This window comes from Vineibacter terrae (assembly GCF_008039615.1).
Taxonomy (GTDB): Bacteria; Pseudomonadota; Alphaproteobacteria; order Reyranellales; family Reyranellaceae; genus Vineibacter; species Vineibacter terrae.
On sequence record NZ_VDUZ01000011.1, the window covers coordinates 1 to 110,156 of the forward strand.

General features: G+C 68.3%; 106 protein-coding genes, 1 tRNA gene and 1 pseudogene (1 of these 108 running past the window's edge). 58 read left to right on the forward strand and 50 right to left on the reverse strand.

Annotated features, from left to right (window positions below):
- The 3 genes and pseudogenes from FHP25_RS11580 to FHP25_RS11590 form a co-directional block, all read left to right on the forward strand.
- Positions 1 to 209: pseudogene (locus FHP25_RS11580) on the forward strand (S-(hydroxymethyl)glutathione dehydrogenase); the annotation flags it as partial.
- Positions 206 to 1,054, forward strand: a complete 849-nt coding sequence (gene fghA, locus FHP25_RS11585; RefSeq protein WP_147847094.1) for an S-formylglutathione hydrolase — start codon at positions 206 to 208, stop codon at positions 1,052 to 1,054. The pseudogene FHP25_RS11580 and the gene fghA, both read left to right, overlap by 4 nt.
- 59 nt (positions 1,055 to 1,113) lie before the next feature.
- Positions 1,114 to 1,731: a glutathione S-transferase family protein gene (locus tag FHP25_RS11590; protein ID WP_147847095.1), complete on the forward strand. Its 618-nt coding sequence runs from the start codon at positions 1,114 to 1,116 to the stop codon at positions 1,729 to 1,731.
- Between the two features lie 36 nt (positions 1,732 to 1,767).
- Here FHP25_RS11590 and FHP25_RS11595 read toward each other — a convergent pair whose 3' ends face one another.
- From FHP25_RS11595 to FHP25_RS11615, 5 genes are all read right to left on the reverse strand, one after another.
- Positions 1,768 to 2,604 (reverse strand): substrate-binding domain-containing protein, encoded by an 837-nt coding sequence (locus FHP25_RS11595; protein WP_178133466.1) that lies wholly within the window; start codon positions 2,602 to 2,604, stop codon positions 1,768 to 1,770.
- 7 nt (positions 2,605 to 2,611) lie between these two features.
- Positions 2,612 to 3,031, reverse strand: coding sequence for a c-type cytochrome, methanol metabolism-related (locus FHP25_RS11600; protein WP_231712300.1), 420 nt, complete (start codon positions 3,029 to 3,031; stop codon positions 2,612 to 2,614).
- A gap of 149 nt (positions 3,032 to 3,180) precedes the next feature.
- On the reverse strand, positions 3,181 to 4,983 hold the full coding sequence (locus tag FHP25_RS11605; RefSeq protein WP_147847098.1) for a methanol/ethanol family PQQ-dependent dehydrogenase: 1,803 nt from the start codon (positions 4,981 to 4,983) through the stop codon (positions 3,181 to 3,183).
- A 108-nt stretch (positions 4,984 to 5,091) separates the two neighbouring features.
- The gene (pqqA, locus tag FHP25_RS42600) at positions 5,092 to 5,172 is read right to left on the reverse strand and encodes a pyrroloquinoline quinone precursor peptide PqqA (protein ID WP_147847253.1); all 81 of its coding nucleotides are present in this window, start codon (positions 5,170 to 5,172) and stop codon (positions 5,092 to 5,094) included.
- Positions 5,173 to 5,306: 134 nt separating this feature from the next.
- Positions 5,307 to 5,765 (reverse strand): hypothetical protein, encoded by a 459-nt coding sequence (locus FHP25_RS11615; RefSeq protein ID WP_147847099.1) that lies wholly within the window; start codon positions 5,763 to 5,765, stop codon positions 5,307 to 5,309.
- A 68-nt stretch (positions 5,766 to 5,833) separates the two neighbouring features.
- On the opposite strand from FHP25_RS11615, the gene FHP25_RS11620 reads away from it, so the two are divergent.
- The 4 genes from FHP25_RS11620 (at position 5,834) to FHP25_RS11635 (ending at position 8,619) form a co-directional block, all read left to right on the forward strand.
- The gene (locus FHP25_RS11620) at positions 5,834 to 6,178 is read left to right on the forward strand and encodes a hypothetical protein (RefSeq protein ID WP_218578337.1); all 345 of its coding nucleotides are present in this window, start codon (positions 5,834 to 5,836) and stop codon (positions 6,176 to 6,178) included.
- A gap of 107 nt (positions 6,179 to 6,285) precedes the next feature.
- The gene (locus tag FHP25_RS11625) at positions 6,286 to 7,251 is read left to right on the forward strand and encodes a PQQ-dependent catabolism-associated beta-propeller protein (RefSeq protein ID WP_147847100.1); all 966 of its coding nucleotides are present in this window, start codon (positions 6,286 to 6,288) and stop codon (positions 7,249 to 7,251) included.
- 15 nt (positions 7,252 to 7,266) lie between these two features.
- Positions 7,267 to 7,914 (forward strand): hypothetical protein, encoded by a 648-nt coding sequence (locus tag FHP25_RS11630; RefSeq protein ID WP_147847101.1) that lies wholly within the window; start codon positions 7,267 to 7,269, stop codon positions 7,912 to 7,914.
- 63 nt (positions 7,915 to 7,977) lie between these two features.
- Positions 7,978 to 8,619 (forward strand): polysaccharide deacetylase family protein, encoded by a 642-nt coding sequence (locus FHP25_RS11635; RefSeq protein WP_147847102.1) that lies wholly within the window; start codon positions 7,978 to 7,980, stop codon positions 8,617 to 8,619.
- A 27-nt stretch (positions 8,620 to 8,646) separates the two neighbouring features.
- Here the strand turns inward: FHP25_RS11635 and FHP25_RS11640 are convergent, their stop codons facing one another.
- From FHP25_RS11640 to FHP25_RS11660, 5 genes are all read right to left on the reverse strand, one after another.
- Complete coding sequence (locus tag FHP25_RS11640; protein WP_147847103.1) at positions 8,647 to 9,795, reverse strand: AbrB family transcriptional regulator; 1,149 nt, start codon at positions 9,793 to 9,795, stop codon at positions 8,647 to 8,649.
- Positions 9,792 to 10,559, reverse strand: a complete 768-nt coding sequence (locus tag FHP25_RS11645) for an NAD kinase (protein WP_147847104.1) — start codon at positions 10,557 to 10,559, stop codon at positions 9,792 to 9,794. Before FHP25_RS11645 ends, FHP25_RS11640 begins: the two co-directional genes overlap by 4 nt.
- A gap of 188 nt (positions 10,560 to 10,747) precedes the next feature.
- Complete coding sequence (locus tag FHP25_RS11650) at positions 10,748 to 12,478, reverse strand: thiamine pyrophosphate-requiring protein (protein ID WP_147847105.1); 1,731 nt, start codon at positions 12,476 to 12,478, stop codon at positions 10,748 to 10,750.
- A gap of 15 nt (positions 12,479 to 12,493) precedes the next feature.
- Positions 12,494 to 13,882, reverse strand: a complete 1,389-nt coding sequence (locus FHP25_RS11655) for an amidase (RefSeq protein ID WP_147847106.1) — start codon at positions 13,880 to 13,882, stop codon at positions 12,494 to 12,496.
- A 91-nt stretch (positions 13,883 to 13,973) separates the two neighbouring features.
- A complete protein-coding gene (locus FHP25_RS11660) occupies positions 13,974 to 14,915 on the reverse strand; it encodes a hypothetical protein (protein ID WP_178133467.1) in 942 nt (313 codons plus the stop codon).
- Positions 14,916 to 15,106: 191 nt separating this feature from the next.
- Here FHP25_RS11660 and FHP25_RS11665 point away from each other — a divergent pair, with 191 nt between their 5' ends.
- Both FHP25_RS11665 and FHP25_RS11670 read left to right on the forward strand, forming a co-directional pair.
- A complete protein-coding gene (locus FHP25_RS11665) occupies positions 15,107 to 16,603 on the forward strand; it encodes a hypothetical protein (protein ID WP_147847108.1) in 1,497 nt (498 codons plus the stop codon).
- 62 nt (positions 16,604 to 16,665) lie between these two features.
- Entirely contained in the window at positions 16,666 to 17,472 is an 807-nt protein-coding gene (locus FHP25_RS11670; protein WP_178133468.1) for a creatininase family protein, read from the forward strand.
- On the opposite strand, the gene FHP25_RS11675 is transcribed toward FHP25_RS11670, so the two are convergent.
- Positions 17,454 to 17,828 carry a response regulator gene (locus tag FHP25_RS11675; protein WP_178133469.1) on the reverse strand — a complete coding sequence of 125 codons (375 nt, stop codon included), beginning with the start codon at positions 17,826 to 17,828 and terminating at the stop codon, positions 17,454 to 17,456. The two genes, FHP25_RS11670 and FHP25_RS11675, sit on opposite strands and share 19 nt — an antisense overlap.
- 22 nt (positions 17,829 to 17,850) lie before the next feature.
- Positions 17,851 to 18,243, reverse strand: coding sequence for a response regulator (locus FHP25_RS11680; RefSeq protein ID WP_147847111.1), 393 nt, complete (start codon positions 18,241 to 18,243; stop codon positions 17,851 to 17,853).
- Between the two features lie 366 nt (positions 18,244 to 18,609).
- Here FHP25_RS11680 and FHP25_RS11685 point away from each other — a divergent pair, with 366 nt between their 5' ends.
- A complete protein-coding gene (locus tag FHP25_RS11685; protein WP_147847112.1) occupies positions 18,610 to 20,802 on the forward strand; it encodes a PAS domain-containing sensor histidine kinase in 2,193 nt (730 codons plus the stop codon).
- A gap of 14 nt (positions 20,803 to 20,816) precedes the next feature.
- Here the strand turns inward: FHP25_RS11685 and FHP25_RS11690 are convergent, their stop codons facing one another.
- Together FHP25_RS11690 and FHP25_RS11695 are read right to left on the reverse strand one after the other, a co-directional pair.
- Positions 20,817 to 22,073, reverse strand: a complete 1,257-nt coding sequence (locus FHP25_RS11690) for an adenylate/guanylate cyclase domain-containing protein (protein WP_147847113.1) — start codon at positions 22,071 to 22,073, stop codon at positions 20,817 to 20,819.
- Positions 22,074 to 22,145: 72 nt separating this feature from the next.
- Positions 22,146 to 22,616 carry a CBS domain-containing protein gene (locus FHP25_RS11695; RefSeq protein WP_147847114.1) on the reverse strand — a complete coding sequence of 157 codons (471 nt, stop codon included), beginning with the start codon at positions 22,614 to 22,616 and terminating at the stop codon, positions 22,146 to 22,148.
- A gap of 256 nt (positions 22,617 to 22,872) precedes the next feature.
- Between FHP25_RS11695 and FHP25_RS11700 the strand changes: the two genes are divergently transcribed.
- Together FHP25_RS11700 and FHP25_RS11705 are read left to right on the forward strand one after the other, a co-directional pair.
- A complete protein-coding gene (locus FHP25_RS11700) occupies positions 22,873 to 23,451 on the forward strand; it encodes a hypothetical protein (RefSeq protein ID WP_147847115.1) in 579 nt (192 codons plus the stop codon).
- Between the two features lie 151 nt (positions 23,452 to 23,602).
- The gene (locus FHP25_RS11705) at positions 23,603 to 24,496 is read left to right on the forward strand and encodes an OmpA family protein (RefSeq protein ID WP_231712301.1); all 894 of its coding nucleotides are present in this window, start codon (positions 23,603 to 23,605) and stop codon (positions 24,494 to 24,496) included.
- Between the two features lie 82 nt (positions 24,497 to 24,578).
- Here the strand turns inward: FHP25_RS11705 and FHP25_RS11710 are convergent, their stop codons facing one another.
- From FHP25_RS11710 to FHP25_RS11720, 3 genes are all read right to left on the reverse strand, one after another.
- Positions 24,579 to 25,172 carry a histidine phosphatase family protein gene (locus FHP25_RS11710; protein ID WP_147847116.1) on the reverse strand — a complete coding sequence of 198 codons (594 nt, stop codon included), beginning with the start codon at positions 25,170 to 25,172 and terminating at the stop codon, positions 24,579 to 24,581.
- Positions 25,173 to 25,266: 94 nt separating this feature from the next.
- A complete protein-coding gene (locus tag FHP25_RS11715; RefSeq protein WP_147847117.1) occupies positions 25,267 to 25,563 on the reverse strand; it encodes a substrate-binding domain-containing protein in 297 nt (98 codons plus the stop codon).
- Between the two features lie 62 nt (positions 25,564 to 25,625).
- Positions 25,626 to 25,712: transfer RNA gene (locus FHP25_RS11720), tRNA-Leu, on the reverse strand.
- 214 nt (positions 25,713 to 25,926) lie between these two features.
- On the opposite strand from FHP25_RS11720, the gene FHP25_RS11725 reads away from it, so the two are divergent.
- Positions 25,927 to 26,220, forward strand: coding sequence for a hypothetical protein (locus FHP25_RS11725; RefSeq protein ID WP_147847118.1), 294 nt, complete (start codon positions 25,927 to 25,929; stop codon positions 26,218 to 26,220).
- A gap of 68 nt (positions 26,221 to 26,288) precedes the next feature.
- Here the strand turns inward: FHP25_RS11725 and FHP25_RS11730 are convergent, their stop codons facing one another.
- The gene (locus FHP25_RS11730; protein ID WP_147847119.1) at positions 26,289 to 27,968 is read right to left on the reverse strand and encodes an acyl-CoA dehydrogenase family protein; all 1,680 of its coding nucleotides are present in this window, start codon (positions 27,966 to 27,968) and stop codon (positions 26,289 to 26,291) included.
- A 145-nt stretch (positions 27,969 to 28,113) separates the two neighbouring features.
- On the opposite strand from FHP25_RS11730, the gene FHP25_RS11735 reads away from it, so the two are divergent.
- Both FHP25_RS11735 and FHP25_RS11740 read left to right on the forward strand, forming a co-directional pair.
- Entirely contained in the window at positions 28,114 to 29,136 is a 1,023-nt protein-coding gene (locus FHP25_RS11735; RefSeq protein ID WP_147847120.1) for an SPFH domain-containing protein, read from the forward strand.
- Positions 29,137 to 29,175: 39 nt separating this feature from the next.
- Positions 29,176 to 29,607, forward strand: coding sequence for an NfeD family protein (locus FHP25_RS11740; RefSeq protein WP_147847121.1), 432 nt, complete (start codon positions 29,176 to 29,178; stop codon positions 29,605 to 29,607).
- 14 nt (positions 29,608 to 29,621) lie between these two features.
- On the opposite strand, the gene FHP25_RS11745 is transcribed toward FHP25_RS11740, so the two are convergent.
- Positions 29,622 to 30,557 carry an acetamidase/formamidase family protein gene (locus tag FHP25_RS11745; RefSeq protein WP_147847122.1) on the reverse strand — a complete coding sequence of 312 codons (936 nt, stop codon included), beginning with the start codon at positions 30,555 to 30,557 and terminating at the stop codon, positions 29,622 to 29,624.
- A gap of 73 nt (positions 30,558 to 30,630) precedes the next feature.
- Here FHP25_RS11745 and FHP25_RS11750 point away from each other — a divergent pair, with 73 nt between their 5' ends.
- The 4 genes from FHP25_RS11750 to FHP25_RS11765 all read left to right on the forward strand — a co-directional run bounded on the left by FHP25_RS11750 (position 30,631) and on the right by FHP25_RS11765 (position 33,664).
- Positions 30,631 to 31,488, forward strand: coding sequence for a 23S rRNA (adenine(2030)-N(6))-methyltransferase RlmJ (locus FHP25_RS11750; protein WP_147847123.1), 858 nt, complete (start codon positions 30,631 to 30,633; stop codon positions 31,486 to 31,488).
- A gap of 59 nt (positions 31,489 to 31,547) precedes the next feature.
- Positions 31,548 to 32,441 (forward strand): LysR substrate-binding domain-containing protein, encoded by an 894-nt coding sequence (locus tag FHP25_RS11755; RefSeq protein ID WP_147847124.1) that lies wholly within the window; start codon positions 31,548 to 31,550, stop codon positions 32,439 to 32,441.
- Between the two features lie 189 nt (positions 32,442 to 32,630).
- The gene (locus FHP25_RS11760; RefSeq protein WP_147847125.1) at positions 32,631 to 33,212 is read left to right on the forward strand and encodes a ferritin-like domain-containing protein; all 582 of its coding nucleotides are present in this window, start codon (positions 32,631 to 32,633) and stop codon (positions 33,210 to 33,212) included.
- Between the two features lie 89 nt (positions 33,213 to 33,301).
- Positions 33,302 to 33,664 (forward strand): c-type cytochrome, encoded by a 363-nt coding sequence (locus tag FHP25_RS11765; RefSeq protein WP_147847126.1) that lies wholly within the window; start codon positions 33,302 to 33,304, stop codon positions 33,662 to 33,664.
- 4 nt (positions 33,665 to 33,668) lie between these two features.
- Here the strand turns inward: FHP25_RS11765 and FHP25_RS11770 are convergent, their stop codons facing one another.
- Positions 33,669 to 34,016, reverse strand: a complete 348-nt coding sequence (locus tag FHP25_RS11770) for a hypothetical protein (protein WP_147847127.1) — start codon at positions 34,014 to 34,016, stop codon at positions 33,669 to 33,671.
- On the reverse strand, positions 34,009 to 35,412 hold the full coding sequence (locus FHP25_RS11775; RefSeq protein WP_147847128.1) for an aspartate aminotransferase family protein: 1,404 nt from the start codon (positions 35,410 to 35,412) through the stop codon (positions 34,009 to 34,011). Before FHP25_RS11775 ends, FHP25_RS11770 begins: the two co-directional genes overlap by 8 nt.
- A 447-nt stretch (positions 35,413 to 35,859) precedes the next feature.
- Between FHP25_RS11775 and FHP25_RS11780 the strand changes: the two genes are divergently transcribed.
- The 5 genes from FHP25_RS11780 (at position 35,860) to FHP25_RS11800 (ending at position 41,648) form a co-directional block, all read left to right on the forward strand.
- Complete coding sequence (locus FHP25_RS11780; protein WP_147847129.1) at positions 35,860 to 37,476, forward strand: ABC transporter substrate-binding protein; 1,617 nt, start codon at positions 35,860 to 35,862, stop codon at positions 37,474 to 37,476.
- A gap of 160 nt (positions 37,477 to 37,636) precedes the next feature.
- Positions 37,637 to 38,629, forward strand: a complete 993-nt coding sequence (locus FHP25_RS11785) for an ABC transporter permease (protein ID WP_147847130.1) — start codon at positions 37,637 to 37,639, stop codon at positions 38,627 to 38,629.
- A 20-nt stretch (positions 38,630 to 38,649) separates the two neighbouring features.
- The gene (locus FHP25_RS11790; protein WP_147847256.1) at positions 38,650 to 39,555 is read left to right on the forward strand and encodes an ABC transporter permease; all 906 of its coding nucleotides are present in this window, start codon (positions 38,650 to 38,652) and stop codon (positions 39,553 to 39,555) included.
- A gap of 10 nt (positions 39,556 to 39,565) precedes the next feature.
- Positions 39,566 to 40,585, forward strand: a complete 1,020-nt coding sequence (locus tag FHP25_RS11795; RefSeq protein WP_147847131.1) for an ABC transporter ATP-binding protein — start codon at positions 39,566 to 39,568, stop codon at positions 40,583 to 40,585.
- Positions 40,578 to 41,648, forward strand: a complete 1,071-nt coding sequence (locus FHP25_RS11800; RefSeq protein WP_147847132.1) for an ABC transporter ATP-binding protein — start codon at positions 40,578 to 40,580, stop codon at positions 41,646 to 41,648. Before FHP25_RS11795 ends, FHP25_RS11800 begins: the two co-directional genes overlap by 8 nt.
- A 48-nt stretch (positions 41,649 to 41,696) precedes the next feature.
- Here FHP25_RS11800 and FHP25_RS11805 read toward each other — a convergent pair whose 3' ends face one another.
- The 3 genes from FHP25_RS11805 to FHP25_RS11815 are packed head-to-tail and all read right to left on the reverse strand — an operon-like array spanning position 41,697 to position 44,592.
- The gene (locus FHP25_RS11805; RefSeq protein ID WP_147847133.1) at positions 41,697 to 42,101 is read right to left on the reverse strand and encodes a type II toxin-antitoxin system VapC family toxin; all 405 of its coding nucleotides are present in this window, start codon (positions 42,099 to 42,101) and stop codon (positions 41,697 to 41,699) included.
- Positions 42,101 to 42,355 carry a type II toxin-antitoxin system Phd/YefM family antitoxin gene (locus FHP25_RS11810; RefSeq protein WP_147847134.1) on the reverse strand — a complete coding sequence of 85 codons (255 nt, stop codon included), beginning with the start codon at positions 42,353 to 42,355 and terminating at the stop codon, positions 42,101 to 42,103. The genes FHP25_RS11805 and FHP25_RS11810 overlap by 1 nt, the downstream gene beginning before the upstream one ends.
- 23 nt (positions 42,356 to 42,378) lie before the next feature.
- Positions 42,379 to 44,592, reverse strand: a complete 2,214-nt coding sequence (locus FHP25_RS11815; protein WP_147847135.1) for an anthranilate synthase component I — start codon at positions 44,590 to 44,592, stop codon at positions 42,379 to 42,381.
- Positions 44,593 to 44,930: 338 nt separating this feature from the next.
- On the opposite strand from FHP25_RS11815, the gene FHP25_RS11820 reads away from it, so the two are divergent.
- Complete coding sequence (locus tag FHP25_RS11820) at positions 44,931 to 46,124, forward strand: M20 aminoacylase family protein (RefSeq protein WP_147847136.1); 1,194 nt, start codon at positions 44,931 to 44,933, stop codon at positions 46,122 to 46,124.
- 45 nt (positions 46,125 to 46,169) lie between these two features.
- Here the strand turns inward: FHP25_RS11820 and FHP25_RS11825 are convergent, their stop codons facing one another.
- From FHP25_RS11825 to FHP25_RS11875, 11 genes are all read right to left on the reverse strand, one after another.
- Positions 46,170 to 47,816: a S41 family peptidase gene (locus FHP25_RS11825; protein ID WP_147847137.1), complete on the reverse strand. Its 1,647-nt coding sequence runs from the start codon at positions 47,814 to 47,816 to the stop codon at positions 46,170 to 46,172.
- Between the two features lie 119 nt (positions 47,817 to 47,935).
- Entirely contained in the window at positions 47,936 to 48,319 is a 384-nt protein-coding gene (locus tag FHP25_RS11830) for a DUF983 domain-containing protein (RefSeq protein ID WP_231712302.1), read from the reverse strand.
- A gap of 88 nt (positions 48,320 to 48,407) precedes the next feature.
- On the reverse strand, positions 48,408 to 50,696 hold the full coding sequence (gene rnr / locus FHP25_RS11835) for a ribonuclease R (RefSeq protein ID WP_147847139.1): 2,289 nt from the start codon (positions 50,694 to 50,696) through the stop codon (positions 48,408 to 48,410).
- A gap of 187 nt (positions 50,697 to 50,883) precedes the next feature.
- Positions 50,884 to 53,559, reverse strand: coding sequence for a type I DNA topoisomerase (topA, locus tag FHP25_RS11840; protein WP_147847140.1), 2,676 nt, complete (start codon positions 53,557 to 53,559; stop codon positions 50,884 to 50,886).
- 67 nt (positions 53,560 to 53,626) lie between these two features.
- Complete coding sequence (gene dprA / locus FHP25_RS11845; protein WP_231712303.1) at positions 53,627 to 54,874, reverse strand: DNA-processing protein DprA; 1,248 nt, start codon at positions 54,872 to 54,874, stop codon at positions 53,627 to 53,629.
- Between the two features lie 59 nt (positions 54,875 to 54,933).
- Positions 54,934 to 55,854: an ABC transporter permease gene (locus tag FHP25_RS11850; RefSeq protein WP_147847142.1), complete on the reverse strand. Its 921-nt coding sequence runs from the start codon at positions 55,852 to 55,854 to the stop codon at positions 54,934 to 54,936.
- A 42-nt stretch (positions 55,855 to 55,896) separates the two neighbouring features.
- Positions 55,897 to 57,120 (reverse strand): MFS transporter, encoded by a 1,224-nt coding sequence (locus FHP25_RS11855; protein ID WP_178133471.1) that lies wholly within the window; start codon positions 57,118 to 57,120, stop codon positions 55,897 to 55,899.
- 42 nt (positions 57,121 to 57,162) lie between these two features.
- Positions 57,163 to 58,143: a tripartite tricarboxylate transporter substrate-binding protein gene (locus tag FHP25_RS11860; protein WP_147847144.1), complete on the reverse strand. Its 981-nt coding sequence runs from the start codon at positions 58,141 to 58,143 to the stop codon at positions 57,163 to 57,165.
- Positions 58,144 to 58,156: 13 nt separating this feature from the next.
- Positions 58,157 to 59,140, reverse strand: a complete 984-nt coding sequence (locus FHP25_RS11865; protein WP_147847145.1) for a TauD/TfdA dioxygenase family protein — start codon at positions 59,138 to 59,140, stop codon at positions 58,157 to 58,159.
- 94 nt (positions 59,141 to 59,234) lie between these two features.
- Entirely contained in the window at positions 59,235 to 60,263 is a 1,029-nt protein-coding gene (locus tag FHP25_RS11870; RefSeq protein WP_147847146.1) for an ABC transporter permease, read from the reverse strand.
- Between the two features lie 86 nt (positions 60,264 to 60,349).
- On the reverse strand, positions 60,350 to 61,927 hold the full coding sequence (locus tag FHP25_RS11875) for an ABC transporter substrate-binding protein (protein ID WP_147847147.1): 1,578 nt from the start codon (positions 61,925 to 61,927) through the stop codon (positions 60,350 to 60,352).
- Positions 61,928 to 62,096: 169 nt separating this feature from the next.
- Here FHP25_RS11875 and FHP25_RS11880 point away from each other — a divergent pair, with 169 nt between their 5' ends.
- Positions 62,097 to 62,633 carry a DUF3828 domain-containing protein gene (locus FHP25_RS11880; protein ID WP_147847148.1) on the forward strand — a complete coding sequence of 179 codons (537 nt, stop codon included), beginning with the start codon at positions 62,097 to 62,099 and terminating at the stop codon, positions 62,631 to 62,633.
- 9 nt (positions 62,634 to 62,642) lie between these two features.
- Here the strand turns inward: FHP25_RS11880 and plsY are convergent, their stop codons facing one another.
- Both plsY and FHP25_RS11890 read right to left on the reverse strand, forming a co-directional pair.
- The gene (plsY, locus tag FHP25_RS11885) at positions 62,643 to 63,299 is read right to left on the reverse strand and encodes a glycerol-3-phosphate 1-O-acyltransferase PlsY (protein ID WP_147847149.1); all 657 of its coding nucleotides are present in this window, start codon (positions 63,297 to 63,299) and stop codon (positions 62,643 to 62,645) included.
- Positions 63,300 to 63,327: 28 nt separating this feature from the next.
- Positions 63,328 to 63,990: a dienelactone hydrolase family protein gene (locus FHP25_RS11890; protein ID WP_147847150.1), complete on the reverse strand. Its 663-nt coding sequence runs from the start codon at positions 63,988 to 63,990 to the stop codon at positions 63,328 to 63,330.
- 156 nt (positions 63,991 to 64,146) lie between these two features.
- Here FHP25_RS11890 and FHP25_RS11895 point away from each other — a divergent pair, with 156 nt between their 5' ends.
- The 7 genes from FHP25_RS11895 to FHP25_RS11920 all read left to right on the forward strand — a co-directional run bounded on the left by FHP25_RS11895 (position 64,147) and on the right by FHP25_RS11920 (position 72,591).
- Entirely contained in the window at positions 64,147 to 65,022 is an 876-nt protein-coding gene (locus FHP25_RS11895; protein ID WP_147847257.1) for a PhzF family phenazine biosynthesis protein, read from the forward strand.
- A 226-nt stretch (positions 65,023 to 65,248) separates the two neighbouring features.
- Positions 65,249 to 66,634: a serine/threonine protein kinase gene (locus FHP25_RS11900; RefSeq protein ID WP_147847151.1), complete on the forward strand. Its 1,386-nt coding sequence runs from the start codon at positions 65,249 to 65,251 to the stop codon at positions 66,632 to 66,634.
- Positions 66,619 to 67,503 (forward strand): PP2C family serine/threonine-protein phosphatase, encoded by an 885-nt coding sequence (locus FHP25_RS11905; protein ID WP_147847152.1) that lies wholly within the window; start codon positions 66,619 to 66,621, stop codon positions 67,501 to 67,503. The genes FHP25_RS11900 and FHP25_RS11905 overlap by 16 nt, the downstream gene beginning before the upstream one ends.
- Before the next feature lie 89 nt (positions 67,504 to 67,592).
- Positions 67,593 to 69,197, forward strand: coding sequence for a PrsW family intramembrane metalloprotease (locus FHP25_RS11910; RefSeq protein WP_147847153.1), 1,605 nt, complete (start codon positions 67,593 to 67,595; stop codon positions 69,195 to 69,197).
- Positions 69,198 to 69,217: 20 nt separating this feature from the next.
- A complete protein-coding gene (locus FHP25_RS11915) occupies positions 69,218 to 69,910 on the forward strand; it encodes a vWA domain-containing protein (RefSeq protein WP_218578339.1) in 693 nt (230 codons plus the stop codon).
- Between the two features lie 49 nt (positions 69,911 to 69,959).
- Positions 69,960 to 71,048 carry a hypothetical protein gene (locus FHP25_RS40755; protein WP_178133472.1) on the forward strand — a complete coding sequence of 363 codons (1,089 nt, stop codon included), beginning with the start codon at positions 69,960 to 69,962 and terminating at the stop codon, positions 71,046 to 71,048.
- A 91-nt stretch (positions 71,049 to 71,139) separates the two neighbouring features.
- Positions 71,140 to 72,591 carry a rhodanese-like domain-containing protein gene (locus tag FHP25_RS11920; protein ID WP_147847154.1) on the forward strand — a complete coding sequence of 484 codons (1,452 nt, stop codon included), beginning with the start codon at positions 71,140 to 71,142 and terminating at the stop codon, positions 72,589 to 72,591.
- 67 nt (positions 72,592 to 72,658) lie between these two features.
- On the opposite strand, the gene rplI is transcribed toward FHP25_RS11920, so the two are convergent.
- Genes rplI through rpsF form a run of 3 tightly spaced genes read right to left on the reverse strand, consistent with a single transcriptional unit; the run spans position 72,659 to position 74,022 of the window.
- Positions 72,659 to 73,282, reverse strand: a complete 624-nt coding sequence (gene rplI, locus FHP25_RS11925) for a 50S ribosomal protein L9 (RefSeq protein WP_147847259.1) — start codon at positions 73,280 to 73,282, stop codon at positions 72,659 to 72,661.
- A gap of 24 nt (positions 73,283 to 73,306) precedes the next feature.
- A complete protein-coding gene (rpsR, locus tag FHP25_RS11930; RefSeq protein WP_408068523.1) occupies positions 73,307 to 73,546 on the reverse strand; it encodes a 30S ribosomal protein S18 in 240 nt (79 codons plus the stop codon).
- A 2-nt stretch (positions 73,547 to 73,548) separates the two neighbouring features.
- Positions 73,549 to 74,022, reverse strand: coding sequence for a 30S ribosomal protein S6 (gene rpsF / locus FHP25_RS11935; RefSeq protein WP_147847155.1), 474 nt, complete (start codon positions 74,020 to 74,022; stop codon positions 73,549 to 73,551).
- 357 nt (positions 74,023 to 74,379) lie between these two features.
- Between rpsF and FHP25_RS11940 the strand changes: the two genes are divergently transcribed.
- The 5 genes from FHP25_RS11940 (at position 74,380) to fabF (ending at position 78,963) form a co-directional block, all read left to right on the forward strand.
- A complete protein-coding gene (locus FHP25_RS11940) occupies positions 74,380 to 75,261 on the forward strand; it encodes a sterol desaturase family protein (protein ID WP_147847156.1) in 882 nt (293 codons plus the stop codon).
- Positions 75,262 to 75,389: 128 nt separating this feature from the next.
- A complete protein-coding gene (gene fabD / locus FHP25_RS11945; RefSeq protein WP_147847157.1) occupies positions 75,390 to 76,331 on the forward strand; it encodes an ACP S-malonyltransferase in 942 nt (313 codons plus the stop codon).
- A 48-nt stretch (positions 76,332 to 76,379) separates the two neighbouring features.
- Positions 76,380 to 77,117, forward strand: a complete 738-nt coding sequence (gene fabG / locus FHP25_RS11950; RefSeq protein WP_147847158.1) for a 3-oxoacyl-[acyl-carrier-protein] reductase — start codon at positions 76,380 to 76,382, stop codon at positions 77,115 to 77,117.
- Between the two features lie 274 nt (positions 77,118 to 77,391).
- Complete coding sequence (locus FHP25_RS11955; RefSeq protein ID WP_147847159.1) at positions 77,392 to 77,625, forward strand: acyl carrier protein; 234 nt, start codon at positions 77,392 to 77,394, stop codon at positions 77,623 to 77,625.
- Positions 77,626 to 77,703: 78 nt separating this feature from the next.
- Positions 77,704 to 78,963: a beta-ketoacyl-ACP synthase II gene (fabF, locus tag FHP25_RS11960; RefSeq protein ID WP_147847160.1), complete on the forward strand. Its 1,260-nt coding sequence runs from the start codon at positions 77,704 to 77,706 to the stop codon at positions 78,961 to 78,963.
- Here the strand turns inward: fabF and FHP25_RS11965 are convergent.
- Positions 78,960 to 80,015 carry a phosphatase PAP2 family protein gene (locus tag FHP25_RS11965; protein ID WP_147847161.1) on the reverse strand — a complete coding sequence of 352 codons (1,056 nt, stop codon included), beginning with the start codon at positions 80,013 to 80,015 and terminating at the stop codon, positions 78,960 to 78,962. The genes fabF and FHP25_RS11965 overlap by 4 nt on opposite strands.
- A 63-nt stretch (positions 80,016 to 80,078) precedes the next feature.
- Here FHP25_RS11965 and FHP25_RS41360 point away from each other — a divergent pair, with 63 nt between their 5' ends.
- The 14 genes from FHP25_RS41360 (at position 80,079) to FHP25_RS12030 (ending at position 93,666) form a co-directional block, all read left to right on the forward strand.
- Entirely contained in the window at positions 80,079 to 80,504 is a 426-nt protein-coding gene (locus FHP25_RS41360) for a hypothetical protein (protein WP_218578340.1), read from the forward strand.
- 13 nt (positions 80,505 to 80,517) lie between these two features.
- Positions 80,518 to 80,703: a Flp family type IVb pilin gene (locus tag FHP25_RS11970; RefSeq protein WP_178133473.1), complete on the forward strand. Its 186-nt coding sequence runs from the start codon at positions 80,518 to 80,520 to the stop codon at positions 80,701 to 80,703.
- A gap of 74 nt (positions 80,704 to 80,777) precedes the next feature.
- A complete protein-coding gene (locus FHP25_RS11975) occupies positions 80,778 to 81,320 on the forward strand; it encodes an A24 family peptidase (protein WP_147847162.1) in 543 nt (180 codons plus the stop codon).
- Positions 81,321 to 81,323: 3 nt separating this feature from the next.
- A complete protein-coding gene (gene cpaB / locus FHP25_RS11980) occupies positions 81,324 to 82,265 on the forward strand; it encodes a Flp pilus assembly protein CpaB (RefSeq protein WP_147847163.1) in 942 nt (313 codons plus the stop codon).
- Positions 82,262 to 84,241, forward strand: coding sequence for a type II and III secretion system protein family protein (locus FHP25_RS11985; RefSeq protein ID WP_147847164.1), 1,980 nt, complete (start codon positions 82,262 to 82,264; stop codon positions 84,239 to 84,241). The genes cpaB and FHP25_RS11985 overlap by 4 nt, the downstream gene beginning before the upstream one ends.
- A 23-nt stretch (positions 84,242 to 84,264) precedes the next feature.
- Positions 84,265 to 84,918: a CpaD family pilus assembly lipoprotein gene (locus tag FHP25_RS11990; protein WP_147847165.1), complete on the forward strand. Its 654-nt coding sequence runs from the start codon at positions 84,265 to 84,267 to the stop codon at positions 84,916 to 84,918.
- A 37-nt stretch (positions 84,919 to 84,955) separates the two neighbouring features.
- Complete coding sequence (locus tag FHP25_RS11995; protein ID WP_178133474.1) at positions 84,956 to 86,296, forward strand: AAA family ATPase; 1,341 nt, start codon at positions 84,956 to 84,958, stop codon at positions 86,294 to 86,296.
- 390 nt (positions 86,297 to 86,686) lie between these two features.
- Complete coding sequence (locus FHP25_RS12000) at positions 86,687 to 88,081, forward strand: CpaF family protein (RefSeq protein ID WP_147847261.1); 1,395 nt, start codon at positions 86,687 to 86,689, stop codon at positions 88,079 to 88,081.
- Positions 88,078 to 89,094: a type II secretion system F family protein gene (locus FHP25_RS12005; protein WP_147847167.1), complete on the forward strand. Its 1,017-nt coding sequence runs from the start codon at positions 88,078 to 88,080 to the stop codon at positions 89,092 to 89,094. The genes FHP25_RS12000 and FHP25_RS12005 overlap by 4 nt, the downstream gene beginning before the upstream one ends.
- Before the next feature lie 15 nt (positions 89,095 to 89,109).
- Positions 89,110 to 90,075 carry a type II secretion system F family protein gene (locus tag FHP25_RS12010; protein ID WP_147847168.1) on the forward strand — a complete coding sequence of 322 codons (966 nt, stop codon included), beginning with the start codon at positions 89,110 to 89,112 and terminating at the stop codon, positions 90,073 to 90,075.
- Positions 90,076 to 90,456: 381 nt separating this feature from the next.
- Positions 90,457 to 91,818: a pilus assembly protein TadG-related protein gene (locus FHP25_RS12015; protein ID WP_147847169.1), complete on the forward strand. Its 1,362-nt coding sequence runs from the start codon at positions 90,457 to 90,459 to the stop codon at positions 91,816 to 91,818.
- Positions 91,819 to 91,831: 13 nt separating this feature from the next.
- Positions 91,832 to 92,293 carry a TadE/TadG family type IV pilus assembly protein gene (locus FHP25_RS12020; RefSeq protein WP_178133475.1) on the forward strand — a complete coding sequence of 154 codons (462 nt, stop codon included), beginning with the start codon at positions 91,832 to 91,834 and terminating at the stop codon, positions 92,291 to 92,293.
- A 10-nt stretch (positions 92,294 to 92,303) separates the two neighbouring features.
- Complete coding sequence (locus FHP25_RS12025) at positions 92,304 to 92,717, forward strand: TadE/TadG family type IV pilus assembly protein (protein ID WP_147847171.1); 414 nt, start codon at positions 92,304 to 92,306, stop codon at positions 92,715 to 92,717.
- 94 nt (positions 92,718 to 92,811) lie between these two features.
- Positions 92,812 to 93,666 carry a tetratricopeptide repeat protein gene (locus FHP25_RS12030; protein WP_147847172.1) on the forward strand — a complete coding sequence of 285 codons (855 nt, stop codon included), beginning with the start codon at positions 92,812 to 92,814 and terminating at the stop codon, positions 93,664 to 93,666.
- 175 nt (positions 93,667 to 93,841) lie between these two features.
- Here the strand turns inward: FHP25_RS12030 and FHP25_RS12035 are convergent, their stop codons facing one another.
- The 8 genes from FHP25_RS12035 to FHP25_RS12070 form a co-directional block, all read right to left on the reverse strand.
- Positions 93,842 to 94,609 carry an SDR family NAD(P)-dependent oxidoreductase gene (locus FHP25_RS12035; protein ID WP_147847173.1) on the reverse strand — a complete coding sequence of 256 codons (768 nt, stop codon included), beginning with the start codon at positions 94,607 to 94,609 and terminating at the stop codon, positions 93,842 to 93,844.
- A gap of 530 nt (positions 94,610 to 95,139) precedes the next feature.
- Entirely contained in the window at positions 95,140 to 96,669 is a 1,530-nt protein-coding gene (locus tag FHP25_RS12040; RefSeq protein WP_147847174.1) for a sensor histidine kinase, read from the reverse strand.
- Positions 96,653 to 97,420, reverse strand: coding sequence for a response regulator transcription factor (locus FHP25_RS12045; protein ID WP_147847175.1), 768 nt, complete (start codon positions 97,418 to 97,420; stop codon positions 96,653 to 96,655). The genes FHP25_RS12040 and FHP25_RS12045 overlap by 17 nt, the downstream gene beginning before the upstream one ends.
- Entirely contained in the window at positions 97,404 to 97,952 is a 549-nt protein-coding gene (locus FHP25_RS12050) for a hypothetical protein (protein ID WP_147847176.1), read from the reverse strand. The genes FHP25_RS12045 and FHP25_RS12050 overlap by 17 nt, the downstream gene beginning before the upstream one ends.
- 220 nt (positions 97,953 to 98,172) lie before the next feature.
- Positions 98,173 to 99,777 carry a GMC family oxidoreductase gene (locus tag FHP25_RS12055; RefSeq protein WP_147847177.1) on the reverse strand — a complete coding sequence of 535 codons (1,605 nt, stop codon included), beginning with the start codon at positions 99,775 to 99,777 and terminating at the stop codon, positions 98,173 to 98,175.
- Between the two features lie 103 nt (positions 99,778 to 99,880).
- Positions 99,881 to 101,074, reverse strand: coding sequence for an ABC transporter substrate-binding protein (locus FHP25_RS12060; protein ID WP_231712305.1), 1,194 nt, complete (start codon positions 101,072 to 101,074; stop codon positions 99,881 to 99,883).
- A gap of 147 nt (positions 101,075 to 101,221) precedes the next feature.
- A complete protein-coding gene (locus FHP25_RS12065; RefSeq protein ID WP_147847179.1) occupies positions 101,222 to 102,427 on the reverse strand; it encodes an ABC transporter substrate-binding protein in 1,206 nt (401 codons plus the stop codon).
- Positions 102,428 to 102,541: 114 nt separating this feature from the next.
- A complete protein-coding gene (locus tag FHP25_RS12070; protein ID WP_147847180.1) occupies positions 102,542 to 103,294 on the reverse strand; it encodes a hypothetical protein in 753 nt (250 codons plus the stop codon).
- A gap of 172 nt (positions 103,295 to 103,466) precedes the next feature.
- On the opposite strand from FHP25_RS12070, the gene FHP25_RS12075 reads away from it, so the two are divergent.
- From FHP25_RS12075 to FHP25_RS12085, 3 genes are all read left to right on the forward strand, one after another.
- Positions 103,467 to 104,189, forward strand: coding sequence for a ribonuclease activity regulator RraA (locus FHP25_RS12075; protein ID WP_147847181.1), 723 nt, complete (start codon positions 103,467 to 103,469; stop codon positions 104,187 to 104,189).
- Positions 104,190 to 104,439: 250 nt separating this feature from the next.
- The gene (locus FHP25_RS12080; RefSeq protein ID WP_218578341.1) at positions 104,440 to 105,240 is read left to right on the forward strand and encodes an alpha/beta fold hydrolase; all 801 of its coding nucleotides are present in this window, start codon (positions 104,440 to 104,442) and stop codon (positions 105,238 to 105,240) included.
- Complete coding sequence (locus FHP25_RS12085; RefSeq protein ID WP_147847182.1) at positions 105,240 to 106,415, forward strand: LLM class flavin-dependent oxidoreductase; 1,176 nt, start codon at positions 105,240 to 105,242, stop codon at positions 106,413 to 106,415. The genes FHP25_RS12080 and FHP25_RS12085 overlap by 1 nt, the downstream gene beginning before the upstream one ends.
- 347 nt (positions 106,416 to 106,762) lie before the next feature.
- Here FHP25_RS12085 and FHP25_RS12090 read toward each other — a convergent pair whose 3' ends face one another.
- Positions 106,763 to 107,221 (reverse strand): MarR family winged helix-turn-helix transcriptional regulator, encoded by a 459-nt coding sequence (locus FHP25_RS12090; protein WP_147847183.1) that lies wholly within the window; start codon positions 107,219 to 107,221, stop codon positions 106,763 to 106,765.
- A gap of 129 nt (positions 107,222 to 107,350) precedes the next feature.
- On the opposite strand from FHP25_RS12090, the gene FHP25_RS12095 reads away from it, so the two are divergent.
- The 3 genes from FHP25_RS12095 to FHP25_RS12105 form a co-directional block, all read left to right on the forward strand.
- A complete protein-coding gene (locus tag FHP25_RS12095; RefSeq protein ID WP_147847184.1) occupies positions 107,351 to 107,842 on the forward strand; it encodes a MarR family winged helix-turn-helix transcriptional regulator in 492 nt (163 codons plus the stop codon).
- A 179-nt stretch (positions 107,843 to 108,021) separates the two neighbouring features.
- Positions 108,022 to 109,563 carry an ABC transporter substrate-binding protein gene (locus tag FHP25_RS41365; RefSeq protein ID WP_218578342.1) on the forward strand — a complete coding sequence of 514 codons (1,542 nt, stop codon included), beginning with the start codon at positions 108,022 to 108,024 and terminating at the stop codon, positions 109,561 to 109,563.
- A gap of 273 nt (positions 109,564 to 109,836) precedes the next feature.
- Positions 109,837 to 110,156, forward strand: partial view of an ABC transporter permease gene (locus FHP25_RS12105; RefSeq protein ID WP_147847186.1) — the 5' portion only. 616 nt of this gene lie beyond the right edge of the window; 320 of the gene's 936 nt are visible here — the first part of the coding sequence; its start codon is at positions 109,837 to 109,839; its stop codon lies off the right edge, out of view.

Below are 110,156 nucleotides of genomic sequence, written 5' to 3' on the forward strand. Positions count from 1 at the left end.
AGCTGGTGACGGGCCGGGTGTGGAAGGGTACGGCGTTCGGCGGCGCCAAGGGGCGCACGGATGTGCCGAAGATCGTCGACTGGTACATGGAGAAGAAGATCAACATCGACGACCTGATCACGCATCTCTTGCCGCTGGAGCGCATCAACGAGGGGTTCGACCTGATGCATGAAGGCAAGTCGATCCGCGCCGTGGTGGCCTACACGTGACCGCGCCGACGCTTCGCAGCCGCCACCGATGCTACGCTGGCGAGGTCAGATTCTACGGGCACAAGTCGACGGAAGTCGGCGGCGAGATGCGGTTCGCCGTGTTCGTGCCGCCGCAGGCGGCACAGCGGCCCGTGCCGGTGCTGTTCTATCTCGCCGGCCTGACCTGCACGGAAGAAACCTTCATGATCAAGGCCGCAGCATTCGAGGCGGCGGTAGAGGCCGGGCTGATGCTGGTGGCTCCGGATACAAGTCCGCGCGACCGCCGCTATCCGGGCGATGATGAAAGCTGGGATTTCGGACTCGGCGCCGGCTTCTACCTTGATGCGACGGCAACGCCCTGGCGCGACGGCTACCGGATGCACGCCTATGTGACGCAGGAGCTGCCGGCGCTCGTGACGCAGCATCTGCCGGCGCGCCGTGACCGGCTGGGCATCTTCGGCCATTCCATGGGCGGACACGGGGCGCTGGTCGCGGCGCTGCGCCACGCCGGCCTTTATCGGTCGGTGTCGGCCTTCGCGCCGATCGCGGCGCCGTCGCGATGTCCGTGGGGCGAGAAGGCCTTCAGCCGCTATCTTGGGTCGGATCGTGGCGCCTGGGCAGCCTGGGATGCGACGGCCCTGGTCGAGGCGGGTGGGCGCTGCCCGCCGATCCTGATCGACCAGGGGATGGATGACCAGTTCCTCGAGCAGCAATTGCACCCGCATCTCTTCGAAGCCGCCTGCCGCAAGACGGGGCAGCCGCTCGTGCTGCGGCGCCACGACGGCTACGACCACGGCTACTACTTCATCTCGACCTTCATGGCCGACCACATCGGCCATCACGCCGCGGCGCTGAACGCCGCCTGAGCGCGAGAAGCTCGATGCCGCATCCGCGGCCATCGGGAGAAGTGAGACGGGAGGGACGCATGATCACGCTATACGACTTCGAGCTTTCCGGAAGCTGCTACAAGGTCAGGATGCTGCTGAACATCCTCGACGTTGCGTACGAGAAGGTGACGGTCGATTTCATCAACAAGGAGCACAAGTCCCCGAAATACACGCAGCTCAATCCGTTCGGCGAGATCCCCATCTTCAAGGATGGCGACCTGCTGCTGCGTGATGCCCAGGCGATCATGGTCTATATCGCCCGCAAGTACGACACGGCGAACTACTGGTATCCCAACGACGCCGAGGCGATGGGGCGGATCAATCAGTGGCTGTCGACCGGCGGCAACGAGGTGATGAGCGCGGCCGGCGCCCGCCTGGTCAAGATCCTCAACTACCCGCTCAACCTCGAAGCGCTGCAGGCCCGTGCCAACGCGACGTTCACGATCCTGAACGATCACCTCGCCGGCCGGCGCTTCCTGGAGCTCGACCACCCGACCATCGGCGACATCGCCTGCTTCCCCTACACGGCGATGGCCGGCGAGGGCGGCATCTCGCTCAGCCCCTATCCCAACATCCTGCGCTGGATCGACGGGATGAAACAGATTCCACGCTTCATCCCGATGCCGGGCATTGCGGCGCTGCCGGCTGCCGCGTGACGAGGAAAGCATCGTCGGATCGGTCGCTTCGCGAGCCTACGGCAACGGATTGTCGCGCGCATCCAGAAGCGGCACACCGTAGGCGCGCAGGATGTCGTTGATGGCACCCTGGTCGTCCTGGAGCAGCTGGTTGACGGTGTTCTTCCATTCGGCCTCGCCCGGACGCACGCCCATGGCGATGTGGAAGGACATGCGGGTCGACTTGGGCTCCTTCAGCAACGGCGACACCTGCATCGTGTCGCCGTGCTGGCGCGCAAAATATCCGCCGATCGGTCCCCACAGGATCGCCACGTCGAGCTGACCGGCCGCGAGGTCATCGATCATCTGCTTGCCCGGCGCCTCGGCCCGCGTGTCGACCTGCAGGTGGTAAGGCCGCACCCGTGCCATCAGCCCGCGCTGCGCCACGAGATCGGCCGGCGGCGTGCCGGCCGTGACTCCGATGCGCAAGGCGGCGAGCCTGGGATCGCCGATCGAGTCGATGCCGAGCGCGTCGGCGCGGCGCGTGACCATGACATAGCTGGAGCGATAGTAGGGATTGGTGCTCAGCACGAGCTCCGCGCCGCTCACGATGCCCGGCACCAGGTCGCAGCGGCGGGCACGCAGCGTGTTGCGCAGGAATCCGACGGAGTTCGGATACCAGGTGTATTGCAGCGGCACGCCCAGCTTGCGGGCCAGCAGCTCGGCGACCTTGTTCTCGAACCCGTCGCCCTTGTCGTTCGAGAAGGGCAGGCCGCTCGGGTCGGCGCACACCCGCAGCGCCGACCGGTCCGGCGTTTCAGCCGGCGTCTGCGACGATGCGTGTACGGTCAGGCACGACCATAGCAAGGCCGCGATCACCGGCCGCGCGATGGGGACGAAGATGCATTTCGCCACGGAACACCTAGTCGGTTCCCATGCAGTTCGCTTCGGCCTGTGCCGCCTCCTCCGACTTCTTTCCGTACTTGGCGGGCCGGCCGCGCCCGATCGCGCCATCGGAGCGCGCCTTGAGGTACGCGTAGATATCGTTGATGTAGCACATGACATTGCGGTCGGTGCCCAGCGCCGGCATCTTCTTCTCGCGGTCCTGCTTGCCGTTGACCACGACCTCCATGAACTGCTCCTGAGGCATGGTCTTCAGCGAGTCGGTCAGGTTGGGGCCGAAGCTGCTGCCCAGCCCGTCCGGCCCGTGGCAGACATGGCAGGAAGCATGGTAGCGCCGGTAGCCGTTGAACGTGGACCAATCGACCGTGCCGTCGGCGGCGATGCTGTAGGGCTTCTCCTCGTCGGCGGATGGCTTGTTTTCGGTCTGGGCGATAACCATCGATGATGTTGCGATCGCGATCAGGCTTGCTGCGACAAACGCAGAGGTGGAACGACGACAACTCATCCTGATCCTCTTTCGAGACAGGCGATCGGGGGGATGGCGCAGGAGCGGGGAGGCGACGCGCGGCCGCCTCCCCATGGCTGAGCTCAGTTCGGCAACGCGAACACTGTCAGGGCGCCGCCAAGCTGGGTGTACTGCGACAGCGCCTTGTAGGCGCCGACGGCGCCGAGGCCTTCGGTCTCGCCCGTCAACCCCGCGGCCATGCCGATGCCGGCCCAGCCGCCGATGCCCGACAGCACGGCGACATACTGCTTGCCGCCATGCGTGAAGGTGTTGACGTTGCCGATGATCCCGGACGGGGTCTTGAACCGGTACAGCTCCTTGCCGGTATCGGCATCGACCGCCTTGAGGTAGCCCTCCAGCGTGCCGTAGAACACCACGCCGCCGGCGGTGGCGAGCGCGCCGCTCCACACCGAGAACGGCTCGGGGATCGACCACTTGATCTTGCCCGTCGTGGCATCCCAGGCAATGAAGTTGCCGAGGTTGGTCTTGCCTTCCGGCGGGAACATGCTCAGCGTCGCGCCGACATAGGGCTGGCCGGCCGTATAGGCGACCTTGAACGGCTCGTAGTCCATGCAGACATGGTTGGTCGGCACGTAGAACAAGCCTGTCTTGGGCGAGAACGCGGCCGGCTGCTGGTCCTTGCTGCCCAGCGCCGCCGGGCAGATGCCCTTGGTGTTGACGTCCTGGCCGGATGCCTCGGTCGAGTATTTCTTGACGCGCTCGGGCAGGCCGGTCTTGAGGTCGACCTTCGTGGCCCAGTTGACCGCGGGGTCGAACTTCTCGGCGACAAGAAGCTCGCCGGTGGCGCGATCGAGCGTGTAGCCGAAGCCGTTGCGGTCGAAATGGACCAGCAGCTTGCGATCCTGGCCGCCGATCTTCTGGTTGGCCAAGATCATCTCGTTGACGCCGTCATAATCCCATTCGTCGTGCGGCGTCATCTGGTAGACCCACTTCGCCATGCCGGTGTCGGCATCGCGCGCGAAGATCGTCATCGACCACTTGTTGTCGCCGGGACGCTGGACCGGGTTCCAGGTGCTGGGATTGCCGGTGCCGTAGTAGACGAGGTTGAGCTCCGGATCATACGAGATCCAGCCCCACGTGGTGCCGCCGCCGATCTTCCACTGATCGCCTTGCCAGGTCGCGGTGCCGGAGTCCTTGCCCACCGGCTTGCCCAGCGCTGTGGTCTTCTGCGGGTCCATCAAGGTGTCTGAGTCGGGCCCCATCGACCAGCCGACCCAGGCCGGCTTGCCCGTCTTGATGTCGTAGGCCGTGACCTTGCCGCGCACCCCGAACTCGCCGCCGCTGTTGCCGATCAGGACCTTGCCCTTCACGACCAGCGGCGCCGACGTGCCCGTCTCGCCCGCGCTTGGATCACCGTCCTTGACCGACCATTCGACCTTGCCGGTCTTGGCGTCGAGGGCGACCAGGGTTGTGTCGGCCTGGTGCAGGAAGATCTTGCCTTCGCCGTAGGCGACGCCGCGGTTGACGGTGTCGCAGCACATCACCGGGATGACGTTGGGATCCTGCTTGGGCTCGTATTTCCAGACGATCTGCCCGCCGTTCTTCAGGTCGAGCGCGAAGACCGTGTTGGGGAACGGCGCGTGGACATACATCATGTCGCCGATCACCAGGGGGCCGCCTTCGTGGCCGCGCAGGACGCCGGTGGAGAACGTCCAGGCGACCTGCAGGTTCTTGACGTTGGTCTTGTTGATCTGCTCGAGCGCGCTGTAGCGCGTGTTGGCGTAGTCGCCGGCCGGCATGACCCACTGGTTCGGGTCCTTGGCAAGCTTCATCAGGTCATCGTTGGCGAAGACAACGGCCGGTTGCGACGTCAGGGCAACAGCCAGGGCACAAGCAGACACCGAAACGCATAGCTGTCTGGGCATTGCCTCTCCTCCCATTGGTTGGTCGTGAGCTGCTGCGGGTTCAACCCGAAATGCGATCGCACCTGTCTCGGCGTGCACGCCGCCATCGACAGGCGCTTTGCGGCTCGATCAGAACCCGGCGCAGGCGTAAGCGTTGATCTCGAGGCCTACTGCGATTTCCTCGATCCTCGGCTTTCTCCATGTTTTCATCGGAGTCTCCTCAGGGCCCGGTTGCACGCGCGCGCAACGGCCTGCGCCATGATGCCCGTTCCGTCAGCTAGTTGAATTCTACTTTGGGCCTATATCGAGCAGGCGCGGTGCAATCGCGACTGCGCCCGAAGCGACTAGTCGCTCGCCGCGCCGGCGCGGCACAATGGCAGCGCCGGATGGGGGCCAAGCCTGGTCAGGCTCTCTGACAGACCGCGGACATTGGGCGCCGTGGCGCGCAGCCACCAGTACTGCACGTCGTAGGCTTCGCGCTCGCGCGCCATCCAGGTTGCGCAGGTGATCGGCGTCGGGCTGGCGCCGCCGGCCTGCTGCAGGAAATGTGTCAGCTCGTGCACGAGGATGCTGGTGGCCGCGGCATCGACACCGACCTCGAGGCGCATGTCGAGCAGGATCTCTCCGCCCGTGGTGGTGAAGGCGAGGACCGGGCAGGGGCGCTGGCAGGCGCGTTGATCGAGCACCGCATGCGTCACGAAGCGCACGGTCGGCGGCTCACCGGGAATGGCGTATCCGGTGTAGCCGGCTATGGTCACGAGGAGCGACGCCACGAGCTGCGCCAGGGCTTGCGCGCCAATCATGATTGACCTCGCGATATCGGTCTGGTCTCATTAGCCGATCGAGCACAGTCTGACACGGTGGCATCAGTATGATCGCGTACCGTTTCGCGCTGAGCCTGACGGCTCTGACGATCGTCCTTCCAGTCGGCAGCGCCCGGGCAGGCGACTACCCGACACCGGTCATCGTCGATTACGTGATCGGCTGCATGGCCAGCAACGGCGAGACGCAGGACATGCTGCGACGCTGCTCCTGCAGCATCGACGCGATTGCCTCGATCATCCCCTATGAAACCTACGAGCAGGCCGAAACGATCATGCGGATGCAGCAGACCATGGGGGCGCAGGCGACGCTGTTCCGCAACACCAAGGCGCTGAAGGTGAAGGTGGACGAGCTGCGGCTGGCGCAGGTCGAGGCCGACTTCCGCTGCTTCTGATCCGGTGCCGGCTCTTCGACCTTAGTCGCATTTCCAGCCCAGCCGGCAGCACGGTATCGAGGACATCGCCCGCAGCACGGCGGTCATGGCTACCGGAGGAGTGGAGCATGAGCGTTGTCGCCAAAGTCGCGCTCGCGACAGCGCTGAGCCTGACCAGCGTCTCGGCGTCGGCATCGACCGCGTATGTCTCCAATGAGAAGAGCAACACGATCAGCGTCGTCGACCTTGACCGGCTGGAGGTGATCCAGACCGTGCGCGTCGGCGGGCGTCCGCGCGGCGTCACGCTGAGCAAGGACAAGAAGCTCCTCTATATCTGCACCAGCGACGCCAACCATGTGGAGGTTCTCGACCTGGCCAGCCTCAAGGTCGTGCGCACGCTGCCCAGCGGGCCTGATCCGGAGCTGTTCGTCCTGTCGCCGGACGGCAGGCGGCTCTACGTGGCGAACGAGAACAACAACATGGTGACGGTGCTCGACGTCGAGCGGGGCGCCATGGAGGCCGAGATACCGGTCGGGGTCGAGCCCGAGGGCATGGGCGTGAGCCCCGACGGCCACTGGCTGGTCAATACATCCGAGACGACCAGCATGGCGCATTTCATCGACACCAAGACGCTGGCGGTGTCCGGCAGCGTGCTGGTCGACAGCCGGCCACGCTTCGCCGAGTTCACGCCTGACGGCAAGCAGGTCTGGGTGTCGGCCGAGATCGGCGGCACCGTGAGCGTCATCGACGTCGCCACGCGCAAGGTCGTCCACAAGATCACGTTCGAGATCCCCGGTGTGCGCAAGCCGGCCATACAGCCGGTCGGCGTTCGCATCACCGCCGACGGCAAGACCGCCTTCGTCGCCCTCGGGCCCGCCAACCGTGTCGCCGTGGTCGACACCGCGACCTACAGAGTGGAGAGCTATCTGCTGGTCGGACAACGTGTCTGGCAGCTCGATTTCACGCCCGACCAGAAGCTGCTGGTGTCGACCAACGGCGCCTCCAACGACATCTCGGTGATCGATGTCGGGAAGCGCAAGGTCGTCAAGTCGATCACGGTCGGCGAGCTGCCCTGGGGCGTCGCGATCCGCTGACATGGAGGGCAGAGCATGATGCCGGTCGCACGTGCCGCCTGGGTTCTGTGGGTCGCCGGCGCCATGGCGCTTGCCTCTGCCGGTGCGGCGATGGGCCAACCGAAGGAAGCCGACTGGCCCTGCGTGCAGGTCCTGCAGCCGGAGCTCTCGGTGGGGGCCATGTGGAGCGGCCCCGATCCGGCGCAGGCCGCGACGACGTGGCGGGAGATGCCGGCCGTGATGGTTCTGGTGCAGCGCGTGGCGCCGCGACGGATGCCGGTGGACGAGGCGACGGCCGAGATCCGCCGCTTCCTGGCGGCCGTCAAGGATGATCGGCGGGGCACCGCCACACAGATCTTCGCGGGTCTGTTCGAGAGCCTGAACACGGAGCGCGGCACGATCATTCGCGGCATTCAGCGCTACGGCGCCCGCCAGTCGCTGCTGGCGGAAAGGATCGAGGCGGTGCGACGTGAGCTCGACGGGCTCGATCCAAAGACGACAGATGCCAAGGTGCGCGAACGGCGTGCCGATCTGGAAGCGCAGATGACATGGCGGGCGCGCATCTTCGACGACCGCGAGAAGCTGCTGCCGCTCGTCTGCGAGCAGCCGGCGGTGATCGAGCGCCGGCTGTTCGCGCTGTCGCGTGTCCTGTCAGAGGAGCTCGACAAGGGCGGTGGAAACTGATCCTTGCGCCCTTGCGGGCCGGCGGCGATGATCGCCGGGCGGCATGACATGCGAGGTGCTTTCGTGGCCACCGTCACCCTCAGCTTCGACAACGGTCCCGAGCCCGAGGTGACGCCGCAGGTTCTGGACGTGCTGGCGCGGCATCACCTGAAGGCCACCTTCTTCGTCATCGGGGAAAAACTGGCGGCGCCGGGCCGTCGGGCGCTCAGCGAGCGCGCCGCCATCGAGGGGCATTGGATCGGCAATCACACCTGGACGCATTCGGTTCCCCTGGGCCAGCGCGAGGACGGTGACGGCGCGATGGCCGAGATCGGCCGCACGCAGGCCGAGATCGGCGCCTTGTCACATCCCGATCGCTTGTTCCGGCCATTCGGCGGCGGCGGCAATATCGGACCGCTGCTGCTGAACCGGCGTGTCGTCGACCATTTGACGCGGGGAGAATTCAGCTGCGTGCTGTGGAACGCCATCCCGCGCGACTTCGCGGACCCCGATGGCTGGGTCGAGACCGCGCTCGGCCAGTGCGCCGCTCAGGATTGGACAGTCGTGGTGCTGCACGATCTGCCGAACGGCGCCATGCGCCATCTCGATGTGTTCCTGTCGCGGGCCAAGGATGCCGGCCACGATTTCCGGCAGGATTTCCCCGATGCCTGCGTGCCGATCCGACGCGGCGCGATCCGAGCGCCGATCGACGCCATCACGGCGTAGCCGAGCCTGTCATCCCTCGCGGCGCCATCATCCCGCGGGCGGCGCGATCCGCGTCAGCCGCGGCGCCAGCAGCGTGCGGAACAGGAGGCCGCCGCCCATCACGACCACGAAGATCCGGAACAGATGGTGGGTCGCGACCATGGCGATATCGGCATGGAGCGCCAGGCCCACGAGGCTCATCTCGGCGAAGCCGCCGGGCGCGTAGCTCAGGATGATGTCGTCGGTCGGCAGGCCGGTAAGCTTATGGCCAAGCCATGCGAAGGCCACGGCGAGCATGATCAGCAGCAGCGCCGACACCAGGCCGTAGCCGATGTCGCGCAGCACCTTGCGCAGCACGGCGCCGACGAAACGGCAGCCGATCGCCGAGCCGATCACCACCTGGGCCAGCGCCACCAGCTCGCCGGGCGGCCGCGAGGCTGTGACGCCCGTGAGATGGATGACGCCGCTCAGCAGCATCGGGCCGAACATCATCGCTGCCGGCATGCGGGCGCGCCGCGCCGTGAAGGCGCCGACCACGCCACACGCGATCAGGATAGCGACATCACCCAGGGTCAGGTCCGTCGCCCGGCTGCCGGCCTGGAACACCGAGCTCATGGTGCCGTACATCAGACGGTACCAGACCGGAATCGTGAGCACGACGGCCAGGATGCGCACGGCGTGCATCAGCGCGATCACCCGCTCGTTGGCGCCGTAGGCGGTGCCCAGCATGGTCATCTCATTGAGGCCGCCGGGCATGGCGCAGAAATACGCCGTGTTCGCTTCATAGCCGCCGATGCGGCGCAGCAGCGCATAGATCAGGCTGCCGCTCACGAGCGTGGCCACGATCAGCACGGCCATGGTGACCAGCCAGCGCGGCATCTGCTGCAGCATGTCAGGGGAGAAGCCGCTGCCCAGCAGCACGCCCAGGACCACCAGCATCACCTGGCGCAGCTTGTTGGGCACGCCGATCCGGGCGCCCGACATCGCCGCGATCGTGCAGGCGACGCCGGCGCCCATCATCCACGCCAGCGGCATGCGCAGGAGGAAGAAGCTCAGGCCGCCGGCCGCGCCGATCGCCAGCGCCAGCAGGACCGGCCGCCACCCGGCATGGCCGATGAAGCCGCGCGTGCCGCCGGTGGCCGCGGGCAGGTCCGGCGGCTCCGATCCGCCCGTGGCCGCGCGTTCGGCCGTGCTCACGGCTGGAACTGCTCCTTGAGGATGCGCTCCTCAAGGTGATGCTCGGGGTCGAACAGCAGGGTCAGGGTGTGGTTGCTGTCCTCCATGACGGTGACCTGCGCCACGTCCTGCACCTCGGTGAAGTCAGCCACGGCGCTGACCGGCCGGCGGGTCGGTTCCATGACGTCGAACGTGACCTGCACGCTGCGCGGCAGGATGGCGCCGCGCCAGCGCCGCGGCCGGAACGGGCTGATCGGGGTCAGGGCCAGCAGGCCGGCGCCCAAGGGCAGGATCGGGCCATGGGCCGACAGGTTGTAGGCGGTCGACCCGGCTGGCGTGGCGACCAGCACGCCGTCGCAGGCCAGCTCCTCCAGCCGCCGGTTGCCGTCGACCGAGATCGCGATCTTCGCGGTCTGGCGGGTCTGGCGCAGCAGCGACACCTCGTTGATGGCACGCGCCTCGGCTTTGCGGCCGCCCACCGTGGTCGCCTGCATGATCAGCGGATTGAGCGTCACCTGCTTGGCGTTGCGCAGGCGCTGCAGCAGGCCGGTTTCGCGATAGGTGTTGAGCAGGAAGCCCACCGTGCCGCGGTTCATGCCGAAGATCGGCGTGCCGTCGCGCATCAGGCGATGCAGGGTGTGCAGCATCAGCCCGTCGCCGCCCAGCGCGACCACGATGTCGGCACGCGCCACCGGCACGGACGCATAGCGTTGCCGCAGGCGCGTCAGGGCGGTGCGCGCATCCGGCGTCGGGCCGGCGACGAAAGCGATGCGCGGCGCGCTCATGGCAGGACCAGCGATGGCGGGAAAGCGGAGAATCGGTTCATGACGCGGCGCAGTATATCCGGGGGGCTGTGTCAGGCCAGCCAAGTCTCATTTTCAGGTTTCGTTTCGCAACGCGCACGCGATCGCCGTGCCAAAGGGATAGCGTCATGGCGCAAGGCACATGCGTGCCATATGCATGAGCGCCGGCGTCACAGCCGCGTGATGCGGGCGTGCAGGATGGCGGTGCGGCCGCCGCGCACCTGTTCCAGGCAGCGCCGGATGGCCGCCTCGACGGCCGCCGGGTCCTCGATGTGCTCGCCGTAGGCGCCGGCAGCTTCGGCCACCTTGGCGAAATCCGTCATCGGCGCCAGCTCGGCCTCGAAGTCGTTGGCCGCTTTCGCCTCGCCGTCGGGATACACCCGCAGCGTCGCTTCCTTGACGGCCGACCAGCCGCGGTTGTCGAGCACGACCGCGAAGATCGGCAGGCCATATTGCCGTGATACCGCCAGCATCGACTGCGGATTGCTGAAATAGAACGTGCCATCGCCCACGACCTGCACGATGGTGCGTTCGGGCAGCGCCAGCTTCAGGCCCAGCGCGACGCCGCCGGAGAAACCCAGGCCGCCGCCGGGCAGCCCGATCAGCGAACCGCCGCGTGTGCGTGGTATCTGCGCGAAGACGGCGGGCGCATTGCGGATCGCCTCGTTCAGCACGATGTCGTCGGCCCCCAGCGCATGGCCGATCGCCGCGCAGAGATAGTGGGGGTTGATCTGCCCGCTGCTGCCGGGTTCGGCTGCCAGCTTGTCGGCCGCCGCCAGCCGGGCATCGCGCTCTGCCGCGAGGCGCGTCACGCGCGCGGCGGCTGCCACGCGGAACGCCGCGCCGGCGCGGGCCTTCAGAACCTCGAGGAGCTGCGCCAGGATCCGGTAGCTGTCGCCCTGCACCCGCAGATGGCCGGGGAAGCCCCACATCGGAAAGCCGCGCTTCTCGGCGTCGACATCGATATGGGCCCACCAGGTCGCCGGATTCTCGGGTGTGTCGCGCGGGATCCAGGGGACATCGACATCCACCAGCAGGCCGACATCGGCCTCGGCCACGTGCCGTCCGGGCATGAAGCCGCCGAAGCACGGAGAATCGTGCGCGATGTTGAGATAAACCGGATTGAAGGCGATCACCCGGATCCCGGCGAAGCGGGCCAGGGTGTCGATGAGATCGGGCGTCGCCGGATTGCGGCCGGCATAGGCGGTGATCAGCAGCGGGTTGTGCGCCGCCAGCAGACGATCGGCGATGGCCTCGACGGTCTGCTGATCGACGCCGCGCGCGACCACGGGGCCGGCGCGATCGGCAGCATCGTTGGTGGCCTCGCTGTCGAGCCAGGTCTCCGCCAGCGTTTCGCGCGCGAACATCAGGTAGACCGGGCCCTTGGGGTCGCTGTGCATGACGGCGTGCGCGCGCCGCAGCGCCTGCCGTGCGATGACGCCTGACGGCAGGTTGTATTCCCACTTCACATAGGGGCGCACGACGCTCGCCTGGTCGAACGGCTCCTGCACGAAGTTCACATAGGAATCGCGTGAGCCGGGCAGCTCGCCGCGGGTCGTGTAGGGCGCGCGGCCGGCCATCAGCAGCACCGGCAGGCGGGCGCGGGAGAGGTTGTGCAGGCCCATCGCGGCGTTGGCGGTGCCGGCATCGACATGCACCAGCACGCCCTGGCCGCGGCCGGTGGCGACGGCATAGCCGGCCGCCATGTGCACCGCCGTATTCTCGTGCGGGCAGAGCACGGTCTTGGGCAGCGGCAAGCCGAGCCGCCGCCGCCGCGCCATCTCCTCGATCAGCGGCGCGTGGTCGGTGCCGAGGTTGCAGAACAGGTAATCGACGCCGATATCGTTCAGGCCCTCCAGGAGGTGGTGCGCCGTCGTCTGACGGGTTTCATTCGCGCTCATGTCGGGCCATGGCGGTCAGGGCGGCGACGGCCAGGGATGCTGCGCCGGTCGGCGCGCCTCATACCAGCGCGACAGCTGCAGCACGCCCAGGTCGTCGAAGCGGTGGCCCACGATCTGCAGGCCGATCGGCAGGCCGGCTTTGGTGTAGCCGCAATTGATCGAGGCAGCCGGCTGCTCGGACATGTTCCACAGCACGGTGAAGCCGACATGCTCCAGCGGCCGCGACGAGTCGTTGGTCGGGCAGGGCAGCTCGGCGGCGAAAGCCGGAATCGGCGCGGTCGGCGAGAGCACGTAGTCGTAAGGCGCGCAGGCGGCGGCAGCGAGCTTGCGCATCTCCATGACGCGGTTGAAGCCGCGGATCACGTCGACCGACGACAGCTGCAGCGCCTTGCGCGCCCAGCTGGCGATGAAGGGCAGGATCTTCACCCGTGTCTCGGGCGGCAGGCGCACGATGTCGTCCCAGGCCCGCGCGCGCCAGAAATTGTCCAGCCCGTCGAAGATCTCGCGTGCCAGGATCGGCTTCATGGCCGTCACCTTGGCGCCGGCCTTGGCGAACTGCTTCGCCGCCGCCTCGACGGCAGCCTGGATCTCGCCGTCCAGCGGCAGCCCGAAGCCGGCGTCGAGCTGCAGGCCGATCTTGAGGCCTTTGACGTCGCGCTCGAGCTTCGTCCACGCGATCCTGGCCGGCGGCAGGCTCATATGGTCGCGGGCGTCGGGCTGCGACAGCACGCTCATCAGCAGCGCCGCATCCTGCACCGTGCGCGTCATCGGGCCGGCGACGCGGCCGACATAGGGCGGGTCGATCGGGATGCGCCCCAGCGAGGGCTTCAGGCCGAAAATACCGCACCAGCCGGCCGGCAGGCGCACCGACCCGCCGATATCCGTGCCGATATGCAACGGGCCATAGCCGGCTGCCGCCGCGGCGCCGGCGCCGGAGCTGGAGCCGCCGGGGTTCTTCGACAGGTCCCACGGGTTGCGCGTGAGCGGATGGAAGCTCGAGAGGCCCGACGACAGCATGCCGTAGTCCGGCATCGTAGTCTTGGCCAGGATGATGGCCCCGGCCTCGCGCACGCGCGCCGTCGGCGGCGCGTCTGCGGCGGCAGGGACCAGCGTCGTGGCCGCCGTGCCCAGCGGCACCGGCACGCCCTTGCTGGCGATGTTCTCCTTGATGGTGATGGGCACGCCGTCGAGCGCGCCGGCCGGCTTGCCTTTCTTCCACCGCGCTGCCGATGCCTTGGCCGCTCGCCGCGCGCCCTCGAAATCAGCTGCGTAGAGGGCCTTCAGCGCCGGTTCCCAGGCGTTGATATGGGCAATCACGTCGTCGACGACGTCGACGGGCGACAATTTCTTCGACTTGTAGGCTTTGAGCAGGTCGAGGGCGGTCAGGTCGTGCGGTGCGGGCATCTGTCGCTGCGATGGCATATCGGGTGGCCAACTCTGGACCCCCGGCTGGGGGCGGTCCAGCGCTATCGGCGGGACAAGGATGTTGCCGTCGTCATGGAGTCTCGTTCACGGATGCAGTCGGCTGTCCGGATCGGCGCGCGATGAGCCAATGGTACATCGGCTGCAGCAGGGTCGGGGTCAGGTAGATCGGGAACTGGATGGCGGCGATGAAGAGGAAATAGTCGGGATCGGCGGTGGCCGGCAGCACGGCCAGCAGCAGCGCGTTGTTGCGGCTGCCCGCGCCGTAGCTGGCGGTGCAGGCGCGCTGGGCGCCGAACGGCCAGAACAGCAGGGTGGTGACGGCGATGAAGGCGAACGTGGCGACGAAGCCCCAGAAGACGAAGCCGGCCACCCGCCAGGGCTCGTTCACGAGATGGGCCAGCACCCCGTCCATGATCGGGACGGCGACGACCATCAGGGTGACGACCGCCAGACCGTCCAGGCGTGGCGCGGCATGCGGGGCACGCCGGAGCACGCCCCACCGCAGCAGCACGGCGAGCGCCGTGCCACCCAGCACCACCCCGCCCAAGCGCAGCGCGAACGCCGGAAAGCTGATCTTGAGGTCCATCCCGAACAGCAACAGCGCCAGCGGCGGCGCGGTCAGCGGCGTCAGCGCGGTTCCCACCAAGGCCAGGAAAAGCGCGATCGCACGGTCGAGCCCCAGCAGGCCGGCGACCGCCGGCATGGACGTCAGCGGCGGCAGGCAGGCCATCAACGCCAGGGCCAAGGCCAGGCCGGGGGCGATCGGCAGGTGCCGCAGCACCGGTGCCGCCATTGCCGGCACCACCACCATGGAGACCACCACCATGGCCAGCGGCAGCCACGGCCGGCGCAGCACGGCCAGGAAGGTGGGCCAGTGGGTGCGTGCCATGGCGATGCCGAGCAAGACCACCACCAGCGGCGCCACCAGCGGCTTGAGGGTGGCGGCGAGATCCTGCAGCATCAAGCCGAGCGCCAGCGACCACGGCAGGAACAACGTGGCCCGGCGCGACATCAGCAGCAGGATCCGATCGAGGAGGACAAGAAACGCGTTCACTGCCTGACGTTAGCATGCCCGTGCGGGAGCGCACGCCCGATGCGTTGAGGCCTCTTGCCGAGGAGCGCTCGAACGCATGCCGGCCGGCACTGTCCCGCAGGACACCCGGCCGGTCACGGCCGCCGCGCCGGGCCGCGCTACTCTGCGGCATGCCCGGCCGCCGTGCCCATCTCCTGGCCATTCCCGCGCTCGTCGCGGCGCTGACGCTGAGCGCCATCGGCACCAGTGAAGCGCAGGACGATACGGCCCCCGATTGCACGGCCCAGGTCGACGTCGAGATGTCCTCCGGGCGCGAAGACGTGCCCGCGGGACCGGTCCTTGCGGTGGCGGTTGCCTGCCGCTCGGCCGGCACGGTGCGGTTCTTCGGTGACGGCGCCGGCACTGCGGCGCTGATGAAGGATGTCCGCGACGGTGCCGACCAGGCGGTGACCCGCGACGGGGGTGCCTGGCAGGTGCCGCCGCGGGAGGGCGTGGCGGAGCTGCGCTATCGCCTGGACCTCGGCATCATCGGGCGCGCGATCAGCAGCGTCGGTGTTGCCGTCGCCCGTGGCGGGGGGGTGCTGGCCATCGCGTCTGCCTGGCTGGTCGAGCCGCAGCTGGCCGGCGTGGCGGCACCGTCGATCGATATCACGGTAAAGACGCCGGCCGACACGATCTTCCTGGCTGGCTTGCCGCAACGCGACGGTGTCTGGCGCCTGCGCGGCACGACGGTGCGTGCCGTCGGCTATACGCTGTTCGGTCGCCTGCAGACAGCGCGCGTGATCGTGCCGCCGCCGGCCGGCACGCCTGCCGGGGAAGAGGCCGTCATCGACGTGGCGATCCTGGACGGCGACATCGCGGTGTCGCGCCAGGATCTCGTCGAATGGGTGCGGCGCACCGCGCTGGTGGCCGCCGGCTATTGGCAGGGGTTCACCAACCGCTCGATGCTGGTGGTGCTGCTGCCTTCCGCCGAGCGCCGCGGCGTGGGCTACGGCCGCATCGTCTCTGGAGGCGGCGCCACCGTCCTGGTGCAGGTCGGCGAGCGCTCCAGCCTCGCCGACCTGCAGAACGACTGGGTGCTGCCGCACGCGCTCGTGCGCTCAGGTATGCCGTTTCTGCTGGGCGACGCCGCCTGGTTCATGGAAGGCGCGGCAACCTATGTCGAGCCCATCATGCGCGCCCGTGCCGGCTGGAAAGCCGAAGCCGAGGTCTGGCGCGAGTGGATCGAGAAATTGCCCCGCGGCCTGCCGGCGCTCGACTCGGGCATGGCCGGCGGCAGCGCCTATTGGGGTGGCGCATTGTTCTTCCTGCTGGCCGATATCGAGCTGCGTCGCGCCACGTCAGGCGCGAAGGGGATCGAGGACTGCCTGCGCGGCGCGCGCCGTATCGGCGGCCCCGGGACGCCGACCGAACGCTGGACGCTGGACATGTATGTCGAGCGTTGCGACAGGGCGCTGGGTGCGCCGCTGATGGCCGGGGTCATGGCGCGCTATGTCGGCACGGCCCGGCAGGTCGACCTGGAGGCGTTGTGGCGCGATCTCGGCGTCCGGGTCGACGGCGCGACGGTCGCGCTCGATGACACCGCGCCGCTGGCGGCGATCCGCAAGGTGATCGTCAATGGTCCGCCGGGGCAGGCCTCCGTGAAGGTGCCGCCGCTCGCGAACTGAGGCGCATCGCTGGTGGCGCGCGGCCGGTGGATTTGCTTTACCGTGGCCGCATGCAGAGCGCGATGCTTGAAGATCTCACATGGGTCGAGGCCAAGGCGGCCATCGACGCCGGCATGCCGGTGGTGATCCCGATCGGTGCGGGCGCCGAGGCGCACGGCCCGCATCTGCCGTTGCGCACCGACGCCACCATCGCGGCGGGATTGGCGCGGCGGGTCGCCGAGCGCGTGCCCGTCCTGGTCGCGCCCCTGGTGCCGTTCGGCCACGACCCGGCGTTCGTTCGTTTTGCCGGCAGCCAGAGCCTCTCGGCTGCCACCTTCGCCGCCCTCATGCGCGAGCTCTGCGCCGGCTTCGTGGCCCAGGGGGCCTCACGCATCGCGCTTCTCAATACAGGCCGCTCGAGCGAGGCGCCGATCAACGCGGTCCTGGGCGAGCTGCATGCCGCCGGCACCGCGCGGGTCGTGGCCGCCCATCTGAGCTTCCTGGGGTGTGCCGCCGACTCGTGGCTCGGCGATCGTGACCGCGGCCATGCCGGCGAGGGTGAGACCTCGATGATGCTGGCTCTGGACAGCCGCGCCGTTCGGCTGGACCGGCTGCCCGATCGTGTCGCCAATCGCGATGCCGGCGTCAGGGCCATGCCGCCGGGGCTGGCGCGTCCCGCCGTCCTGTCATGGTCGCCGGGCCTGGGGGACGCCGACGAGTTCAGTCCCACCGGGGCGTTCGGCGATGCCACGCGTGCCACGGCCTACAAGGGCCAGAAGGTGCTGGAGGCGATCGTCGACGATATCGTGGCCGGCTTGCGGCACGCCTTCGCCGCCGCGCCCGGCTTCGCACCGCCGGCCGCCGGCGGCGATCAGTCGGCGGCGCGGTAGCGTTCGACCAGCGCCAGGGCCTCGACGATCCGGCGCAGGGACAGCGGCTTCCAGAGGACCGACAACGCGCCCTCGGCCGTGGCGCGCTCGACGTCGCCGTCGTCGGACTGGCCCGTCATGAGCAGGGTGGTCGGCCGTGGCGGCCGTGTCCGGTTGCAGGCCCGCAGGACATCCAGTCCGCTGCCCTGCGGCATCTTCATGTCGGTCAGCACGACATCGAAGGGCGGGGCGGTGTCCAGCGTGCGCGCGGCTTCCTCGACGCTGCCGGCTGGTACCGGCTCGTGGCCGCGGCGGCGCAGGAAGTCGCAGACCTCGTCGACAATGCAGGACTCGTCGTCGACGATCAGGATGCGCATGGCAGCGCTCATGGCCGGCGGGTCAGCCGTTGCCGGCAGCTCGAACGGGGCTCGACACGACACGCTCGACAAAGCTCGCGAGCATCTTCAGCGGCACTGGCTTGTGGATGACCGCGAACGCGCCGGAATGCTGCACGTTGGCGGCGCGCACCATCTCGCTGTCGCCCGACATCAGGATGATCTTGGTCGGGGTCCCGTGGGCCGTGGCCGTCTGTGTCATCCGGATGCCGTTGACCTCCGGCATGGAGATATCGGAAATCACCACCCGCGGCATGCGGGTCTCCATGATGTGGAGAGCGCTGGCGGCATCATTGGCTTCCACGACATCGAATCCGCGCCGGTGAAGATACTCGGCGATCTCCAGGCATTGTGAAGGGTCGTCGTCAACGACAAGGACGTCCGGCCGTGATGTCATGATAATATGACTCCTACCCGCCCAATACGTGCATGGCGGCGAAAAAAATCAATGAATTCTATCGTATGCATCTATAATATGAAGTCACCTGTCAGATCAATCGGCTCCATATTGGATTGGTCGGCAACCGGAAGTATATATTTACACTGTATGTGTATTTTCTTTCTGATTAGATGTTATGTATGTGGACAAAACGGTATTGAAAACAAGGTCATTACATCGCGCTCTTGCGAGCGGCGCCGCGCGGCCCGCGGCTGGATCGGTTGACGCTAGGACAAAGGGTATGGCCGCAAGTGTCTGGTACGCCCTGGCTGATCGGATTGCTTCCGGCGGGCTGATGCCGGTGGTGATGGGAGGCTAGGTCTCATGTCGACCTACACCGGCCTGGACCTGATCCGCCGACGGCTGCCTTCGGTGCGGCGCCTGCGCAGCATCGGCCGCAGCTTGTTCATCGCCTTCGCCGTCGTGTGCGGCATCGCCGGGCTGCTGGCAGCCGCAGGCCACCTGCCGACTGTTCCCGTCGAGGCGACCACGACCTACGTCGCGGTCCTGCTGTCGATCTCCATCGCCTGTCTGCTGGTGATGCTGTGGTGGAGCGATCGCCAGGGGCATCGCATGACCGAGCGCGTGATCGAGATCGAAAAGGCGCGCCGCTGGTCGGACCGGCGGCTGTCGGAGATCATCGAGGCGTCCTCCGAGGGTATTGTCGTCTACGACGCCAACGATCGCCTCGTGCTGTGCAACGCCAAGTTCCGCGACACGCTGACCGCGAACGGCGGCGCCCTGCGCTATGGGGCGCTCTACGAGGACAATCTGCGCCAGAGCATGCGGTTGGGGGTGTACACCGGTATTGAGGATCCCGACGCCTGGATCGCCCGGCGCAAGGCATCGCTGCGCAAGCCCGGTGTGATCGAGTCCGTGCGCCTGGCAAACGGGACATGGCTGCGCATCTCCAACCAGGTCCTGTCGGACGGCAGCGTCGTGGGCATGCGCACCGATGTGACCGACCTCAAGCATCGCGAGCTCGAGCTGGCCAATCGCGAAGCGCGGCTCAGCCGGTTGTTTGGCTCGCTGGCCGACGTCGTTCTCGAGCTGTCGGCCAACGGCGTGATCACGCAGGCGAGCCCGGCCGCACGGCAGCTGCTGGGGTTCGAGGCGGCCGATCTGGAAGGCATGCGCCTGGACGATCTGTTCCCAGCCGAGAACCGCGCGCAGCTCAACGAGCTGCGGCGGCGCCTGCACGAAGGGGCCGTGCAGTCGGAAGCGGTCATCCTCTACACCAAGCCGACCGGCGAGACGATCCACGCCGAGGTCCGTCTTTGGCTTTCCGACCGCTCGACCGGCGAGCAGATCGTCACGGGAACGATCCGCGACGTCGACGATCGCGAGAAGGCCGCGGCGCTGGCCCAGCGCGAGGCGGCGCTGGTCAGCGCCATCGCCAATGCGTCCGGCGCCTACATGCTGGTGCTCGACAACACTGGCCAGCTCGTCCGTGCCAACGCCGCGTTCGAGGACCTCATCGGCATGGACAACAGCCAGATGAGCGGCAGCCTGCTGTCGGCCAACCGCAAGACGCGGTCGCTGGCGGCGATCGTCGAGCCGGCGATCCGCGACGGCGGCGTCGAGGATTTTCCGTTCGAGTTCGACGTTGCCCTGGCCGACCGCCGGGATGCCAAGCACACCGTCAGGTTCGCGGCCAACGCCGTGCCCGAGGCCAACGGCAGCCTGCGCTATGCCGTGCTGGTCGGCATCGACGACACGGCGCGCCGCAACGCCGAGACGGCGCTTTTCGAGGCGTCGAAGCTGTCGAAGCTGGGCCAGATGGCCGCGGCGATGGCGCACGAGCTGAACCAGCCGCTGGCCGTGATCCGCATGGCGGCCGAGAATGCGATCGACGAGCTCGAGCTGGAGCCGCTGCAGGACGCCGGCATGGCCGATTTCCTGCAGTCGAAGCTGAAGCGCATCGCCGATCAGACCGACCGCGCCTCCAAGGTCATCAACCAGCTGCGCGCGCACGCCCGCAAGGGCGACGACCATCCGGCGCCGTTCGACGTGCCGGAGGCGGTGCAAAGCGCGCTGGACCTGGTGGGCGAGCAGCTCAAGCTCGACGGTGTGCAGATCGCGGTCAGCAGCCAGCCCTGCCCGCAGGCGCTCGGACACCGCTCGCGCTTCGAGCAGGTCGTCATCAACCTCATGACCAACGCGCGCGATGCCATCAAGATGACGCCGCCGGAGCAGCGTGACCACCAGCCCGGCCGGATCGAGGTGACCATCCTCGCCAGCGAGGACAGGAAGCGAGTTCACATGTCGGTTCGCGACAACGGGCCCGGGATCCCCGAGCACGCGCTCGATCGGCTGTTCGAGCCGTTCTTCACCACCAAGCCCAAGGGACAGGGCACCGGGCTGGGCCTCTCGATCTGCCACGGCATCGTCGCCGAGATGTCGGGCACCATGTCGGCGCGCAATCATCCCGACGGCGGGGCCATGTTCGAGATCGACCTGCCGGCATCGGCGGGCCGGCTGTCGGTGAACGAGCGCCAGGTGGCGCCGGCGGCCTGAGGGACGCGCCGCCGCTATCGGCCCTCCGGCCTCTGCAGCTGCCAGCACTGGATGAGGCCGACATTGCGGCCGTCGACCGGGTCGATCGGCTTGAAGCCTTTGCGGCTCTCGCCCGAAAGCGCCTGGTAGAAGCTGTTGCTCACCAGCACGTCGCTGGGGCCTGCCGCCGCCATCAGCCGTGCCGTCATGTTGAGCGCATCGCCGATGAAGCCGTGATGCGCCGTGGAGAAGGCCCGCAGCGGCATGAGGCTCACATCGCCCATGGCGATGCCGATATGGACGCCACGCGATTTCTGCACCCGGTCGATGCGGCTCTGCCAATGCTCGGAGACCGAGTTGCCGATGTCGATCAGCCGGCGGGCGCAGCGCAGCGCGTCGTCGGCGTACCCTGGCCGACGGTCGGGGAACCCGAACAGACCGATGGCCTCATCGCCGACGAACTTGTCCAGCATGCCGCCGGTCTCGACGATGGCCTGGCGCGCCTGCGAATAGAAGGCGGTCAGCGACTGGCGCACCAGGGCCTCATCGCGAGTGTCGCGCACGTAGCTGGAAAAAGCGCAGATATCGGCCATGACCACGGCCACGCCGCGGTAGATGCCGGCGCGCAGGACATCCTGCGGGCCGCGATCGCGTCCCAGCCGCCGCAGGCTCCAGGAGCTGAAATGCCACAGCAGCGTCGGCGCCAGGTAGTCGTCGGCGCCGGCGAACGCGGCGCGCCATTCGGCCCGCACGATCGAGTCACGGATGGCGCGGATGTTGCCGCGGCTGAGCGCTGCGATATGCAGGCCGAACGACTCCTCGATGCGGCGGCACACCTCGGCCTCGCCCCAGATCTCGACCGCCAGAGTCGGGCACAGGCGCTGGCGCAGCGCGGCATCCAGCACCGTGCGCGCCGCGCCGTCGGCGTGATCGGTGACCACCACCAGCCGCTGGCATTTCCGGTCGGGGTTGGTCGCATACTTTCGCGCCAGGCGCTCGACGGTCTCGTCGGCGTCGTACCCCCATTTGACCTCGACGAAATAAGGGGCCTGGGCCGCCGGCGCGACGCGGATGTCAGCGAACAAGCCAGGTGATCCCAGCCGCACCTCCCGGATCGTCTCGACGCTTTCAGGCGTCAGCCCGTCGCGCTCGACATGGTGGACGCGCACCAGCTCGCAGCAGATCTCCTCGAGGAACAGCCGCAGCTCGCCGGCGCTGGCTGGCGCGGAAGCGTCGGGTACGGGCGGCGCGGCAACCGCCCGCGCCGGCGGTGCTCCATGCTTGACGGACATGCGGCTCCTGTCTTCGTCCGAGCGAGGGACGATGGCATAGATGCGCCGCGGTGAGTACCGTCAACCGCTTCTCTAGGGGCGCGCCTCCTTCTTCCGGCGCGGCGGGCGCGTGGGCCGGTCGGGCTTGGAGGGCGTCGAGATCTCCTGCAGGGCCGCCGCAGCCTGGGCCTTGTGCGGCGCCTTGGTCGCGACGTCGCCCAGCGATACGACGCCGACAAGCTGCTTGTCGCGATCGATCACCATCAGCCGGCGCACCTGGGCCGAGCGCATGCGGTCCAAGGCGTGCTCGACGGGCTCATCCTCGAAGGCGAACAGCGGCTCGGCGCTCATGCAATCGGCGACCACATCTTCACCGGGCAGCGCGCCGACGGACACTCCACGCACGATGATATCGCGATCGGTGACGACACCGATCAGCTGCGCGCCGTCGCACACCGGCAGCGCGCCGACATTCAACTCTTCCATTCGCTGCGCCGCCTCCTGCAGGGACGCATCCGGCGCGATGGTCTCGACGTCGCGGGTCATCACTTCGGCTAGCTTCATGGCTTCCCTCCGTGGTCTGCCATCAGACATTGGCGAACCGGGGGTGAAGACGATGGCCGCAGCTTCAAAGTCACGGAAATGACACCGCGCGGCGATGGCAGGCCTGCAAGTTTCGGAGGCGCAGGCCCATATGCCGGTCAGTGTTGGATGCGCCTGACATTCGCAGCGTGCCGCAAGGACCTCGCGTCGCATGGGCACGGCATATGGACGCCCGGAGCGTGTTGATGCTCTGGCCACAGGCAGCAGGGAGCCCAATATGGTCATGCACGAGCGCGCAGATGGTGCGATCCGCGAACGCATGGGTCGCATCGCCGGTTGGTCGGCGGCCTTGCTGCTGGCGACGCTTCAACCGGCGTTGTCGCAGGATCTGGCATGGTCCGATGTCGATTGCAGCGCGTCGCGCCTCGCGGCCGCTGACGGCTTTCGCTGCCGCGCGACGCAGACTTACAGCCCCGGCGGCGGCTCACCCGGGACGTATCGGTTCTACACGGCCACTGCAACCACGGGCGAGGGGACGACGTATCTGTACCTGATGGAGGGCGTCGACGACCGGTCCTGGGTCCGCCTCAGCCGGCCGCTGACCGAGCAGCTCAGCCAATCCATACCGCTGGCGCGCGCCGCCACGGGCTGGTCCGAGGTGCGCCTGCACGCAGGCAGCGGCTATGCCTTGTTCACCGGCGAGAGCGGTGAGCGCTGCGTCGGATTCCGCAAGGCGGGGCCGGATCGTGGCGCCGGCCATGCCTGGGCGATTCTCGGCATTCGCTGTGCGCCCAAGGGACAGACGCTGGGCGACACCGACATCGCCGCGGCGATCGAATCGGCACGTGCAAAGTAGGCGCGGACGCCGAGTGTTGCATTTGGGCAACGCTCGCCGGGCATCATCGTGCGGTCTTGGTGATGCCTGCAACGTGCCGCAATCGCCATCCATCTAAGCCGACGCCGACATAAGCCGCGTGCTTGGTTGGCGGCAGCAATGGAGTAGGCGAATGAAGAGAGTTTTGGCGGTCCCCCTGATGATGGCAGCAGCCGCGTTGGCGCCGAGCCTTGCCCAGGCGCAGACCAACACCCCCGGGTTCTATGTCGGCGTCGAGGGCGGCTTGAACTGGCTCGATCTTCCGCGCACGTCGAGCGAGAAGCTGGGCTTCGGCCTCGGTGGCGTGGTGGGCTATGACTTCGTCGGACCGCGCCTCGAGCTCGAAGGCGTATGGCGCAAGAACAAGGCCGTCGGCCGCAACATCGATCAGTTCGGCGGCTTCGTGAACGGCTTGTACGATTTCACGTTCGAAGGCTCGCCGCTGTCACCGCATGTCGGCATCGGTGTCGGCGTCAATCACGTCGACAGCCGCGGCACGAAGTTCGCGATGCAGGGCATTGTCGGCGTGCGCTATCAGTTCGACAACGGCCTCTTCGCCAGCGCCGACTACAAGCTGGTCGATACGTTCGTCTCGGGCCGCGACATCTACGATCACAGCGCCATGCTGACGCTGGGCTACAAGTTCGGCCAGCCGGCGCGCGTCGAAGCGCCGCCGCCGGCGCCCGTGCCGGCCGCGCGCCAGAGCTACGTCGTGTTCTTCGACTTCGATCGCGCCGACATCACGCAGCCGGCGATGCAGACCATCCAGCAGGCGGCCGCGTCGGCGAAGGCCGGCAACCGCACGAGCTTGAGCGTCACCGGCCATGCCGACCGTTCAGGTGGCGACACCTACAACATGGCCTTGTCGATGCGGCGTGCCAACGCCGTGAAGGACGCGCTGGTGCGCCAGGGCATCTCTCCCGCCGCCATCCAGGTGCTGGCGCGCGGCGAGAGCGAGCCGCTGGTGCCGACCGCCGACGGCGTGCGCGAGCCGCAGAACCGGCGCGTCGAGATCGTGATCAACTAGCCTCCGGCTCGCAGCCGGACGAGAATGCGGCCGCGTGACGCGGCCGCATTCTTTTTGAGGTCAGCGTGGTCTGCCGTGACGATCAGGCAACCTCCCGGCTCTGCACGCCGGAAGGGTCGAGAAGGCCGACGACATCGAATTCCTTGGTCTGGCGCGGCCGGATGATCGCGGCTTGCGCCTCGGCGAGCTCGATGCCCGCCAGCACCTTGAACGGCGGCGCATGGCCCACCAGCAGCGTGCAGCGTCCGCCCGGCTCGCGGTTGGATACCAGGATCCGCAGCCGCTCGACCGCGGCGGCCTGCGCATTGGGGCTCTGGCTGGCGTGGTATTGCAGCTCGGGCATGATCTGCGCGGGGCGGCCGGTGACGAGCTGCGCGGTGTCGCGGCACCGGCAGAATGGGCTGCTGCCGATCTGGCCGTAGCGCACGTCGAGCCCTTTCAGGATCTGGCCGATCGCCGTTGCCTGCGTCTTGCCAGCCGGCGTGAGGTTGCTTTGCCACAGGCAGTCCTTGATGTCGCCCAGCGCCGGCTCAGGCTTGCCGTCGGACTGGGCGTGGCGCAGGTAGATCACATAGCCGCCGCGCCGCATGTCGGCGGCAAGGTCGCGTGTTGAGGCGCAGGAAGCGATGAACGGTGCGGGCAGCAGGGCGAGGAGCGAACGGCGATGCAGTGTCATCGTGGCGGTTGTTGGCGAGAGGGCGCGGCCAGTATGGAGCTTTCGCTGCCAGGACGGAACGGCGAATTCGCCGGCAGCGCCGACGCGCTCTCGATCACCGCTTCGGAGGCTGGCGGCGTGGTGCTGCGGTCGAGTCCCGCACGGCAAGGCGCGGCTCGAGGACGACAGCTTTCGTGCCGTCCGCCGGAGCGCGATCGCCGATGCGGCCAAGAAGACCGGAGACGGCGGCTTGCGCGATCGCAGCTGACGGCTGCATCACCACCGTAAGGCTCGGCCGGATGATGGAGGAGAACGGCAGGTCGTCGACGGCGACCACCGACAGGGCGTCCGGCACCCCAAGCGCGCGGTCCGAAATGGCGCGCAGCAGGCCGAGGGGGGGGGCGGCGACCAATGCCGAATGCGGGCAGGCCCTCCAAGGAAATCATTCTGCGACCGGCGAGGCCGGTCGCAGAATGGTGCCCGCTGCCGGGGTCGAACCGGCACGGCCTTGCGGCCTCGGGATTTTAAGTCCCGTATGTCTACCAGTTCCATCAAGCGGGCGCCGGCGCGCGCAACCTAGGGGCGCCGCCGTCGCTCTTCAAGAAGAACGGGGATGCATCCATCCACCCCAGGGATGGGCAGCATTCGCCCACTATCCGCGCGTGGCCGGGCGACCAGGCGCTGTTTCCTGCTCATTCCTGTTCACAAAAATGAGTGAGTGTTTGCATATTTTAGAAGAAGGTGGTAACAACGCCTTCCATTAAAGGAGGCGGTGATGATGGTGGAGCGCATGTTGAAGGTGGAAATTACCGGTGCGGTTCTTCCGTCCAACGCGCATGTGCGGGTGCCGTGCGGGGAATACATGGCAACCGAGATCAAGCAGCCATCGGCCGATGGCGGTGAAAGGCGGGCACGGCTGGACGAGCCGACGCCGCCCTGGCGCCTGCGGAAGATCGATGCCGAGGGGCGCCCGGTGCCGTCGGGGCCGGCTTTCGTCCTCACGTTCCGCGATCTGGCGGAATACATCGGCGCCAGGCACATGCGGGTGGTCGAGGGCGATTTCGTGTAAGCGGCAAGGGCGGCCCAGGCAGGCCCCACGGCAGGCATGGAGGCCCATTGGGGCCTCGCCGCAAGGCCTCACGCCGCCAGCGGATCGGCGCGGCTGACGATGGCGGCGGTGTCGACGCCCGGCGGCAGGGTGCCGAAGGCACGGCCGCTGTCGGCGGCGATGCGCGAGGCCAGGAACGCCTCGGCGACGGCGGCCGGCGCGTGCTGCACCAGCAGGGCGGCCTGCAGGGCCAGCGCCAAGCGCTCGACGAGGCGCCGGGCGCGGGTCTCGATGTTGGACAGGTCGGCCAGCTCCGCCTTGAGGGCGCCGACGAAGGCATCGAGGCGCGGGTCGCGGCCCTTGGCCAGCCCGACCTCGGCGAAATAGGTGGCCAGCGTCGCTGGATCACGGCCGACGGCGCGCAGCAGGTCGAGGCACTGCACGTTGCCGGAGCCCTCCCAGACCGAGTTCACCGGCGAATCGCGGTACAGGCGCGGCATGATGCTGTCCTCGACGAAGCCGTTGCCGCCGTGGCATTCCAGCGCTTCGTAGGCCACGGCCGGCGTGCGCTTGCAGATCCAGTACTTGGCGATGGGCGTCACGATGCGGGCGAAGCGGGCCTTGTCCTCGTCGCCCTCCTGCTCGTCGAAGGCGCGCGCCACGCGCAGCGACAGCACCGTCGCGGCCTCGGACTCGACCGCCAGGTCGGCCAGCACGTTGGTCATCAGCGGTTGCGCGATCAGGGCGCGGCCGAAGGCGGTGCGATCGCGGCAATGGTTGATGGCCTGCGCCACGGCGTGGCGGGTCACGGCGGTCGAGCCCAGGGCGCAATCCAGCCGCGTGTGGCGCACCATCTCGATGATCGTGGGCACGCCGCGGCCTTCCTCGCCCAGCAGCCAGCCGAAGGCACCGTGCAGCTCCACCTCCGAGGAGGCGTTGGAACGGTTGCCCAGCTTGTTCTTCAGGCGCTGGATGTGGAAGGCGTTGCGCGTGCCGTCGGGCCGCCAGCGCGGCATCAGGAAGCACGACAGGCCGCCGGGCGCCTGCGCCAGCACCAGGAAGGCATCGCACATCGGGGCCGAGCAGAACCATTTGTGGCCCACGATCTCGTAGCCGCTGCCCGGCCCGCGGTTGCCCAGCGGCGTCGCGCGGCTGGTGTTGGCGCGCACGTCGGAGCCGCCCTGCTTTTCAGTCATTGCCATGCCGATGGTGGCGGCACGCTTCTGCTCCACGGGCCGCGCCGCCGGATCATAGGCGCTGGCCAGGATGCGCGGCTCCCATGCGCGCGCGATGTCCGGCGTGCTGCGCAGGGCCGGGATCGACGCGAAGGTCATGGTGAGCGGGCAGGCCGGGCCATCGTTGGTCTGGTTGAAGGGGATGTAGAGGGCGGCGCGCGCGACATGGGCGCCGGGGCGCGGCTCGGTCCAGGGCAGGGCATGGATGCCCTCGTCGAACGCCAGGGCCATCAGGGCGTGGTAGCTGGGGTGGAACTCGACCTCGTCGATGCGCCGGCCGAAGCGGTCATGGGTCTTGAGCTGCGGGCTGAAGCGCTCGGCGAGCTCGGCATCGCGGATGGTGGCGGCGCCGCCGCAGCGAGCGCCGAAGGCGGTGGCGCGGTCACGGATCCAGCTGCCGCCTTCGCGTTCGACGGCCTCCACTAGCGCCTTGTCGCCCAGGAAGACGTTGTAGTCTTCCAGCGGCCGTGCCTGGTTGTCGACGCTGTGCGTCTCGAACGGCGCCGGGCTGGCGCTGGCTGGGCTGGCGTTCATGGTCATTTCTCCGATCCGGACAGGTAGGCGAGTCTACGCCACTCTCGTCGCGATCGGGAGTGTGCTTTGAGTATCCGCTCAAATCTGTTAGCGTAAGAGCAATTCTGGTATAGGGCCGACGGGCCGTGGAAAGAGGGAGACCGCGATGACTGCGGGTGGTGTCGTTCTACTGGTGTTTGCCGTGCTCGCTGTCGTGGTCGCGATCGTGCTGCTGTTCCAGGGCGTGCGCACGGTGCCGCAGGGCTGGGAGTGGACCATCGAGAAGTTCGGCCAGTACACCCGCGTGCTGCGGCCCGGCCTCAACTTCATGTTCCCGATCGTCGAGCGCGTCGGCGCCAAGATCAACATGCAGGAGTCGGTGCTCGATATCCCGCAGCAGCAGGTGATCACCAAGGACAACGCCATCGTCAGCGTCGACGCCGTGGCCTTCTACCAGGTGATCGATGCACGCGCTGCGGCCTACGAGGTGCGCAACCTGGTGCAGGCGATCACCAACCTGGCGCTGACGAACATCCGCAACGTGATGGGGAGCCTGGCGCTGGACGACGTGCTGTCCAAGCGCAACGAGATCAACGACCGGCTGCTGTCGGTGATCGACCACGCCACCAATGCCTGGGGCATCAAGGTGCTGCGCGTCGAGCTCAAGGACATCATCCCGCCGCAGGACATGGTGCAGGCCATGGCGCGGCAGATGAAGGCCGAACGCGACAAGAGGGCCCAGATCCTGGAAGCCGAGGGCGTGCGCGAGGCGCAAATCAAGCGGGCCGAGGGTGAGAAGCAGGCGGCGATCCTGTCGGCCGAAGGCCGACGCGAGGCGGCGTTCCGCGACGCCGAAGGGCGCGAGCGCGCGGCCGAAGCCGAAGCCAAGGCGACCCAGGTGGTGACCGCGGCCATCGGCAGCGGCGGCGCCCAGGCCATCAACTACTTCCTCGGCCAGAAATACGTCGAGGCGCTGCACGCCATGGGCTCGTCCAGCAACAGCAAGGTGTTCTTCCTGCCGATCGAGGCCACCGGCATCATGGGCACCCTGGGTGGGCTGGCCGAGCTCACCAAGGAGTCCCAGCTGCGTGGCGCTGCCGCGAGCGCCGTCACGGCCGCAACTGCCCTGCCGCCGTCGGCGCCGCCCGGCGGCGCGCCGGCACCCAGCGGGCCATGGAACCGCGGCTGAGCCGACAACTGGCCTGCCGCTGATGTCGGGGGAAAAGTGATGATCGTGTTCTGGTGGTGGTGGGCGGCCGCGGCGGTGCTGCTGGTCTGCGAGATGGCGCTGCCTGGCGTGATCTTCCTCTTCCTGGCCATCGGCGCCGTCCTGGTCGGCGTCGTCCTGCTGCTCGCGCCGTCAACCGGACTGGAGATCCAGCTTCTGATCTTTGCCGTCACCAGCGTTGGTGCCGCCCTGGGCCTGCGGCCGATCCTGGCGCAGCGGCTGCAGACCAAGGCCCACGCCACGCTCAATGCCCGTGCGGCCGCCCTGATCGGGCAGGTGGTGACCCTGGACGAGCCGATCATCAACGGCCGCGGGCGCGCCCGCGTCGCCGACGGCAGCTGGAACGTGCGCGGCCCCGACATGGTGGCCGGCGCCGAGGTGCGCATCGTGCGCGTCGAAGGCGCGGAGCTGGTGGTCGAGCCGGCGCGCTGACGGACGGGCCGGTTCTATCCGCCGATCAATCCTTTCTCGATCATGCAATGGATGCCCTTGTTGCCGTCGACCGTCTGCGTGACATGCAGGTCGGCGGCGAGGCTGCACAGCATGTAGGCGTCCTCGGCCGACAGCCCGGTCTTGCCGCGGATCAGGCGGATCATGTCGCGCAGCGCTTCCTTGGCGGCATCGTCGAGGTCGACGTCGAAGCCGTGGGTGATCCAGTGGGTCCTGGTCTCGCCGCGCGGGTTGTTCAGCTTCATGTCCTTGCGCACGGTGAAGCGGAAGGTGCCGGTGAGGCAGGTCTCCAGCGCCGTCAGGTTGACCTCGCCGTCGCCCTGCACGCCGTGACCATCGCCGGTGGAGAACAGCGCGCCCGGCGCGAACACCGGCAGGTAGATCGTGCTGCCGACACCCAGCTCCTTGTTGTCGATGTTGCCGCCGAAGGCACGCGGCTCGATCGAGCTGCACTGGCCCCATTCGGGCGGCGGTGCCACACCCATGATGCCGAAGAAGGGCTTGAGCGGGATCTCGGTGCCCCAGGGCATGGTGCAGACATTGCGGTTGGCCGAGATCGGGATGTGGGTCAGACGATAGGAGGGGAAGTCCTCGGGCAGGGTGCCCATCAGCGGCCGCTGCACGTTCCAGCCCCAGTCGGTGCGGAACTTGATGTCGAGCACGTCGACCTGCAGCGCATCGCCGCGCTCGGCGCCTTCGACGTGGACCGGGCCGGTCAGGATATGCCGGCCGATATGGGGCTTGCACGCGGCATGGATCTCGCGGTGCTCGGGCAGCACCGTGAAGGGCGGCGCCGGCAGGATGTCGGCCGGCCCCGACACGCACTCGATGGTGACCGTGTCGCCCGACTTCACCGTCACGGCCGGCCTGAGATTGGCATCGAAGTAGCCCCAATGCACGGTCTGAGGGGTCGTCTTCAGCAGGACGGTCATCGGCACAGCCTTCCGCGATGAAAGCAGCGGCCGATCCAAGCACGAAGCGCGCCGGCGTGATATAGGCGGGTCGATGAACTACCGTCACGGGTTTCATGCCGGCAACTTCGCCGACGTGCTCAAGCACGTCGCCTGGCTGGAGCTGCTGCGGCTGATGACAGCCAAGGACAAGGCCCTGCTGGTGCTGGACACGCATGCCGGCAGCGGCGGCTACGACCTTGGCGGCGAGCAGGCGGCGCGCACCGGCGAATGGCAGGACGGCATCGGCCGGCTGCTGGAGGCGCCGGCCGCGCCTGCGGTTGTGCGGCGTTATGTCGAGGCGGTGCGGACCTATGACCGCAAGTTCGGCCGCCACGCCGGGAAGCTGCGGCACTATCCCGGCTCGCCGCGCATCACCCGGCCGCTGCTGCGCGCCGGCGATCGCTGCGTGCTGTGCGAGGCGCATGCTGCCGAGGCGGCGCTGCTGAAGCGCGAGTTCTCGGGCGACAAGGCGATCGAGCTGCGCGCCGCCGACGGCTACGCCGCGCTCAAGGCGCTGCTGCCGCCGCCGGAACGGCGCGGCTTGGTGCTGATCGATCCGCCGTTCGAGAAGACCGACGAGTTCGAGCGCGTCGCACGGGCGCTGGCGCAGGCGCTGAAGCGCTTCGCCACCGGCGTCTATGCGCTGTGGTATCCGCTCAAGGACGCGGCTTCCGTCGCGGCGCTGCGGTCGGCTGTGGCCGCGCTCGCGCCGCGGGCGCTGGACATCGAGCTGGCCCTGGCCCGGCCGCTGCCGCCGGACGGCCTGCAGGCCAGCGGCATGATCATCGTCAATCCGCCCTGGACCTTCGACGAAGCATTGCAGCCGGCGGTGTCCTGGCTGGCGCAGGCGCTTGGCCACGATCCGAGCGCGCAGGGGACGCTGCGCTGGCTGGCGGGCGCGCCGTCCTGAGCCGTCGCCGACAGGTGAAGTGGATTTGACGCGTCTGGTGAATCCTGATCATGTCAGGCATGGCACAGCACGCGCCGCTCTCCTTGTTGCGGGCGTTTGAGGCTGCCGGACGCAGCGCGTCGTTCCGGGCGGCGGCGGCCGAGCTTCACCTGACACCCAGCGCCGTCAGCCATGCCATCCGCAAGCTCGAGCGCAACCTGGGCGCGACACTGTTCCAGCGCAACGGGCGCGCCGTGCAGCTGAGCCCCGAAGGCGAGACGCTGATGCGCCATATCGGCCGCGCCTTCGACGAGCTGCGCCGCGGCATGGAGATGGTCTCGACCCGCAGCCCGCGGCTCCTGCGCCTGCACTCGGCGCCCAGCTTCGCCGCCCAGTGGCTGACGCCGCGCCTGTCGCGTTTCCTGGCAGCCTATCCCGGCATCGAGATCCGCCTGTCGGCCGGCACCGACTACACCCGCTTCCTCACCGACGAGTTCGACGCCGATATCGTCTATGGGCCGCCGCGGCAGGAGGGGCTGGTCGTGCTGGCGCTGGGCGAGGAGACGATGACGCCGCTCTGCACGCCGCGGCTGGCCCGCACGATCCGCAAGCCGGCCGACCTGCTGCGCCACGTGCTGATCGAAAGCGACAACAAGCAGGTGCGCTGGCCGGCCTGGTTCGCGGCCAACGGCCTGGTGGCGCCGCTGCCGCACGGCACCCGCTTCGACCGCAGCTTCCTGGCGATCACGGCCGCCGCCGACGGGCTGGGCGTGGCCCTGGAATCGACGCGCCTGGCCGAGCGCGAGATCAAGGCCAAGCGCCTGGTGGCGCCGCTGGGCGGCCGCGCCGGCGATGTGCGTGATGTCGGGCACTTCCTGGTGTTCCCGCCGGCGGCGCGGCAGCGCCAGACGCTGCGCCTGTTCGTCTCGTGGCTGGGCGCCGAGCTGGGCCAGCGCTTCCAGCCTCTGGACTGACGACGTCGGCAGAACAGGGCGATACGCCCGCCGTCCGCATCCAGATGCACGGCCGGCTTCACATCGCGATCACTTTCTTCCCGCGCGCTCGTGATGCGCCGCGGTCATCCCGGCGGCGCATCGCCGCGTAGTGGGCACAGAGGCCGCGCCTGCAGCGGTCTCGTGCCTCGACGCAAGGGAGACCCGTTCATGTCCTCCATCATCGATACCGGCCGTCGCTCGCTGTTGCGGGCTTCTGGCACCGCTGTCCTGTCGGCCGCCGCCGTCGCGCTGCTGGCCGGCAGCGAACGCATGGCCGCGCAGGCCCAGGGCACGTCGCAGGCCAGCGACGTGCAGATCCTCAATGTTGCCCTCGGCCTGGAGCACGAGGCGATCAGCGCCTATGCGATCGCGGCCGGCAGCGGCCTGGTCAGCAAGGCGGTCCTGCCGGTGGCGGTGCAGTTCCAGGGCCACCACAAGGAGCATCGCGACGCCCTCATCGCCACGATCCGCAAGCTGGGCGGCATGCCGGTCGCGGCCAGGCCGGACGCCGAGGTCGCCACGGCGCTGAACGCCAAGGCGCTCAAGAGCCAGACCGACGTGCTGCGCCTGGCGCAGCGGCTAGAGCGTGGCGCCGCCAACGCCTATATCGGCGTCATCCCGTCGTTCAGCGACCGGGCGCTGGCGCAGGTCTCGGCCCGGCTGGCCAGCGACGAGACCATGCACTGGGTGGTGCTGAGCCAGGCGCTGGGCGACTCGCTGCCGCCCAAGGCGCTGTTCTTCGGCGCCTGACGTCCGGGGAGCGCCGGCTTCCAGCCGGCTCATGATCCGGCGCTTCGCGCCGATGCCGGCAGGATGCCGGCGCTCTCAGGGAAGACATCATGGACACGCTGCTCGCCTGCGCCGTCGTGGCGGTCTGTATGGGGCCGCAGCTTGCCGCCGTCGATGCCGATCGCGGCAAGGCGCTGTGGGAGGCCAAGTGCATCGGCTGCCACGCGCTCGACGCCAACCGCGTGGGACCGCTGCATCGCGGGGTGTTCGGCCGCAAGGCCGGCACCGCGCCCGGGTTCACCTATTCGGTCGCGGTCAGGAATGCGGGCTTCGTCTGGGACGAGACGCGGCTGGAGAAATGGCTGGCTGGCCCGGCGCAGTTCCTGCCGGGCAGCCGCATGGGCTTCTCGGTTGCCGACCCGGCCGACCGCGCCGATATCATCGCCTATCTGAAGAGCCTGTCGGGAGGCTGAGGGGTCAGAAGCTCACCAGCGCCAGCATCACCAGCGCGACCAGGGTGAGCACGACCAGCAGCGGCAGGCTGGCCAGCCAGCGGGTGCCCAGTGGCAGGGTGTCCCAATGGCGGAACGCCACGACGAAGGCCCAGACGGCGGCGACGAAGCCGGATAGCCAGAACAACAACGCCAGCAGGCTGCCGGTCTGGGCCTCGCTGGCGTTGCCAAGGCTGGCGCTGACGAACGCCACCGGAACGGCGGCGACGAAGAGGGCGACCGACCAGACCGCAATGCTGCGGACCCGCCGGGCGCGCCGGACCGTGTCGCCGCCGGCTGCGCCGCCCGGGGGCGGCGCAGCGGCTTCAGCCACCGAACTTGCCGGCGGCGCGCAGTTCCTCGGCGCCGGCATCGAGCGCAGCGCGCAGGCGGCTGAACAGCTCGTCGATCTCAGCCGGCTGGATGATCAGCGGCGGGCAGATCGCGATGCGGTCACCCATGTTGCGCACGATCAGGCCGCGCTCCTGCGCATGCCTGGCGACGGTCGCGCCAGCGCTGGTCACCGGCTCGATGACCGCCTTGGTCTTCTTGTCGCCGACCAGCTCGACGGCCCCGACCATGCCCACGCCCATCGCCTCGCCGACCAGCGGATGATCGGCCAGCGCCTTGAGGTGGCGCTGGAACGGCTCCGACATGCGCCTTGCATGGCCGAAGAGATCCATCTCGTCGTAGATCTTCTGGGTCTCCAGCGCCACGGCCGCCGCCACCGGATGGCCGGAATAGGTGAAGCCGTGGCCAAAGGTGCCGATCTTGTCGCTTTCGGTCTTCAGCGCCTGGTAGACGCGTTCGTTCACCATCACGGCCGAGATCGGCAGGAACGACGCCGACAGCGCCTTGGCGCAGCTCAGGATGTCGGGCTCGATGCCCAGGGTCTGGCAGCCCCAGACATTGCCGGTGCGGCCGAAGCCGCAGATCACCTCGTCGGCGACGAACAGCACGTCATACTTCTTCAGCACCGCCTGGATCTTGGCGTAGTAGGTGCGCGGCGGCACGATGACGCCGCCGGCGCCCAGCACCGGCTCGCAGAACATCGCCGCGACGGTGTCGGGGCCTTCCTTGAGGATGAGCTGCTCAAGCTCCTCGGCGCAGCGCGTCGCGAACTGCTCCTCGGTCTCGCCGTCCTGCGCGAAGCGGTAGTGATGCGGACAGCTGGTGTGCAGGATGTTCGCGATCGGCAGGTCGAAGGAGCGATGGTTGGCGGGCAGGCCGGTGAGGCTGGCGGCGGCGACGGTGACGCCGTGATAGCCCTTGATGCGGCTGATGATCTTCTTCTTCGCCGGCCGGCCCAGCGCGTTGTTCATGTACCACACCATCTTCACGACGGTGTCGTTGGCCTCGGAGCCTGAGTTGGCGAAGAACACCTTCGACATCGGCACCGGCGCCATCGCCAGCAGCTTCTCGGCGAGGTTGATGGCCGGCTCGTGGCTGCGGTGGTTGAACGAGTGGTAGAAGGGCAGCTGCCGCATCTGCTCGTAGGCGACGCGGGCCAGCCGCTCGTTGTCGAAGCCCAGCGCCGCCGACCACAGGCCGGCCAGGCCCTCGATATACTCCTTGCCGTCGTCGTCGGTGACGTACACGCCCTTGCCGCGAACGATCGTGAGCGGTCCCTCCGACTCGTGCTTCTTCAAGTTCGTGTAGGGATGCAGATGCGCAGCGATGTCGCGCGCCGCGTTGGAGTTGCCACGCAGCGAGCGGGTGATTTCGTTCATGACGCCTGGTCCTTTCTCGCGATGCTCCCGGCGTGCGGTTGCCGGGACCGGCCGGCCGCGCGCACTCGAATGCCGCAGTCGATGCTACCGTCGCCATGCTCGCCGTGTCCACCGGCACCGGCTCATGGTTGATCCGCGCTGCCCGAGCGTTTGGCCGGCCCGGAAACCCGGGATGGGCGGCCTGTAGCGGCGTTGGCCGGCGGTTTGCAATGCAAACGGCGTGACGTGGCGGCGACGCGGCGTGGGTGGCAGTGGAGACGGCAGTGTTGTGCAGGAATCGGTTGTTCACTTATCGGGTGGGGGCGTTTTCGATGGGAATTTCAACAGCTTGCCGGGGCACGTCCGCGTGCCGGCCGGCCGTCTCTCATTGACGGCCGTGGTCGAGCAATGCTCTTATGATGAAAATGCGTTTCGACGCAGAGAGTTGTGTTGGGAGGGAGATCAAGAATGAAGGCCGATATCCGTCGTTGGGCCCTGGCTGGGGTTGCAGCGCTGGCGCTGAGCCTGGGGGCGGCGCCTGCCGTCGATGCCAAGACGTTCAAATGGGCCAACGCGGGCGATGTCAGCTCGATGGACCCGTACTATCGCAACGAGACGTTCCTGCTGGCGTTCCTGGAGAACATCTACGAGCCGCTGATGCGGCGTGACGAGAGCCTGGGCCTCGAGCCGGCGCTGGCCATGAAGTGGGGCCAGATTTCGCCCACCACGTGGTTCTTCGACCTGCGGTCGGGCGTGAAGTTCCACGACGGCTCGCCCTTCACCGCCGCCGACGTGGTGTTCTCGCTGAACCGCGCCAGCAGCGGCGGCTCGAACATGAAGGGCTACTTCACCTCGGTGAAGGCGATCCGCAAGGTGAACGACCTGCGCGTCGAGGTCGACACCGCCTATCCCGACCCGCTGCTCGCATCGAAATGGGCGCAGATCCTGATCATGTCCAAGGCCTGGGCGGAGAAGAACAACGCCACCGTGGCCGCCGACGCCACCAAGAACGAGGAGACCTTCGCCACCCGCAACGCCATGGGCACCGGGCCCTTCATGCTGAAGGAGCGCCGCGCCGGCGAGAAGACGATCCTCGTGCCCAACCCCAGCTGGTGGGACAAGCCGAAGCACAACCTCACCGAGGTGATCTTCACGCCAGTGACCAATCCGGCGACCCGGGTGGCGGCGCTGAAGGCCGGCGACATCGACATGATGTACGAGGTGCCGCCGCAGGACACCGACAACCTGAAGAAGGACCCCAACATCAAGGTGATCGAGGGGCCCGAGACCCGCATCGTCTATCTGGGCTTCGACCACGAGCGCAAGGAGCTGCTGGAATCCAACATCAAGGGCAAGAACCCGTTCCAGGACAAGCGGGTGCGCGAGGCGTTCTACCGCTCCATCGACGTCGAGGCCATCAAGCGCACGGTCATGCGCGGCCAGTCCTTCCCGACCGCCCTGATGGTGGCGCCGGGCATCAACGGCTACGTCAAGGATCTCGACAAGCGCCCATCGCTGCTGAAGCCTGAGGAGGCCAAGAAGCTGCTGGCCGAGGCCGGCTATCCCAACGGCTTCGAGGTCGGCATGGATTGCCCCAACGACCGCTACGTCAACGACGAGAAGATATGCCAGGCGGTCGTGGCGATGCTGGCGCGCATCGGCGTCAAGGTGAACCTGCTGGCCCAGACCCGCAGCAAGTACTTCACCAAGATCCTGCGCAAGGCCGATTTCGGCCCGGGTGACACCAGCTTCTACATGCTGGGCTGGTCGCCGGCGGCCACATATGACGTGCACAACGTCTTCGAGTCGCTGCTGCAGACGCCCAACAAGGATACCAAGAAGGGCTCCTTCAACGTCAGCGGCTATTCCAACAAGAAGCTCGACGAGCTGGCCGACAAGATGGAGGGCGAGTCCGACAAGGCCAAGCGGGATGCCATGATCCGCGAGGCGACCAAGCTCTATACCGAGGACTACGCCTATATCCCGCTGCACCAGCAGGCGGTGATCTGGGCGGCGCGCAAGAACATCACCCTGCACCAGCCGGCCGACAACCGCTTCCCGCTGCGCTTCGTGCAGGTGAAGTGATCCGGTTTCCGGGCCCTTCCCGTGGAGGGGCCCGGCGTGCCGATGCGCCTTCCGGCCGCGCGTCGCAGCGGCTGTCCCTGGCGCGTTTCCTGCTAGTCCCGTGCGCGTCCGGCGTGGTTAACTCCGGCATGCTCACGGGCACACGAGTCCAAAGCCCTCGATGCTGATCTTCATTCTCCGCCGCCTGGCTCAATCGGTCGCCGTGCTGCTCGCGGTCGGGCTGGTGGCGTTCACGCTGTTCCGCTATGTCGGCGATCCGATCAACGCCATGGTCGGCCAGGATACGTCGATCCAGGAGCGCGAGGAGCTGCGCGAGCGGTTGGGATTGAACGACCCGGCGCCGGTGCAGTTCGCCCATTTCATCATCAACAGCGTGCAGGGCAAGTTCGGGCTGAGCTACCGCACCTCGGAGCCGGTCGGCCGCATGATCCTGGAGCGTCTGCCGGCGACCATGGAGCTGGCCTTTGTCGCGGCGCTGTTCTCGCTATGCGTCGGCGTGCCGATGGGGGTCTGGACCGGCCTCTATCCGCGACATTGGAGCAGCCGCGTCCTGCAGGCTGCATCGTTGATCGGTGTGTCGCTGCCCACCTTCCTGATCGGCATCCTGCTGATCCTGGTCTTCGCCGTCATACTGGGCGTGCTGCCCTCGTTCGGACGCGGCGACACCGTGGCGTTCGGCTGGTGGACCTCGGGCTTCTTCACCTTCTCCGGCCTGAAGGCGCTGATCCTGCCCTCCATCACGCTGGGCCTCTTCCAGCTGACCCTGATCATGCGCCTGGTGCGCTCGGAGATGCTGGAGGTGATGCGCACCGACTACATCAAGTTCGCGCGGGCCCGCGGGCTGACCAACCGGGCCGTCAACTTCGGCCACGCGCTCAAGAACACCCTGGTGCCGGTGATCACCATCGCCGGCCTGCAGCTGGGTGGGATCATCGCCTTCGCCATCGTCACCGAGACCGTCTTCAGCTGGCCCGGCATGGGCCAGCTCTTCGTGCAGTCGGTGCAGTTCGCCGACATCCCCGTGATGGCCGCCTACCTGCTGCTGGTGGCGTTCTTCTTCGTCGCCATCAACCTGGCCGTCGACCTGCTGTACTACGCCGTCGACCCGCGGCTGCGCGGCGGCATGGCGACACAGGCCGCGCGGGGGCATTGACCGTGGCCGTTGCCGATTTCATGCGGCGCGTCGCCGACAGCGACATCTGGTACAGCTTCAAGTCGTCGCGGGTGGTGGTGGGCGCCACGGTGGTGACGGTCTTCATCATCCTGGCGGCTTTCCTGTCGCCGATCCTGGCGCCGCACACACCGTTCGATCCGGCCACGCTCAACCTGTCCGACGCGCTCAAGCCGCCGGTGATGTTCGGCGACGACGCCGACTGGAGCTTCCTGCTGGGCACCGACGAGCAGGGGCGTGACGTGCTGTCCTCAATCATGTACGGCACGCGGCTGTCGCTGGTCGTGGGCATCGCCGCCACCGCCTTCGCGATGGTGCTGGGCATCGCGCTGGGCCTGATCAGCGGCTATGTCGGCGGCGCCGTCGATGCCTTCATCATGCGCCTGGCCGATGTGCAGCTCACCTTTCCGGCCCTGCTGGTGGCGCTGCTGATCGACGGGGTAGTGCGCGGCCTGATCTCGGTGCAGCGCCACGACGAGATCGCGCTTTACGTCATCGTCGGCGCCATCGGGCTGAGCTTCTGGGTGCAGTACGCGCGCACCGTGCGCGGCTCGGTGCTGGTCGAGAAGGGCAAGGAATACGTGCAGGCGGCGCGCGTGATCGGCCTGTCGCCGGTCCTGATCATGGTGCGCCACGTGCTGCCCAACGTCATGGGGCCGGTGCTGGTGATCGCCACCATCAACCTGGGCCTGGCGATCCTGACCGAGGCGACGCTGTCGTTCCTGGGTGTCGGCCTGCCGTCGACCCAGCCGTCGCTGGGCACGCTGATCCGCCTGGGCAACGACGTGCTGCTGTCGGGGACGTGGTGGATCGTGATCTTCCCCGGCGTCACGCTCGCCGCCCTGGTGCTGGCCGTGAACCTGCTGGGCGACTGGCTGCGCGATGCGCTGAACCCGAAGCTGCGATGAGGATGGGTGCATGACGACGGGGCCCAACGCACCGCTGCTGGAGGTACGCAACCTGAGGGTCGAGTTTCCGACCCGGCGCGGTACGCTGGTCGCCGTCGACGACGTATCCTTCGATATCGCCCCGGGCGAGGTGCTGGGGGTGGTGGGCGAGTCGGGAGCCGGCAAGTCGCTGACCGGCGCCGCCATCATCGGCCTGCTGGAGCCGCCCGGCCGCATCGCATCCGGCGAGATCCGCCTCGGCGGCGAGCGCATCGACAACCTGCCCTATGAGAAGATGCGGCGTATCCGCGGCGCCAAGATCGGTGCCATCTTCCAGGATCCGCTGACCAGCCTCAATCCGCTGTACACCGTCGGCCGGCAGATCGTGGAGACGATTCAGACGCATCTGCCGATGTCGGGCGCCGCGGCGCGGGCCCGCGCCATCGAGCTGCTGAAGGAGGTCGGCATCCCGGGGGCGGAGCTGCGCATCGACCACTACCCGCACCAGTTCTCGGGCGGGATGCGCCAGCGGGTGGTGATCGCGCTGGCCCTGTGCGCCAACCCGCGGCTGATCGTGGCCGACGAGCCCACGACGGCGCTGGACGTGTCGATCCAGGCCCAGATCATCGCGCTGCTGAAGAAGCTGTGCCGCGAGCACCGCACGGCGGTGATGCTGGTGACCCACGACATGGGCGTCATCGCCGAGACCGCCGACCGCGTCGCGGTGATGTATGCCGGCCGCCTGGCCGAGATCGGCCCGGTGCGCGACGTGGTCAAGAACGCGGCCCATCCCTATACCAGCGGCCTGATGGGCTCGATCCCGGCGATCGGCGAGCGCGGCCATCGCCTGACGCAGATCGAAGGCGCCATGCCGCGGCTCACAGAGATCCCGCCGGGCTGCGCCTTCAATCCGCGCTGCCCGAGGGTGGGCCAGCGCTGCCTGCGCGAGCGGCCCGAGCTGATGGCGGCCCGCGCCACGCGGGCGGCGTGCTGGCTCTACGATCCGGCCGGCGTCGGGTCGGCGTTGCAGCGGGAGGCGGCCCATGCCTGAATCGGCCGTGCCGGTGACGCGGCCCGCCGCCCGGGGCGCGGCGCAGCCGCTGGTGCGGCTCAGCGGCCTGAAGCGCCACTTCGACGTCTCGCCGCCATGGTTGGCGCGGGTGCTGGAGGGCAAGCCGCGCGCCGTCGTGCAGGCGGTGGAGGGCATCGACATCGAGATCGCGCCTGGCGAGACCTTCTCCCTCGTCGGCGAATCGGGCTGCGGCAAGTCGACGGTGGCGCGGCTGGTGGTGGGGCTCTACCCGCCGACCGCCGGCCATATCGAGTTCGACGGCGCCGACATGGGCGCGCGGCGCAGCGGATCGGACATGTCGGCAATCCGCCGCCGCATGCAGATGATCTTCCAGGATCCCTACGCCAGCCTGAACCCGCGCTGGCGGGTGTTCGACATCATCGCCGAGCCGATCCGCGCCTTCCGCCTGGCCTCGTCCAGCGACGAGATCCGCCAGCGCGTCGAGGGGCTGCTGCGACAGGTGCGGCTGACGCCGGCCGATGGCGTGAAGTTCCCGCACGAGTTCTCCGGTGGCCAGCGTCAGCGCATCTCGATCGCGCGGGCCTTGGCCAGCCGGCCCGAGTTCCTGGTGTGCGACGAGCCGACCTCGGCGCTCGACGTCTCGGTCCAGGCGCAGATCCTCAACCTGATGATGGAGCTGCAGCGCGACTTCGGGCTGACCTATCTCTTCATCTCGCACAACCTTGCGGTGGTCTATCACATCAGCACGCGGGTGGGCGTGATGTACCTGGGCCGCCTGGTCGAGGTGGCGCCGACCGATGCGCTGTTCCGCCGGCCCCGGCATCCCTATACGCGCATGCTGCTGGACACCATCCCCGACCTCGAGATGACCGGTCGACAGCGCATGCCGGTGGCGGGCGAGGTGCCGAGCCCGATCAACCCGCCCAGCGGTTGCGCCTTCCATCCGCGCTGCCCGTTCGCCAACGAGCGCTGCAAGCGCGAGCGCCCCGACCTGCTCGAGGCCGAAGGCACGCGCGTCGCCTGCCACGCGGTGGCGGAGGGCCGCCTGCCGGCCGAGGAGCGCAGCTACGCCGCGCGGTGAGGGGTGATTTTTATCAACGAAGACTTTCTTGCTTCGATCGCAGGGTACCTACGCCAAATCCCACGGATTGACTATCGACGCGCCGCTGTCGTCGAAGTCGGCGACGTTGCGAGTCACGACGATGAGGTCGTGCACAATGGCCGTCGCCGCGATCAGGCCGTCGGCGTCGCCACGCGGCCGCCGGGCTGTGAGGCGGCCCCATTCAACGGCGATCTGATCGGTGATCGGCAGGATGCGGTCGCCGTGATCATGGCGCAGCTTGCGCAGCCACTCGGCGAGATGGGCGGCGGTTCGCGGGTCTGATTTCTGCTTCAGCGCGATGCCGCGTGATATCTCGCCCAGCGTGATGACGCTGAGATGCACGCTCTGCGGGTCGACGGATCGCAGCCACGAGACGGCTTTGCGCGTGCCGCGCCGGGCCTCGGAGACGACGTTGGTGTCGACGAGGTACATCAGAAGGCAGGATCGCGGCTGGGGGCCTTGACGCGCGCTGTAACCGCTTCGACGAAATCGTCGTCCCACCGTGGCCCGTCGAGGAGCGCATCGACGAGGGTCGGTCGGGCGGCTCGCAGGGAATCGTAGTCTTCTGCCGACAGGACGACGACCGCGCGCTCGCCGCGCACGGTGACGACCTGCGGTCCTTGGGTGCGCGCCTGCTGCACCACCTTGGAGAATTTGTTCTTGGCATCCTGGAGCTGCCAAGCCATGAGAGGGCTCCTAGCTAGACGGTCTAGCTAGATTGGGTGCACACGTCCCGCATGTCAATGGGCCTTGTGTCCCCGGAACCCGCTGCCGCGGGGACGCGCGTCAGCAGCCGCACGGCGTTCTCGATCAGCCGGTGGCCGATGTCCGGCGACGTCATCACCGACTCGGGATGGAACTGCACCGCCGCCATCGGCAGGCGGGTATGCTCGATTGCCATGACGACGCCGTCCGATGTCTCCGCTGTCACGACCAGATCCTTCGGCATCGCCGCGCGGTGCGCGTGGATGGAATGATAGCGGCCGACGGTGAAGCGGCGCGGCAATCCTTCAAAGAGCCTGCCGCCCAGCACGCGCACCTCGGACGGCTTGCCGTGCATGGGCGTGGCCAGCAGGTCCAGGACGCCGCCGCAGTATTCGACCATGCCCTGCAGGCCCAGGCAGACGCCGAACACCGGCAGCCCGCGTCTCGTCGCCAGAGCCAGCGTCTCGTTCATCGCGAAGTCGGCGGGCCTGCCCGGTCCGGGCGACAGCAGCACGATATCGACCGGCTGGTTGCCCGCCAGGGTCTCGCGGGCAAATTCCGGCCGCTGCGTGATCACGTCGGCGCCGGTTGCCCGGATGTAGTTGCCCAGCGTGTGGACGAAGCTGTCCTCGTGGTCGATCAGCAGCACGCGGATGCCGCGCGCCGCGGGCGCGCGCGCCGGGGCGGGCGCGGCCCCGTTGGCGCCGGCGTTGATCGCCGCGAACATCGCCGACGCCTTCAGCCGGGTCTCGGCCTCCTCCTCGTGCGGGTCGCTGTCGTGCAGCAGCGTGGCGCCGGCGCGCACCTCCGCGATGCCGTTCTTCATGCGCACCGTTCGCAGCGTCAGGCCGGTGTTCATGCTGCCGTTGAACATCGTTGCGCCGATGGCGCCGCCATACCAGCGGCGCGCGCTCTTTTCCTCGGCCTCGACAAAGCGGATGGCCCATGGCTTCGGCGCGCCCGTGACGGTGACGGCCCAGGCGTGGGAGAGGAAGGCGTCGAGGGCATCGAACTCGGGACGGAGAATGCCTTCCACATGATCGACGGTGTGGATAAGCCTCGAATACATCTCGATCTGGCGCCGCCCGATGACACGCACGCTGCCCGCTTCGCACACCCGCGACTTGTCGTTGCGGTCGACATCCGTGCACATCGTCAGCTCGGCTTCGTCCTTGGCGGAGTTCAGCAGTTCGCGAATGCGCTCGGCATCCTCGATGGCGTCGCTGCCGCGGCGGATGGTGCCTGAGATGGGGCAGGTCTCGACACGATTGCCCTCGACGCGAACGAACATCTCGGGCGAAGCGGCGACCAGGAACTCGCCGTCGCCCAGGTTCATCAACGCCCCGTACGGTGCCGGATTGGTCTGCCTCAGGCGCTCGAAGATCTCACTGGGCTGATCGCGGCAGGGAGCGCAGAGCAGCTGGCCGAGCACGACCTCGAACAGGTCGCCACGGGCGAAGGCTTCGCGCGCACGCTCCACCATGGCGGCGTACTCGCCCGGTGCGTGGTCGCTCTCGGCGGGAGCATCGCCGACGATTTCCGTCATGTAGGGATCGTCGCCACCGGCGCGCGCCAGCCCCGTCGTCGAGCGCGTGGCGGCCGTGAAGTCGTAGCGGCAGCGCGTCGAAACCTGGCGCATGTGATCGACGATCAGCAGCTCGTCCGGCAGGAACAGCACGAGGTCGCGCTGATCGGCCGCGCGCGGCAGGCGCAGCGCCATCGGCTCGAACTGGAACACGAGGTCGTAGCCGAAGGCGCCATAAAGTCCGAGGTGACTGTCCTGCGCGGCCCCGAACAGTTCCGTGATCGCCCGCAGGATCGAGAACACACTCGGCTGGCGGCTGCGCGCCTCTTCGGCGAAGCGGCCTGCCGGAGTACGAATGGAGCCCTCGATCCAGCCGGTCCGCACGTCGAGGGTCGCGATCGCGTCCAGTCCATGCAGATGGTCTGCCACGACCTGCACCAGGACCTCGCCCCGCCGGTTCAGTCCCCGGATGGAGAAGTCGCGGCCCTTGGCTTCCAGCACCAGGGGTGGATCGACGAAGCCGATGTCCCAGCGGGTGTAGCGCCCGGGGAACTCGAAGCTGGAGGACAGCAGCGCGCCGCGGCGGCGGTCCAATGCCCGCGCCAGCGCATCGGTGCCGCCGGGATAGGGCAGCGCCTGGACGTCGCGGTGGACCAGGATGCCGCCACGGGTTTGGTATTGATCACCGGCCATCGAGCCAACTCCTCGGGTTCGGCCGTCCCGAGGTCGGATGCATGTTCGCCGGAAATACGAAGCCGCCCCGATCCCGGGACGGCCTGTTGAAAGATGCGCAAATCGGCCGTCCCTTACTGGATCGGCCGCCACCAACGTGCAGTGAGAGCGGAATTGCGCATGCGCGGAAGCTACAGGACCGCGTCGCTGGCGGCAAGCGGGTTGCCGGAGAGGGGGCGGCAAATTCGCAGTTGCCGGTACCTCACGGTGCCAGGAATGCGTGTGCTCCGCTTGACGCCGGGAGGTGGCCGGCTACACGATCCGACCGCGCCTGTTCAACCGCTCCGGAGACGCCGTTCATGCCCGTGATCAACCGCATTGCCGACTTCCACGACGAGATGACGGCATGGCGACACGATATCCACATGCATCCCGAGACCGCCTTCGAGGAGCACCGCACCGCCGATGTCGTGGCCAAGAAGCTGGAATCGTTCGGCATCGAGGTGCATCGCGGCCTGGCCAAGACCGGTGTCGTGGGCGTGCTGCGCGCCGGCACGGGAACGCGCGCCATCGGCCTGCGTGCCGACATGGACGCGCTGGACGTGCAGGAGACCAACACCTTCGCCCACGCCTCGACGCTCCACGGCAAGATGCATGCCTGCGGCCATGACGGCCACACCTGCATGCTGCTGGGCGCCGCCAAGCACCTGGCCGAGACGCGCAACTTCGACGGCACCGTCTACTTCATCTTCCAGCCGGCCGAGGAGAACGAGGGCGGCGGCCGCGTGATGGTCGAGGAGGGGCTGTTCGACAAGTTCCCATGCTCGGACGTCTACGGCATGCACAACATGCCCGGGTTCCCTGTCGGCAAGTTCGCCATCCGCCCGGGGCCGATGATGGCTGCATACGACGTCTTCGAGGTGATCGTCGAAGGCAAGGGGGCCCACGGCGCCATGCCGCACCACGGCATCGACCCGGTGGTGGTGGCCTCGCATATCGTGACGGCGCTGCAGTCGATCGTGGCGCGCAATGTCGATCCCATGGACACCGCCGTGGTGTCGACCACGCAGATCCACGCCGGCGACACCTGGAACGTGATCCCGCAGACCGCGATGCTGCGCGGCACGGTGCGCACCTTCAAGACCCACGTGCAGGACTTCATCGAGAAGCGCATCCAGGAGATCGCGCGCAACGTGGCGGCCGCGTTCGGCGCCTCGATCAAGTTCCGCTACGAGCGGCGCTACCCGGCCACCGTCAACACCGAGGCCGAGACCGAGAACGCGGCGCGCGCCGCCGCGGCGCTGGTCGGCGAAGCCAACGTCAACCGCAATCCGACGCCGGCCATGGGCTCGGAGGATTTCGCCTGGATGCTGCGCGCCAAGCCCGGTGCCTATATCTGGATCGGCAACGGCGACGGCGAAGGCAGCTGCATGGTCCACAACCCCGGCTACGACTTCAACGACGAGGTCCTGCCGCTGGGCGCGTCCTACTGGGTGACCCTGGTCGAGCAGCAACTGGCGCGGCAGGCGCCGGTACGCCAGGCCGCGGAGTAGGGCTGCCGGGCGCGCGCCAGGGAGTGGCGCGCGCCCCCGGCGGCGTTACCGGCTGCCGTCGCCGGTCTGCGGCGGCCACGGCGCCGGCGTGGCGGGCCGCTCGGCGATGGCGCTGGAGGCGTAGCCGATGGCGCGGGCATAGAGCGTGTGGTCGTGCAGGATGCGCTCGGCCAGCTCGATGTCCTTGGCGGGCGACTGGTCCGACGGCGGGCACAGCGCACGCAGCGCGCTCACCCGCTCGGGTGTCGGATCGCGCACCATATGCCACTCAGCCATGGTGCGCCGCACTTCCTGGGCGCGGTGCTCGAGCTCGCCGGCCAGCGTGCCTGAATGGCTGAACTTGGCGCTGCAGACCGTGGGCAGCACGCCGATCTCGGCCCAGGCATAGCCCGACGGCGCCAGCATGCGTGACCAGGTCAGGGTCAGCTCGCCGTCGTTGGGCAGCGGCACCACAGTCTGCACGGTGCCCTTGCCGTAGGACGTACTGCCGACCACGACGGCGCGGCCGCGATCCTGCAGCGCCGCGGCCAGGATCTCGGCGGCCGAGGCCGACCGGCCGTTCATCACCGCCACCATCGGCACCCGCGGCATCAGGGCGCCGCTGCCGGAGCGGAAGGTCATGCGGCTGTCGGGATGGCGGCCTTCGGTCGTCAGCACCGTGCCCGAATCGAGCAGCAATCCGGCGGTGGTGATCGAGCGGTCGAGCAGGCCGCCGGGATTGTCGCGCATGTCGAGGATGACGCCGGCCATTGCCGGGCCGATCTCGGCGGCGGCCTTCTCCAGCGCCGCCTTCAGCGCCTCGGGCGTGCCCTTGTTGAAGCCGGTCAGCTTGACCAGGGCGATATCGCCGCGGCGCTCATAGGTCACCGTGGTGGGAATGACGTAGGCGCGACGGATCTCGAACACCACCTCGCGGCTTTCGGCGGGACGGAACACGCCCATCGCGACGGTGCTGCCGACCCGGCCGCGCAGCAGCCGCACGATCTCGCGCATCGGCTTGCCGGCGACGCCATGGCTGTCCACCGAGACGATGCGGTCGCCGGCGCGCACGCCGGCGGCCTCCGCGGGCGCGCCGGCCTGCACCATGCGCACCACGGTCTGGTCGTTCTCGGCCTCGACCGTGACGCCGATGCCGCCGTCGCCTTCGCGGTTGAAGCGGTTGTCGCGCGACTCGGCGGGATCGGAATAGCGCGAGTTGCGGTCGAGCTTGCGCGTGGTGCCGTCCAGCGCCGCGCGCAGCACCCGGTCACGGCCGGCGGTGCGCAGCGGCTGCGAGGCGTCCATCGCCGAGCGCAGCAGCAGGGCGGTCGTCTCGCCCCAGGCCGGGCCGTCGTCACGCTCGGCCGGCACCGGCCGCTGGGCGACGATCCGGTCTCCCTGGAACAGCACCAGCGCGCCGTCGCGCTCCTCGAGGCGGATCTGGCTGTCGAGGGCCGAGACGCTCTTGATCGCCTCGGCGGTGAGCGGGCCGTAGTCCTTGATCGCGGTGATGTAGCGGTCGCCGATGGCGGCGTAGCCGCGCACGAGGACCCGCTCGATGGAGCTGTCGCGCAGCGCCGCCGTCGGCGCCGGGCCGTCGTCAGCAGCCAGGCAGGATGCCACGCCCATGGCGGCGACAAGCACCAGCGCCGCACGCCGAACTGCATTTTTGGCGGACATCGCACCACGGCCGCCGACCGTCATGAAACCCATGCGACCCTACATTCTTGTGCGCCGGCAGCGAGCGGCCAGCATGTCCCGAAGCCCTCGTGGCAGTTTAGCATAGCCGCGCCAACCGGACAGAGCCGATCGGCGTATTGTGAACAACCCGCTCAATCGTCTTGCGGCCTGCCCTGCAACGCCCAGAGCACGCCGATCACCGCACCCTTGACCCGCGGCAGCAGCCACAGGCTGAGCCCGATGCTGAGCGGCAGCCACAGCACGGCGTGCACCCACAGGGCGGGCTCGTACAGCTTCTCCAGCAGCAGCACCAGCGGCACGACGATGTGGCCGACGATGAAGATCACGAAATAGGCCGGGGCGTCGTCGGCCCGGAAGCGCTGCAGGTCGATGCCGCAGGCCGTGCAGGCCGGCGCCATCTTCAGGAAGGCCGTGAACAGCGTGCGGCTGCCGCAGGACGGGCATCGGGCGGCCCAACCGCGCATCAGTGCCGGCACCCAGTCGCGGTCCGCCGCAGGAGGCGTCTGGCCGCTCATGCCACCCGCTCTAGCGGGTCGCGCAGTCGCCGTAAACCGGCACACCATGCGACCCGATCGCGCGGACCTTCCGGCGAATCGCGTCTCATCAGCGTCGGCGCTTGGCGGCGCGGCGGGGCGCAGCCCGGTCCTGATGCCGGGCTGTCTTGCCCGGGGCGCGCACGCGCCGGCCTGCCGTTGGCCTGGCGGTGGCGGCCTCGACCTGCTCCAGCATCTCGAACAGCAGGCCGCCGGTGGCGACGTCGGCTTCGCGCAGGCGCACCCGCACCCGATCGCCCAGCCGCCAGGTCATGCCGGTGCGGCGGCCCACCAGCGCCTGGCCGGGCTCGTCGTGGTCGAAATACTCCTCGCCCAGGGTCTTGATCGGCACCAGGCCGTTGGCGCCGCTCTCGTCGAGCTCGACGAACAGGCCGAAGCGGGTGACGCCGGCGACCCGGCCGCCGAACTCGGCCCCGACGCGCTCGGCCATGTAAGCTGCCATGTAGCGGTCCATGGCGGCACGCTCGGCCGCCACGGCGCGCCGCTCGCACAGCGATATGCCGTCGCCGATCGCCGCGAATTCGGCGCCGGCATCCGGCGGCAGGCCGCCGGCGCCCAGCCCCAGGCCGGTGATCAGGGCACGATGCACCAGCAGGTCGGCATAGCGCCGGATGGGCGAGGTGAAGTGCGCGTAGCGCCGCAGCGCCAGGCCGAAATGGCCGACATTCTCGGGACTGTAGCTGGCCTGGCTCTGGCTGCGCAGGATGGTCTCGTGCACCAGCCGCTCGTAGGGCTGGCCCGCAGCCTTGCGCAGCACGCCCTCGAAGTCGCGGGGCCGCAGGTTCAGGCCGGGCGGCAGGCTGATGCCCAGCGTGGCCAGGAACTCGCGCAGCGCCTCGATCTTGGCGGCGTCGGGCGGCGCATGCACGCGGTACATGCAGGGCTGATGCCGCCGCTCGAGGGTCTCGGCCGCCGCCACATTGGCCAGGATCATGAACTCCTCGATCAGGCGGTGGCTGTCGAAGCGCTCGCGCAGGCGGATGGTGGCGATCCGGCCTTCCTGGTCGAGGCTCACCAGGCGCTCCGGCAGGTCGAGGTCGATCGTGCCGCGCGCCTGGCGGGCCTGCAGCAGCACGGCATAGGCGCCGTACAGCGGCTCGATCGCCTCGCGCATCAGCGGCGCGATCTCGCGGTCGGGATGGCCGTCGCGCGCCTGCTGCACGCGGGTGTAGGTGAGGCGCGCCGCCGAGCGGATCAGCGCACGGTGGAAACGATGGCGCAGCAGGCGCCCATGCGCGTCGATCCACATCTCGGCCACCAGCGTCGGGCGGTCCTCGTGCGGTCGCAGCGAGCACCAGCCGTTGCTGAGCTCCTCGGGCAGCATGGGCACGACGCGGTCGGGGAAGTAGACGGAATTGCCGCGCTTCAGCGCCGCCCGGTCAAGCGCATCGTCCGGGTGCACGTACCAGGCGACGTCGGCGATGGCCACCGACAGATGCCAGCCTGCCGGGTTGGCGGGATCGGGGTCCGCTTCGGCCCAGACGGCGTCGTCGAAATCGCGCGCGTCCTCGCCGTCGATGGTGACGAACGGCACGCCGCGCATGTCGACGCGATCGCCCAGCGGCGCCGGCCCTGCCTTGCGCGCCTGCGCCAGCGCCGGCTCGGGGAACTCGACCGGGATGTCGTTGGCGGCGATGGCGATCAGGCTGACGGCGCGCGGATCGCGCAGGGTGCCGACCTTGTCCAGCACCCGGCCGCGGCGCGCCAGCGGCCCGCCCAGCGGCTCGACCCAGACGACGTCGCCGTCGATGGCGCCGTCGAGGTCGCGCGGCGCGACCTCGATCTCGTAGCGCAGCTTGCGGTCGGTCGGGCGCACGATGGCGTTGAGCGCTCCGCGCTGTGGCGCGTTGCGCGCGCCGCGCGGCGTTTCCACCACGCCCAGCACACGGCGCGGGCCGTGGCCCACCTTGCGCACGATCTGGGCGTCGTAGCGGCTCTTGCCGCGCTTGCGCAGCCGCGCCAGCAGGCGATCACCGGGGCCGGGCGCGGCATGCTCGCGCGCCGGTTGCACGATGATCTGGGGCGGGGCGGCGCCATCGTCGGGGTTCCAGTGCACCGGACGCGCCAGGAGGTCGCCGTCGGCATCGGGGCCGATCACCTCGATCACCAGGTATTCGGGCAGCGCGCCCGGATCCATCAGCTCGCGGCGCGTGCCGCGGGCGACGGCGCCTTCGGCGCGCAGGTCGCGCAGCAGCTCCTTCAGGCCGACACGATCGGCGCCCTTGATGTTGAATGCCTTGGCGATCTCGCGCTTGCCGACCGGCACCGGACTCTCGCGGATGAAGGCGAGGACCTGGTCGCGGGTGGGGAGGGGGGATGTTTGCTTCTTCTGTTTCATCGATGATTGACTGAGGGGACGTGATGGCTTGAGCCGGACCGCGCGGCTCCCGCCGCGCTCGTCATTTCCGGCCATGCAACCATGAGCGCGCCGGGAGCCGCGCGGTCCGGCTCAAGCCATAGGACGTCAACGTTAGCGCCCATGGGCGCGCCACTCCAGTGGCGCGCTCCCGGCGCGCGACCCATGCCTATGCCGCCGCTTTCTTGCCGGCTGCCTTCTTCTTCTTCGCGGCGGGCTTCTTCGCGGCAGGCTTCTTGGTTCCCGCGGGTTTGTCCGCCGCCTTCGGTGCGGCGGCCTTCTTCGACGCTGCCCGGCGATTGCCGCGCCGGCCGCCACCGCCATTGGCGGCGCGCGCCGCCAGCAGCGGCAGGGCCTGCTCCAGGGTCACGGCTTCCGGCGCGAGGCCGTTGGTGAGGGTGGCATTGACCTTGCCGTGCTTCACATAGGGGCCATAGCGGCCGCTATAGACCTCGACCGGCTGGCCGTCGTCTGGGTGCGGGCCCAAGGTGCGCAGCGCCTTCACCGGGGCACGGGAGCCGCGTCCGGCCTTGGGCTCGGCCAGCAGCGCCACGGCGCGGTTCATGCCGATGCTCAGCACGTCCTCATCGGCCGGGATCGAGCGGTAATTCGAGCCGTGCCGGACATAGGGGCCGAAGCGGCCGATGCCGGCGACGATCGGTTGGCCGTCCTCGGGGTGCTTGCCCAGCTCGCGCGGCAGCGCCAGGATCGCCAGCGCCTGCTCGAGCGTGACCTCGGTGGCGCTGTAGCCCTTGGGCAGCGAAGCCCGCTTGGGCTTCTCCTTGCCCTCGGCCTCGCCCAGCTGGGCATAGGCACCGTAGGGGCCCTGGCGCACCGTCACCGTCTTGCCGGTATCGGGGTCGATACCCAGCTCACGCGGGCCGTCGAGCGCGCCGTTGCCGTTGGCGTCGCCGTTGTCGTTGGCCGGCGGCACCGTCAGCTTGCGGGTGTAGCGGCACTCCGGATAGTTCGAGCAGCCGATGAAGCCGCCGAACTTGCCCAGCTTCAGCGACAGGCGGCCCTTCTCGCAGGCCGGGCAGCCGCGCGGGTCCTTGCCGTCGGTGCGTTCCGGGAAGAAGTGCGGCCCCAGCTCGGCGTCGATGGCGTCGAGCACGTCCTTGACGCGCAGCTCCGAGGTGCCGTCGACCGCACCCTTGAAGTCGCGCCAGAAGTCGCGCAGCACGGCGCGCCAATCGACGCGGCCGCCGGAGATGTCGTCGAGCTGCTCCTCGAGGCCGGCGGTGAAGTCGTACTCGACGTATCTCGGGAAGTACGTCACCAGGAACGAGGTCACGATGCGGCCGCGGTCCTCGGGCACGAAGCGCTTGCGCTCCAGGATCACGTAGCCGCGGGTTTGCAGCACCTCGATGATGCTGGCATAGGTCGAGGGTCGGCCGATGCCGAGCTCCTCCAGCTTCTTCACCAGACTGGCCTCGGAGTAGCGCGGCGGTGGCTCGGTGAAGTGCTGCTCCGGCTTGACCTCGCCGCGCTGCAGCGCCTCCTGCGGCTGCACGTCCGGCAGCCGGGTGCCGTTCTCGCTCTCCTCGTCGTCCTTGCCTTCCTCGTAAAGCTTGAGGAAGCCGTCGAACTTCATCACCGAGCCGGTGGCGCGCAGCCGCACGTTGTGATCGCCCGACTCGATGTCGACCGTGACCTGGTCGAGCACGGCGCTTTCCATCTGACAGGCCACGGTGCGCTTCCAGATCAGCTCGTAGAGCCGCAGCTGGTCGCGGTCGAGATGGCGGGCCAGGCTTTCGGGCGTGCGGAACAGGTCGGTGGGGCGGATCGCCTCGTGCGCTTCCTGCGCGTTCTTCTGCTTGGATGTATAGAAGCGCGGCTGGTCGGGCAGATAGTCCTTGCCGTACCTGCTCTCGATCAGGCGGCGCGTCTGGGCGCGCGCCTCGGGCGCCATGTCGACGCCGTCGGTGCGCATGTAGGTGATCAGGCCCACCGTCTCGCCGTCGACGTCGACGCCTTCATACAGGCGCTGCGCCACGCGCATGGTCTGGGCTGCGCCCAGGCCGAGCTTGCGCGAGGCTTCCATCTGCAGGGTCGAGGTGATGAAAGGCGGTGGCGGGTTGCGCTTTACCTGGCGGCGGTCGACGCCGGCGACGGAAAAGGCTCGGCTTTCGATCTGCGCCTTGGCCGCCATCGCTTCGGCCTCGGTCGGCAGGTCGAACTTGTCGAGCTTCTGGCCGTTGAGGTGGGTCAGGCGGGCGCTGAAGATCTGGCCGCGTGGCGTCGTGAACAGCGTGTCGATGGTCCAGTATTCGCGGGAGCGGAACGCCTCGATCTCGGCCTCGCGCTCGCAGATCAGGCGCAGCGCCACCGACTGCACCCGGCCTGCCGACCGGCTGCCGGGCAGCTTGCGCCACAGCACCGGCGAGAGGGTGAAGCCCACGAGATAGTCCAGCGCCCGGCGCGCGAGATAGGCCTCGACCAGGGGCTGGTCGATGTCGCGGGGATGGGCGACGGCGTCCTGCACCGCCTGCTTGGTGATGGCGTTGAAGGCCACACGCTTCACCGCCACACCCTTGAGCGCGTTCTTGCGCGCCAGGATATCCATGACATGCCAGGAGATCGCCTCGCCTTCGCGATCAGGGTCGGTGGCGAGATACAGCGTCTTGGCGCCCTTCACGGCGCGCGCGATGTCGTTGACCCGCTGCTGCGACCGGGCATCGACCTCCCAGTCCATGGCGAAATCTTCATCCGGGCGCACGGAGCCGTCCTTGGCCGGCAGATCGCGCACATGGCCGAAGCTCGCCAGCACCGTGTAGCCGGGGCCGAGATACTTGCTGATGGTCTTGGCCTTGGCCGGCGACTCGACGACGAGGACGTTGGGCATAAAATCGTTCGCCGGCGAGGGTTCGCCGCTCCGCGATTGCGCCCAAATCGCCAGCGGTATCAACGCCTTAGATCAGGGCGACCATGTTTCCTTGCAGCCGCTCCACCCTCCCTGAGAGCTCCAGATCGAGCAGGGCGGCCGTGACGAGGGCCGGCGACACATGGCACTCGCGGATCACTTCGTCAACCGGGGTGGGGCTGTGGCCAAGGCAGGCCAGTAGGCGTTCAGGTATGGAATCTCCTTGTTTTTCAATGGATTGAGGTGCGGCATCAAGTGCCGTCGCGGCGCCTCCGCCGGTCCTGTCCCGGCGGTGCGCCGCGCGGTCACTTTTGGTGACGGTAGGGGATGCGGCAACAACAGGGGCTGTCGACGCCGCCGGCGTCGGCTCGGGCCGCAGATGGGCCCGCACGTCGGCGGCGGTCTCGACCAGGTGTGCGCCGTCGCGCAGCAGCTGGTTGCTGCCGCGGCAGCGTGGGTCGAGCGGTGAGCCAGGAACAGCAAAGACGTCGCGGCCCTGGTCTGCCGCCTGCCGGGCGGTGATCAGGGAGCCGGACTGCAGCGCCGCCTCGACCACCAGCACGCCCTGCGCCAGGCCCGAGACGATACGGTTGCGGCGTGGGAAATGGCGGGCCTGCGGCACGGCGCCCAGCGGCGCCTCCGAGAGCACCAGCCCCTGCGCCGCCAGGGCGCGGTAGAGGTCGGCGTTCTCGGGCGGATAGATCACGTCGACGCCGCCGGCCAGCACCGCGATCGTGCCGGTGCCCAGCGATGCTTGGTGTGCCGCCGTGTCGATGCCGCGCGCCAGGCCAGACACGATGGCGAAGCCGCCGGCGCCGAGATCGTGCGCCAGGGTCGCGGCCACACGTCGGCCGTTGGTCGAGGCGTTGCGCGCGCCCACCACGGCCAGCAGCGGCCGCTTCAGCAGTGCGGGATCGCCGATCGCCGACAGCAAGGGCGGCGCATCGGCGATCTGCGCCAAGCCGGCCGGGTAGTCGGCATCGCCATGGACGATGAAACGGCCACCCCGGGCTGCCAGCGCTTCGGCCTCGCGGTGCAGCGCCGTGGCTGGCGGCGCCACGGGCGCCTGCGCGAAGCCGGCGCGGCGTGCCAGCGACGGCAGGGCGTCCAGAGCCGCCGCGGCCGTGCCGTAGTGGCCCAGCATCTCATGGAAGGTCACCGGCCCGATGCGCGGCGTGCGCGCCAGGCGGGCGCGGGCCAGGCGTTCGCCGGCGAGGGTTGCCGCCGGTGGCGGCGTGCGGCCGGTGGCGATGTCCGCCAGGCGGGCCAGCAGGGGAAGCGGCATGACGGCGTTCATGGCTTGTTCCTATAACGCGATTATGGCGTCGTGTAAATCGTGCTATAGTTGTACGAACGTCACCGCAGCTTGGGATTCAGCGCATCGCGCAGCCAGTCGCCCAGCAAGTTCACCGCCAGCGAGAGAACCATCAGCGCCAGCGCCGGGAAGATCACGATCCACCATTCGCCTGAGAACAGGAAGGCGTTGCCGATGCGGATCAGGGTGCCCAGCGACGGCTGGGTCGGCGGCATGCCGACGCCCAGGAAGGACAGCGACGCCTCGGCGATGATGGCCAGCGCCAGGCCGATGGTGGCGATCACCAGCACAGGTCCCAGCGCGTTGGGCAGCACGTGCTTGAGCGCGATCTTGGGGCCGGAGATGCCGATGATGCGCGCGGCGCTGACATAGTCCTTGCTGCGCTCGGCCAGCGTGGTGGCCCGAGTCACGCGCGCGAATTGCGGCCAGTTGGCGAAGCCGATCGACAGCACCAGCACCCATACCGCGAACTGGTCGTGCACGGTGCTGGGCAACGCCACGCGCGCCACGCCGTCCAGGGTCAGGGCGATCAGGATCGCCGGCACCGTGAGCTGGATGTCGGCGATGCGCATGATCAGGGTGTCGACCCAGCCGCCGTGGAAGCCGGCGGCCAGGCCCAGCCCGACGCCGAACGTCACCGACAGCGCGATCGCCGCCAGGCTGACCAGCAGCGAGATGCGGCCGCCATACATGATCGCCGACAGCACGTCGCGGCCCTGGTTGTCGGTGCCCAGCACATAGGTGGGCCTGCCGTCGGCGGTCCAGGCCGGCGGCGTGAAGGCATCGAGCAGCTTCAGGGTGCGCGGGTCGAACGGGTCATGCGGCGCAAGCCAGGGCGCGAACAGGGCGCCGACCACGAACAGCAGCGTCACCAGCGCCGCCGCCACGGTCAGCGGCGAGCGGCTGAAGCTCCACCACAGGTCCGAATCGCGCAGCCGCGCGATGAGGCTCGTGTCCGTCATCGGCGGCGATCATGCGGGCAAGACGCGACGGAAGGGAAGGCCTCAGAAGCGCCGCTGCGCGAAGGCCATCGCCGCGCCCAGCACGGCGAGCACCGCCGACAGCGGACCGAAGCCCGCGAAGCCCCATGTGGCCAGCATCCAGCCGCCCAGCGCCGCGGCCCCGACCCAGCCGACGCTGGCACAGGTGCCGTTCAGGCCCATCACCGTGCCGCGCACATCCTCGGGCACCTCGGCCAGCGCCGCCATCAGCGACGGCCGTCCCAGCGCATTGATGAAGACATAGGCGAAGCCCAGCATCACCGACACGGTGATGTCGGGACGCCAGGCGAACAGCGCCAGCCCGGCCACCGCGGTCGCCGCCATGCAGATCGCGAACAGGCCGAGCCGGTCGCGCAAGCGGTCGGCGAGCTGGCCGCCGATCGCCGTGCCGATCACGTTGCCGATGGCCACCAGCGCCAGCGGCACGGCCACCGCCTCGAGGCCGACCTTGTACTGCTCCAGCAGGAAGGTCGCGAAATAGACCACGACCAGGCCGTAGCACACCCGCTCGGCGATGCTGATGCCCAGCAGGGCGATCACCGGCAGCGACAGGCGGCCGCGTTCGCCCTCGGCGCGACGCGCGGCGGCGGATGCTTTCCCTTGCACCGTGGCGGCCCACAGGCTGAGCGCGCCGGCTGCGGCCAGCCCGGCCAGCACCACGTGCCAGCCGCGCCATTGGATGGTGGCGCCGATCCAGGCCGCCAGCGGCACGCCCACGACCAGGGTCAGGGACTGGCCGCTCATCACCCAGCTCAGCGCCCGGCCGCGATGGCTTGACGCGACACGGGCCGCGACCTCAGCAAAGATCACGCCCATGAACAGGCCGCTGCAGCCGCCGCCCAGCGTGGCCCAGAACGCGACATGCGTGAAGCCGTCGGCCTGCGACACGGCCAGCATGCACAGCGACAACCCCAGCGGTCCGCCGATCAGGAACGGCCGCCGTCCCCAGCGATCCGAGGCCATGCCGGCAAGGAACGAGGTGATGCCCCAGGCCGTCGCCGTCATCGACACCAGGTTGGCGACCAGCACCAGGTTCACGGACAGATCGCGCGCCATGTCGAGCAGGAACGGCGCGCGCGTCGTGCCGCTGGCCGTGGCGGCGAACGATCCCAGGCACGCGGCGGCCAGCAGCAGCCACGGCATCGCGGGCGACGCGGCGTCACGCGCCGGTGCGACTTCGGACTCAACAGCCATGCAGGCGCGGTTGTAGCGGCCGGCGCGCGTCATCGCGACCGCCATTGCCGCAACGCCGCCGTGCGCGCCCGAGGCTCAGTCCACCTTGGCGCCGGACTGCCGCACGGCCTCTGCCCAGCGCGATGCATCCTTGCGGATCAGTGCATTGAAGGCGTCGACGCTCATCGGGTTGGCGTCGACCCCCATGTCCGCCAGGCGATTGCGCAGCTCAGGCTCGCCCAGCATGGCGTTGATCTCGGCATTGAGCCGGGCGACGACCGGCGCCGGCGTCGCGGCCGGCGCGGCGATCGACTGCCACGCCACGAAGTCGATGTCGGGATGCGTCTCGGTCAGCGCCGCCACGTCGGGAAAGGCGCGCGCGCGGCGCGCGCCGGTGACGGCCAGCGGCCGCACGCGGCGGGCATGGATATGCTGCACCACCACGGTGGCGTCGATCCACATGAAGTCGACGCGGCCGGACATCACGTCGGTCAGGGCCGGGCCGCTGCCCTGGTACGGCACGTGCTGGGCGCGTGCGTTCTCCTGGCGGCAGAGCATCTCCATCACCAGGTGGTGGATCGTGCCGTTGCCGGGCGAGGCGTAGGTATAGGAGTCGGGCTTGGCGCGCAGCGCCGCCATCAGGGTCGGCACGTCGGTGGCCGGCACGGCCGGATGCGAGACCAGGAACAGAGTCACCGCGCCGATCATGGCGACACCGGTAAGGTCCGTGATGCTGAAGGCGGGGTTGCTGAACAGCGCCGGCGCGATGCCCAGCGTGGTGCTGGTGGCTACCATCAGGGTGTAGCCGTCGGGTGTTGCCTTGGCGACCTGGGTGGCGCCCAGCAGGGTGCTGGCGCCGGGCCGGTTGTCGACCACCACCGGCTGCTGGAAGCGCTCGCGCAGGCGGTCGGCGACGACCCGCCCCAGCGCGTCGGTGAGCGCGCCGGGCGGGAACGGCACCACCAACCGGATGGGCCGGTCGGGATAGGCGCCTTGCGCCGCGGCGCCGCCGCCTTGCGCTGCGGCCCAGGCGCCGGCAAGCCCGACCAGCCGGCGGCGCTGCAGGGCGCTGGACATGGCGCGGCCCAGGTCAGTACAGGCCGCGCTCGAACTCGCGGATCGGCCGCTGGCCCGGCGGCGCGATCGTGGCGCCCTTGCCGTCGGGCAGCGGGCCGACGCCTTCCTCCGGCGCGTAGGCGCCGCTGACGCCGATCACCGGATCGCCGGCCACCGTGACGCGCTCCATGGTGCGGCGCTGCGGGTAGTAGTCGTGCGGCGCGTAGTGCTGCACGGCGCGATTGTCCCACATCACGACGGTGTGCGGCTGCCACTTCACGCGCAGCTGGTACTCGGGGATGGCGGCGCGGCCGTAGAGATAGCGCAGGATCATGCCGCTCTCGTCATCCTTCAGGCCCTTGATGCGCACGCAGAACTGCGCGTTGACATTGAGGATGCGGCGGCCCGACACGGGATGCACGCGCACCACGGGATGCCACGGGTTGGGGAAGCGCGCCTCGATCTCGCGCAGCTTCTTCTGATGCGCCTCGGCGCTGGTGAACAGCGGCCGCCACGGCTTGAAGTCGTGCAGCGCCTCCAGGCCGTGGATGTACTGCTTCATGCGCTCCGACAGGCCGGTGTAGGCCGCCGTCATGCTCGAGAACAGCGTGTCGCCGCCGACCTCGGGCACGACCCGGGCGCGCAGGATCGTGCCCAGCGGCGGCGCCTCGCGGAACGTCTCGTCGGCATGCCACTGGTCGGTGAGGTGCGGCGGGTTGTCCTTGCCGTAGTCGAGCACGATCACCTCGCGCTTGTCGTCGAGGTTGGGCGAGAAGGGATGGATGGAGAGATCGCCGAACAGGCGACCGAAATCCATCTGCTGGTCGAGCGTGATGTCCTGGTCGCGCAGCACGATCACCTCGTGCCGTACCAGGGCATCATGGATCACCTTGAACTCGGCAGGCGTGAGCTTGCGGCGCAGGTCGGCGCCGCGGATCTCGGCGCCGATGTTGCCGTTGATCGGCACGACCTGGATGTGCGTGGCCGCGGCGTCCGCGGGCGTGACGTGCGTGTCCATGGCGCTTCCTCCGGCGGGCGGACCGGTTGTTCTGTTTCGGCGGATTGTCGTCTCGGGCGGGCCGCGAGTCACGTGCAAAGCGCGGCCGCCCGGCCTACGCCGCGTTGCCAGCCGCCCGCGCCCGGTCGACCCGCAGGCGCGGGTCGATCACGGCATAGGTGAGGTCGACGATCAGGTTAATGGTGACGAAGAAGAACGACACCATCACCAGATAGGCGGCCATCACCGGGATGTCGGCGAACTGGACCGACTGGATGAAGAGCTGGCCCATGCCCGGCCACTGGAACACCGTCTCGGTGATGATGGAGAAGGCGATCAGGCCACCGACCTGCAGGCCGATCACGGTGATCACCGGCAGCAGCGTGTTCTTGAGCGCGTGGCGGAAATGCACGGTGCGGTTGGTGAGCCCGCGGGCGCGCGCGAACTTGATGTAGTCGGTGCGCAGCACCTCCAGCATCTCCGATCGCACCAGCCGCAGCACCAGTGTCATCTGGAACAGCGCCAGGGTCACCGAGGGCAGGATGATGGCCTTGAGCCCGCCGCCGGTGAGCAGGCCCGAGCTCCACCAGCCGATCTGGACGGTGTCGCCGCGTCCGAACGAGGGCAGGCAGAGGCTGGTCGGCAGGCCCAGCCACGCCACCCAGCCCGTGCATTCGACCGAGAAGATGTAGATCAGCAGGATGCCGCTGACGAAGGTCGGCATGGCGACCCCGGCCAGCGAGAAGGTCATCACGGCGCGGGTGTCCCAGGTGTCGCGCCGCAGCGCCGTCAGCACCCCCAGCGGGAGGCCCAGCAGCAGGGCCAGCAGCGCGCCGCAGAACACCAGCTCCAGGGTCGCCGGCAGGCGCTCGACGATCAGCTGCTCGACCGGCCGTGCCATGCGGTAGCTCTTGCCGAAGTTGCCCACCGCGGCGTTGCCGAGGAAGCGCAGGAACTGCACCGGCACCGGGTCGTCGAGCCCGAGGGCGTGGCGCAGCTCGGCGCGCTCCTGCGGCGTCGCCTCCTGGCCGACCATGTTGTTGATCGGGTCGCCCACGAAGTTGAACAGCACGAAGCAGAGGAACGACACGGCCGTCATCACCGCCGCGGCCTGCAGCAGCCGGGAGACCAGGAACGACAGCATGTCAGGCGCTCCGGCGGCGTGCCGCGGGCGGAGGATGTGATGGGCTGCGCTCGCTCATCCCGTCCTCCGCCGCTTGCGTTGCCGGATCACTTCATCTTGGCGTAGCGGAAGTTCGGCGAATCGGTGGCGAAGATCGGCGTGTCGACCTTGTCGCTCATCGACCAGACGATCACCTGGTGGTGCAGCGGCAGGTAGATGCTGGAGTCGCGCGCGATCTTCCAGGCTTCGGCGATCTCGCCGTCGCGCTTCTCGATGTCGGTCTCCTGCGCCATCTTCCCGATCAGGCCGTCGAGCTTGGGATCGCTGTAGCCGGTGAAGTTCCAGGCACCGTTCTTCTTGCCGTCGTTGGTCTGGTACATGAACGAGAAGACATAGTGCGAATCGAGCGTCGGCACGCCCCAGCCCAGCAGGTAGAAGCTGCTGTCCTTCTTCTGCAGCTTCGGGAAGTGCAGCGTCTTGGACCGCGCCTGCAGGTCGATCTGGATGCCGATCTGCGCCAGCATCCCCACCACCGCCTGGCAGATCGCCTCGTCGTTGTTGTAGCGGTCGTTGGGGCAGTCGAGCGTCACCCTGAAGCCGTTGCCGTAGCCTGCCTCGGCCATCAGCTTCTTGGCCCCGGCCACGTCATAGGGCTGGCGTGCGTCCAGCTCCTTGGTCCAGCCGCTGACGCCCTTGGGCGTGATCAGGCCGGCCGGCGCCGAGAAGTTGCGCATCACCTTGGTCTTGATGGCGTTGATGTCGATCGCCTTGTACATCGCCTCGCGCACGCGCTTGTCGGCGAACGGGTTCTTGCCCTTCACGTCGCTGTATTTCAGCTCCGGCGAGCCGACGTCCAGGCCCAGGAAGATCGAGCGGATCTGCGCCGTCTCGAGCGTCTTCAGCCCCGGCGTCTGCTTGACGCGCGCCACGTCCTGCAGCTGCACGTCGAGCACGAAGTCGAGCTGGCCCGAGATCAGCGCCGCCACGCGCGTGGCCGGCTCCTTGATCGGGGTGTAGACCAGCTCGTCCGGGTAGTCCTTGAACTCGTCCTTGCCCCAGTAGGCGGGGTTCTTCACCAGCACGGTCTTGATGTCGGGATCGCGCTGCTTGACCATGAACGGCCCGGTGCCCATGGCGTTGCGCACCGCGAAGGTCTCCTCCTTGTCCTTGTAGCTCTGCGGCTTGGCGACGTTGTGCTTCTCGCACCACGCCTTGGACATGATGAAGATGTTGGTGAGCTGGTCGGGCAGGATCGGGTTCGGCCCGTCGGTGACCATGTGCACCGTCAGCGGATCGATCGCCTTGGCCTCCTTCACCGACGCCAGATAGGTCTTGAAGTCGGACGTCGGCGACAGCACGCGGTTGATGCTGAAGACCACGTCGTCGGCCGTGAACGGCGAGCCGTCGGAGAACGTCACGCCCGGTCGCAGCTTGAACTCCCACACCGTGGGCGCGATCGGCTTCCACGACAGCGCCAGGTTGGGGATCTTCTTCAGGCTGGGATCGCGCTGGATCAGCGGGTCGTAGATATGCTGCGCCATGGCCGAGGTCGGCCCTTCGTTCTGCGCATGTGGATCGAGTGTCAGCGCGTCGCCGACGCTGGCCCAGCGCAGCGTCTTGGCCGACAGAGGCGACGCCAGCGACAGCGCGACGGCGGTGGCGATAAGCAGGCGGGAGAGGCGCATGATGAACACCCCCTGTGTTCGTTGCGACGTCGATTAGGCGATGACGCGTGGCGCGGAGTCAACCGATGCGCGTCCGCGGCGCCGGTCCGGCGAGCGGCGGCTCGACTTGGCCCGCGCGGCGGGCGATGCTGGCGCCGGCCGTTGGGTGGACGGCAGGGGGAGCATGGGCATGCATCGCATGATCGGGATGGCATGGGCATTCATGGCCGCGACGTTCGCGACGGCGCTGGCGGCGCCTCCCGGCGCGCCCGCCGATTCGGCACGGGCCTTCTATGCCGCCTACGAGGCGCTGCGGCCGTCCGGCGTGCCCAACGCCGACCAGCGCGGCAAGCTGCGGTCCCATGTCTCGCCGGCCCTGGACGGGCTCTTGGCGGCAGCGGCCGCAGCCGAGGCGCGCCACGCCAGGCGCACCAGGAACGAGGTTCCGCCGCTGGTCGAAGGCGACCTGTTCACCTCGCTGTTCGAGGGCGCGACCCGCTTCACGGTGACGTCCTGCACCAACGACGACAAGGCGGCGGTCTGCCAGGTCGCGCTGAGCTACAAGGACGGGCGCTCGGAGACGGCCTGGCTGGACCGCGTGCACCTCGTGCCCGTGGCCGGACGCTGGGTGGTGGACGATATCGAGTATGCCGGCGGCTGGGATTTCGCGCGCCGCGGGCGCCTGAGCGACGTGCTCAAGGCCGTGGCGCGCGAGGCCGACCGCTAGGGGCCGGCATCACGTCTTCTTCGACTGGCCGATCCTGGGCTCGGTGCCGGCCAGCAGCCGGGCGATGTTCTGATGGTGCATGGCCCATACCAGCGCCACGGTGATCGTCACCACCACGGCCAGCGGCAGCGATGACAAGGCATGGCCCCAGGGCGGCGCGATCGCCAGCAGCCAGGCCAGCGCCGCCGTCAGCGCCAACCCCAGCAGCGCCGATAGCGAGGAGATGCGGAACAGCACCGCCAGCAGCAGCCATAGCAGGCAGGCGGCGATGCCCAGCGGCCAGGACCACGCCGCCAGGCAGCCCAGCGTCGTGGCGACGCCCTTGCCGCCCTTGAAGCGCAGCCACACCGGGAAGCAGTGGCCCAGCACGGCGCCCAGGCCGGCGGCCAGCGACGCCGGCTCACCGGCCATGGCGCCGGCTGCCAGGACCGCCACAGCGCCCTTGGCGGCGTCGGCGAGCAGGGTCGCGGCGGCGATGCCCTTGCGTCCTGTGCGCAGCACGTTGGTGGCGCCGATATTGCCGGAGCCGACCTGGCGGATGTCGCCGGCGCCGGCAAGGCGGGTGAAGATCAGTCCGAACGGGATCGAGCCCAGGACGTAGCCGAACGCCAGCGCGGCCAGCAGCCACGGCCACACGGCCGCGATGGCATAGGGAGAGGCGGGCATTGCCGGTCGGGTGCCGCGTCGCCGGCGGCTATTTCAGGGCCGCGGCCAGGAACGGCAGCATGCGCTCCCAGGCCAGGTTGGCGCATTTGATGTCGTAGGCCTCGCTGCGCTCGTTGGCGAACGCGTGCGCGGCGTCGTAGCGGTGGATATCGGGCTTGAGGCCGGCCTTCTTCATGGCCGCTTCCAGCGCATCGACCGCGGCGGGCGTGCACCAGTCGTCCTTGTTCGCGAAGTGGCCCTGGAACGGCCCGCGGATCTTCGCCGGGTCGGCGAATTCGGCGGGCGGGATGCCGTAGAAGCAGACGCCGGCATCGGCTTCCGGCACATGCACGCCGGCCGCCACGGTGAGCGCGCCGCCCATGCAGAACCCCATCACCGCCACCTTGCCGCCCAGACCCTTGAGGTGCTGCGCCGCGCCGCGGATGTCCTGGTGCGTGGCGCCGGGAAAGTCGAGGCCCTCCATCAGGTGATTGGCCTCGTCGGGCGTCGTGGTCACGCGCCCCTTGTACAGATCGGGCGCGATGGCGTTGTAGCCGGCGCGCGCGAAGCGGTCGGCCACACCCATGATCTGGTCGTTCAATCCCCACCATTCCTGGATCACGACGATCCCCGGCTTGCCGCGGCCCGCCTCGGCAAGATAGCCACGCACTGTGCCGCCGTCCGGCCGCTTGATGTCGATCATCGAGCCCATCGCTTCCCTCCGTCGTGTAGGCTGGTTCGTCGGCCAATGCTAGACGACGGCGCTGGTGGCGTCACCATGAGGCTGATCCGCCGTATCGGGACAACGTAGTCGTTGCCGGCGGGGCGCGGCGCGCCTATGTCAGGCCTGCCGCTGCCGGAGATCGCCATGTCCTACCGCTTCAAGCAGGTCGATGTTTTCACGGCCAAGCCCTTCGCCGGCAACCCGGTCGCGGTGATCCTCGACGCCGACGGGCTGGATGGCGACGCGATGCAGCGCATCGCCAACTGGACCAACCTGTCGGAAACCACCTTCGTGCTGAAGCCGCAGCAGGCCGGCGCCGACTACCGCGTGCGCATCTTCACACCGCGCCAGGAGCTGCCTTTCGCCGGCCACCCCACGCTCGGCACGGCGCATGCCGTGCTCGATGCCGGCGTGGCTGTGGCGCGCGAGGGGCGGCTGGTGCAGGAATGCAATGTCGGACTGGTGAACCTCGCGGCCAGCGGCGCGGGGGCGGAGCGCGTGCTGACGCTGGAGCTGCCGCCGGCGACCCCGCATGCGCTGGCGCCGGCCGATCTCGACGAGTTGTCCTCGGCGCTGGGGGCGCCGGTGGCGCCGGTGCCGGCGCCGTGCCTGATCGATGTCGGGCCACGCTGGATCGTGGCGCGGCTGCAGGATGCCGCCGCCGTGGCGGGGCTGCGGCCGGATCTCGCGCGCATGGTGGCGCTGGAGACGCGGCTGGGCGCCACCGGCGTCACCGTGTTCGGCCTCCATCCGTCCGGCGGGCCGGCCGCCATCGAGGTGCGCTCGTTCGCGCCCTCGAGCGGCGTCAACGAGGATCCGGTCTGCGGCAGCGGCAACGGCTGTGTTGCGGTGTTCGCGCGTGACGGCGGCCTGCTCGACGCCCTGGGCCGTCGCTACGTCGCCGCCCAGGGCGGCCAGGTGGGCCGGGCAGGCCGCGTCATGGTCGAGATCGACGGCCACGGCATCGTCCGCCTCGGCGGCCAGTGCGTGACCTGTGTCGATGGTGTGCTGAGTGTGTGATCACAAACGTCTAGGCAGGCCGGGACCGCTGATGTAAATTCAGCGGTCGGATGGTGGTCGGTGCGGCTGAGGCTGTGCTCCGCCTGGAGCAATGCGCCTCCGCTGGCGCGGAGGAGGGGTGCGCAGCGATGTTTGAGCGTTTGTCCCGGCAGCGTCCGGCCCGGGTCCGGGCGGCGCAGCGACCCGGCATGGCCGGGTGGGACCGCGCGTGCCCGGGATCGATGCCATGACCGGCCGCGCTGAAGACCTGCCGCCCGGCACATCGTTTCTCACGGTGCGCGGACGCCGCCACGGCCGTGTCATGGAATTGTTGGGGGCCGGCGGCCAGGGCGCCGTCTACACCGTCGACATCGACGGCTCGCGCTTTGCCCTGAAGTGGTATCACGACAGCATCGTCAAGGTTGACAAGACGCTGCGCGCGCGGCTGTCGCGCGCGATCGGCGTCGGGCCGCCCACCGACCGCTTCCTGTGGCCGATCGACCTGGTCGAGGTCGCCAACAGCGGCAGCTTCGGCTACGTGATGCCGTTGCGTCAGTCGGAATATGCCGGCATGCGCGGCCTGATCGCGCGGCCGCCCAACCGCCTGGAGCTGCCGCTGGCCAAGCGCGTGATGGTCTGCCACAGCGTGGCGCACAATTTCCTGGAGCTGCATGCGCGTGGCTTCTGCTACCAGGACATCAACTTCGGCAACATCTTCCTCAATCCCAACAGCGGCGATGTCGTCATCTGCGACAACGACAACGTCGATGTCGACGGCATGGACGCCTCGGTGTTCGGCACCCGCAAGTTCATGGCGCCGGAAGTGGTGATGCGCCGCGCGCTGCCCAGCACCAAGACCGACCTGTTCTCGATGGCGGTGCTGTTCTTCTACATCCTGCACGGCTGGCACCCGCTCGACGGCCGCCGCGAGGCCGAGATCCAGATCATGGATTCGTCGGCCGAGGTGCACCTGTACGGCAGCCATCCGGTGTTCCTGTTCGATCCCACCGACCCCGCCAACGGTCCGGTGCAGGGCTTCCACGAGCCGATCGTGGCGCGCTGGAACTCGCTGACGCCGGCGTTGCGCACGTTGCTCGTGCGCTCCTTCACGATCGGCCTGCGCCAGCCCGGCGAGCGCATCCTGGAGCCGGAATGGCGTGGCGCCTTCGCGCGCATGGTCGATGCCATCATCCCGTGCCGCGCCTGCGGCTTCGAGCAGTCGCTCCATCTGGAAGCCGGCGGCCAGTCCCTGGCGCCGCACGCCTGCGTCGCCTGCGGCGCGCCGCTGGTCAAGCCGCCGGTCCTGCTGTTCGGGCGCGACGTCGTGACGTTGGCGCCGGGCGGCCGCATCGCGCTGCGCCATCTCGATCCCGACCGGTCGCTGGATTTCACCAGCCATGGCGGCGTCATCGAGGCGCATCCCGAGCGGCCCAATATCTGGGGCTTGCGCAACCTGACCAACACGGCGTGGCGGGCGACCCTGCCCGATGCCGGCGCGGTGACCGTGGAGCCGGGCCGGGCCGTGCGCATCATGCACGGTGCCGTCATTGATTTCGGCCGTCGCACGGGGCGTCTTCTTGCCGTTGCCGCGGCGCCGGCCGCGCCGAGGCAACCGCAATGGCAGACACGATGATGGTCAACGGCACAGCGTGGTCGCTGGGCGGCGCCTCGGTGCGCGGCGCTGCGCATGTCCGGCGCGGCCAGCCCAACCAGGACGCCGTGGGCTGGGTACCGCCGGTCGCCGGCGCCGAGGTGACCGGCGCGTTCGCCGCCGCCGTTTCCGACGGGCATGGCGGCGCGGCCTACTACAGGTCGGAAGTCGGCGCGCGGCTGGCGGTCGAGGTCGCCAAGGCGGCCCTGGGCCGGTTCCTGGAGGCGCCGCTGCCGTCCGACGATGCCGGTCCGCTCGTGGCCGAGATCCTGGCGACGTGGCGGCAGGCGGTGATGCATGACCTGGCCGGCAATCCGGTCGAGAGCGACTGGGTCGAGTCGGAGCAGGAGAAGCTGCTGCCCTACGGCGCCACCCTCGCCGCCGTCGCCATCCGGCCGGACTGGCTGATGGCGCTGCAGATCGGCGACGGCGATATGCTGTTCGGCTATCCGGACGGCCGGGTCGAGCGGCCGCTGCCCAACGACGAGGGGCTGTTCGGCGAGCAGACCTATTCGCTGTGCCTGGACAACGCCGCCGAGCGCTTTCGCGTGCGCACCCGGCGGCGGATCGAGGGCCAGCCCTGGCCCGATTTCGTCATGCTGTCGACCGACGGCGTCTCGAAATCCTTCGCCGACGAGAGGACCTTTCTGTCGATCGCGCGTGACTATCGCACGTCGGTGCGCAAGATAGGTCTGCGCGGCGTGCTCGACCAGCTTGAGAAATGGCTGAGCGACGTCTCGCACCGGGGCAGCGGCGACGATGTGACCTTGTGCCTGGCGGTCGGCGCGCCGTCAGCGGCCCCCGCCGCTGCGGCGCCAGCCGAGGAGCGGGCGCCGGAGACATCCGTGTGAGGCTGGGGCCGCACGGGAGGCCGCGCGGCGTCGACCGCCGGCTGGCGACAAGCGCTGGTCGCAAGACCACGGGGAGATGAGGGTACAGAATGGCCAACCAAATGCCGCCGGTCCCGCGGGATCACGACGAGGCGTCGTTCTCCGAAATCGTGCCGATCCGGTCGGGCAAGATCAGCCTGTTCAAGAGCCCGCTGTTCATCTTCGGGATCGTGACGGCGATCGCGACCGTGCTGCTGTTCGGCCTGATGCAGGGCCTGATGAACGCGCCGACGCCGCAGGAGCGCTACGGCGTGTTCCGGTCGCTGACCATGGTGATCACGGCCTACCTGCTGCTGCTCACCCTGTTCGCGATCTTCCTGTACTCCCGCACCGATCGCAAGATCTGGTACTTCGCGTTTCCCGTCGTGGTGATCTGCATCCTGCTGACGCCGCCGTTCCTGCGCCTGTTCTTCTTCGTCTTCCGCGAGATGCTGCCGGGCGGCTCCAACCTCACCGGCTCGCCGATCTTCTTCAACGCCTTCATCGGCATGTTCTTCGGCGCCGGGCTGATGGAAGAGCTGATGAAGGCGGTCGCCGTGCTGTTCGGCGCCTCGCTGACGATCTTCGCCGCGCGCATGCGCTCGGTCGTGCCGGGGACGCTCTACGACCTGCTGCGCGTGCGCGGTCCGCTCGACGGCATCCTGATGGGCGTCGCCGCCGGCGCCGGCTTCATCTTCATCGAGACCTGGGACCAGTACGTCCCCAACATCGTGGCCCAGGTCTTCAAGGCCACGAAGGGCAACGACCTGGGCGCGTTCGGGCTCGGCCTGATGCTGCTCTTCCCGCGCGTCATCAACGGGCTGGCCGGCCACATGGCCTATGCCGGCATCTTCGGCTACTTCATCGGGCTGGCCGTCGTGCGCCCCCGCAAGGCGCCGATGCTGCTGCTGATCGGCTGGCTGACCGCCGCGATCCTGCACGCGCTGTGGAACTCGGTCGGCACCATCTGGGGCGGGCTCAGCTATGTCGTGGCGGCGGCCACCGTCATCGTGCTGGTGGCCTGCCTGCTGAAGGCGCGCCAGCTCGAGGCCAGCATCTTCGGCCGCAGCGTCGAGACCTCAGGCTCGATCATCGTCGGCATGCCCGGCTCCGGCCAGGTGCCGGGAATGGCGCCGGCGCCGCAATGGGGTGGCCAGGCCGCGCCGCCGTCGCCGCCGCAATGGGGCGCCGCCGCGCCGCGGCCGGCCCAGTGGGGGGCGCCGGCCGGCGGCTTCCCGGGCGCGCCGCCGCCGGGCGGGTTCCCCGGCGCCATGCCGGGCGGTGCGCCGGGCGCCTATCCGGGCGCGCCGCCGCAGCAGCCCTACCCCTATCCGGCGTCGCAGGCGGCGACCACGCCGATGCAGCCTACCATGCCGGTCCAGGCCGCGCTGGCGCTGCACGTGGCCGGTGCCAACGTGCCGCTGACGCCCGGCGCGCGCATCGATCTCTCCATGATCCCGGCGCTGGGCGAGCGCGGCCGCGGCCTGGTCGGCGAGGTCTCGGTGCATCCGCGCAACCCCGGTGTCATCGGATTGAAGAACCTCGGCAACGCGACGTGGTATGCTCGGCTGCGCGACGGATCGGTCCAGCCGGTCGAGCCGCAGCGCAATGTGCGCCTGGCGGGCGGGATCAGCATTGACTTCGGCGGCGGCATCCAGGGCGCCGTCGTCGGCTGAGCGAAGGTGGCGGGGCAGTCATGGCAGCGGAACTTCCGAGTCTCAGCACGACGCGCATGGCGCGGCGCCAGCTTCATGTGATCCTGGCGCTCGACTGCTCCGGCTCCATGACCGGCGACAAGATCGCGTCGCTGAACTACGCCATGCGCGCCGCCATCCCGGAGATGCGCGCCGCGGCTGACGACAATCCGGAAACCGACGTGCTGATCCGCGTGCTGCGCTTCTCGTCGCGCGCCGAATGGCACCTCGCGGTGCCGACGCCGGTGGCCCAGTTCGAATGGCAGGATGTCGCCGCCGGCGGCGAGACCAGCATGGGCGAGGCCTTGGCCATGATTGCCGATGTCATGGGGCCGGAGCGCATGCCCGGACGCCAGCTGCCGCCGGTGCTGGTGCTGGTCTCGGACGGCCAGCCTTCGGACGATTTCGAGATCGGGCTGAAGCGGCTGTTCGATTCGCCCTATGGCAGCCGCGCGCTGCGGGTGGCGATCGCAATCGGCAGCGACGCCGACTACGAAGTCCTCGAGCGCTTCATTGCGCACCCTGAGTTCAAGCCGTTGCGGGCCAACAACGCGCAAGATTTGGTGAATCGCATCAAATGGGCGACCACGGCGCCTGTGAAGTCGGTGTCATCGCCCAGCAATGCCCCCGATCCGGTGACCCAGCTCGCGCTCGATGCCGACCGTCAGCGGCGGTCGAGCGACATGGTGTGGTGACCGGGTCGGATGCCGTGCGCGGCAGCGCGATCCAACGGGGGAGAGCGTGATGTTTCCTGACGACGACCGCGTCGTGGCGTTGTTTGCCGAGGCGCGGCGCAAGTTCGGCGACGACATCCTGCGCGACCCCCGCCGCAGCGTGCCGCTGCTGGCCGACCAGGCGCCTGAGCTGCGCGACACCATCAAGGCCGTGGCCGATGCGATCGGTGTCGGGGCGGCGCAGCGTCTGCGCGTTGCCGGCGACCAGGGGGCGGAGTTTCACCGCCTGGCGGCGGAGGTCGCGGGCCGCGCCGGCGTGGCGTTGCCGGATGCGATGGCCGGTGTGCGTATCGCGGCCCGGCTTGGGGGTGCCCCCGCCGGACCGGCTGCAGCGGCGGCGCCGCAGGAGCGCAGCTGGGTAGGGGGCTCGACGGTGGCCGGTGGGCCGGCCCCCGGCGGGCAAGGCTACGGCGCACCCGGCCAAGGAGCGCCGGGCTATGGGGCGCCGGGCTATGGCGCCGGCGCCACGCCGCAGGAGTTCATGAAGGGCAAGTGGGGCGTCGCGGCCCTGGTCGGCGTCGGCATCCTGGTCGTGGTCGGCCTCTCGACCGGCAACGAAAAGCCGGCGCCGCAGCAGCCTCAGGCGCCGCAAGCCCCGCAGGCCCCTCAAGGCGGCGACCCGCCGCCCGGCCGCCCGCCGCAGGGCGGGCCGCCACCGGGCGGGCGGGCGCCGCCGCAATCGGCCGGACTGCCCATCATCGTGCCGCCGGGCGGCAACCAGCAGGTGCCGGCCATCGGGGTGCGCGAGTCGCAGCAGGCCTATGTGCTCGAGTTCGGCGCCTCGGCCGGCAACCAGATCTATCGCGTCATCGTTGGCGTCTCGAAGCAGGGATGGGGGGCCGGGTTCGTGGCCGTCGCCAGCCAGGGCGCCAACGAGCCCGAGAGCGTCTCGAAGGCGAGCCCGTTCCAGCTCACCAACCAGAACAACAACGCCATCCGCGTGCTGCAGCCGCAATGGGAGCGCGATGGCCTCAACATCGGCGCGATGTGCGTGGCCTTCGTGCAGTCCGGCGCTCGCGATGTGCAGCTGCGCGGCAGCAATGTCTGTGTGCTGGCAGACAACTGCAACCAGATGATCGGCTGCGGAATGGTGCAATGAACCGTTGCCACGCAGGGGCATGGTGCGGAATATGTTCGTGATTTAGGCTCAACCTCCGTACGGCTGGACCTCGCCGAGGTCAGAGGGGTAGATGGCGGCTGACAGTTACGATGCGCTCGCGAAGGTTCTGCGCGAGCTGCCGGACAGATTCGGCGCGGCGGTGTTCTCAGATCGGCGGCGTGTCGTGTCGGTTCTGTCCGACCGGGTTCCCGAGGCACGGCGCGAGATCAAGGTCCTGGGCAGCGCCATCGACGACGGCGTGTTCGACGCCCTGTCCAACGCGCGGCCCGAGCAGATCGGCCTCGAGATCGACCGGCTGGCGGCCCGTATCGAGACCAATCTGGGCATCCGCAGCGACATCGCCCTGCCGGTTGTGCGCGCCTGTGCCCACGGCCTGGGGCGTGGGCCGCTGCCGTCAGAGTACGGCATGGTCGCTCCGGTCCAGCCGGTATCGATGCCACGCCAGCCGGACGGCTCCTGGGTGGGCGGCTCGGCGCCGGCGGGTGGGATGCCGCAAGCCGGCATGTATCCCGGTGGCACGCCATCGGCGCCCATTCCCCGCCAGCCGGACGGCTCCTGGGTGGGCGTGTCGACGCCGGTCGGGGCGCCACCGCAATACGGCGCGCCGCCGCCCCAATATCCGCCGCAGGGCTGGCCGTCGTCAGGGCCGGGAATGGCGCCGCCGCCGGGCGCGATGTATCCGGGCGCGCCGGTGGCGCCGGCCAAGAGCGGCGGCTGGGTGAAAGGGCTGCTGATCGGGATCGGGGCCATCGTCGGTACCCTGGTCGTGCTGTACATCATCGGTTCGATGATGGAGCCGTCGCCACCGCCGCCGGATCCGAAACCCCCGACAAAGCCGACGGGGCCAGGGACCACCACGCCGAAGACGGGACCGACCGGGCCAACGGGACCGACCGGGCCGACTGGCCCCGGGACCACCTCGCCAAAGACGGCCCAACCGGGCACCGATCCCGTCACCAAGCCGGAGCGTGAGCCGACGACGCCACCATCGGGTCCGACCACCACGACGCCGCAGCAGCCGCCATCGTCGCCGCCATCATCACCGCCGTCGGGCTCATACGCCGAGGAGAGCGTCGATTTCGGCGTGGCGCCGCAGCGCACGTTGCAAAGCAATATCGGCAGCCCGACCCCGACCTCGATGCCGCCGGGCATCGGCCGCATCCTGTCGACCCAGGCGCTCGAGAACGAGATCCGCAAGGGCACGGACTTCCTGCTGGTCGACGTGCTGGAAAACCCGCATCCGCGCACCCTGGTCAAGGCGCGCTACATCCCGTACGGCGGCCGCGGCGGCAGCTTCACCGACCTGGCGCAGCAGCAACTCGCCAGCGAGCTGGCCAGCCTGACCAACAACCGGACCAACTATCCGATCGTGTTCTTTTGCGCCGGCGTGCGCTGCTGGGAGTCCTACAACGCCGTGCTGCGGGCCTACGAAGCCGGCTACCGCAATCTCTACTGGTATCGCGGCGGCATCGCGGCCTGGACCGCCGCCGGCCTGCAGACGCAGCCGCTGGGTAGCCGCTGACGTCACGAAAAAGCCCCCGAGGGAGACCCTCGGGGGCTGTCGCAAATGCCGGGCCAGCCGGCGATCGCTACTTCTCTTCGGTGGCCGGCGCGGCCGGGGCCTCGCCGTCGGCCGGCGCTTCGGACTTGTTGTCCAGCAACGTCGCCGCCTGCTGCTCGGCCGCCTGGGCCGCGGCGGCGAGTTCCTGCGCCCGACGCTCGGTCTCGGCCACCAGCGTGCCGCCGCCGGACAGGAACTCGGCTTCCTCGGCCGAGCGCGCCACCAGCACGGCGACGTTCACCACCACCTCGGGGTGGAGGTGGATCTCGACGAGGTGCCTGCCCAGCGTCTTGATCGGCTTGGGCAGCTCGACCTGCCGGCGCTCGATCTTGGTGCCGGCGGCGATCACGGCCTCGGCGACGTCGCGCGCCGATACCGACCCGTACAGATGCAGGCTTTCCGATGCCTGGCGGATCAGGGTCACGGAGAAGTCCTTCATCTTCTCGGCGACCGCTTCGGCCTCCTGCTTGCGCTGCAGGTTGGTGGCCTCAAGCTCCTTGCGCTTGCCCTCGAAGAGCTTCTTGTTCGCCTCGGTGGCGCGCAGGGCCTTCTTCTGCGGCAGCAGGAAATTGCGTGCGAAGCCCGGCTTCACCTTCACCACGTCGCCCATCTGGCCGACATGCATGACGCGCTCGAGCAGGATCACTTCCATGTTGGCCATGGTCCGGTCCTCCGCTCAGCGCAGCACGTAGGGCAGCAGGCCCAGGAAGCGGGCGCGCTTGATGGCATTGGCCAGCTCGCGCTGCTTCTTGGTCGAGACTGCCGAGATGCGGCTGGGCACGATCTTGCCGCGCTCGGAGATGAAACGCCCGAGCAGGCGGATGTCCTTGTAGTCGATCTTCGGCGCGTTCGGGCCCGAGAACGGGCACGACTTGCGGCGCCGCACGAACGGCCGGCGCGGGCCGCCACCACCCATGCTCATGCTGACTCTCCTGCTTCGGCTTCGGCCCCGGGGGCAGGCGCTGCAGCGTCGCGCGCGAAGCGCGGCCGCTCGCCCCGTGGCTCACGGTCGCCGCGCGGCTCGCGGTCGCCCCGGCGCCGGTCACCGCGGTCGCCGCGCTCCTCGCGGTCGCTCTTGCGCATCATGGCCGAGGGCCCGGCCTCGAGCTCCTCGACGCGCACGGTGAGGTAGCGCAGGATGTCTTCGTTGATCGACATCGTGCGCTCCATCTCCTTCACCGCGTCCGCCGGCGAGTCGATGTTCATGAGCATGTAGTGGGCCTTGCGGTTCTTCTTCATCCGGAAGGCAAGCTGGCGCAGGCCCCAGTACTCCTTCTTCGGCACTTGGCCGCCCATGGTGGCGATCAGGTCCGAGAACTGGGTGCCGAGCGCCTCCACCTGTGTCTGCGCCACGTCCTGGCGCACGACAAACACGGTTTCATACAGAGGCATGATGCTCCTTATGGCTCATGGTGACCCGGAGTCCGCCGGCCGTCATGGCCGGCCGTCGACCGGCCGGGTCGAGCCGGTCCCGGCGTCCGACGCGCGGACAGTGGAACCGGCAAGGAGCCGCCGGGGCTTTGGTCCCTGGCGGAAGCCGGGGGTTATACAGGTTTTCCCGGGGCAGGCAACCATCCTGGCCGCCGGCGCGGGAGGGCTCGGCGGAGCGCCGTTCGGTCCGAAGCGGTGTCGATCCGGCAGCCGGAGAACGTCATTTTAGCCGATTTTGCTGATATGGCAGTTTAAGATCGATCGGTGAAGGAGACGTAAAAAGAGGCGGTAGTGTTTTGCTTTAGAAAGATAAATTAGATGGACGTCATGCTGGACTCGCTGGCGCCCCTGGTGGTCGATGCGAGTGCTGCCCTCTCTCACGCGTTCTGGGGTCTGCTTACCCCGGCTGCCGTGTTCGGCAGCCTTGCGGCGCTGGTGAAGGGGCGCCGCGTATTCGCGGGCATTTGGCAAGTCCTTTCAGAAACACGGGTCAATCTCTTGATCGCATGCTTCAACGCGGTCCTGATGGCGCCCCTGTTCTCATTGCTCTTCGTCTGGATGAACGCGCGGCTCCAGGACAATGCCCTGTATCGGCTGAGCTCTTCCGTCTGGGACGGGATGCCCATCGCCCTGGTTGTCCTGGCCGCGATCTTCGCCGGCGATTTCGCCGGCTACTGGAGGCATCGGCTGGAGCACACGCGGCTGCTGTGGCCAGCGCATGCCGTCCATCACTCGGACACCCGAATGACGTGGCTGACCCTGGAGCGCTTTCACCCCATCAACTCGTTTACAACATTGATGCTCGACAACACGTTCCTGTTGCTGCTCGGTTTTCCGCCTTATGCCCTGGTGGCCAACAATCTCGTGCGCCACTACTATGGCTATCTCATCCACGCCGATCTGCCCTGGACCTACGGAAAGCTGGGTGCGGTGCTCGTGTCGCCGGCGATGCATCGATGGCATCATGCCGATGATGCAGATGCCTTCAACACGAACTACGCCACCGTCTTTTCCGTATTCGACAGGTGGTTCGGCACGTTGCGGGTCCCCGGACCATGCCTCGCGGCGCTCGGCGTCAAGGCCGACATGGGGCCGGGGGCGGTCGGGCAGTTGACCTATCCGCTGAGGCCGTCCTTGTATCGGCATTCAGCCGGGCAGATCATCCGCAGGGTCCGTCGGGCATGCAAGCTCCCGGTCTGAGCGCCTTATGCTGGCCTGGGACGGATATCGCCGATCCGATCGCGCCGCCTGAGCCAGCACCAGGACTGTAGACGTCGACTTGCGTGCTCGCTAAGACGACGCGGCTGCAACAATAAGGTGACGTCGAGATGGGCAGGGCCTTTGTTTTCCCGGGGCAGGGATCGCAGGCGGTCGGGATGGGCGGCGAGCTGGCAGCGGCGTTCCCGGCGGCGCGCGAGGTCTTCCAGGAGGTCGACGAGGCGCTGAAGCAGAATCTCTTCCGCCTGATGCAGGAGGGGCCGGAGGCCGATCTGACCCTGACCGAGAACGCCCAGCCGGCGTTGATGGCGGTGAGCCTGGCTGCCGTGCGCGTCATCGAGAAGGAGGGCGGCAAGACCCTGCCGCAGGTCTGCAGCTATGTCGCCGGGCATTCGCTGGGCGAGTACTCGGCGCTGGCCGCAGCCGGCGCCCTGACGCTGGCCGACGCCGCGCGCCTGCTGAAGCTGCGCGGTCAGGCCATGCAGAAGGCGGTGCCGGTGGGCACCGGCGCGATGGCGGCCCTGCTGGGCGCGGAGGTGGACCAGGCGGTGGCCGTCTGCGCCGAGGCGGCACAGGGCGAGGTGGTCGAGGTCGCCAATGACAATGGCGGCGGGCAGGTGGTGATTTCCGGCCACAAGGAGGCCGTCGCCCGCGCCGTCGACGTGGCCAAGACCAAGGGCATCAAGCGCGCGATGATGCTGTCGGTCAGCGCGCCGTTCCATTGCGCGTTGATGCGGCCGGCCGCCGACGCCATGGAGGAGGCGCTCGACCGCGTGGCCCTGGCGCCGCCGCTGGTGCCCGTGGTTGCCAACGTCACGGCCGACGAGACCAGCGACCCGGCCCGGATCAAGGCGCTGCTGGTGCGGCAGGTCACCGGCCGCGTGCGCTGGCGCGAATGCGTGCTGGCGATGAAGGCCAAGGGTGTTGAAACCGAGGTCGAGGTCGGTGCCGGCAAGGTGCTGACCGGCATGCTCAAGCGCATCGACAAGGACGTCGCCGGCATTGCTGTCGGCACGCCGGCCGACATCGAGGCCTTCCTGAAGACGATGTGACGCCTTTCGGATGCGCGCGGTCCGAGTGAAGAGTGAAGGGGTTCCCGCATGTTCGATCTGACAGGCAAGACCGCCCTCGTGACAGGCGCTTCCGGCGGCATCGGCGGCGCCATCGCCCGTGCCCTGCATGGGCAGGGCGCGACGGTGACGGTATCGGGCACGCGCGCCGATGCCCTGGAGGCGCTCAAGGCGTCGCTCGGCGAGCGCGTCCATGTGGTGGCTGCCCGGATGGATGACGGCGCCGAGATCGACCGCCTGGCCAAGGAGGCGGAGGCGGCGATGGGCCGGATCGATATCCTGGTCAACAACGCCGGCATCACGCGCGACAACATCTCCATGCGGCTGAAGGATGAGGAGTGGGACAAGGTCCTGCAGGTCAACCTCAGCGGCACATTCCGGCTCACCCGCGCCGTGATGCGGGGCATGATGCGCCGCCGCTTCGGCCGCATCATCAGCATCACCTCGGTGGTCGGCGTCACGGGCAACCCTGGCCAGGCCAACTACGCCGCATCGAAGGCGGGGCTGATCGGCATGTCCAAGTCGCTGGCGCAGGAGCTGGCGTCGCGCGCCATCACCGTGAATTGCGTGGCGCCGGGATTCATCGCCACGCCCATGACCGATGTGCTGAGCGAGGAGCAGAAGAAGGCCATCCTCACCCGTGTGCCGGGCGAGCGGCTGGGCACGCCGCAGGAGATCGCCGCCGGTGTCGTCTACCTGGCCTCCGATGAAGCCGGCTATGTCACCGGCCAGACCCTGCACATCAACGGCGGCATGGCGATGATCTGAGCGCCGTGGCGTGGCGCGGCGTTGTCGCATATGGGACGGGATGGCACGCCGCGGCTTCCCTCGCTGCGCTTGGGGTGACAGAAAGGCATATGCGGCCGCCCTGTTCGCGGGGCGGACCGTCCAAGCGCACCATGCGCTTGTTTCCTATGACCTTTCACCGGCCGGCCTTGAAATCGGTCGGCATGTCGGATAAGCGGGCACAGCCGGTTCCTCCGGCGACAGAGGCCGGCCGCCCGGCGTGAAGGCGGATAACCAACGACTCCAGAGGACCGACATGAGCGACGTCGCGGACCGTGTGAAGAAGATCGTCATTGAACATCTGGGCGTCGAGGACGCGCAGGTGAAGCCCGAGGCGAAGTTCATCGATGATCTCGGTGCCGACAGCCTTGATACCGTCGAGCTGGTCATGGCGTTCGAAGAGGAGTTCGGCGTCGAGATCCCCGACGACGCGGCCGAGAAGATTCAGACCGTCGGCGACGCCATCAAGTTTATTGAAGCGAATTCCTGACGCCAGCCGGCGCCGGCCGGCATAGGGCCGAGCCGGCGATTGGCCCCGTAGGGGCGCTGGAACGGGATAGGGTGTACGATGCGGCGCGTGGTCGTGACAGGCATGGGGATGGTGACGCCGTTGGGTGACGGCGTGGACACCACTTGGCGGCGTCTGATCGCAGGCGAGTCGGGCATCCGCGCCATCCAGTCCTTCGACACGTCGGATCTGCCGACCAAGATCGCGGGCGAGGTGCCTGTCGGCGACAAGGCCAACGGCCATTTCAACGCCGACCTCTATATGCCGCCCAAGGACCAGCGCAAGGTCGACCGGTTCATCGTCTTCGCCGTCTCGGCCGCCTCCCAGGCGATCGAGGATTCGGGTTGGCAGGCCGCGACCGACGAGGACCGTGAGCGGGCCGGCGTGATGATCGGCTCGGGCATCGGCGGGTTGCAGACGATCTACGAGGGATCGCTGACCGTGAAGGAGAAGGGGCCGCGCCGGCTGTCGCCATTCTTCATCCCGTCCGCCCTGATCAACCTGGCGTCGGGCCAGGTATCCATCAAGTACGGCCTGAAGGGCCCCAATCATGCGGTGGTGACGGCGTGCTCGACCGGCGCCCATGCCATCGGCGATGCGGCGCGGCTGATCGCGCTGGACGATGCCGACATGATGGTCGCCGGCGGCGCCGAGGCCGCCGTGTGCCGGCTGGGCTTCGCCGGCTTCAACGCCTGCCGCGCGATGTCGACCGCCTACAACGACACGCCGGCCAAGGCCTCTCGCCCCTGGGACAAGGGACGCGACGGCTTCGTGATGGGTGAAGGCGCTGGTGCCGTGGTGCTCGAGGAGTACGAGCACGCCCGCCGGCGCGGCGCCCGGATCTATGCCGAGATCGTGGGCTATGGCTTGTCGGGCGACGCCTATCACATCACGGCGCCGGCCGAGGACGGCGACGGCGGCTTTCGCGCGATGCGCGCCGCCCTGAAGCGGGCCGGCCTGGCCACCGACAAGATCGACTACATCAACGCCCACGGCACCTCGACGCCGCTGGGCGACGAGATCGAGCTGGGCGCCGTGAAGCGCCTGTTCGGCGCCGATGCCTACAAGCTCTCGATGTCGTCGACCAAGTCGGCGACCGGGCACCTGCTGGGTGCGGCGGGCGCGATCGAGGCGATCTTCGCGATCCGGACCCTGACCGACCAGATCGTGCCACCGACCATCAACCTCGACGATCCCTCCGAAGGCTGCGACATCGACCTGGTGCCGCACAAGGCCAAGGAGCGCAAGGTGCGCTACGCGCTCTCCAACTCGTTCGGCTTCGGCGGCACCAACGCCTCGGTGATCTTCTCGGCCGTCTAAGGCGTCTCCCTCACGACCGCTTGCTGCTGCAGTCCCGCGCCCGGCGAGGCCTCGGTTCGAGGTGGCGCATGGCGCGCGTCGGCGCTCGCGTGATGGCGCGAGCCGAATGATGGCGCCGGTGACGGCGGCGCGCTGCGGACGATCCGCCGCACGATCCAGATCGAAGCCGCCGCCACGGCGGCGCCGGCGATCATGTCGACCAGATAGTGGCTGCCGTGCATGGGGGTGGCGGCGAGCATGAGGACATTGGCGGCCAGCACCACCCACTTCACGATGCGTGTCGTCCATGCCGCCCAGATGAAGATCAACGCGCAGATGGTGTGGAACGACGGAAAATATACCAGCCCCACGCCTCCTGCTTTCAGGGCCTGTTCCGGTTCGCCGTTGCGCATCAGCGCAAGGGGCTCGGTTGCGTTGTCGGCCGTGACGAGGTGGCTGCCCCTCAGGTCAAGTGTGCCACCGTGATAGTGCTCGTATGGACCCGATGCCGGGAAGAAGAAGACCATCACGGTCAAGATGACCATGGACAGCAGCATGGCGTTGGTGAACGTGTAGAGGCGCTGGGCATCCTGCGCCATGATCATGAAGTACATCAATATGAAGGGCTGATAGAATATTGAAAGATAAGCATATCTTAGCGATTTCACGGCTGTGGGGTATTGTGCCAGCCACTCGACGTGAGCCCGCCAGTTGAACCCCAGGGCGTGGTCGAGGCCGGCCAGCGTGGGATCGATGAGGGGCTGGCTGCGTCCGCTGAAGAGCATCAGCGAGCTCGCCAGGCCGTTTGTTGCCAGGGACATGTAGAGAAGGCCAAGAGCAGTGGCGGTCAGGGCGAGACGCCGCTGATGCATTGCCTCGAAGGCCAATCCGGCAGCAAGAAGCGACAAGCAGATGGGGATGTACTGCCAGTCGGCAGCGCCGTTCGCGAGGACAGCGTCGATATAAATCACTTCAATGAGGGTCACTGTCCCGACGAACGCCAGGGTGCCGAAATGCAGTCTTTTGAAACCCGGATCGTACAAAGAACGTGAGAACACGACAGCTAGGCTCATGTGTTTTCAAGATTTTTGAGTGCCTCAGTGCCTGAACCATGTCGGTCCTGCCCATGATGCGCAATGCGATTCGACACCGAACTGGCATGGATCCAAGGTGGCTATAAATTCCTGAAAAGAGAAATCCCCACGACAAAGCTGACGACGTCTCGAAACATATGTCGATCCCGGCCGCAACGTATTGATTTGGCTGGATCATTGCCCGATGCCGGAGGCCCGGTGGAGCGGCGATCGCTCCGTTTCGGATTGAATCGTGTCAAAACAAAGAAATATTGTGTTTACTTAAAGATGGGAATGGGGTTCTATGTAGGCGTACATTTTAGTTTAAGTAGAGCTTCTAATGTCGTGCCAGAAAACGAGCCTTTGGACGACTGGGCGTCGGAGTTCCCTCCGGCGCCTGAATATGGCTCCACCGCCAATGTCCGATTTCCACGTCTTCCTCCACAAAATTGTTTTCAAATGGAAAATCGGAAGCCTCCTATAGATTGATGGAGATACCGTAATGCTGTCCAAGATCCGCAAGCTCGCGAAGAATGAAGACGGTGCCACCGCGATCGAGTATGCCCTTATCGCCGCGCTGATCTCCGTCGCCGCCGTCGTGGCGTTCCAGAGCGTTGGCACCCAGATCTCCACCACGATGACGACCGTGAAGGAGAAGATGGCGAACGCTCCTGCGTCCAGCCCGTGATGGCTAGGGGCCCGCGGGCGGCTTGAGGCCGCTCGCGTTCCCCGGCAAGGCCAGGGGAGGTCAGGGAGGTCCGCATGTCGCAGGCGCTCCAGATCCTCGACCAAGCGTGTGTAGTGGCGTTCCCGGTTGTGGCGCTGCTGGCGGCGCGAAGTGACTGGTCTCGCTTCACCATCCCCAATCGACTGCCTGTCGCGATCGCCGGTCTTTGGGTGCTGCATGCGGTCCTGCTCCTGCTGCAGGGGGAGGCGCTGGCCTCCCTGGTATGGTCCGTCGGTATCGCGCTTGTCGTCTTCCTGATCGGTGCCGGCCTGTTTGCAGCCAATCTGCTCGGGGGCGGCGATGTCAAGCTGCTGGCCGCCGCGACCCTCTGGGCGCCGCTGCAGTTCGTTCTCCCCTTCATTGCGGTTGTGACCGTATCCGGCGCTGTCCTGGCGCTCGCTTTCCTCGTGCCGGGATTTGGCAATCGGCCGCCGGATCAAGCGGCGCCGGCCGGCGGGGCGGGCCACGGAAGCACCGCCGGGTTGCTGAAACGCAAGACGCCCTACGGCGTGTCGATCGCTGTCGGCTCGATAGCGATCGCGTTGAAGCTGCTGAATGTCCTGCCCGCCGGAGGCTGACCTGTGAATCCGTCGCGGATCCTGATGCTGCTCGTCGCCCTGGTCATTGCCGGCGGCACCGTCCTGTTCCTCCGTTCATATCTGAATGCCGAGCGGATGGCGGCTCAGCGCACCGTGGTTCAGCCCGTCCAGGAACCGCCCAAGCCGGCGCTGCAGGTTCTGGTGGCGCGCGGCGACGTGCGTACCGGCCAGATCGTCAAGCCCGACGACCTGCGCTGGCAGGCATGGCCGGAAGGCTCGCTCGCCCCGGCCTATGTCGTCGAGGGCCGCCGGCCGCTGTCCGACTTCGTTGGTGCCGTCGCCCGCTTCCCCATCTCGGCCGGCGAGCCGATCACCGAGGGGCGTGTCGTGCTGCCCGGCTCGCGCGGCTTCATGGCTGCCGTCCTGCAGCCGGGGATGCGAGCCATCTCGGTGCCGGTGACGGTGACCTCCGGGATCTCGGGCTTCGTATTTGCCGGCGACAAGGTCGATCTCATCCTGACGCATGCCCTTCAGCCGGCGGTCCAGGGCGAGAAGGAGGCGCATGCCAGCGAGACGATCCTGCGCGATATCCGGGTGATCGCCATGGACCAGCGGGTGGATGCGAAGCCGGGAGACCCGGCCCAGGTCGCCAAGACGGCGACCTTCGAGGTGACCCCCAAGCAAGGCGAGATCATCACGCTGGCCCAGGAGATGGGCAAGCTGTCCCTGGTCTTGCGCAGCCTGCAGGAATCGTCCGACGAGCCCGCGCCCGAAGGGCCGAGCTACACGCGCGACAACGAAGTCAGCTTTCTGCTGGCACCACGCCCCTCGAGCCGCCCCGCGGAACCCCCTCCGCCGGCGCCAACAACGACCGCACCGCCACCGCCGGCGGCGACGATCACGATCATCCGCGGCAGCGTCGTCGCGGACAGCGTGCCCGCCGCCGACGGCAAGAACGGCAGCGGCGGAGGTACAAAGCCATGACAGCTCTCGTCCTGCCATCGTCTCGCCGGTCGTCGATCCGGTATTGGTTGCCGCTGCTGGCGGTTGCCGCGGTCGCGGCCCTGGCCATGGGCCTGCCGGACAGGGCAATGGCCCAGACGCGAACCGACGGCCAGCCGGCTGCACGGACACCCGACAAACGATCCGCACCACAGCGTCCGGCGGCGCGCCAGCGCCCCGCCGCGGATCCTGCCGACACTTCGGCGGATGAGCTGAACCGCCGGTACAACGAGCGCCTGCGGCGGCAGGCGCAGGCGGGCGAGGAGGCGGCCCGTGCCGCCGACGAGGCGCGCCGTCGCCAGCAATCGTCGCCGGGCTTCTTCGGCCGCCTTTTCGGCTCGTCTTCGGATGATGAGCCGGACGCGCCACCGCCCGCGACACAGATCGGGGACCCGACCGCGTCGCCTGTCTACAGGCCACAGGATCGGGTGGCGCAGGTGCCGCCACCCGCGCCGCGCCGTCCCGACCAGGTCGCGCAGGCACCGCAGCCGCCGGTGACCATTCCGCCGCCGCCTGCCCCGCAGCCGGTGCCGATCCAGCCGCCGTCGCCGACGCTGATCACGCCGCCCGCGCCGCCGCCGGCCGTCGCGCCGCCGGTGACGCCGGTGCAGGTGCCGGTCGACGAGGCGCCGTCGCGCCGGTTTGGCCGCAGCGCGGTGGTGCCCACCGAGCAGCCCAGCCTGGCGGTCGATGCCGGCAAGGGCACGATCATCAGGCTGAAGGCGGCGGCGTCGACAGTCTTTGTCGCCAACCCCGACGTCGCCGATGTCCAGGTGAAGACGGGCAACACCATCTACGTCTTCGGCAAGAAGCCGGGTGAGACGGTGCTGTACGCCGTCGACGAGCAGGACCGTGTGCTGCTGAACACCGTCGTCGTCGTGGGCCACCCCGTCGGGCGCGTCGTCAGCAACGTGGCGTCGATGCCGGGCGGCTCGAACATCCAGGCCACGACCGTCGGCGGCACCGTCGTCCTGCAGGGCCGGTCGGACAACCCGGCGGCCATCGAGCAGGCGCGGCGCATGGCGGTCGGCGTGACCGGCGACCCCGCCAAGGTCATCAACAACGTGGCGCTCGACGGCTCCAACCAGGTGCTGCTGAAGGTCCGCATCGTCGAGGCCCAGCGCGAGACATTGAAGCGAATCGGGTTCAACTGGGAGGCGGTCTTCAAGCTGTCGGGCCGGCTGGCCGCCGGATTTGCGACCCCGACCGATATCGTCACCAGTCCGCTCACGCGGATCGGCGATCCGGCCGGCGGCGCCATCGCGGGCCGGTACGTCAAGGGCGGCACGGACATCACTGGCCTGATCGACCTGCTGGCGACCGAGAACATGCTGACTGTCCTTGCCGAGCCCAACCTGGCAGCCATGTCGGGCGAGACGGCGAGCTTCCTGGCGGGCGGCGAGTTTCCGATCGTCGTGCCGCAGCAGAACGGCCTGGCGACGATCACCTTCAAGCAGTTCGGCGTCAGCCTCGCCTTCACGCCGACCATCCATGGCAACGGCCGCATCACGTTGCGCTGCAAGCCCGAGGTCAGCCAGCTCAGCACCAATGGCCAGGTCACGATCCAGGGCTTCACGATTCCGGCGCTGACGACGCGTCGTGTCGACACGACCGTGGAGCTGGCGAGCGGCCAGAGCTTCGCGATCGCCGGCCTGATCCAGAAGACCGGCGTCCAGGACGTCAGCAAGCTGCCGGGCCTCGGCGAGATCCCGATCCTGGGGGCATTGTTCCGATCGGATTCCTTCCAGCGCAGCGAGAGCGAGCTGGTGGTGATCGTCACTCCCTACCTCGTGCGGCCGTCGAGCCGGCAGCTTTCGACGCCGCTGGACGGCTACGTGCCGCCCACCGATGCCGATCGCTACCTGCGGGATCGCACCTACCGGCCGCAGAGCGTCAGCAGCCAGCCGGCGCGGGGCGGCTCGACGCCGGCGCGGTCCGGCGGCTTCATGCTCGAGTAGACACGCCAGAGGAGGCTTCCGACATGCGCTTCCTTCGCGCGCTCTTCGTCGTCGCCGGGCTGGCGACTCCCCTGGCCGCCTGCGACGATCCCGAGACGGCCGTCCACTATGCGCCCAAGCAGCCGCGGGCCGACCGTGCCACGGCCTTGCACGGCGTCACCTTCGCGCCGCTGCGCGATGACCTTTCCGTCGGCGAGCGGCAGCGTCTGTCGGCCTTCGTGCGCGACCTTCCCGCGGATCGCACGTCGGTCACCCTGTTGACGGCAACGGACGGTGCATTGCAGGCGCAACGTGCCGCCGCGGTGCGCAGCCAGCTCCAGGGCCTGGGCCTGCCGGTGGCGGCCGTCGTCCGTGCGCAGGGTATTTCGGTCGGGCCCGACACGGTCGTCGTGTCCGCCGAGAGCTACTCGGCGCGCGCGCTCAACTGCCCCGACTGGAGCAAGTCGCCCGGCTACGATCCGCTGAACCTGCCGCACAGCAACCTCGGCTGCGCCAACGCCCGCAACATCGCCGACATGGTCGCCGATCCCCGTGACCTCGAGGTCGGGCGCACGCCGGGACCGGCCAGCGGGCATCTCGGCGCCTCGGCCGTTGATCGCCTGTACAACGACAAGGCCAAGAGCCCGGTCGCAACCCAATCGAATGTCACCGGCATCACTGGCGGCGGCGGGAACTGACGGACACAGGCAGCCGAATTCTGGAGACATGTTGACCATGGCCGTGCCAGCCACGCGCGATATGAACGTGACGATCCTGCCGCCGCTGCCGCCCGGCGCCTTCGTTGCGTTCGTGGAGGAACCGGAAACCCATGGACGCATCGCGGCCGACGTGCCGCCGGTGCTGGCCGGCCGGGCGGCGCTGCATGTCGTGGCCGGCGGCTTCATGGCGGCGATGCACATGTCCGACTGGCCGGCCGACCTGGGTGGCCTGATCCTCGACATCACGGAGTCGCCATCGCCCGTTGCCGACATGGCCGCGCTCGTGGGCGTGCTTCCCGAGGATTGCGTCATCATCGCCATCGGCGACGCCAATGATGTCCATCTGTTCCGTGATCTGGTAGGGGCAGGTGCCTCGGACTATCTCGTTCGTCCGCTCCCTGACGGCGCCCTGGGCAAGGCCGTTGAGACGGCGATCGCCGCCAAGGCGCGCGAGGTGGAGCTGCGGCACGCCAGGGCCGCCATCCAGGCCGCCGCGGCCGGAAAGGAAGCGGGGCCGCCGGATATCGCGCCGCTGGTTGTCGCCTGTATCGGCACGCGCGGCGGCGTTGGCACGACGACGATTGCCGTGGCGCTGGCCTCCATGCTCGGCCAGGCGCGGCGGCGCGAATCGCTGATTCTCGATCTCGACATTCACTACGGCTCGGTGATGCTGGCGCTCGACCTCGATCCCGCCGATGCGCTGCGCGAGGCGCTGTCGTCGCCACAGCGTGTGGACAATCTGTTTGTCGACCAGTCGGTGCAGCGCAAGACCGAATTTCTATGTGCGCTGGGTGCGGAAGACCCGCCGCGCGACGCGACCAGCCTGGAGGATGGGGCGATCGCCACGGTCGTGGCCGCCTACCAGCGGCGCTTTCGCCAGGTGGTGCTCGACACGCCGCGAGGTGATCCGTCGCTGCTGTGCCAGGCGCTCGAGGCGGCGACGGATCTCGTCCTGGTATGCGATCTGACGCTGGCGGGGACGCGTGATGCGATGCGGCTGCTGACCCTGGCGACCGATGTGGCGCCGCAGCTGCGCATTCACATGATCGCCGGCGGTGCCACCGATCCGAGGAAGGCGCCGATCAAGCTCGCCGACCTCGAGCGCAGCGTGAAGCAGAAGGCTGTCTGCCAGGTGGCCTTCGACGACAAGAACGTGGCGGCGGCGATCAATGCCGGCAAGCCGCTGAACGAGGCGATGCCGCGCAGCGTCGCGGTCAAGTCCCTGCAGCCGCTGGTGAATGCCATGCTGGCGGCCGTCGATCCCGATGCTGCCGCGGCGCGCAGCGATCCGTTCTGGTCCAGGCTGCTGAAGCCGAAGGGCAGGGTCAATACGGCCGCCGCAGGGGCGGGAGCCTGACGAATGTTCGGCCGCGGTCCGCGCAAGGGTGCTGCAGCGACGCCGCAGAAGGAGGATGTGCCGGGCGACATCCTCGCCGACCGGGTGGTGCGCCGCGCTCGGGCCGACGACATCGACTCCGACGATCGGGCCGCGCGGCTGGCGCGCTTGAGCGCAGCTCTGGAGGAGCCGTTGCGCCAGCGGCTGGAGGCGGAGCGTGCTGCCGGCCGCGCACCTGGCGAGGTCGCGCGCATCGCGGGCGAGGCTGTCCAGGCGCATTTCCGGGCTGCGGGCGTGACGCTGAGCGTTCTGGAGCTGCGCGGCTTCGTCAACCAGGCACTGACGTTGCCAGTCCCTGCGTCCGTCCGGCCGCAGATCGCCGAGGCGGCGGCTCAGGGCGTCGTTCCGTCGATGCCGACGGCACCGCGGGCCGCCGTCGTGCAGCTTCCGGCCATGCCCAAGGCTGTGCAGGCGCCTGTATTGTTCGCTGTGCCCGAGCCGGTTCCGGAAGCGGCGCGATCGGCTGACGCGGCCGGCAAGGCGATCCGGGCGCGCCTGGAGCAGTCGCGCCGGACCGTGCAGTCCATGCTGCTCAAGCGCATGGACGTCGCGGCGGCGGCCGAGCTGCCGCGGCATGAGCTGGAGCACCAGCTCGACGACCTCGTGCGCGAGATCCTGATCGAGATGAAGGTGCAGCTCAATCGCGCCGAGCAGAATGAGCTGCTTGCCATGCTGCTCGACGAGATGCTGGGCCTGGGGCCGGTCGAGCCCCTGCTGCGCGACGAGACGGTCACGGACATCCTGGTCAACGGGCCCAAGCAGGTCTATGTCGAGCGCCGCGGCAAGCTGGAGATGACCGATGTCGTCTTCGACGACAACGCCCATGTGCTGAACGTCTGCAACCGGATCGTCAGCCGCATCGGCCGCCGGGTCGATGAATCGAGCCCGATCGCCGACGCCCGCCTGCTCGACGGCAGCCGCGTCAACATCATCATCCCGCCGCTGGCGCTGGATGGGCCCAGCATCTCGATCCGCAAGTTCGGCAAGAAGTCGATCGGCTTCGATCAGATGGCAACACAGGGCAACATGTCGCCGCAGATGGCCACGGTGCTGCGCATCGCCTCGCGCTGCCGGCTCAACGTCCTGATCTCGGGCGGCACCGGCTCGGGCAAGACCACGCTGCTGAACGCCCTCTCGGGCATGATCGGGCTGGACGAGCGCGTGGTGACCATCGAGGACGCCGCCGAGCTGCGGCTGCAGCAGCCGCATGTGGTGCGCCTGGAGACGCGGCCGCCGAACCTCGAGGGCAGCGGCGAGATCACCATGCGCGACCTGGTGAAGAACGCGCTGCGCATGCGGCCGGAGCGGATCATCCTGGGCGAGGTGCGCGGGCCGGAGGCGGTCGACATGCTGCAGGCGATGAACACCGGCCATGACGGCTCGATGGGCACGCTGCACGCCAACCGGCCGCGCGAGGCGCTGACCCGGCTCGAGAACATGTTGGCGATGGCCAACCTCAACATCCCGAACAAGGCGATGCGTACCCAGATCGCCGGATCGCTGCACATGATCGTGCAGATCCAGCGCATGCGCGACGGCATGCGTCGCATCACCCACATCACCGAGGTGACGGGCATGGAAGGCGACGTCATCACCACCCAGGACCTGTTCACCTTCGAGTTCAAGGGCGAGGGGCCCGACGGCAAGCTGCTGGGCGTCTTCAAGAGCTCGGGCCTGCGGCCCAACTTCATGCCCAAGGCGGCGTATTTCGGCCTCGAGAAGGCGCTGATGGAGGCCATGGGGTGAGCGGCCTGGAGCAGATCTTCGGCACCGCCGACCCCTCGGTTCTGCTGGCGCTGGCGACCATCATCCTCGGCTTCTTCTGCGTGACGTACTTCACGCTGTTTGCCGGCCGCCAGGAGCGGCGCGTGCGCGAGCGCCTCGACGCGATGAGCCGGCGCATGCGGGGCATGGACTCACGTCAGGCGGAGCAGGCGCGGGCGCACCTCAGGAAGGTGGATGTCGACAGCCGGCATCCGTTGCTGGACCAGCTCGTTAAGCGCTTCCTGCCCAACCGCGAGGAGCTGCGCGCGCGCTTGCAGCGCACCGGCCGCAAATGGACAGTGGGTGACTACCTCCTTGGCTGCCTCGCCGTCGGGATCGCCTGCAGCGGTGCCTTGTATTTCGTCGGGCAGAGCCTGCCGCTGGTTCTGATCGGCGGCGTGGCGGTCGGCGTGGGCGTGCCGCACATGGTGGTCGGCATTCTGGGGCAGCGCCGGACCGACCGGTTCAATGCGCTGTTCCCCGACGCCATCGACCTGATCGTGCGTGCCTTGCGCTCCGGCATTCCGATCCAGGAGGCGGTCGCCACCGTCGGGCGCGACATGAGCGAACCCGTGGGGCCGTTGTTTGCCCAGGTGACGAACGAGGTCAGGCTCGGCGGCTCGCTCGAAGACTCGTTCTGGAACGCGGCCGACACCATCCGCGCCGCGGAGTTCAACTTCCTGATCATCAGCATGTCGATCCAGCGCGAGACCGGCGGCAACCTCGGCGAGACCCTGGCCAACCTCAGCAAGCTGCTGCGCGACCGGCGCCAGATGAGGCTCAAGATCAAGGCGTTCAGCTCGGAGGCACGGGCAACCTCGATGATCATCGGTGCGCTGCCGTTCACGGTCTGCGGGCTCATCTATTTTCTCAGCCCCGAATACATGTCGCTGCTGTTCACCGATCCCCGCGGCATCATGATGCTCATGATCGCCGGCGGCATGATGGCGGTGGGCCTCTTCATCATGAAGCGCCTGGCCACATTCGATATCTGAAAGGCAGGCGCCGCCATGATGGACCACGTGTTCTTCCTCGGGTTGACCGGCGAGGACATCGTCGTCTTTGCGGCCGGGATGGCAGCGTTGGTTGTCACCCTGGCGGCGTGGCGGGCCTTGCTGCCGGCGGAGAGCTACGCCGGCCGCCTGCGCGCGCTGCAGGACCGACGCACGCGGCTGAAGCACGAGCTGATGGCGGGGCAGCGCCGGTCGCGGCGGGTGGCGACGACAAGCATGCTGCGCCGCCTGTTGACCAGGCTGAACGCCTTGAAGGGAGACAGCTCGGCCAAGGCGCAGCAGCAGCTCACGGCAGCCGGCTTTCGCGGCAAGGATGCCATCGTGCTCTTCCTGTTCCTGAAGATGTGCCTGCCGATGGTCTTCGGCCTGCTGGCCGTGCTCGCCATCTATGTTCTCAAGGTCCTGGCGCTGCCGGACATGATGAAGCCGATCGCTGCCGTGGGCAGCGTGCTGCTGGGGTGGCTGGCACCGGATATCTTCCTGAAGAACATGGCTGAGCGCCGCAAGCTGGCTCTCACCCGGGCATTGCCGGAAGGGCTCGACCTTCTGACCATCTGTGTCGAGGCAGGATTGGGGCTGGATGCTGCGCTCACCCGGGTTGCGAAGGAGCTGCAGAACCTGTCCGCCGAGCTGTCGTACGAGCTGCAGCTCACCGCGATCGAGCTCACCTTCCTGCCCGATCGCCAGGCGGCGCTGGAGAACCTGTCAACGCGCAATGACGTGGCCGGCATCAGAGGGTTGGTCAATACGTTCCGGCAGACGGAGAAGTTCGGCACGCCCCTGGCGCAGTCGCTCAAGGTGCTGGCGGCGGAGTACCGCAGCGAGCGCATGATGAAGGCCGAAGAGAAGGGCGCCCGCTTGCCGGCGGTGATGACCGTTCCCTTGATGGTGTTCATTCTTCCGACCCTTTTCATCGTCATTCTGGGGCCGTCGATCATCAACATCATGGACGCCATGAAGTAGGGGCGGCCCTGACCCGGGTCATCGAGAAGGGGCGGAGCAGGTTTTGATTGTTTCATTTTGACATCGCTTGTTGGTCAATGTATGGAAACCCATAAGGCGAGTTGGCATTAAGAAAATATCTGCTCGCCACCAAGAAGAGATGTAGTAGGCGTGCCGGGTTCATTCCTCCACCCGGATGTATTTCAAAACAAGTCATAACAAGCGTGGCTGTTCGAGATCGTTGGTTCAGGCATCAGGCTGTCCGGAAATCTGCAGTGTCAGGCGAAGCGGTGTGTCGAGGCGGTTGCCCGCGGGCGCCGTTTGCTGTGTCGCGCTGCCGGTATCGAAGGCTGTCTCCGCCGCCGCGTCATCGAGTGGGCCTCGCTGCACCGTGAGGCTGTCATGTCGCGTTCCACTGTCACCGAGAAGCTGCTCGGCACGATCCGCCGGCTGCAGAGCGGACGAGACGGCGCGTCGCTGGTGATGGTCGCGCTTGCCGCGCCGTTGATCATCGGCTCGCTGGCGTTGGCGATCGATACCGGCGCCTGGTACATGGAGAAGCGCCGGACGCAGCAGATGGCCGATGCCGCCACCGTCGCGGGCGTGCGCGTCATCAAGAGTGGCGGCTCGGCGACGGCGGCCCGGCAGGTGGCGCTCAACGACGCCAAGAGGAACGGCTACGTCGAGGCGGCCAGCCATTCCTTCACGCTCGATTCACCGGCCGTGACGGGGCCGTATGCCGGCCAGCCGAATACGGTCGAGGTCACGATATCGCGGCCCCTGCCGCGCTTCTTCAGCCCCGTGGCGGCGACGGCCAGTGCCCGGTCGGTGGCCTACAAGCCCGCCATCCTCGGCAAGAACCTCGAGGTGGCCATGATGCTCGATGTCAGCGGATCCATGCGCTACGACACTGAGCTTCCCGGCATCACCAAGCTGAAGGCGATGCAGGATGCCGCCAAGGCGTTGATCGACACCGTCGTTCAGGATCAGCAGACGCCCTACACGTCGCGTGTCGCGCTGGTGCCGTACTCGTCCGCCGTGAATGTCGGCACCGGCACGATCGGCAGTGTCACGCTGTTCAAGAAGGTGACGAACCTGACGATCCCAACCACCACCTCGGGGTATGGGCAGAACGCCACCACGATCCAGTGGAGCAGCGTGGTCGAGCGCACCGGCAGCGCGCAGTACACCGACGATCTGCCGGAAGCCAACAAGTATCTCGGTGACTTCTATGGCTACCGGAGCTGGGGCATCAGCACCAACCAGCCGTCAGCGGCTTCGACGATCCAGTCGCTGTCGACCAGCCGCGACACCCTGAAGGCCACGATCGACGGCCTCAGCGCGGCCGGCTCGACCGCCGGCCACCTGGGCGCGGCATGGAGCTGGTATCTGCTGTCGCCGAAATGGGCGAGCCTGTGGACCGGCGGCAGCACGCCCAACAGCTACGGCACTGGCACTTACAAGGCCGTGGTGATCCTGTCGGATTTCGACATGAACACCTACTACCGGGGCAGCGACAGCTCGACGACGCAGACACGCAAGCTCTGTGATGCGATGCGGACCGCCGGGATCGTGGTCTACACGGTCGGCTACAACATTCCCGCCAACAACACCCGGGCTGATGGCCTGTGGAAGGATTGCGCCTACGACGAGACCAAGCGGTATTCGGCGAACACCGTCAGCGAGCTCTTGGCGGCGTTCCGGGCGATCGCGCAGGCGACGCTCAACGGCGCGTTGAACGATGACATCCGCCTGGGCGAGTGAAGGGAGGCGCAGCATGGCATCGCTCCGTGATCTCTGGCGTCGCCTCGGCGCGGACCAGCGCGGCGTCTCGGCGATCGAGGCGGCCATCGCGCTGCCGGTGCTGGCGCTGGCCCTGTGCGGCGTGCTCGAGTTCGGGCTCAACGTCTATAATCGCCAGCAGCTGCAGGTCGCCGTGCAGGCCGGCATGCAGTTCGCGCTGCGCAATCCGAACGACACGACAGGCATCATGAGCGCGATCAGCGCCGCCTTGCCGGCCAATGCCAATGCCACCGTGAGCACGCCGACCTATGTCTGCGAATGCAACAACGGCACACAGATCAGCTGCAGCCCGATGGGGACATGCTCCGTCGGCACGCCGCGGCGGATCATGACCGTCTCGGTCTCGCGCCCGCCCGTGGCGCTGGTGTCCATGCTGATCGGGTTGCGGCCGACGACGCTGCAGGCCCAGGGCGCCATCACCGTGCCGCCATCCTGAGGATCTCGCCATGCGTGCTTTTGCGCGATGCCTTGCGCGTGATGAGGGCGGCGGGCCGGCCATCGAGTTCGCGATCGCGGGTCCCGTCGTGCTGCTGGTATTGTTCGGGTGCATCGAATTCGGCCGCGTGTTCTGGATACGCAACACCCTGGAGTATGCGGTCGAGGAGGCCGCGCGCTATGCCACGCTCAACAAGAGCGCGACGCAAAGCGACATCCAGACCAAGGTGCGCAGCAACGTCCTGGGGATCAACCCCGGCATCGTCCAGGTCGCGGTGGTTTCCGCGCCGGGGGCGAATGTGGACTACAAGACCATCACCGCGACCCTCAGCACCAACGGCGGCCAGATCAGCCTCATCTCCGGTCTGCTTCCCGTGAAGATGCTGACGGTCTCGGCGCAGACTCGCAGCGTCGTGCCGAAGTAGGCGCGACGCTGGCACTTCATACAATTAGTCGTTTTCTGTGCTGTTGACCCACCGCAACATCTAGTATCACACTTGCGCGCGCCCGAACAAAACCATGGAGCGAGGCAAGGAGCCGGTGGAGTCGATTGCAGCATTCAAAGGGGCCCGTCGCGTCCGGTGGTGGCTGCTCGGCGCCGCGCTGGCGATCGCGACTTCCTGCTCGGCAGGCGGCGAAAGCGGCGGCGCCGCCAACAACTACGAGGCGTTGATGCGGGTTGCCGACCGGGCGCGCGAAGGCGGCGACCCGTCGAATGCCGTGCCGATCTACCAACGCGCGCACGAGATCAATCCGCGTGAGCCCGAGCCTCTGGTGCGCATCGGCCAGTCCCTGCTTCAGACCGGCAACGTGCCGCAGGCCGCAGCATCATTCCAGGAAGCCCTCAAGCTGCGCCCAAGCGATCCCGAGGCCCTGCGCGGGTTGGGTGGGGCGCTGATCGCGATGGATCAGCCGGAGCTGGCGCTGGAGCAGTACGAGGCGGCGCTGCGCGCCGAGCCCGGCGATGCGCGCGCGCTCAACGGCGCCGGCGTTGCGCTCGACCTGCTGGGCCGGCCGGCCGAGGCGCAGGCCCGCTATGATGCGGCGCTGAAGGTCGATCCCGCCAATCTCGCGGCCCGCAACAATTTCGGGCTTTCGCTCATATCCACCGGCCGCTACCCGGAAGCGATCCTGCTGCTCCAGGACGCGGCCGGGCAGCCTGGGGCGAACAGCCGTACGCGCGGCAACCTCGCGCTGGCCTATGGCCTGCAGGGCGACATGCCTCAGGCCATGCGCTGGCTGCGCGCCGACATGGACGATCCCAGCGCGCAGCGCTACCTGGCCTATTTCGGCCAGCTTCGCGGCGCGACACCCGAGGTCAGGACAGCCTCGATCCGAGCCAACCCGGAGTACTATCCGCGGGGCAGGCGCTGAGTTTGACGCACGGTGGCGTGTGCCGGACCGCGCGCCTCCCGGCGCGCTCATGTATTGCCGCGGCAAGACGAAGAGCGCGGCAGGAGCCGCGTGGTCCGTCCGCGCAATCGTGCCTCAAAGGTTGGTGCCGACAGACGTATCGCCCGCGCTGTGGTGGCGGCTCTTCGCCGCGCCGCTATCCCTGTACCGAATAGCCACCGTCGACCGGGATGGCGGTGCCGGTCACGAAGTCGCTGGCCCGGCTGCACAGGAAGACGGCGATGCCGGCATGGTCGTCGGGCGTGCCCCAGCGGCCGGCCGGGGTGCGGGCCAGCACGCGATCATGCAGGCCGGCGACCTCCTGGCGGGCGCGGGTCGTGAGGTCGGTGTCGATCCAGCCCGGCAGCACGGCGTTCACCTGGATGTTGTCGCGCGCCCAGGCCGTGGCGCAGGCCTTGGTGAACTGCACGATGCCGCCCTTGCTGGCGGCATAGGCCGGCGTGTACGAGGTGCCGAAGATCGACATCATCGAGCCGATATTCACGATCTTGCCGCCGCCCGCCGCCTTCATGTGCGGATAGGCGGCATGGCTGCAGAGATAGGCGCTGGTCAGGTTGGTCTCGATCACCTGGGTCCATTCCGACAGCGCGATCTCGTGCGGCGGCTTGCGCACGTTGATGCCGGCGTTGTTGACCAGGATGTCCAGGCGCCCATGGCGGGCGACAGCGCTGGCCACCATCGACCGCACGGACGTTTCGTCGCGGACATCGACCTCGATCTGGCCGGCGGTGGCGCCCAGCGCCGCCAGGTTCCTCACCGCCGCGGCCGATTTGGTGGCGTTGCGGCCGGCCACGACCACGGCCGCGCCGGCAGAGGCGAGGCCGCGCGCCACGCCCAGGCCAATGCCGCCGTTGCCGCCGGTCACGATGGCCACCTTTCCCGTCAGATCGAACATGGTCTTCATGTTTCCCCCCTGCGCCTACGGCTACGCATTCACATATCTTCACTGTCAGCCCAAGCGCCAGTTCACTGTCATCCCGAGCGCCAGCGAGGGATCTCCTGTGAATGGCGCATTGTGCGTCTTGCGCAGGAGATCCCTCGCTGGCGCTCGGGGTGACAGTCCTCCTTTTCGAGACGCAAGCTCTCTGAGACCGGATGTGTGAATCCCGTAGGCGTCTACGGAGGGCGCGGTGCATCGGAACGGCACCGCTGTGAGGGGGCAGCGCAAGCCCGCGCCAGCGCAATCACATACGAGAGTGGGAAATTCGGGCAAAAAATTTGCCCGAGAGGGGAAGCGGTGCGATGGTTGGATCGCAATCTCGACTTCCGTATCCGACGACGGGTGATGGCTGTCCTACATCACCGCTCGGCGGAACCTCTCGGGCTATAGTGATGTCCGCATTCAGCGAACCATCCTCCGCCGCCTATATGCCGTGAAGTGCGGTGGCGGCGGCGTATCAATGCTGTGATAGAGCTGTGATGGAGGCTCGATCCCTACCGCTCGAGCGGCAGGCTGACGACAACCCGTAGCCCGCCGGCGGCGATGTTCTCGGCCTGTACCGTGCCGCCCATGGCCTCGGTGTTGCGCCGCACGAACCACAGCCCCATGCCGAAATGATGCATGCCGGGTGCCGTCAGGGTATTGCGGCTGGTGCAGGCGGGTGCCACCGCCCGGCGGCTGAAATTCTGCTCGAAGATCCGCTCCAGGTCGTCGGGCGGGACGCCCGGGCCGCCATCCTCGATCACGATCTCGGCGTTGGCGCCGGCCGGGCGGACCGTGAGGTGGATGCGGCCGTCGCGCGGCGAGAAGCTGATGGCATTCTCGATCAGGTTGCCCAGGATGGCATCGAACAGCCGCTCGGCGCCGCGGACATGCACGCCCGGTGCGATATTCCGCTCCAGCGTGATGCCGGCCAGCTCGAGCTCGTCCTCGTAGTCGACCACCGCGTCGTTGAGCAGGTCCGAGATGTTGAGGCGCTGCCGGCGCGGGTCGAGCAGGTCCGCGATCATCCAGTCCATGCGTCGTCCGGCCGAGATGATGCGGTCGATCTTGTCGAGCGAGCGGCTGATGCCGTCCAGCGCCTCGCGGCTGCGGTCATCGCCCTGCGGCACGGTCTGGCGCAGCGGCACCACCAGCTGGCCGATCGTCGCCACCGGCGTCTTGAGCGCGTGGATGTTCTCCTCGGCGACGTGGCGGATCAGCTCGGCCGACGAGCGCAGGCCGCCGATCAGGCGGTCGAACTCGCGCGCCACGCCCGACAGCTCGGGCATGCGGTTGAGGGTCTCGAAGGAGTCGCTGCTGCGGCCGGCCCGCAGGTCATAGGCCAGGCGCTGGAAGCGCCGCAGGTGCAGCCACACGCTCAGGAACAGGCCCACCACCAGAATCGCCAGGCCGCCATAGACCATGGCCGCCATCCGCATCTCGCTGGATTGCCAGTACGGCCGGCCGATCGAGGTCTCGAGGTAGGTGGCCTCGGTCCAGCTCGTGAGCACCGACCAGCAGCCGGCCTTGGTACGTGTCGAGGCGATGGCGAACAGCAGCTCGTTGGAGCCGGTCTCGGTGCCGATCCGCGCCTCGATCGGCGCGCTGCCGTCGCAGGTCTTGGGCGCCTCCGTCAGCAGCCCGAGCTGGCTCAGCTTCTGCCGCACCGGCTCGAACGCGCCCTGCGTCTCGTCCGGTGCCGCGGCCACCAGGAACACGCCTTCGCCCTCGGGCTCGGCAGCATGCAGCAGCAGGCGGATGGTGAGGCCGTCATTGGCCATGGCCTTGACGGCGTCGGCCACCAGGATGATCGAGCTCGGGTTGAACTGGTCGAGCAGGGGACGCAGGCCGTTCATGATCAGCGCCGCCTGCTGCTGCGCCGAGCGCAGCACGATCGTGCGCTTGTCCTCGTCGGCCTTGCGGAATTGCACGTAGAGGATCAGCGGCACCGCGCTGCAGGCGATCAGCAGGATCAGCAGGCTGGCGACAATCGAACGGCCTGGCGAGAGATAGCGCCGCAACAGGTCAAACGGGCGGGCCATTGCTGCTCCAGCGATAGCCGAACCCGGGATAGTTCTCGATGCATTCGAACGTGTCGTCCAGGTCGCGGAATTTCTGCCGGATGCGTTTGACGAAGGAGCGGACGTTGGCGCGGTAGCCCTCGGAGCCGAAGCCGGCGGCGAAGCCGGGGCCGCGCACGGCATTGTAGAGGTCGCGATAGCGCACGTCCTGGCCGGCGTTGCGCGCCAGGTGCTCGACCACCGCGAACTCGGCGACGGTGAGGTCGACCTGGCGGCCCTTCCACACGGCGCGGCACGAGACCGGGTTGAGCTCCAGATGGCCGATGGAGAGGGGCTCGCCGCCGCTGTCGAGCGTGCCGCCGCCGTCCTCGCGGCCGCGCGCCAGGATCATCTCGATCCGCTTCTGGATGATGGTGAAGGTGCGCGACTTGTCGATGAAGTCGACGGCGCCGTCGGCCAGCGCCGTCTCTTCGTAGAACGGCTCGCCCAGCACCGTCAGGAAGACCACGGGCACATCGATCTCGGCTTCCCGCATCTTGCGCAGCAGCTCGATGCCGCTCATGGCCGGCATCTTCCAGTCCAGCAGGGCGAGCGTGGCCGAGCGGTCGACCTTGAGGTGCTCCAGCGCGACCCGGCTGTCGCCGAAGGCGAGCACGTCCAGGCCCGCGTCCTTGAGATTGTTGCGCAGCGCCTCGCGGAACATGTCGTCGTCGTCGACGAGGATGACCCGCGATGGATTGACGTCCTTTGACTGACTACCCTTGCTTACCATTGTGTCCTAGCCGTTCCAGGCAGCCTCGCTCGCCTAGGGTTTCTCGGCCGCTGCCGCCGAACTGGTAGGTAAGAACCTTTTGCGCCCCTGTCCGCATGTCGGTGAACAGGAACAGGTCAAGTGTGCAGGCCTGGTCGTGATACGTCCAGACATTGGCCGAGGGCGTCTTGCGGATCGTCGCCGGCGGCCCGAACCGGCGCGTCACGGCGTCCTCTGACAGCCCCGCTAGCGACGGCGCCTGCTGCGGCATCGGCGCGGTGGCCTCCTGGGGCTCCGGCCCCTTCACCGTGCTGGTGGTCGGCTTGCCCTCCAGCGGGCCTTCCTGGGGGGTGAAGGATATCTCGGTGGCGGCGGCCTGGGCCGCCGGCGGCGGCTTGGGCGGCGCCGGCCGCGCCACCGGCTTGGGAGCCATCGCGACAGGCAGCGGCGGCGGCGGTGGCGGCGGCGTGCTGCAGGCTGCCACGCCTGCCACGATCCAGGCGGCTGAAATGCCGCGGAAAAATCTCGACTGCAGAATCAACGTCCTGGTCATGACCTGCCTCTACAGCACGACGTCGTCGCCCGGGAATGCGCAACCCCGCGCACCCCGCGGCGACTTTCGCCAGCGTCGGCGTCCTATTCACACGCAACTGAAATATTCTTATGAACAGCTGGCCAAGAATATCAGATCACCGCACGTGAGATGAAGTGCTATTGCGTCCCAAAAACTAGACGGGGGAGGTGCGAAAACGGTCCCGAGCGGACCGTTCGCGTCACGCTGTGGCGCGCAGCAGGTCGGCAGCCTTCTCGCCGATCATGATGCAGGCAGCGTTTGTGTTGCCTGACGGCATGGTCGGCATGATCGAGGCATCGGCGATGCGCAGTCCGCCGATGCCGTGGACCTTGAGCTGGTCATCGACCACGGCGTTGGGGCCGGGCGCCATGCGGCAGGTGCCGATCGGATGATATGCTGTCTCTGAATTCTGCCGGATCCAGGACAGGATCTGCTCGTCGCTGGTGACGGCCGCGCCGGGTGAGTACTCGTCGCCGCGCAGCGCATCCATCGGCGGCGCCTCGACGATGCGCCGCATCATGCGGAAGCCGTCGACCATGGCGCGCTGGTCGATCGGGTCGGCCAGGAAGTTGAAGCGGATCGCCGGGTCGGCATGCGGGTCGGCCGAGCGGATATGGATCGAGCCCAGGCTCTCCGGTCGCAGCTGGTAGCAGGCTACCGTCATGCTGGGGAAGGTCTGCAGCTTGCGCCGCTTGGGGTCCTTGATCGAGTACGGCACCAGGTGCATCTGCACGTCGGGCGTGTCGAGCTCGGGGCGGGTCTTGAGGAAGGCCAGCAAGGGTGCCGAGGGCAGGCTCAGGAAGCCTCCGCCGGTTGTGAGGTATTTCAGGACCTGCCCGACCAGGCCGACGCCGCGCGCCATCTCGTTGTAGGACACGCCATGGGCCTTGATGCGCCACTGGATGCGGGCGTTGATGTGGTCGCGGAAATTCTCGCCCACCGCCGGCAGGGCGTGCCGCACGGCGATGCCGTGCGCCGCCAGCACCTCCGGCCGCCCGATGCCGGACAGCTCCAGGATCTGCGGCGACTTCACGGCACCCGCCGACAGGACCACCTCGCGGCCGGCGCGCGCCTCGACGACCTGGCCGTGCTGCTCGTAGGCGACGCCGGTGCAGTGCGCGCCGTCGAGCAGCAGCCGCAGCGCCGGCGCTTCGGTGACGATGCGCAGGTTGGCGCGCTTGCGCGCCGGCGCCAGGTAGCAATGCGCCGTGCTCATGCGCCGGCCATGGCTGATCGTGGCCTGCGTCTTGACGATGCCTTCCTGGTCGGCGCCGTTGTAGTCGGGATTGCGCTTGTAGCCGGCGGCGACGGCGGCGGCGAACAGCGCTTCGTAGAGCGGATTCTGGTCCGGCACCTCCGATACGCGCAGCGGGCCTGACCTGCCGCGCCAATCGCCGCCGTCGCCTTTCTCGTAGGTCTCCATGCGGCGGAAGATCGGCAGCACGTCGTCCCAGCCCCAGCCGCGATTGCCGAACTGCGCCCAGGAGTTGTAGTCGAGCGGCTGGCCGCGCACGAAGACCAGGCCGTTGATGGCGCTGGAGCCGCCCAGCAGCTTGCCGCGCGGCACCGGGATGGCGCGGTTGGCGGTGCCCGGCTCGGGCTCGGACTTGAAGCGCCAGTTGGCCGCCGGATGATCGATCAGCAGGCCGAAGCTCACGGGCAGGCGTGACCAGAAGTGGTTGGCCCGGCCGGCCTCGAGCAGCAGCACGCGCGTGCGCCCGTCCTCCGTCAGCCGCGACGCGAGCGCGGCGCCGGCCGAGCCGGCGCCCACGATGATGTAGTCGTATTGGATGTCGGTGCCCATGACGCCATTACCTGATGTCATTCCGAGCGTAGCGAGGAATCTCCTGCGAAGGGAGCTTCATTTCGAGGAGATGTCTCGCTGCGCTCGACATGACAGTGTTGCGTTACTTCTTCGTCACCAGCGGGCAGTCACCCTTGTCCATCGGCCGGAAGGCCTGGTCGCCGGGGATCGTGGCCAGCAGCTTGTAGAAATCCCACGGGCCCTTGGATTCGGCCGGCTTCTTGACCTCGAACAGATACGTGTCGTGGACCTTGCGGCCGTCGGCGCGGATCACGCTCTTGCCGAAGATCTCGTCGTCGGCCGGCGACGACTTCAGCTTCGCCATCACCTTGTCGGCGTCGTCGGTGCCCAGCTTCTGCACCGTCTTCAGGTAGAGCTTGGCCGCCGAGTAGTTGCCGGCCTGCACGCTGGTGGGCATGCGCCCGCCCATCTTGGCGGCGAAGCGCTTGGCGAAGGCGCGGGTGCCCTCGGTGCGATCCCAGTAGAACGCTTCGGTGAGCTGCAGCCCCTGGGCCAGGGGCAGGCCCAGGCTGTTGACGTCGGTGACGAAGATCACCATGGCCGCCAGCTTCTGCCCGCCCTTGGCGATGCCGAACTCGCCGGCCTGCTTGATGGCGTTGGTGGTGTCGCTGCCGCCATTGGCCAGCGCCACGATCTGCGCCTTGGAGGCCTGCGCCTGCAGCAGGAAGGACGAGAAGTCCGACGTGTTCAGGGGATGGCGCACGCTGCCCAGCACCTTGCCGCCGTTGGCGGTCACGACCGCCGAGATGTCGCGCTCCAGGGCATGGCCGAAGGCGTAGTCGGCGGTGAGGAAGTACCACGAGGCGCCGCCCGACTTCACGATCGCCGCGCCGATGCCGTTGGCCACCGACGCCGTGTCGTATGTCCAGTGGATCGTGTAGGCGTTGCAGTGCTTGCCGGTGACGTCCGAGGAGGCGGGGTCGGTCGCGAGGAAGACACGCTTCTTGTCGGCGGCCACGCGCCCGGCCGCGATCGACGAGGCCGAGCCGCCGGCGCCGAGGATGACGTCCACCTTGTCGGTATCGTACCAGCGGCCGGCCGTGGTGGCCGCGACGTCGGCCTTGTTCAGCACATCGCCATGGATCAGCTCGATCTTCTTGCCGGCGACCGTGCCGCCGAAATCGTCGATCGCCAGCTGCGTGGCCGCCACCGAGCCCGGGCCCAGGATGTCGGCATAGACGCTCGACATGTCCGTCAACACGCCAAGCTTCACCACGTCGTCGGAAATCTGCGCCATTGCCGGCGCCATCGCCGCCCCCAACAGCACTACGCTCATCGTCAACGCCTTGCGCATCTCGTTTCTGCTCCCATTGCGGTGGGCATCACGCAGCCCGTCTTGTTTGCCGGGCCACCCTAGGCGACCGGCAACGGCGAAGCCAGCGCCGACGCGGCTGCGCGGCGCTGGCTGTTGTGGACGGATGCGCTATTTCTTCGCGACCAGCGGGCAGTCGCCCTTGTCCATCGGCCTGAAGGCCTGGTCGCCGGGGATCGTGGCCAGCAGCTTGTAGTAGTCGTAGGGGCCCTTGGATTCGGACGGCTTCTTGACCTCGAACAGGTACATGTCGTGGACCTTGCGGCCGTCGGCGCGGATCACGCTCTTGCCGAAGATCTCGTCGTCGGCCGGCGACGACTTCAGCTTCGCCATCACCTTGTCGGCGTCGTCGGTGCCCAGCGCCTTGATCGCCCTCAGGTACTGCTTGGTCGCGGAATAGAAGCCGGCCTGGATGCTGGTCGGCATCTTGCCATTCATCTTGGCGGCGAAGCGCTTGGCGAAGGCGCGGGTGCTGTCGTTGAGGTCCCAGTAGAACGCTTCCGTGAGCTGCAGCCCCTGGGTCCGCTCCAGGCCGAGGCTGTGGACGTCGCTGACGAAGACCAGCAGGCCGGCGAGCTTCTGGCCGCCCTTGACGATGCCGAACTCGGATGCCTGCTTGATGGCGTTGATGGTGTCACCGCCGGCATTGGCGAGGCCGATGATCTGCGCCTTGGAGGCCTGCGCCTGAAGCAGGAAGGAGGAGAAGTCCGACGTGTTCAGCGGATGGCGCACGCTGCCCAGCACGGTGCCGCCGTTGGCCGTGACGATGGCCGACACGTCGCGCTCCAGCGCGTGGCCGAAGGCGTAGTCGGCGGTGAGGAAGTACCATGTCTTGCCGCCCGACTTCACCACCGCCGAGCCGGTGCCGTTGGCCAGCGCCACCGTGTCGTAGACCCAATGCACGGTGTAGGCGTTGCACAGCTTGCCGGTGATGTCGGAGGAGGCGGGGTCGGTGGCGAAGAAGATCCGCTTCTTGTCGGCCGCCACGCGCGAGCCGGAGATCGACGACGCCGAGCCGCCGGCGCCGAGGATGGCGTCGACCTTCTCGGAATCGTACCAGCGGCCGGCGATGGTGGCGGCCACGTCAGCCTTGTTCTGCACGTCGGCGTTGACCAGCTCGATCTTCTTGCCGGCGACCGTGCCGCCGGCGTCGTCGATCGCCATCTGCGTCGCGACCACCGCGCCGGGGCCGTTGATGTCGGCGTAGAGGCTCGACATGTCGGTCAGCACGCCGATCTTGACCACATCGTCGGAGATCTGCGCCGTTGCCGGCGCCGCCGCCAGCAGCAGCACGCTCATTGCCATTGTCTTGCGCATCTTGCTTTTCCTCCCGGTCTGGTGGGCATTGTCTGCAGCCCATCCCTTGACCGGGAAAACCTAAAGCACGTTGCGCCGAATTGCGAACAGGTCTGTCATGGTCGAGCCGCCGCCTCAGAACCGCGGCCGGCTCATGGCCCAGTCGAGCACCAGCAGCGCGCCCAGCGGGAGCATCGCCGTGACCACGACGGCGATGCTGGCCGGCAGGAGGCGGCCCATGTCGAAGACGACCATGCCCTCCCAGGTTCGCGCGTCCAGGCCCTGCTTGCCGTAGATGCTCTCGCAGACAAGCGTGCCGAGCAGGGCGAGCGCGAAGGCCTGCCGCAGGGCTCGGACCAGCACGCGGCCCAGCGCCAGCGCCGCTGAAACGGATGCCAGCAGCGCCAGCGCCGCGCCCATGGTGGCGGCCGCGACCACGCCGCCCTCGGCGCCGCCGGACAGCACGGCGATGGCCGGGATCAGCGCCAGCACGATGATGGCCTGAAGGTCGCGCAGCCAGAGCGCGGCGAAGAGCACGGCGCCGGCAGCCCGCGTTGCCGCCAGGGCCGCCACAGCGGCGCATGCCGGGGCGGCGATCACGCTGCCGACGATCACGCCTGCCAGCGCCGTCACGAGCGTCTGCCCCGCGGCGACAACCAGGGTGGGCGCGACGCCCCGGGCCTGCGCGGCGATCGGGCTCGGCCGCGGCAGGAGCAGGGGCGGGACCACGGCCGCGACGGCCAGGACCTCCCACAGGGCGAGCCCGAGCGCCGTGACACCGACGGCCAGCAGCACGCCGCCGACCGGCCGCGACAGTCCCGCCTCCAGGGCGTGCCTGTCGCGGACGCCGTGCATCATCGCACCGGACGCTGGGCTGTCGCCTGCCATGTCTGCCTCCTGTCCCCATGCCTGTGTCGGCGAAAGGCGCGCGCGCCATGCTTTGCTGCGGTGAATGCCGGCCACAGCTGGCGACAGCCTGACGGGGCCGGTGCCGCGCCGGCTGGGCGAAGCCCGTCAGCCCGTGCCACTATCGCGCGTCCTCATCGACGGGAGAGCGCTCATGACCGACCTTACCCCAGACCTGCGCGAGGCGCTCGCCCGCGTCGGCACCTCGACCCTGACCGGCGTGCTGAACCGGCGTGGCTTGCGCAGCATGTGCCTGTACGACGTGTGGCCGCTGCGGCCCGACACGCCGCGCATGGTCGGGCTCGCCTTCACCATGCGCTTTATCCCCTCGCGCGAGGACAAGGACGGGCCGACCTCCACCAGCCGCAGCATGGTGCAGCCGCAGGCCATGGAGGAGTGCCCGCCGGGGCACGTGCTGATGATCGATTCGCGCGGCGATTCGCGCGCCGCCTCGGCAGGCGATCTCTATGTCGGGCGGCTCAAGGCGCGCGGCTGCGCCGGCATCGTCACCGACGGCGGCCTGCGCGACACCGACGGCATCGCCAAGACCGGGCTGCCGGCCTATTGCCGCCGTCCGTCCTCGCCGCCCAGCCCCATCGTGCATCGCCCGATCGACCTCAACCTGCCGATCGCCTGCGGCGGCGTCGCGATCTATCCCGGCGACGTGATCGTGGGCGACCGCGACGCGGTGGTCGTGATCCCCCCCGACATCGTGGCGGCGGTGGCCGAGGAGGCCCTGGCGGCCTACCACTACGAGGAGTTCGCCGAAGCCGAGGTGGCGCGCGGCCGGTCGCTGAAGGGCCTGTTCCCCGTCGCCGGCGAGGAGGCCAAGCGCGACTACGAGGCCTGGAAGAAGGCGCGCGAGGGCAAGGCCTAGTCTTCTACCTCTCCCGCAAGCGGGAGAGGTCGCCGGGCGCGCAGCACCCGGCGGGTGAGGGCCCAAGGACCAGTCGCTTCGTCTGTTGCCCCTCACCTTCCCATCGCGCTTCGCGCAATGGGCCCCTTCCTCTCCCGCTTGCGGGAGAGAAGATGGCCGAATTAGTAATAGTACGAATCATTCTTGCGAGATATGTTCAATACATACTAATGTCCGCTCCACTGGATGCTGAGAACGTGGAGAAGGACCCATGGCCGTGGCCAGCGCCGACATCGGCCCGCGCGAGGACTACATCACCGTCGCCGGCTGCCGCACCTACGTGCAACGCGCCGGCAAGGGCACGCCGGTGCTCTATCTCCACGGCGCCAACGGCGGCGGCAGGTGGCTGCCCTTCATGGAGCGCCTGGCGGCCGACCATGAAGTGATCGCGCCCGAGCATCCCGGCTTCGGCCGCAGCGACACGCCTGACTGGTTCGACAACATCCACGACGTCGCCTATTTCTACCTCGACCTCATCGACGCGCTGGGGCTGAAGGGCGTGCATCTGGTCGGCTCCTCGCTGGGCGGCTGGGTGGCCTGCGAGATGGCGGTGCGCAGCACGGCGCGCCTGGCCAGCCTGGCGCTGATCGGCTCGGCCGGCCTGCACCTGAAAGGCGTGGCGCGGCCCGACACCTTCATGTGGACCCCGGAGGAGGCGGCGCGCGGCCTGTTCCATGACCAGGCCCTGGCTGAGAAGATGCTGGCGGCGGCGCCGTCCGATGACGAGCTCGAGCGCCAGATGAAGAACCGCTTCGCCACGGCCCGGCTGGCCTGGGCGCCGCGCTTCTATGATCCGCACCTGCACAAGTGGCTGCACCGCATCGACGTGCCGACCGTGGTCTTCTGGGGCGCCCAGGACCAGCTGGTGCCGGCCGTCTACGCCGAGCGCTTCGGCGAGCTTATCCCGAAGGCGACGGTCCACTATTTCGACGCCTGCGGGCACCTGCCGCAGGTCGAGCAGCCGGCGGCGTTCGCCGAGGCGCTGGCGACGTTCGTGCGGAGGGCTGCGTAATGCGTTTCTTCTTCTTCCACCTGATGCCGTATGCGCCGCTGGATCTCGACTACGACAAGACGCACAAATCGGCCTGGGTGACGCTGCCCAACAGCTACTACGATCCTAAGCTGGGCGCCGATCTCTACAACCGCTACCTCGACGAGCTTGAGTATGCCGACGAGCTCGGCTTCGAGGGCATCAGCGTCAACGAGCATCACCAGACCGCCTACGGCCTGATGCCGGCGCCCAACGTCTTTGCCGGCATGCTCGCGCGGCGCGTCAAGCAGGCCAAGATCTGCATCCTGGGCCGCGCCCTGCCGGTGCTCTCCAATCCGCTGACCGTGGCCGAGGAGTTTGCGGTCCTCGACAATGTCACCCGCGGCCGCATCATCACCGGCTTCGTGCGCGGCATCGGCGCGGAGTACCATTCGATGGCGGTGAATCCGGCGGAAAGCCACGCCCGGTTCCATGAGGCGCACGACCTCATCGTGCAGGCCTGGACCCGGCCGGGGCCGTTCGCCTACGAGGGCAAGTACTACCACTTCCCGTACGTGAACATCTGGCCGCGTCCCTACCAGACGCCGCATCCGGCCATCTGGGTGCCCTCGCAGGGCTCGCGCGAGACCATCGAGTTCGCGGCGGCGCGCGAGCGCAAGTACGTCTACCTGCAGACCGCCACGCCGGCGGAGATGCTGTTCAAGTACATGCGCGCCTATCGCGAGGCGGCGCTGCGCCAGGACTACGAGGCGAGCGCCGACCAGCTCGGCTGGTCGGTGAAGATCTATGTCGCCGAGACCGACGAGATCGCCAGGCGCGAGGCCAAGCCGCATGTCGAGGCCTTCGTGAACAAGTTCCTGCGCATGCCGGTGGAGATGCTGCTGCCGCCGGGCTACAGCTCCATCGAATCGATGAAGGGTGTGATAGCCGCCAAGAAGACGATCACCGGCGGCGCCCGCACCATCGACCAGCTCCTGGAGCAGGGCACCTTCATCTGCGGCAGCCCGGCGACGGTGCGCGCCAGGCTGGAGGAGTACCAGCACAAGGGCGGCTTCAACATCGTGATGGCCGGCCTGCATTTCGGCACCCTGCCGGCCGAGCTGACGCGCAAGAACATGGAGATGTTCGCCCGCGAGGTGATGCCGCACCTGAAGGACCGCGTCCCCGAAGGCTACCGCCCCATCGCGGCCGAATAACGACGGCGTCGTCGTTGCAGAAAGATTAACCACAGAGGCACAGAGACACAGAGGAAGCACAGAGGGAAGAAACTGCGCGCCTTTGGCGCGCGAAAGAATTCATTTCTCTGTGCTTCCTCTGTGTCTCTGTACTACTGACCTCGAGAATCTCTGCGAGCCGTGGTGATTTGGATAGCCTTCATGGTGAGCCTGTCGAACCATGAAGGCGTCGCACGAGCGGTGGTGCGGCGCTTCATGGTTCGACAGGCTCACCATGAAGCACTCCTCCGCTATTTGGTTGCGGCCAAAGGCTACGCTGTGCCTCTGTGGTGAAATCTTTCTTCCCGCGACCAGACAAGACGTCGGGATCAGCCGTCCAGGCCGACGATGCGCCGCAGGTAGCCGACGAACTGCGCCTGCTCGCCAGGCTTGAGCGGCGCGAGGAAGCGCTGCTGGGTGCGGCGCACGGCGGCATCCATCGCCTTGACCAGCTTGTCGCCCTTGGCGGTGAGCGACAGGATGCGGCCGCGATGGTCGGCCGGGTTGACCCGGCGTGAGATCAGGCCGCGCCGCTCCAGCCGCGTGATCACGTTGCCGGTCGTCGACCGGTCGAGCGCCACCAGGCTCGCCACCGTGTTCTGGTCGACGCCGGGATGATGCGCCAGCGCCACCAGCACCACGTGCTGCGGCCCGGTGATGCGGAAGGGCCGCGCCTCCTCGCTGAAGATCGTGACCGAGAGCTGATGCGCCCGCCGCACGAGATGTCCCGGCTTCTCGTCGAGCTGATGCAGGCCTTCCGCCGCGCGGCGCTGGGTACGCTTCGTCATGGCCGCGAGAGTAGCGGCAGCTTCAGCTTCTGACTACGTCGGCGAACGCCTGCAGCGCGCCGATGCCTTGCTGCGATGCTGGATTTCCTCTAGCTTCGCCGCAGGATCAGTGGCGCGCGAGCAGGATTGATGAAGAAGCCAAGGCCGGCGGTGATAGCCGATCTGCTCGAGAAGCCCGGCCACCTCATCCGACGGGCGCATCAGTTCTCAGTGGCTGTGTTCGAGGATCTGGCGGCGCGCGATCGCATCACCGCGCCGCAGCACGTGGTGATGACGGCTCTGTTCAAGCATCCCGGCATCGACCAGGTGACGCTGGCCAATCTCGTCGCCCTGGACAAGGTCACGACCGGCACCATCGTGTCGCGCCTGGAGCGGCGGGGGCTGCTGCGGCGCGAGCAGTCGATGCAGGACCGGCGCGCCCGCGTCCTGCTGCTGAGCGAGGCCGGCCGCCAGCTGCTGCTGCAGATGCAGCAGACCGTGCGGCAGTCGCAGGCCAACCTGCTGGCCAACCTGTCGGCGGCCGAGGGCCGCGAGCTGGTGCGGCTGCTGCGCAAGCTGATCGGCGCCGAGCCGGCGCGGCCCCGGCGCAGTTCAGGCCGGAGCCGGGCCGCCAGGCAGTAGGTGGACGGGATCGGCCGCGCCCCTGCCGCCGGGCCGGAACTTGCTTGACGACGCGCATATCCCGCGGCATTTTGAAATAGTAACAATACTAACTAATGAGACGAGGGTATTCCGGGCCCGAGCGCGGCCTGCCGTCAGCGACTGTCCGAAGGCCATCCGGGGAACAAGGAAGGAAACACATGACCGAGATCAATCGCCGCGACCTGCTGCGCGGCTCCGCCGCGGCCGGCGCGCTGGCGCTGGCAGGCTTGCCGATCGAGGCGCTCGCCGCCGGCGTGCAGCAGCTCGTGGTGCAGAGCGGGGCGCTCAATTCGCTCGATCCGGCGCACCAGATTTCGGCCGGGGACGAGGGCCGCGTCGCCATCCTGGTCAGCAACGCGCTGCTGCGCTACGCCGCGGGCGACAAGTTCGACCTGGTGCCCGACCTCGCCACCGGCTACGAGGTCGGCGACGGCGGCAAGACCTACACCTTCAAGCTGCGCCAGGACGTGCAGTGGCACGGCGGCTTCGGCAAGTTCACGGCCCGCGACGTGAAGTGGTCGATCGAGCGCATCCTCGACCCGGCCACCAAGTCGCGCAACGCCGGCCAGTTCAAGGACGTGGCGGGCGTCGACATCGTCGATGACCACACAGTGCGCTTCCGCCTGAAGGAGCCGTCGGCGGTGTTCCCGCACGCGGTGGCCACGTTCCGCGGCGGCTTCATGATGTGCGAGGCGGCGGCCAAGGCGCAGGGCGCCGACTACGGCAAGATGGTGATCGGCACCGGTCCCTTCATGCTGGAGAAGGCCGTGCTCGACCAGGAGATCGTGCTCAAGCGCAACGATGCGTATTTCGGCGACAAGCCGAAGCTGGAGAAGATCACCTTCCGCGTCATCCGCGAGTCGAGCACCGCGTCGCTGGCCTTCGAGCGCGGCCAGCTCGACCTGATCGACGTCAACGACCGCGAGCAGACCGACCGCTACGCCAAGGATCCCAAGTCCACGCTCATGATCTCGAGCGTGACCACCGGGCTGTACCTGCTGACCTTCAACACCGCCAAGGCGCCTTTCGACAAGAAGGAGGTGCGCCAGGCCTTCCAGCACGCCCTCAACAAGAAGGCGATCGTGGATGCCGTCTACGCCCAGCGCGGCCGGGTCGTGGACTCGGTCGTGCCGCCGGGTGTCGAGGGCTACACCGAGGTCAAGTCGTATCCCTACAACCCCGAGCTGGCGAAGAAGATGCTGGCCGATGCCGGGGTCAAGGACCTCAAGTGCAGCCTCACCGTGCCCACCAGCTACCAGCGCGAGGCGGTGATGATCCAGGCCCAGCTCAAGCAGGTCGGCATCACGCTCGACATCAAGCTGATCGACCGGCCGACCTGGTTCCGCGCCCTGGGCCAGTCCGAGCACGACATCATCTGGAATGCGCATTTCCGCGCCCCCGCGGCCGACGCCTTCCTGTACCCAAGCTATCACTCCTCGAACCAGCCGCCGAAGGGCACGAACTGCGCCTTCTACGCCGGCGTCGACGAGCTGATCGACAAGGCGCGCGTCACTTTCGACGAGAAGGCGCGCACCGATCTCTACGCCCAGGCGCTGCGCCGCATCGCCGAAGACAGTCCGGCGATCCCGCTGACCCTGGAGCTGAACACCTACGTCACGCGCAAGTCGGTGAAGGACATCAACGTCTACCGCGTGCCGGAGAATGCGCCCGTGCTGGAACGGGCGTATATCGAGAAGTAGTTGAGCGCAGCGAAGGACCTTGCGGTGTGTTGTGCGCGCACGATGGTGCAGGAGAGCGAAGAAGGCTTCACCACAGAGGCACAGAGATCACAGAGAAGCACGGAGATGACGCGTTGCGCGCCTCCGGCATGCAGGAAATTTCTTCCTCAGTGACCTCTGTGTCTCTGTGGTCAATCTTCTCTTGATCGTTCAACAGCGACTCTGCATGAGCTTGACGCGCCGCAAAGTCCTTCGCGCCACTCGGGACGAAGGTAGGGAAAGTCACCTGCGTTCATGGGCATCCTGATCCGCTTCCTGTCCCAGGCGTTGCCGACCCTGCTGGGGGCAGTCACCATCCTGTTCCTGCTGCTGCGCATGATCCCCGGCGATCCGGCGCAGGCCATGCTGGGCGCCGATGCGACCGCTGCCGACCTGGCGCGCCTGCGCCAGGACCTCGGGCTGGATCAGCCGCTATGGGTGCAGTACGGCGTCTTCCTGCGCAGCTTCGTGGTTGGCGACTGGGGCAACTCGATCGTCACCAAGACCCCGGCGCTGGAGCGGGTGCTCGAGGCCCTGCCCAGCACGCTGATGCTGTGCGTGGCGGCGATCGTGCT

What these genes read in the sequence shown, in the direction of transcription:
- FHP25_RS40755 (WP_178133472.1), top strand. Translation starts at nt 69,960, where the DNA reads ATGTTTCCTGACGACGACCGCGTCGTGGCGTTGTTTGCCGAGGCGCGG.
- FHP25_RS11600 (WP_231712300.1), bottom strand. Translation starts at nt 3,031, where the DNA reads ATGGTTATCGCCCAGACCGAAAACAAGCCATCCGCCGACGAGGAGAAG.
- FHP25_RS12010 (WP_147847168.1), top strand. Translation starts at nt 89,110, where the DNA reads ATGATGGACCACGTGTTCTTCCTCGGGTTGACCGGCGAGGACATCGTC.
- FHP25_RS11795 (WP_147847131.1), top strand. Translation starts at nt 39,566, where the DNA reads ATGACGACGGGGCCCAACGCACCGCTGCTGGAGGTACGCAACCTGAGG.
- FHP25_RS12090 (WP_147847183.1), bottom strand. Translation starts at nt 107,221, where the DNA reads ATGACGAAGCGTACCCAGCGCCGCGCGGCGGAAGGCCTGCATCAGCTC.
- plsY (WP_147847149.1), bottom strand. Translation starts at nt 63,299, where the DNA reads ATGCCCGCCTCTCCCTATGCCATCGCGGCCGTGTGGCCGTGGCTGCTG.
- FHP25_RS11825 (WP_147847137.1), bottom strand. Translation starts at nt 47,816, where the DNA reads ATGGGTTTCATGACGGTCGGCGGCCGTGGTGCGATGTCCGCCAAAAAT.
- FHP25_RS11605 (WP_147847098.1), bottom strand. Translation starts at nt 4,983, where the DNA reads ATGCCCAGACAGCTATGCGTTTCGGTGTCTGCTTGTGCCCTGGCTGTT.
- rnr (WP_147847139.1), bottom strand. Translation starts at nt 50,696, where the DNA reads ATGAAACAGAAGAAGCAAACATCCCCCCTCCCCACCCGCGACCAGGTC.
- FHP25_RS11870 (WP_147847146.1), bottom strand. Translation starts at nt 60,263, where the DNA reads ATGCTGTCGTTCCTGGTCTCCCGGCTGCTGCAGGCCGCGGCGGTGATG.
- FHP25_RS12070 (WP_147847180.1), bottom strand. Translation starts at nt 103,294, where the DNA reads ATGGCAGGCGACAGCCCAGCGTCCGGTGCGATGATGCACGGCGTCCGC.
- FHP25_RS12000 (WP_147847261.1), top strand. Translation starts at nt 86,687, where the DNA reads ATGCCGACGGCACCGCGGGCCGCCGTCGTGCAGCTTCCGGCCATGCCC.
- fabF (WP_147847160.1), top strand. Translation starts at nt 77,704, where the DNA reads ATGCGGCGCGTGGTCGTGACAGGCATGGGGATGGTGACGCCGTTGGGT.
- FHP25_RS11725 (WP_147847118.1), top strand. Translation starts at nt 25,927, where the DNA reads ATGATGGTGGAGCGCATGTTGAAGGTGGAAATTACCGGTGCGGTTCTT.
- FHP25_RS11800 (WP_147847132.1), top strand. Translation starts at nt 40,578, where the DNA reads ATGCCTGAATCGGCCGTGCCGGTGACGCGGCCCGCCGCCCGGGGCGCG.
- FHP25_RS12015 (WP_147847169.1), top strand. Translation starts at nt 90,457, where the DNA reads ATGTCGCGTTCCACTGTCACCGAGAAGCTGCTCGGCACGATCCGCCGG.
- FHP25_RS12050 (WP_147847176.1), bottom strand. Translation starts at nt 97,952, where the DNA reads ATGACCAGGACGTTGATTCTGCAGTCGAGATTTTTCCGCGGCATTTCA.
- fabG (WP_147847158.1), top strand. Translation starts at nt 76,380, where the DNA reads ATGTTCGATCTGACAGGCAAGACCGCCCTCGTGACAGGCGCTTCCGGC.
- rpsF (WP_147847155.1), bottom strand. Translation starts at nt 74,022, where the DNA reads ATGCCTCTGTATGAAACCGTGTTTGTCGTGCGCCAGGACGTGGCGCAG.
- FHP25_RS11790 (WP_147847256.1), top strand. Translation starts at nt 38,650, where the DNA reads ATGCGGCGCGTCGCCGACAGCGACATCTGGTACAGCTTCAAGTCGTCG.
- FHP25_RS11865 (WP_147847145.1), bottom strand. Translation starts at nt 59,140, where the DNA reads ATGGACACGCACGTCACGCCCGCGGACGCCGCGGCCACGCACATCCAG.
- FHP25_RS11620 (WP_218578337.1), top strand. Translation starts at nt 5,834, where the DNA reads ATGATCGCGTACCGTTTCGCGCTGAGCCTGACGGCTCTGACGATCGTC.
- topA (WP_147847140.1), bottom strand. Translation starts at nt 53,559, where the DNA reads ATGCCCAACGTCCTCGTCGTCGAGTCGCCGGCCAAGGCCAAGACCATC.
- FHP25_RS41360 (WP_218578340.1), top strand. Translation starts at nt 80,079, where the DNA reads ATGCGATTCGACACCGAACTGGCATGGATCCAAGGTGGCTATAAATTC.
- FHP25_RS11680 (WP_147847111.1), bottom strand. Translation starts at nt 18,243, where the DNA reads ATGACATCACGGCCGGACGTCCTTGTCGTTGACGACGACCCTTCACAA.
- fabD (WP_147847157.1), top strand. Translation starts at nt 75,390, where the DNA reads ATGGGCAGGGCCTTTGTTTTCCCGGGGCAGGGATCGCAGGCGGTCGGG.
- FHP25_RS11750 (WP_147847123.1), top strand. Translation starts at nt 30,631, where the DNA reads ATGAACTACCGTCACGGGTTTCATGCCGGCAACTTCGCCGACGTGCTC.
- FHP25_RS11670 (WP_178133468.1), top strand. Translation starts at nt 16,666, where the DNA reads ATGCTTGAAGATCTCACATGGGTCGAGGCCAAGGCGGCCATCGACGCC.
- FHP25_RS11880 (WP_147847148.1), top strand. Translation starts at nt 62,097, where the DNA reads ATGCATCGCATGATCGGGATGGCATGGGCATTCATGGCCGCGACGTTC.
- FHP25_RS12025 (WP_147847171.1), top strand. Translation starts at nt 92,304, where the DNA reads ATGCGTGCTTTTGCGCGATGCCTTGCGCGTGATGAGGGCGGCGGGCCG.
- FHP25_RS11995 (WP_178133474.1), top strand. Translation starts at nt 84,956, where the DNA reads ATGGCCGTGCCAGCCACGCGCGATATGAACGTGACGATCCTGCCGCCG.
- FHP25_RS11920 (WP_147847154.1), top strand. Translation starts at nt 71,140, where the DNA reads ATGGCGGCTGACAGTTACGATGCGCTCGCGAAGGTTCTGCGCGAGCTG.
- FHP25_RS11710 (WP_147847116.1), bottom strand. Translation starts at nt 25,172, where the DNA reads ATGACACTGCATCGCCGTTCGCTCCTCGCCCTGCTGCCCGCACCGTTC.
- FHP25_RS11815 (WP_147847135.1), bottom strand. Translation starts at nt 44,592, where the DNA reads ATGGCCGGTGATCAATACCAAACCCGTGGCGGCATCCTGGTCCACCGC.
- FHP25_RS12030 (WP_147847172.1), top strand. Translation starts at nt 92,812, where the DNA reads ATGGAGCGAGGCAAGGAGCCGGTGGAGTCGATTGCAGCATTCAAAGGG.
- FHP25_RS12040 (WP_147847174.1), bottom strand. Translation starts at nt 96,669, where the DNA reads ATGGCCCGCCCGTTTGACCTGTTGCGGCGCTATCTCTCGCCAGGCCGT.
- FHP25_RS11615 (WP_147847099.1), bottom strand. Translation starts at nt 5,765, where the DNA reads ATGATTGGCGCGCAAGCCCTGGCGCAGCTCGTGGCGTCGCTCCTCGTG.
- FHP25_RS11990 (WP_147847165.1), top strand. Translation starts at nt 84,265, where the DNA reads ATGCGCTTCCTTCGCGCGCTCTTCGTCGTCGCCGGGCTGGCGACTCCC.
- FHP25_RS11810 (WP_147847134.1), bottom strand. Translation starts at nt 42,355, where the DNA reads ATGGCTTGGCAGCTCCAGGATGCCAAGAACAAATTCTCCAAGGTGGTG.
- FHP25_RS41365 (WP_218578342.1), top strand. Translation starts at nt 108,022, where the DNA reads ATGACCGAGATCAATCGCCGCGACCTGCTGCGCGGCTCCGCCGCGGCC.
- FHP25_RS11705 (WP_231712301.1), top strand. Translation starts at nt 23,603, where the DNA reads ATGAAGAGAGTTTTGGCGGTCCCCCTGATGATGGCAGCAGCCGCGTTG.
- FHP25_RS12080 (WP_218578341.1), top strand. Translation starts at nt 104,440, where the DNA reads ATGGCCGTGGCCAGCGCCGACATCGGCCCGCGCGAGGACTACATCACC.
- FHP25_RS11690 (WP_147847113.1), bottom strand. Translation starts at nt 22,073, where the DNA reads ATGTCCGTCAAGCATGGAGCACCGCCGGCGCGGGCGGTTGCCGCGCCG.
- FHP25_RS12035 (WP_147847173.1), bottom strand. Translation starts at nt 94,609, where the DNA reads ATGAAGACCATGTTCGATCTGACGGGAAAGGTGGCCATCGTGACCGGC.
- FHP25_RS11765 (WP_147847126.1), top strand. Translation starts at nt 33,302, where the DNA reads ATGGACACGCTGCTCGCCTGCGCCGTCGTGGCGGTCTGTATGGGGCCG.
- FHP25_RS11730 (WP_147847119.1), bottom strand. Translation starts at nt 27,968, where the DNA reads ATGAACGCCAGCCCAGCCAGCGCCAGCCCGGCGCCGTTCGAGACGCAC.
- FHP25_RS12045 (WP_147847175.1), bottom strand. Translation starts at nt 97,420, where the DNA reads ATGGTAAGCAAGGGTAGTCAGTCAAAGGACGTCAATCCATCGCGGGTC.
- FHP25_RS11590 (WP_147847095.1), top strand. Translation starts at nt 1,114, where the DNA reads ATGATCACGCTATACGACTTCGAGCTTTCCGGAAGCTGCTACAAGGTC.
- FHP25_RS12020 (WP_178133475.1), top strand. Translation starts at nt 91,832, where the DNA reads ATGGCATCGCTCCGTGATCTCTGGCGTCGCCTCGGCGCGGACCAGCGC.
- FHP25_RS11905 (WP_147847152.1), top strand. Translation starts at nt 66,619, where the DNA reads ATGGCAGACACGATGATGGTCAACGGCACAGCGTGGTCGCTGGGCGGC.
- pqqA (WP_147847253.1), bottom strand. Translation starts at nt 5,172, where the DNA reads ATGAAAACATGGAGAAAGCCGAGGATCGAGGAAATCGCAGTAGGCCTC.
- FHP25_RS11970 (WP_178133473.1), top strand. Translation starts at nt 80,518, where the DNA reads ATGCTGTCCAAGATCCGCAAGCTCGCGAAGAATGAAGACGGTGCCACC.
- FHP25_RS11740 (WP_147847121.1), top strand. Translation starts at nt 29,176, where the DNA reads ATGATCGTGTTCTGGTGGTGGTGGGCGGCCGCGGCGGTGCTGCTGGTC.
- FHP25_RS11650 (WP_147847105.1), bottom strand. Translation starts at nt 12,478, where the DNA reads ATGAGCGCGAATGAAACCCGTCAGACGACGGCGCACCACCTCCTGGAG.
- FHP25_RS11745 (WP_147847122.1), bottom strand. Translation starts at nt 30,557, where the DNA reads ATGACCGTCCTGCTGAAGACGACCCCTCAGACCGTGCATTGGGGCTAC.
- FHP25_RS11890 (WP_147847150.1), bottom strand. Translation starts at nt 63,990, where the DNA reads ATGGGCTCGATGATCGACATCAAGCGGCCGGACGGCGGCACAGTGCGT.
- FHP25_RS11695 (WP_147847114.1), bottom strand. Translation starts at nt 22,616, where the DNA reads ATGAAGCTAGCCGAAGTGATGACCCGCGACGTCGAGACCATCGCGCCG.
- FHP25_RS11955 (WP_147847159.1), top strand. Translation starts at nt 77,392, where the DNA reads ATGAGCGACGTCGCGGACCGTGTGAAGAAGATCGTCATTGAACATCTG.
- FHP25_RS11900 (WP_147847151.1), top strand. Translation starts at nt 65,249, where the DNA reads ATGACCGGCCGCGCTGAAGACCTGCCGCCCGGCACATCGTTTCTCACG.
- FHP25_RS11940 (WP_147847156.1), top strand. Translation starts at nt 74,380, where the DNA reads ATGGACGTCATGCTGGACTCGCTGGCGCCCCTGGTGGTCGATGCGAGT.
- rplI (WP_147847259.1), bottom strand. Translation starts at nt 73,282, where the DNA reads ATGGAAGTGATCCTGCTCGAGCGCGTCATGCATGTCGGCCAGATGGGC.
- FHP25_RS11830 (WP_231712302.1), bottom strand. Translation starts at nt 48,319, where the DNA reads ATGAGCGGCCAGACGCCTCCTGCGGCGGACCGCGACTGGGTGCCGGCA.
- FHP25_RS11785 (WP_147847130.1), top strand. Translation starts at nt 37,637, where the DNA reads ATGCTGATCTTCATTCTCCGCCGCCTGGCTCAATCGGTCGCCGTGCTG.
- FHP25_RS11735 (WP_147847120.1), top strand. Translation starts at nt 28,114, where the DNA reads ATGACTGCGGGTGGTGTCGTTCTACTGGTGTTTGCCGTGCTCGCTGTC.
- FHP25_RS11965 (WP_147847161.1), bottom strand. Translation starts at nt 80,015, where the DNA reads ATGAGCCTAGCTGTCGTGTTCTCACGTTCTTTGTACGATCCGGGTTTC.
- FHP25_RS11630 (WP_147847101.1), top strand. Translation starts at nt 7,267, where the DNA reads ATGATGCCGGTCGCACGTGCCGCCTGGGTTCTGTGGGTCGCCGGCGCC.
- FHP25_RS11910 (WP_147847153.1), top strand. Translation starts at nt 67,593, where the DNA reads ATGGCCAACCAAATGCCGCCGGTCCCGCGGGATCACGACGAGGCGTCG.
- FHP25_RS11700 (WP_147847115.1), top strand. Translation starts at nt 22,873, where the DNA reads ATGGTCATGCACGAGCGCGCAGATGGTGCGATCCGCGAACGCATGGGT.
- FHP25_RS11860 (WP_147847144.1), bottom strand. Translation starts at nt 58,143, where the DNA reads ATGTCCAGCGCCCTGCAGCGCCGCCGGCTGGTCGGGCTTGCCGGCGCC.
- FHP25_RS11975 (WP_147847162.1), top strand. Translation starts at nt 80,778, where the DNA reads ATGTCGCAGGCGCTCCAGATCCTCGACCAAGCGTGTGTAGTGGCGTTC.
- FHP25_RS11675 (WP_178133469.1), bottom strand. Translation starts at nt 17,828, where the DNA reads ATGCGCATCCTGATCGTCGACGACGAGTCCTGCATTGTCGACGAGGTC.
- FHP25_RS11850 (WP_147847142.1), bottom strand. Translation starts at nt 55,854, where the DNA reads ATGACGGACACGAGCCTCATCGCGCGGCTGCGCGATTCGGACCTGTGG.
- FHP25_RS11805 (WP_147847133.1), bottom strand. Translation starts at nt 42,101, where the DNA reads ATGTACCTCGTCGACACCAACGTCGTCTCCGAGGCCCGGCGCGGCACG.
- FHP25_RS11855 (WP_178133471.1), bottom strand. Translation starts at nt 57,120, where the DNA reads ATGACGCGCGCCGGCCGCTACAACCGCGCCTGCATGGCTGTTGAGTCC.
- FHP25_RS11685 (WP_147847112.1), top strand. Translation starts at nt 18,610, where the DNA reads ATGTCGACCTACACCGGCCTGGACCTGATCCGCCGACGGCTGCCTTCG.
- FHP25_RS11665 (WP_147847108.1), top strand. Translation starts at nt 15,107, where the DNA reads ATGCCCGGCCGCCGTGCCCATCTCCTGGCCATTCCCGCGCTCGTCGCG.
- FHP25_RS11645 (WP_147847104.1), bottom strand. Translation starts at nt 10,559, where the DNA reads ATGAGCGCGCCGCGCATCGCTTTCGTCGCCGGCCCGACGCCGGATGCG.
- FHP25_RS11655 (WP_147847106.1), bottom strand. Translation starts at nt 13,882, where the DNA reads ATGCCCGCACCGCACGACCTGACCGCCCTCGACCTGCTCAAAGCCTAC.
- FHP25_RS12060 (WP_231712305.1), bottom strand. Translation starts at nt 101,074, where the DNA reads ATGAGCGTAGTGCTGTTGGGGGCGGCGATGGCGCCGGCAATGGCGCAG.
- FHP25_RS11760 (WP_147847125.1), top strand. Translation starts at nt 32,631, where the DNA reads ATGTCCTCCATCATCGATACCGGCCGTCGCTCGCTGTTGCGGGCTTCT.
- FHP25_RS11985 (WP_147847164.1), top strand. Translation starts at nt 82,262, where the DNA reads ATGACAGCTCTCGTCCTGCCATCGTCTCGCCGGTCGTCGATCCGGTAT.
- FHP25_RS11625 (WP_147847100.1), top strand. Translation starts at nt 6,286, where the DNA reads ATGAGCGTTGTCGCCAAAGTCGCGCTCGCGACAGCGCTGAGCCTGACC.
- dprA (WP_231712303.1), bottom strand. Translation starts at nt 54,874, where the DNA reads ATGAACGCCGTCATGCCGCTTCCCCTGCTGGCCCGCCTGGCGGACATC.
- FHP25_RS12085 (WP_147847182.1), top strand. Translation starts at nt 105,240, where the DNA reads ATGCGTTTCTTCTTCTTCCACCTGATGCCGTATGCGCCGCTGGATCTC.
- FHP25_RS12055 (WP_147847177.1), bottom strand. Translation starts at nt 99,777, where the DNA reads ATGGGCACCGACATCCAATACGACTACATCATCGTGGGCGCCGGCTCG.
- FHP25_RS12075 (WP_147847181.1), top strand. Translation starts at nt 103,467, where the DNA reads ATGACCGACCTTACCCCAGACCTGCGCGAGGCGCTCGCCCGCGTCGGC.
- FHP25_RS12065 (WP_147847179.1), bottom strand. Translation starts at nt 102,427, where the DNA reads ATGCGCAAGACAATGGCAATGAGCGTGCTGCTGCTGGCGGCGGCGCCG.
- FHP25_RS11780 (WP_147847129.1), top strand. Translation starts at nt 35,860, where the DNA reads ATGAAGGCCGATATCCGTCGTTGGGCCCTGGCTGGGGTTGCAGCGCTG.
- FHP25_RS11755 (WP_147847124.1), top strand. Translation starts at nt 31,548, where the DNA reads ATGGCACAGCACGCGCCGCTCTCCTTGTTGCGGGCGTTTGAGGCTGCC.
- FHP25_RS11915 (WP_218578339.1), top strand. Translation starts at nt 69,218, where the DNA reads ATGGCAGCGGAACTTCCGAGTCTCAGCACGACGCGCATGGCGCGGCGC.
- FHP25_RS11660 (WP_178133467.1), bottom strand. Translation starts at nt 14,915, where the DNA reads ATGTCGCGCCGGGCCACGTTGTTCCTGCCGTGGTCGCTGGCGCTCGGC.
- FHP25_RS11820 (WP_147847136.1), top strand. Translation starts at nt 44,931, where the DNA reads ATGCCCGTGATCAACCGCATTGCCGACTTCCACGACGAGATGACGGCA.
- FHP25_RS11875 (WP_147847147.1), bottom strand. Translation starts at nt 61,927, where the DNA reads ATGCGCCTCTCCCGCCTGCTTATCGCCACCGCCGTCGCGCTGTCGCTG.
- FHP25_RS12095 (WP_147847184.1), top strand. Translation starts at nt 107,351, where the DNA reads ATGAAGAAGCCAAGGCCGGCGGTGATAGCCGATCTGCTCGAGAAGCCC.
- FHP25_RS11895 (WP_147847257.1), top strand. Translation starts at nt 64,147, where the DNA reads ATGTCCTACCGCTTCAAGCAGGTCGATGTTTTCACGGCCAAGCCCTTC.
- FHP25_RS11775 (WP_147847128.1), bottom strand. Translation starts at nt 35,412, where the DNA reads ATGAACGAAATCACCCGCTCGCTGCGTGGCAACTCCAACGCGGCGCGC.
- rpsR (WP_408068523.1), bottom strand. Translation starts at nt 73,546, where the DNA reads ATGGGTGGTGGCGGCCCGCGCCGGCCGTTCGTGCGGCGCCGCAAGTCG.